We start from the raw sequence: 115,343 nt of genomic DNA on the forward strand, positions 1-115,343 counted from the left end.
CCTGGCCAGGACCCTCGCGCGTTCCGAAGCCCCGTCCGGTTCGCTCGCCGTGCTCATGGCCTTCGGCCCGGGCGTGTCGTGCGAGCTCGTCCTGCTGCAGCTGGAGGGCCGCTGATGCTCTGGCTCTATGTCGCACTCGTCGGTGCCACGGCGGTCGAGCGCCTCGCCGAGCTCGTCGTGTCGACCCGCAACGCCCGCTGGTCGTTCGCCCGCGGCGGTGTCGAGACCGGGCAGGGGCACTTCCCCGCGATGGTCGTCCTGCACAGCGGGCTCCTCGTGGCGTGCGTCGCCGAGGCGGTGCTCGCCGACCGGCCGTTCCTGCCGTGGCTCGGCTGGCCGATGCTCGTCCTCGTGCTGGCGAGCCAGGCGCTGCGGTGGTGGTGCGTGGCCACGCTGGGGCACCGCTGGAACACCCGCATCATCGTGGTCCCCGGCCTGCCGCTCGTGTCCGCCGGCCCGTACCGGTGGGTGCGGCACCCCAACTACGTGGCCGTGGTGCTCGAGGGCGTCGCGCTGCCGCTGGTCCACACCTCCTGGGTCACGGCCCTGGTGTTCACGGCGCTGAACCTGGTGCTGCTCGCCCGCTTCCGCATCCCGGCGGAGGAACGGGCGCTCCAGCCGGCCGCACGCGGGGCGCGGTGAGCAGGATGGCCGACGGCAGAGGCTTGCGGGACGCGGACGTCGTGGTGGTGGGCGCAGGGCCGGTCGGGCTCGCGGCGGCGGTGCACGCACGGGCCGCCGGGCTCGACGTGCTGGTCGTCGACCGGAGAACCGGCACCCTCGACAAGGCCTGCGGAGAAGGGCTCCTCCCCGGCGCGTTGCGGGCCGTGCAGGCGCTCGGCGCCGACCCGCCGGGCCATCCGCTGACCGGGATCAGCTACCGGGCACCTGGCCGGCACGCCGACCACCGGTTCGTCACCGGGCCGGGCCGAGGGGTCCGGCGCACCGCGCTGCACGTGGCGCTGGGGGAGCGCGCCGCCGCCGTCGGCGCACCGCTCCTGTACGGGCGGGTCACGGCCCTGCGGCAGGACGCGGCGGGTGTCGAGGTCGAGGTGGTGCCCGGATCGCGGGCCGGCGAGACCGGCGAGGAGCGGGCACCGGTCAGGCTCCGTGCCGGCTGGGTGCTCGGGTGCGACGGCCTGCACTCCATGGTCCGGCGGCTCGCGGGGCTGGACGCCGGGACCGGGCAGCGCGGTGGGCGGCCGGTGCCGAACCGGTACGGGCTGCGCAGGCACTTCGAGGTCGCACCGTGGAGCGACCTCGTCGAGGTGCACTGGTCGCCGCATGCCGAGGCCTACGTGACGCCCGTCGCCACCGGCGTCGTCGGCGTCGCGCTGCTCGGGCCCCGAGCCGTGTCCGGCGCGGGGTTCGACGACCTGCTGCGTACCCAGTTCCCCGAGCTGAGCGCGCGGCTCGCGCCCGCGACGAGCGCCGGGCGGTTGCTCGGGGCCGGTCCGCTGCGGCGCCGGTCGCGGCGGCGGTCCGCCGGGCGCGTGCGGCTCGTCGGGGACGCCTCCGGCTACGTCGACGCGCTGACCGGTGAGGGTGTCCGGGTCGGGCTCGCCCAGGCGGACGCAGCGGTCCGCCACCTTGCTGACGCCGACGCGTACGAGCGCGCGTGGCGGGCGGTGACGCGGGACTACCGTGCGCTCACCACGGGGCTGCTCGCCTGGGCCTCGAGCCCCGCCCGCAGGGCTATCGTGCCGGCGGCGTCGCGAGCGCCGTGGCTCTACGGCGCCGTCGTGGAGCGGCTGGCCCGCTGATCCCCGCCGGACGATGCCGCTTCCAGGGCTGGGCTGAATGCCTGCTGTGCCGGAAGATGGCCCGGGCTGGCCACATCGATGGAGGAGGACAGATGACGACGGAGAGAGTCGTCCTGCTGGACGAGGACCGTACGCCGATCGGCTCGGAGCTCAAGAGCGTCGTGCACTCGGAGAGCACGCCGCTGCACCTGGCGTTCTCGTGCCACGTGCTGAACGCAGCGGGTCAGGTGCTGGTCACCCGCCGTGCCCTGGGCAAACGCGCCTGGCCCGGTGTCTGGACCAACTCCGTCTGCGGTCATCCGCAGCCGGGCGAGGCGATGGAGGACGCCGTCGTCCGACGCGGCGAGGACGAGCTGGGCCTGTCCCTGCACAGCATCCGCGTCGTGCTGCCCGAGTTCCGGTATCGCGCCGTCGACGCCACGGGAGTCGTGGAGAACGAGGTGTGCCCCGTCTACCTGGCCGTGACCGACGAGGAGCCCCTGCCGAACCCCGACGAGGTCATGGAGGCCCGGTGGACCGACCCCGGTCCGCTGGGGGACGCGCTCCGCGCAGCACCCTGGGCGTTCTCCCCGTGGTTCGTGAGCCAGGCACGGGACCTGGCGCTCTACGCGGTGTCATGACCCCGGTGAGGCCCCAGACCTGGTCGAGCGTCGTCGGGCTGCCCCGGTCCGACGTCTTCGCCTGGCACGAACGCCCCGGCGCGGTCACGCGGCTGACGCCACCGTGGCTGCCCGTGCGGATCGTCCGGGAGGCGACGTCGCTGGCGGACGGCGAGGCGGTGCTGGGCTTTCCGCTCGGCCTGCGGTGGGTCGCCCGGCACTCGGCGTGCGTTCCGCCGGCCCGGTTCGTCGACGAGCTGGTCTCCGCGCCGCTGCGGTGGGGCATCCGATGGCGGCACACGCACGAGTTCCAGGACGAGGGGCCGTGGACCCGCGTCACCGACCGGGTGGAGACCACAGTGCCCCCGGCCCTGCTGCGAGCGATGTTCGCCTACCGGCACCGGCAGCTCGGCATGGACCTGGCGGCACAGGCGACCGCCCGGAACAGCGGCGACCGGCCCATGGTGGTCGCGATGACCGGAAGCCGCGGGCTGGTCGGCAGCGCCCTGGTGCCGTTCCTGACCACCGCGGGCCACCGCGTGGTGCGGCTGGTGCGCGGGCGACCGGGCGGGCCCGACGAGCGGCACTGGGACCCGGACGCGCCTGCGGACGACCTGCTGCGCGGGGTGGACGCGGTGGTGCACCTCGCCGGTGCGTCGATAGCGGGCCGGTTCACCGAGAAGCACCGCACCGCGGTCCGCGGCTCCCGGATCGGACCCACCCGAGCGCTCGCCGAGCTCGCCGGGCGCACCGGCGACGGGCCGAAGGTCTTCGTCTGTGCCTCGGCGATCGGGTACTACGGTGCGGACCGCGGCGACGAGGTGCTCGACGAGACCAGCGCCCGGGGTGACGGCTTCCTCGCCGACGTCGTCGCCGACTGGGAACAGGCGACCGCCGGCGCTGCGCAGGCCGGGCTCCGCGTGGTCAACGTCCGCACCGGGCTGGTGCAGTCGCCACGCGGTGGCACGCTACGGCTCTTCTACCCCCTGTTCGCCACCGGGCTCGGCGGCCGGCTCGGTGACGGCAGGATGTGGCAGTCCTGGATCGGCATCGACGACCTCGTGGACGTCTACCACCGGGCCCTCTACGACAGCGCGCTGTCCGGCCCCGTCAACGCCGTGGCACCCGGAGCGGTCCGCAACACCGAGTACACCGCGACCCTGGCCGGTGTGCTGCACCGGCCGGCGGTGCTGCCGGTGCCGAGCCTGGGGCCGCGGCTCCTGCTCGGCCGTGCCGGGGCGGACGAGCTCGCCGAGGCCAGCCAGCGCGTCTTCCCCGCGGCCCTGCTCGCGACGGGGCACCGGTTCAGGCACCCGACGCTCGAGCCGGCCCTCCGCCACCTGCTGGGCAGGGACCGGACCGGCGCACACGGTTGACGCTGGGTGCTCGAATCGATTGAATGTCGCCTGGCAGAGTTCAGTTTCCACGGTACGGAAGCATGGCTCTAGCGGAACTGGGCAGAACTGGGCAGAACTGAGCGGAACTGGGCTGCACGCCCGGGAGGACGCATGAGAATCGAGTCGGTCGAGTCGCTCGTCCGGGACAACATCGTCGTCGTGCGGGTCCGGACGGACGACGGCGTGGTCGGCATCGGGCAGTCCGCGCCGTACCAGGCCGAGACCACCGCGCACGTGCTGCACGCCGTGGTGGCCCGGTTCTTCCTCGGCCGCGACCCCTGGGACGTGGAGGCCCTGGTCGACGGATGCCTGCGCGAGACCTACAAGTTCCCGTCGAGCTTCATCCTGCGGGCACTGGCGGGCGTGGACACCGCGTGCTGGGACATCCTGGGCAAGTCGGCAGGGGTCCCGGTGTACAAGCTCCTCGGTGGCCAGGCCAGGCCGCGGGTGCCCGTGTACGCGTCGAGCATGCTGCGGTCGACATCGCCGGCACAGGAGGCCGACCGGCTCGCCGCCCTGGTGCAGGAGCACGGGTTCGGCGGCGTGAAGATCCGCGTGGGCGATGCGATGGGGCGTGACACCGACGCCGCCCCCGGCCGCACGGAGGAGCTCGTCCCGCTCATGCGCCAGGTGCTGGGTCCCGACGTCGCGATCAGTGCCGACGCGAACGGTGGGTACTCGCCCGGTCGAGCGGTGCAGGTGGGACGTCTGCTCGAGGAGCACGGCTACTTCCACTTCGAGGAGCCGGTGCCCTTCGGCGACGTCGAGCAGCTGGTCCGGGTGACCGCCGCGCTCGACATCCCGGTGTCGGGCGGGGAGCAGGACACCCTGCTCCCGCAGTTCCACCGGCTCCTGACCACCGGTGCCGTGGACATCATCCAGCCGGACATCGGCTACCTCGGCGGTGTCTCCCGTGCGCGGAAGGTCGCCGTGCTGGCCGAGGCGGTGGGGCTGCCCTGCACCCCGCACTGCGCGAACGACTCGCTGCTCCAGGTCTTCTCGCTGCATCTGGCGGCGGCAGCGCCTGCGTGCTTCCAGCGCCAGGAGTGGAGCATCGAGGACACGCCGTGGACCCGGCACCTCTACGGGCCGATGCCGCAGGTCCACGACGGCCAGGTAGCGCTCCCCACGGAGCCGGGCTGGGGCATCGAGCTGCACCCGGAGTTCCTGCGCGACGCGACCGTCACCACGTCGGGGGGCCCTGGGTAGCCGGTCAGCCCTTGAGCCCCGTCGTCGCGATACCGCGGATGATGTAGCGCTGCGTGAAGATGAAGAACGCCACCACGGGAACCAGGGAGACCACCGACATCGCGAAGAGCGGTCCGAGGCCCGCCCCGGACTCGCTGCTCACGAGGGAGTTCAGCCCGATGGGAACCGTGTACTGCGTCGGGTCCGTGAGATAGATCAGGGGCGAGAAGAAGTCGTTCCAGTTCCAGATGAACGTGAAGATGGTCGTCGTGATGAGCGCGGGCCGCATGAGCGGCAGGATCACGCTCACGAAGGTCCGCAGCGGGCCTGCGCCGTCGAGCGCCGCTGCCTCGTCGAGCTCCTTCGGCAGGCCGCGCAGGAACTGGACCATCAGAAAGATGAAGAACGAGTCGGTCGCGAGCAGCTTCGGCAGGATCAGGGGCCAGAACGTCCCGACCAGCCCGGCCTCGGAGAACTCGACGTACTGCGGCACGGCGATCACGTGGTACGGGAGCATGATCCCGGCGAGCATGAGCGCGAACATCGTGTTCTTGAACCGGAACTCGAGGCGTGCGAAGGCGTACGCGGCGAGCGAGCAGGACACCAGGTTCCCGATCACGCACCCGACGACGACGATCAGCGAGTTGACGATGTAGGACGGGAAGCCGCCGGCCGCACCGGAGGCCCAGCCCTGCGCGAAGTTCTCGCCGGTGAACCCGGAGGGGACGATCGAGAAGGAGCTCAGGATCTGGTCCTCCGGCGTGACGGTGCTCTTGAGCAGCCACAGGAGTGGGTAGAGCATCACGAGCGCACCGACGAGGAGCACGAGGTGCTTGACCTGCCGGGTGCCGCGGAACGTCTTCTTGCGGCCATTCCTCCGCGCGGCCCTCGCGGCGCCGCTCGTCGTCCTTTGCGTCGGCCCGGTTCTTTGCGTCGGCTCTGCGGCCGTCATCGGCTCAGTCATTGTAGAAGACCCAGAATCGTGAGAAGAGAAAGTTCAGGGCGGTCAGGACGCCGATCAGCGCGAGCAGAACGCAGCCCATCGCGGACGCGTATCCCATGTTGAACCTGGTGAATCCCTCGATGTAGAGATAAAGGGTGTAGAACATCGTCGAGTCCGCCGGGCCCCAGGGCTGGTCGGTTCTCGGTGGGCGAGACGTGGGCTTGATCATGGGGCGTGGTGGTCGGTAGCGGGGTCGGGCATGGCCCTGGCCAGGGAGGATGGGAGTTCTCTACGCTGCCGTCTTCCCCGAAGGACCATGCCCGATGTCGCTATCTTCGCTGAGCCCTGCCGTCGACCGCTACCTGCTCCAGCGACCGGACCTGGACGGGATGCTGGAAGCCAGGGCCGCGCTCGGCTCTCTGGTCACGGTGCTCGAGTCGGTCGGGGACCCGCGTCGGCGTGAGGCTCGGCAGTACTCGCTGGCGTCGATGCTCGCGCTGCTGGTCCTGGCCACGCTCGCGGGGTGCCGCAGCCTGCGCTCGGCGGTCGCGTGGGCCGGTGACCTGGCGCCGGCGGTGGTCCTCGGGCTGGGCTTCGGCCGGGGCCGGCTCCCGGTCCGCTCGACGCTGGCGGGTGTGATGGCCGGAATCGACATGGCCGTGGTGGCCGAGGTGATAGCCGGGTGGCTCGCCGACCGGCTGGCCACGGCCACCGGTGAGGGCGGCGCGGGCTGGGTCGAGGAGCCTCTGGTGCATGTGGCGGTGGACGGCAAGGCGTTGCGGGGTGCGCGGCACGACCGGCGCGCGGCGGACGGTGCACCGCCGATGCAGCTGGCGGTGTTCGCCCCGGACCCCGGGGTGGTGCTGGCCACCGCCGAGGTCGACCCCCGGGCGGGCAAGGGCGGGGAGGGCGCCGCGGTGCAGGTCGCGCTGGACCAGGTCGGGTCGATCAGCGGGTGGGTCGTTACCGGCGACGCCGCCCACACCACCAGGTCGACGGCGTCGTATCTGCGCGCCCGGGGCGCGCACTACGTCCTGGCGGTCAAGGCGAACAGGTCGCTGCTGCAGGCCGAGGTCGGTGAGATCCCCTGGGGCCAGGTCCCGGTCACCGTCACCACCAGCGCCACGACGCACGGGCGGGTCGAGTCCCGCGCCTACCAGGTCGTGGAGATCACGACCCCGGCCGGGGTTCTCGGCGGCGGGCTGTCTCTGCCCGGGGCCCGGCAGGCGATCCGCGTCACCGCCACCCGCAAGCCCTCCAGTGGCGGCCGAGCATCGACCACGGTGCTGTTCTACGTCACGAGCCTCGGCCCTGAACAGGCGACGTTCGCCCAGATCGCGCACGTGATCCGCGCCCGGTGGGGCATCGAGAACCGCCTGCACTGGATCCGCGACGTCGTCTTCGACGAGGACCGCCACACCACCCGACGAGCGAACACGACCCGCCTATGGACACTGCTGCGCTCGACCGCGATCAGCCTGATCCACCTCGCCGGGCTACCCGTGACCACCACGACCCAGGCTTGCTACCGCCAGCCCGAGCGAACATTCGCCCTGGTCAGATAACAGAACCGAAACGAACCGACCGGCCCTGGCCGGGCCCCCGGTCCCGCCACTGATGACGTGTGCCGGTGTGAATGCCTGGAAGGCGTTGATGGTCTGCAGGATCACGTTGAAGAAGATGAGCGGCGTGAGCATCGGCAGCGTGATGCTGAAGAACTTCCGGAGCGGTCCGGCGCCGTCGATGGACGCCTGCTCGTACAGCTCCATGGGGATCTGCCGGAGCCCGGCGAGGAAGATGATCATCGGGGACCCGAACGTCCAGACGTTCAGCGCGATCAGCGTCCAGATGCTCGTGCTGGGGTTGTCGACCCAGTTCGGGAGGTTCTCGAACCCGAGCAGCCGCAGCACCTGGTTGAAGCCGCCCTCGTAGCCGAACACGGTGCGCCAGAGGATCCCGACCGCGACGCTGCCGCCGATGAGCGAGGGCAGGTAGTACAGCGCACGGTAGTAGGAGAGCCCGCGCACGCCGTTGTCGAGGACGAGCGCGAGGAGCAGGGCGAGGGCGAGCTGCAGCGGCACGGAGACGGCAACGTACGTACCGGTCACCAGGAGCGACCGGTAGAACCGGGGGTCCGCGGTGAACATCCGCACGTAGTTGTCGGCGCCGACGAGCTCAGGGCTGCCGAGCAGGTTGAAGTCGGTGAACGAGAGGTACACGGCCGCGACGAGGGGCCCGGCGGTGAGCAGCACGAAGCCGATCGTCCACGGCCCCATGAGTACCGCGAGGTCGCGGAAGCGTCCGCGGCGGGCCCCGGTCCCGCGGCCGCGGGGCGCGCGCCGGGGTGGTCGGGTGCGAGGCGGGATTCGTCCGCGGACGACGGTGGTGGTCGGTGCTGCCACGAGAATGGTCCCCTTCGGCTCAGCCGCGGTCGAGCTGCGTCTGCAGCTCGGTCAGGGCCGTCTGCACGGCCTCGTCGATCGCCTGGCCCCCGTTGAAGATGTTGTCGGCGGCGGTCTCGATGAGCAGCTGCCAGTCGGCCCCGGCGGGCGGCGGCTCGGGCCGCTCCCGCATCGGCTGCTGGTCGATGCGGTCCTGCATGTCGATGATCTGGTTGTCGATGTCGTCGCCGACCTCACGGATCCGGTCCACGACCTTGGGGTTCACGGGGATGCCCGAGGCGATCCCGACGATCTCGGCACCGCTCGGGTCGTTCAGCATGTAGTTGACGAACGCGCCGGCCTCCTCGGCGTTGGCGGACGTCTCCGCGATGGCGATCCGGGTGTAGTAGCGGAACTGGTAGTCGTCGGGGTGGCCGGGCTCGACCGGGTACTTGAGCAGCTCCAGCTGGTGGTCCGCGGAGAAGGTGGCGTTGTCGCGGACCTGGTTGAGCTGGACGAGGTAGAGGCCCGTCCGGTGCCCCGTCTGGGTCCACTGGGTCTCCGACCCGCTGATCTCGGTCGGCATGACGGCACCGCTGTCGATGCCCTTCTTCCACCACTCGAACCAGCCGGCCAGCAGGTCGGCGTCGAAGCCAAGGCTGCCGTCGGCGTCGAAGGCCTCTGCCCCGTGCTGCCGGATCCACATGTGGGCGTGCTGGTAGAACGACGCCTGGCTCGAGATACCCCAGCTGTCCTCGCCGGTCGCGTCGCTGTACTCCTTCGCGAGGTCGTGCAGGTCGTCCCAGGTCCAGCTCTCGTCGTCGGGCAGGCCGCTGATCCCGGCGTTCTCGAACGCCGTCCGGTCCAGCTGCACGCAGACGCTGTACTGGCTGTAGACCGGAGCCACCTGCTTGCCGGCTATCTCCCACGACGACACCTGAGCGGCGGGTATGTCGTTCAGCGAGAGCACCCCGTCGGGCAGCGTGGCGACGTCCTTCAGCACGCCGGAGTCGGCGAAGCTCGCCGCCTGGTTCGCGGGGAGCCAGAACGTGTCGGGCAGGTTCCGCCCGCCGGCCTGGACCGACAGACGGTCGACGTAGCCCGAGTACTCCGCCGGCTCGACCTGGACCGTGACGCCGGGCTCCACCGCCTCGAAACCCTTGGCGAACTCGGTGTAGATCTCCTGCCGCGCGGCGTTTCCCCACCACGCGAATCGCACGGTCCCCTCGATCACACCGTCGGCGGCCGCCCGGCCGCTGCCGCCCGCGCACCCGGCGAGGACGCCCCCGCCCAGCAGGACGATCCCACCGATCCCGAGAAAGCTTCGCCGGGACATCCGGTCTCTTGGCATCGTGTCAGCCGTGTTGTGCATCTCGACTCCTTCGTCGGGGCTCTGTCGTGGTGGGGCTGTCGTGGTGGGGCTCTGTCGTGGTGGGGCTGTCGTGGTGGGCACAGCCCACGTCACGGACCGCTGGGCGGCTTTGCGGAGGGTCCGGACGACTGCCATGGTTCCGACGTTGTGCGCGACGTGGCAATACGCAGAAAGTCCCAGCGGTGTGCAGATTTGCACAGCCCGCCGTCGGCATTCCGAACGGCGTTTCAGCGGGCCCTTCCGATGCCTTTTCCGGTGGACGACACACTGCGCCTTTCATGACGGCCGGCCACCTTGCCGGTCGATCTCCTTACTTCGGTCAGGCGCCGCCGGGACGGCCGACCAGGTCGTCCCTGCGTGACGCCACCACGTCGGCGAGCACCTCGATGACCGCCCGCACGCGCGCCAGCCGCGCGTGCTCGGCGGGCAGCGCCAGCCAGTAGCGCCTGCGGAACACCAGCTCCGGCAGCACCGGCACCAGCCGGGGATCGCTGCCGGCGATGTACTGCGGCAGCGGCGCGATCCCGACGCCCGCTGCGGCCGCCTGCCACTGCGCCACGACGTTGGTCGACTGCAGGTTGGGCTGCAGCGGCAGCCGCTGGAGCAGGCGCAGCGACGGAAGGTCGAGGAGGTGGTCGACGTAGAAGATCACCACGTGCCCGGCGAGGTCCTCGAACCGCTCGACCGGCGGACGAGCGGCGAGGTACTCCGGTGTCGCGTACAGCCGCAGGATGTAGTCGGTCAGGGGGCGGTGCGTGAAGTGCGCCGACGAGGGCTGCTCGAGGGTCACGGCGACGTCGAACCCGCGTACCGCCTGGTCCAGGTGCTGGGTGGCGGTCACCATCTCGACGACGAGGTCGGGGTAGCGCTCGTTGAGCGCGCCGAGCGCCGGAGCGAGCAGGAACGCCCCGAACCCGTCGGGACAGGTGATGCGTACGGTTCCGGACAGGGTCGGCCCGCCGATGCCGAGCCGCTCCTCCGCCAGGGCGATGGCCCCGTCGACGGACTCGGCGGGCTCGAGCAGCGTCCGCCCCGCGTCGGTGAGCAGCCAGCCCTGCTCGGTGCGGTCGAAGAGGCGCTGCCCCACCGCCCGCTCCAGGGCGCCGATCCGCCTGCTGACGGTCGTGTGGTCGACGCCGAGCTGGGCCGCCGCACGAACCAGCCGCCGTCGTTGCGCGACCGCCAGGAAGTACCGAAGATCGTCTGCCGACATCATGCCGCACCCAGCTTCCCTGCCCAGGCCCGCGGGGCGGGGCTGGGCAATCCTGCACACCGGCCGTGGAAGGTTGTCCGTTGAGAGCTGTGCTCCGCCGCGTCACCGTAGAGCGCGCCAGACACCAGCGACGTCGCGTGCCCGGGTCCCGGGTGGCGACCCAGGAGAGGACCCACCGAATGGCCGCGATCCGACTGACCTGCGACCACGAGCTCTTGCGCTCGCGCACCGGCTCCTGGGTGATCGAGCACCTCACGGCGGTGCTCGCCGGACGTGGGGTCCGGGCGACCGACGGGCCCGGCGTCGTCGACGACGCGTTGCACGTCGTCGCCGGCCTGACGGGCGGGGAGGCCGCCGCCCTGGTGGCTGAGCCGCCGCAGGCGCCGGAGTCGTTCGTGATCGCGCACGTGGACACACCCGCCGGCCCGGCGCTCGTCGTCGTCGCAGCGGACGAACGCGGCCTGACGTACGGACTCCTGGAGCTGGCCGACGTCGCCGAGCACGCCGAGGGCCCCCTGGGCGGCCACGCCGGCGACGCGGTCCTTGCCGCCCTGCGTGCCGTGCCGGCCGGCGCGCACCAGCCGGCCACCGAGGTCCGGAGCGTGCTGCGCACGCTGACGAGCTACGTCCAGGACCTGTCCTGGTTCCACGACCGCGACTTCTGGCGCGAGTACCTGACGCACCTCGCCACCCACCGGATCAACCGGCTCCAGCTCGCCCTCGGCATGCAGTACAACTACTCGCACGACCCGGACGTGCGGGACAGCTACCTGGCCTTCGCCTACCCCTTTCTCGTGGCTGTCCCCGGGTTCGACGTCGCCGTCGTGGACCAGAGCGAGCGCGAGGCGAACCTCGCCTCGCTGCGGTTCATCAGCGAGGAGGCGGGCCGTCGCGGGATCCATTTCCAGCTCGGCCTGTGGAACCACGCCTACGAGTTCCCGGACAGCCCGCGCCAGCACTACCGCGTCAGCGGCCTGAGTGCGGACAACCACGCCGAGTACTGCCAGGCGGCGCTGCGCGAGCTGCTGCTGCGCTGCCCCGGCATCGACGGCGTCACCATCCGCGTGCACTACGAGGGCGGCGTCCACGAGCCGACCCACGAGTTCTGGGGGACGGTGCTCGCCGGCGTGCGAGAGGTGGGCCGCCCGGTCGAGATCGACATGCACGCGAAGGGGGTCGACGCGCGGATCCTCGACGCCGCCCGCGCGACGGGGGCGCCGCTCGTCGTGTCCGCCAAGTACTGGGCCGAGCACTGGGGGCTGCCGTACCACCAGTCGTCCGTGCGGGAGATGGAGTGCGCCCGGCCACCGCGCGAGGGGCTGAGCGGCGTGACCCGCAACGAGCGGCGCTTCACCCGCTACGGGTACGGCGACTTCCTCCGTGCGGACCGCGACTACGGGTTCATGTTCCGCATCTGGCCCGGCACGCAGCGGGTGCTCCTGTGGGGCGACCCCGAGCAGGTCGCCGGGATCGCAAGGGCGACGGCGCAGGTCGGCGGGCGTGGCGTCGAGCTCTGCGAACCGCTCTCCTTCCTCGGCCGCAAGACCACCGGCACGTACGGCTCGCGCGAGCTGTACGCGGACCGGGACCTGCAGCTCGACGGCGACCCGTGGACCAAGTACGCCTACACCTACCGGTTGTGGGGGCGGCTGCTGTACGACCCGGAGGCGCACCCGTCGACCTGGCTCCGGTACCTGAGCAGCCGGTTCGGCAGGGCGGCGGACGACCTGGCCGCCGCCATCGGTGCGGCCAGCCGCGTGCTGCCCCTGGTCACCACGTCGCACGGGCCCAGTGCATCGAACAACTTCTACTGGCCCGAGATGTACGTGAACATGCCGCTCGCCCAGCACGGCAGGTCCGAGCACTACGCGTTCGACACGCCGGAGCCGGGGACCGTCGGCGCCGTGAGCTCGTTCGACCCAGAGCTGTTCGCGTCGATCGACACGTATGCCGACGAGGTCCTCTCCGGCAGACCGAGCGGCCGCTACACACCCGTCGACGTCGCCGAGTGGCTGGAGGACCTCGTCCGCAGGGCGGACCGGCACCTGGCCGCGGCGGTCGCGGCCTGCGGTGACGCCGGCGCGCCGGAGTTCCGCCGGACGACCACCGACGTAGCGGTCCTTGCCGCGCTCGGGACGTTCTTCGCCCAGAAGACGCGGGCGGGCCTCGACTACGCGTTGTACGAGCGCACCCACGCGTCGGGCCACCTGCTCGACGCCGTCGAGCACTACCGGGCCGCGCGCGACGCGTTCGTCTCCGTGGTCGGGCTCACGGACGGTGTCTACGTCCCGGACCTGGCCTTCGGCGACCGGGCGTCCGAGCGCGGGCACTGGTCCGACCGGCTGCCGGCGGTCGAGCAGGACCTGGCCGAGCTCGAGGCGGAGCTGGCCGCGGCGCCGGTCCGGTCCGAGACCGCCCGGGCGATCGTCGCAGGCCCGGCCCGCGGGTACCGTCCGGTCGTGCGGTGCACCGTCCCGGAGACCTTCGACCCTGGCGTGGCGGTCCCCGTGGAGGTCGCCGTCCTCGACGACGCCGACTGCACGATCGACCTGCACTACCGCCGGCTCAACCAGGGCGAGCAGTGGTCCACCATGGCGATGACCCCGCTGGGCCACCGCCACGGTGCAGCGGTACCGGGGGCGGACACCGACTCGGCGTACGCGGTGCAGCTGTACTTCACGGTCCACGGCCCGACCGGCGACGCCTGGACGGTGCCGGGGCTGGGGGAGTCGCTGACCGACCAGCCGTACTTCGTGCTGCGTCACGCCGCTCACCGGGCCGGTCGTGGCACCAGGTCGACGGCCTGAAGCTGGGCGCGCACGGCGAGCTCGGCCGCCTTGAACGCATGCTCCTGGGTCATCGCGCTCTCGGTGCGTTCGAGGCAGTCGAGCACGAGCCGGCCGAAGTAGGGGTAGCCGACCTTGCCGTGCACGTCGAAGTGCGTCTCGTCGGAGCCGTTGGCCAGGTACAGGTGGCCCGGGCCGTCCTGCGTGCCGAGGTTCATGTACTTGCGCTGCTCGATGAACCCCTCGGTGCCGAGGATGAACGTCCGGCCGTCGCCCCACATCTGGAGGCCGTCCGGGGTGAACCAGTCGCAGCGGAAGTAGCCCGTGGCGCCGTTGTCCATGGTGAGCATCGCGTCACCGAAGTCGTCCAGACCGGGGTGGTCCGGGTTCGCGTAGTTGGCGATCTGGCTGCGGACCACCGTCGCGTCGCTCGCCCCGGTGTAGTGCAGGATCTGCTCGATCTGGTGACTGCCGATGTCGCACAGGATGCCGCCGTACTTCTCCTTCTCGAAGAACCAGTCCGGGCGGTTGCCCGCCGACAGACGGTGCGGGCCGGTGCCCATCACCTGGACGACCTTGCCGATCGCACCGGCCTCGATCAGCTGGGACGCGAACACGGCGGTCTCGACGTGGATGCGTTCGGAGTAGTAGACGGCGTACTTGCGCCCCGTGCGGGCGACGGCCTCCCGGGCGGCGGCGAGCTGCTCGAGCGTCGTCAGGGGCGCCTTGTCGGTGAAGTAGTCCTTGCCCGCGTCCATGACCCGCAGGCCGAGGGCCGCCCGTTCGGACGTCACCGCTGCGCCGGCGACCAGGCGGACGTCGTCGTCGTCCAGCACCTCCGCCTCGGTGCGTGCGACGCGGGCCTGGGGGAACCTCTCCACGAACTGCGCCACCTTGGCGGGGTCCGGGTCGTAGACCGACGCGAGGGTCGCGCCCGCGCCGATCAGGCCGTTGCACATGCCGTAGATGTGGCCGTGGTCCAGGCCGATCACCGCGAAGGTGAACTCACCGGGACCCACTACCGGTGCAGGGATCGAGTCAGGGGAGTAGCTGCCGCCGAATGCTGTGCTCATCGATGCTCTCTCGTCGGGTGTCGGGTGTCGGGTGTCTGAGTGCTGTGTGCTCGCCGTCTAAGACCGGCTCAGGCGGCCGGGCTCGGCTCGCCCCCGACGGTGATGGTGCCTTCGAGGTCGTCGATCGAGCGGCTCTTGGCGAAGTAGCGGGGGGCGTTGCCGAGCACGCCCTCACCCGTGTAGTAGGGGCTGCTGGTCGGGATCGGCAGGTCGACCGTCCGGCGTTCGATGGCCGCCTGGTAGATCGCGGTCACGACCTCGACGGTGCGCCGGCCGTCCTCGCCTCCGATGGCCGGCGGGCGGCCGGTCTCCAGCGCGCTGAGCAGGTCGTCGATCTGCCCGGCGTGCCCGAGGTGGGGCAGCGGCCGGTGCGCGGACCCGATGGCTTCGAGGCGCTCGGCGAGCTCGGTGTTGCCCTCCGGCGTCGGGAAGCCGTTGGGCTGCGTGGTCTCGGCGTGCACGGACCAGGGCTGGGACACGGAGGCGTCCCTGCCCTGGATGACGATCTCCTGCTCCTGGCCGTGATGGACCACCGAGCTGGTCAGCTGCGCGATGGCGCGGTCGTACTGGAGGAGGGCCACCGACAGGTCCTCGACCTCGGCGTTGTCGTGCCACGCGTTGGTCATGCTCGCGGTGACCGCCTCGGGCGCACCCAGCATCCAGAGCACCAGGTCGATGTGGTGGATCGCGTGGTTGAGGGTGGGCCCGCCGCCCTCCGACTGCCAGGTACCGCGCCACGACAGGTCGTAGTACGGCAGGCCGCGCCACCAGGCGGAGTCCGTCCTGAAGTGCGCGACGGGGCCAAGGAGGCCCGAGTCCAGCGCGTCCTTGAGGGTGGCGATGTCGTTCCGGAACCGGTTCTGCGCGATCACCGAGAGCCGCTTGCCGCTCTCCCGCTCCGCGGCGAGCATGGCGTCGCACTCGGCGAGCGACGGCGCCATGGGCTTCTCGACGACGACGTTCATCCCGGCGTGCAGCAGGTCGATCGCAATCCGGGCGTGCGTCGACGGCGGTGTGCACACGGTCACGAGGTCGATGTCGTCCCTGCCGAGGAGCGCCTCGTGGGACGAGACGACGACCGCGTCGTCGAGCCCGTGCTCCTGCTTCTTCGCCTCGGCCTTGGCAGGCACCGTGTCGCAGAGCGCCACGATGCGGCACCGCTCGGGGAACTGGAGGTAGCCCAGCAGGTGTGAGCTCGAGATGTTCCCGGTTCCCACCAGGGCGACGTTCAGCATACTTGCTCCTCGGGTTCGGATCTATCGAAAAGTTTCGGTACTATTCAGAAACCGCGTTGCAGGCTAGCCGCATGCTCTACGCGGTGTAAAGAGGGCTACGATCGCGGAGTGGCCCTCGTCTGCGCCGTGTCCACGGGCTGCAGATGCTTGTGATTTTCGGGGATTCGCGATAGAAACTGTCGGAACGAGGAGGCAGCCTTGACGAAGAAGACCGGGACGGCGCGCCCTAATCTCTCCGCCGTGGCCGCCCATGCGGGCGTGTCGACGGCCACCGCGTCCAAGGTCGTCAACGGCCGGCCGGACGTGGCCGAGGGAACGCGCGAACGGGTCGAGACCGCGATCACCGAGCTCGGCTACCGGGGGCCGTCGCGCGCCAGCGCTGCGCGCACGGTCGAGCTCATGGTCGACATCCTCAACACCACCTACGCCACGCAGATCCTGCGTGGCGTCGTGCTCGCGGCGGAGGAGCTGAGCATCGACGTGGTGGTCGGGCGCGTGCGGCACAGGTCGTCGCGCGGGGTGATGGAGTCGAGCGCCGCCTGGGCGCAGCGCATCGCTGCCGCCGAGCACATCGGCGCCATCGTGCTGACCTCGGGCCTCGGCCCGGACGTGTACGGGAGCCTCGCGCGTGCGCGCATCCCGATCGTGGTGATCGACCCGCTGGACTTCGCCCAGGCGGGCGTGGTGTCCGTCGGTTCGACGAACTGGCTCGGCGGGCGGAGCGCCGCGGAGCACCTGGTCGGGCTCGGGCACCAGCACATCGGGGTCATCGCAGGCCCTGCCGAGTCCATCAGCGCGGTGGCCCGCCTCGACGGGTTCCTGAGCTACTGCCGGCAGAAGGGTGTCGAGGTCGAGCCGGACCTCGTCCGCCCCATCCGTTTCGACCACGACCAGGCCGTGCAGGTCGCGGAGGAGTGGTTCCGCCGGCCCGATCCGCCGACGGCGATCTTCGCGGGCAGCGACGCGCAGGCGATGGGGGTGCTCGAGGCGGCTCGTCGAACGGGCCTCCTGGTGCCGGAGGACGTCAGTCTCGTGGCGTACGACGACACCCCGATCGCGTCCTGGGCGAACCCTCCGCTGACCGCCGTCCGGCAGCCCCTCGAGGAGATCGGCCGGAGGGCGCTCCTGACGGTCCAGCAGCTGCACGTCGGGAACCCGGTCGACTCGCACCACATCGAGATCGCCACCACGCTCGTCGTCCGGGACTCCACGGCACCGCCCCGGACCGACCTGGTCAGAATGACGCGGTCCTAGACTGCCGCCGGGGTAGGGGAAGCGGTGACGCGACCCCCGCTCGGCGGCAGAAAACGTTCTACACGAACCATCGAACGACAACCGAGATGCCACCCGGCATCCCAGATCGACGGAGATCACATGCGCACAGCCGACAGCTGGCCCATCGCGGCCAACATGCTTTCCTTCGGGTCGAGGACCGCGGACGGCATCCCGAACGTCGATGCGCCGGCCGAGTCCTGGCGTTCCCAGCTCCAGCAGGTCGCGGACCTCGGCTTCACGGAGGTGGACCCGACCGATGCGTGGCTGTCGATCGGAGAGCTGAGCGATGCCCGTTTCGGGGAGCTGCGCACGGTCCTGAAGGAGGCTGGGCTGTCCGTCCTGTCGGTGTCGACCACGCGCAGGAGCGTGATCGACGCGCAGCACGGGGACGACTACCTGCGGTTCGGCCACACGATCATCGATCGTGCGCCGGAGCTCGGTGCGGAGGTCGTCAACTTCGGATTCATGCAGGCGCTGACGCCTGCCCAGGAGCGGGCGCTGTGGTTCTGGCTGGCCGACGGGCACCACGACGATCTCTCCGACACGGCGACGTACGAGCTCGCGGTGCGTCGCATCCGTGAGCTCGCCGACCACGCCGGCGAGCTCGGTGTGCAGGTCAGCCTGGAGATGTACGAGGACACGTACATCGGGACACCCGACCTCGCGGTCCGGTTCCTGCAGGACGTCGACCGGGAGAACGTCGGCCTCAACCCGGATCTGGGCAACCTGGTGCGGCTGCACCGGCCGATCGAGGACATCCCGACGATGTTCGAGAAGGTCCTGCCGCTGACGAACTTCTGGCACATCAAGAACTACACGCGGGACGAGGATCCGGCGACGGGCTCGTACGCCACGCACCCGACACCGCTGGTGCAGGGTGTCGTGAACTATCGCGCCGTGATCCGCCAGGCGCTGGAGCTCGGGTTCGACGGGGTCTTCGTGTGTGAGCACTACGGGTCCGACAGTCTGGGGGTCGCCGCCCTCAACCGCGACTACATCCGGGGTGTGCTCCGCGGCGCCGGTCGCTGAATCGTTTTCGGTCCACTAGCAAAGGTGCAGGTGAGATGACCTACGTTCACAATCGTCCGGAAGATTTCGTGGCCGAGGCCCTGCGTGGTCTCGTCAAGGCCCACCCCGGCAGGCTCCGCTCGGTCCCCGGCGGCATCGCCCGCGTGGAGGGCACCCGGCCCGGCAAGGTCGCCGTCGTCGTCGGCGGTGGATCCGGGCACTACCCGGCGTTCGCGGGGCTGGTCGGCGACGGCGTCGCCGACGCAGCAGTCTGCGGCGACATCTTCACGTCGCCGTCCACGCGCCAGGTCCTCGACGTCTGCCGCGCGGCGGACGCAGGCGCCGGCGTGTTCGTCACCTTCGGCAACTACGCGGGCGACGTGCTCAACTTCGGTGCGGCGGCGAGCCGGCTGCGGGCGCAGGGAACCGACGTCACCATCCTCCTGGTGACCGACGACGTCGCGTCGGCCCCCGCCGAGCGGGCAGCCGAGCGGCGCGGCGTCGCCGGCGACCTCGTGGTGTTCAAGTTCGCAGGGGCCGCGGCCGAGGAGGGCGCCGACCTGGCCGAGGTCAACCGGCTCGCCACCCGGGCGAACGAACGCACCCAGTCGTTCGGCGTCGCGTTCGGCGGGTGCACCCTGCCGGGCCACGACCACCCGCTGTTCAGCCTCGAACCCGGCGAGGTCGGGTGGGGCCTCGGCATCCACGGTGAGCCCGGCATCGGCGAGGAGCCGTTGCCGACGGCTGCCGCGCTGGCCGCCGAGCTGGTCGACCGGGTGCTCGCCGAGCGCCCGGCCGACGCGGACGGCCGTGCCGCCGTGCTGCTCAACGGCCTCGGCAACGTCAAGTACGAGGAGCTCTTCGTGCTGTGGGACGGGGTGCACGACCTGCTGCTCGAGCGGGGGGTGCGGCTCGTGGCCCCGCTCGTGGGCGAGTACGTGACCAGCCTGGACATGGCCGGTTGCTCGCTGACCGTCACGTGGCTCGACGACGAGCTGGAACGGTTGTGGCTCGCGCCCGCCGACACGCCCGGCTTCCAGCACGGCGGCTGGCGGCCGGCACCGGCGTCCGTACCGGCCGAGATCGCGTCCGACGCGGAGACCGAGCTGGTGCCGGCGGCCACCGCGGAGGGGGCGGCCGCCGCCAAGACCGTGACCCGCATCCTGCGCAGGGCACAGGTCGCCCTGCACGACGCCGAGCAGATGCTCGGCGACCTCGATGCGGTAGCGGCCGACGGCGACCACGGCCGGGGCATGCGCCGCGGGATCGACGCAGCCGTCGACGCCGCCGACGCCGCGGCGGACGAAGGAGGCGACGCACCGTCCGTGCTGCGCCGCGCGGCCGACGCCTGGGCCGACCGGGCCGGCGGGACGTCGGGGGCGTTGTGGGGCGTCGGGCTGCTGGCGCTGGCCGACGCGCTCCCGGCGGACGCCCCGGTCGCTCTCGACCATCTCGTGGCCGGCATCACCGCGGCACGAGACCAGATACAGGCGGTCGGCGGTGCACGGGTCGGCGACAAGACGCTCGTCGACGCGCTGCACCCGGCGGTCGAGGCGTTCGCCGCATCCGCCGCGCGGGGCGACGCCCCCGCCGAGGCGTGGCAGAGCACCGTGCTCGCGGCCCGCGCGGGTGCGGCGTCGACCGAGAACATCGCGGCGCGCCGTGGCCGCGCACGTGTGCTCGGTGACAAGAGCCTGGGGGTCCCGGACCCCGGGGCCACCTCGCTCGTCCTGATCCTGGGCGAGGCGGGTGCCGAGCTCGGCATCCCCGCGCCCGTCAACCCGAAGGTGGAATCGTGATGACGGACGGTCTACGGCTCGTGATCGGCTCGGACGACGCCGGGTACGAGTACAAGGAGGCTCTGAAGAGAGACCTGGAGGCGGACGAGCGGGTCGCCTCCGTCGTCGACGTCGGTGTGGCGAGTGACGAGCACACCGCGTATCCCCACGTCGGGGCCTCGGCGGCGCGGCTGGTCGCGGCAGGGGACGCGGACCGTGCCCTGCTCGTCTGCGGAACCGGGCTGGGCGTGGCGATCGCGGCGAACAAGGTGCCGGGCATCCGGGCCGTGACCGCGCACGACTCCTTCTCGGTCGAGCGCTCGGTGCTGTCCAACGACGCCCAGGTGCTCTGCTTCGGCCAGCGCGTCGTCGGCCTCGAGCTGGCCCGGAGGCTGGCCCGCGAGTGGCTCGGCTACCGGTTCGACCCGGGCTCGGCGTCCGCGCCGAAGGTCGCCGCGATCGGGGAGATCGAGACCGGCGCAGCGGACAGCGACCCGGCGCAGGCAGCGGCGTCCTGCGGCTGACCTTCCCGCCCACTCACCAAGCACACCTGTCAGAGAGGACATCATGGTCACGACCATCAGCTCCGTCGCCGTCGTGGGGACCGGCTACATGGGCGGCGGCATCGCGCAGTCGCTCGCGCTCGCCGGCCTGCCGGTGACGATCGCCGACGTCTCCGCCGAGGCGACGGAAGCCGCCTATGTGCGGCTGCTCACCGAAGCACGGCAGTTCGAGGACGACGGGCTCTACGACGCAGGCGCCACCGAGACCATCCGGGCCAACCTGAGGACGGCCGGATCGATCGAGGAGGCCGTCGCGGACGTCGACTTCGTCGAGGAGGCAGTGTTCGAGTCGATCGAGGTCAAGCACGATGTGCTCGGCCGCATCTCGGCGGCGGCGCGCGCGGACGCGATCATCGGGAGCAACACGTCCACGATCCCGGCTCGCGTGCTGGTCACGGCGGTGACGAACCCCGAGCGGTTCCTCACCGTGCACTTCTCCAACCCGGCCCCGTTCATCCCGGGGGTCGAGCTCGTCCTGAGCGAGCAGACCGACCCGGAGGTCGTACCGGTCGTGCGGGAGCTGCTGGCCCGGGCCGACCGGCAGGGCGCGCTCGTCGCCGACGTGCCAGGGTTCGTCCTCAACCGCCTCCAGTACGTGCTCCTGAAGGAGGCGATGTCGATCGCGGAGGAGGGCATCGCGTCGCCGGAGGACATCGACACCGTCGTGCGCACGACGTTCGGATTCCGGCTGGGCTTCTTCGGTCCGTTCGCCATCGCGGACCAGGCCGGGCTCGACGTGTACGCCGGCGGGTTCAGGACGTTCGAGGAGAACTTCGGTGAGCGCCTCGCGACGCCGGACCTCATCAAGGAGGCCGTCGACGGCGACCGCAAGGGCGTGAAGAACGGCAAGGGTCTGACCAGGGACTACACACCGGAGCAGGTCAAGGCCCTGGTGGACTACCGCAACAAGGCCTACAGCGAGATGGGCAGGCTCCTGCGGTCCATGGGCCCCGCCCCGGCCTGAGCCACCCGCCCCAGCAGGGCGTCAGGTGTCAAGGCCCTCAGGTCGCCCGGGTGACCTGAGGGCCTGACACGTGCGGGCCTGGCGTCAGGGCGCGACGCCGTGGTGGGTGCAGGCCTACGTCCTTGTAGGTCCACAGTGCCCAGCCCGCGCCGTGCTCCGCGCCGATGTCGAGCTGGTCGGCCAGGATCTGGTACCGCCACGAGTAGTCCTGGTCGGGCGGGTAGACGGGGCCGCCGACCCGGACCGGCGTGCCCGTCTCGCGCATGTACTCGGTCCGGCGCAGGAAGGTCTCCTCCAGCACGCCGCGGTCGACGTGCTTGCCGCGCGTGACGCCCGGGGCGGGCGAACCCCTCCTCCTTGAGCTCGAACGGGCGGTCGTCGTCCTCGAAGTGCTTGTAGCTGATGGGTATCCGGACCGAGTGCTGCCGGACTCGTCCACCGGCCGGTCACCGTCGACCTTCAGCCAGGGCAGATTCGTCATCTCGCGCTCCTCGAGCTCGTGCCGGTAGCGGTTCGAGCCCTGACGGCATCGGATCCTTGGTTACTTCCGTGAGATCAACGATGCTGAATATTTCGATAACGTTATCGACCCTGTTTGGAGGTGGGTTGCCCGGACATTGCCCCGCAGTTTGGTCGAAGTCCTTCCTGTCTCAACGATTCGAGACGGCCCTTGACCGCGTTGTCGTGCCTGATGCACACTTCCTGGCAGGCAGTCTGAACGAAAAAGTTTCGATCCTCGACGGTGTGGATTACAGCCTGGTCGGCACCGTTGCCATGACAGGAGAACGGCATGACCGCAACCAGTGTGGAGCGCAGGGCCGCGCCGCCGCGCAAGGCCCCATTGCGCAGGGACGGCCGCGCCGCGGCAGGCTTCCTCGCCCCGTGGTTCGTCGGGCTCGCGGTCATTACCGCCGGGCCGCTGGTGGCCTCGCTGTACCTCTCGTTCACCGACTTCGACCTCCTCTCGCCCGCCCGGTGGATCGGCCTCGAGAACTACGTCCAGATGTTCCAGGACCCGCGCTGGCTCAAGTCACTGGGGGTGACCGCGACGTTCGTGGCCGTATCGGTCCCGCTGCAGCTCGCGTTCGCGCTGGCGCTGGCGATGTTCCTCGACAAGGGCCTGCGCGGCCTGTCCTTCTACCGGTCGCTCTACTACCTCCCGTCCTTGCTCGGCGGCAGCGTGGCCATCGCGATCCTGTGGCGGCAGGTGTTCGGCAAGGACGGGCTGGTCAACCAGGTGCTCGGACTGGTCGGCATCGAGGGCCCCGGCTGGATCGCCCACCCTGACACCGCACTGATGACGATCATCGCGCTCGGGGTCTGGACCTTCGGGTCGCCGATGGTGATCTTCCTGGCGGGGCTGCGGCAGATCCCGGAGATGTACTACGAGGCCGCCTCGATCGACGGCGCCTCGCGGTGGCGGCAGTTCCGCAACATCACGTTCCCGCTGCTGACGCCGATCGTCTTCTTCAACCTCGTGCTGCAGATCATCAACGCGTTCCAGTCGTTCACGCAGGCCTTCGTCGTCTCCGGCGGCACCGGCGGCCCGTCCGACTCGACGCTCTTCTACACGCTCTACCTGTACCTGCGCGGTTTCGGCTCGCTCGACATGGGTTACGCGTCCGCGATGGCGTGGGTGCTGCTGCTCGTCGTCGGTGGGTTCACCGCGCTCAACTTCGCCGCCTCGAGATATTGGGTCTTCTACGATGACTGACGTTCTTGTGCGCACCGACGCCGCAGCACCCGCACCGTCCGACGCGCCCGCAGGCACCCCACGTCGTCGTGGGCGGTGGCGCGGCTGGTGGAAGCACCTGCTCCTGATCGGCTTCGGGCTGACCATGCTGTACCCGTTGCTGTGGATGATCGCGAGCTCGATCAAGCCCGACGAGCTGATCTTCCGCGAGCCGGGCCTTATCCCCACCGCGCTCGACCTCGGCAACTTCGCCGAAGGCTGGAACGCGCTCGGGCAGCCGTTCAGCCACTACCTGATCAACTCGGCGATCGTGGTGCTCGGGTCGGTGGTCGGCAACCTGATCTCGTGCTCGATGGCGGCCTATGCGTTCGCGCGGCTGGAGTTCCGGGGAAAGACGCTGTGGTTCGGCATCATGCTGCTCTCGATCATGCTGCCGATCCACGTGGTGATCGTGCCGCAGTACGTGCTCTTCGCCCGGCTCGAGTGGATCGACACGTTCCTGCCGTTGATCGTGCCGAAGCTGCTGGCCACCGACGCGTTCTTCATCTTCCTGATGGTCCAGTTCTTCCGGGGCATCCCGCGCGAGCTGGACGAGGCGGCACGGCTGGACGGGTGCGGTCACGTGCGGATCTTCACCCGGATCATGCTGCCGCTGGCGACGCCGGCCCTCGCCACCACCGCGATCTTCACCTTCATCTGGACGTGGAACGACTTCTTCTCGCAGCTGGTCTTCCTGACCTCGCCGGAGAACTACACGGTGCCGCTCGCGCTGCGCAGCTTCGTCGATGCCACGGGCGACAGCTCGTGGGGCTCGCTCTTCGCCATGTCCCTCGTCTCCCTCGTCCCGATCTTCCTCGTGTTCCTGTTCGGCCAGAAGTACCTGGTCAAGGGCATCGCGACGACCGGTATCAAGTAATCACTGTTGCAAAGGAGCATCATGAACACAGCACGATTCCGACGACGCCCCCTGGTGCGGCTCGCGGCAGGAGCGGTGTCCCTCGCCGTTCTCGTCGGGGCCACCGGCTGCTCGGGCGGTGGCGAGGACGACGGGACCGCCACCATCAGGTTCTCCTGGTGGGGCTCGGAGGAGCGCACCGCGCGGATGCAGGAGGCCATCGACCTGTTCGAGGCGGAGAACCCAGACATCCAGGTCGAGGGCGACTTCGTGGACTGGTCGGGCTATTGGGACAAGCTCGCCACGTCCGTCGCGGGCGGCAACACCCCCGACGTGCTCATGCAGGAGGACCGGTACCTCGGTGACTACGCCAACCGCGGCGTGCTCGCCGACCTCGGCGAGCTCGAGATCGCCACCGGCGACATGGACCCGACGCTGCTCGGCAGCGGCGAGATCGACGGCACCCAGTACGGCGTCCCGACCGGGTCCAACGTCTACACGGTCCTCGCCAACCCTGCGATGTTCGAGGCCGCCGGCGTCGAGATGCCGGACGACGCGACCTGGACGTGGGACGACTACGAGGAGATCGCGAACGCCATCTCCGACGGCTCGGAGGACGGCATCTACGGGACGTCCGACTACTCGTACAACGAGACGGCGTTCACGGTCTACGCGCGCCAGCACGGCCAGTCGCTGCTGGACGAGAACGGTGAGCTCGGGTACGACGACGAGCTGCTCGTCGAGTGGTTCGAGCGGTCGCTGCGGCTGCAGGAGGAGGGCGGCCAGCCGCCGGCCGACGAGGCGCTCAACCTGGACCTGCTCGACTCGCCCATCGCGAAGAATGTCGCAGCGATGACGATCACCTGGTCCGCGCAGCTCGGGCCGGTCTCGACCGCCGCGGGCCAGGAGCTGGTTCCGCTCCGGATGCCGGGGGAGTCGGAGTTCGAGCGGACCGGCATGTTCTTCAAGCCGGGCATGTACATGGCGCAGGCGGCGGACACCGAGCACCCGGAGGCGGCGGCGAAGTTCATCGACTTCTTCGTCAACAGCCCGGAGGTCGGCGAGATCTTCCTGACTGAGCTGGGGCTGCCGAGCAGCGCCCCGGTCCGCGACGCGGTCACCGCAGACCTGCCGGAGAGCGAGCAGGTGGCCGCCGACTACGTCGTCGACCTGGCGGACGAGATCGAGGACGCTCCGGCCCCGCTGCCGAACGGCGCCGGCGACCTCGCCGACATCATGAACCGGATCAACAGCGACGTGCTGTTCGAGCGGCAGACGCCCGAGGAGGCGGCCGCGCAGTTCCGGTCCGAGGCAGAGGCCGCGATCGGCTGACCTCGAACCCCCTGGACGGGCGGGGCCGTGGCGTCGTGCGCGCCGGGGCCCCGCCCCTGGTGCGGGCGGGCACCGGAGCGACGGTCACGACCGGTCGCGGCGTCGGAGGCCGGGCGCCGCCGGCCGTGGCGACCTACCGTGGACGGCATGACCAACGGACGGGGTGCCGGGCGGTTCGCAGAGAAGGTCGTCTTCGTCACCGGTGCGGGCAGCGGGATCGGACGGGCGGCCGCGGTGGCCTTCGCCGCAGAGGGGGCCGACGTGGTCGTCACCGGCCTCGACGAGGAGGGCAACGCGGAGACGCAGCGTCTAGCGGCGGTCCACGGGGGCCAGGTGCTCTCCCTGTTGTGCGACGTGACGAGCGGGGAGGACGTCGCCTCTGCTCTGGGGCAGACGATCGAGACGTTCGGGCGCCTCGACATAGCGTTCAACAACGCAGGGATCGAGCAGCCGCCCGCACCCCTGGCCGAGATCAACGACGCCGACTGGGACCGGATCCTGGACGTCGACCTGCGCGGTGTGTTCCTGTGCATGAAGCACGAGATCCCGCTGCTGCGCGCGAGCGGAGGGGGTGCGATCGTCAACACCTCGTCGGGAGCCGGGACGATCGGGTTCCGGGGCCAGGCTGCCTACGCCGCCGCCAAGCATGCGGTCATCGGCCTGACCAGGTCGGCAGCACTCGACTACGCGGGGGAGGGGATCCGGATCAACGCGGTCTGTCCGGGCATCGTGGAGACCCCGATGATGGGCCGGTTCTCCGGTGGCACGCCGGAGGGGCGGGAGCGGGTGATCGCGCAGGAGCCGGTCGGCCGGATGGGTCGTCCGGAGGAGATCGCCTCCGCCGTGCTGTGGCTGTGCTCCGACCTGGGCGCGTTCACCACGGGCCACGCGATGGTCGTCGACGGCGGGCAGACCGTCGGGAGGTGAGCACCGGTACCCGCCGGGCTAGCGTGCGGCCAGCCGCTCCAGCAGGGCGGCGCTCCGCGCCAGCAGCGCCTGTTCCTCGTTCGTGAGCTCGACCTCGATGGCCTGCGCGAGCCAGCCGGCCCTGCGGCCACGCTCCGCCTCGAGCGCGGCATGGCCCGCCTCCGACAGGTCGACCAGCGACTTGCGGCCGTCCGTCGGGTGCGCCCGGCGGGTGATCAGGCCCTGATCCATGAGCAGCCCCACCACCCGGGCCATCGACTGGGGGCGCACGCGCTGATCGGTGGCGAGATCGCTGGTGGTCATGGCCCCGTCACGGTCGAGCGCACCGAGCACGGCGACCTGGCCCAGCGGGATGCGGTCCTCGTGCTTGACCCGCCGGCTGAGCTTGCCCATCGCGGTGCGCAGGTCGGCGGCGATGGCGGCGGCTTCAGAGGAGGGCATACGGCACTTTACCCGGTGGCCAGCAAATCTGTGCAGCGTATCTGCACAGTCTTGCTGTATGGTTTGGCGTCGTCGGGCTCAGCGCCAGCGTCGTCGCAGCCGGGGCCAGGCACACGACAACGGGAAGGAACTCCCATGTCCGCGAACGCAGCCGGAATTGTCAGCGCCACCATCGAGACCGTCATCGCCCGAAGGATCATCGACAGCCGGGGCAACCCGACGGTCGAGGTCGACGTCGTCCTTGCGGACGGGTCACTGGGGCGGGCCGCTGTCCCGTCGGGTGCCTCCACCGGCGCAAGGGAAGCCGTCGAGCTGCGCGACGGAGACCCCGCGCGGTGGCACGGCAAGGGTGTCGACCGCGCGGTGGCCCACGTCAACGGGGAGATCGCGACGGCCGTGCGCGGCCGGGACGCGACGGACCAGGCCGGTCTCGACGCCACGCTGATCGCCCTGGACGGCACCGCCACCAAGTCCCGGCTCGGCGCCAACGCGATCCTCGGCGTCTCCCTCGCCGCCGCCAAGGCCGCCGCAGCCGCCCACCACCAGCCCCTCTACCGCTACCTCGGTGGCGCCGAGGCCCACCTGCTGCCGCTGCCGATGATGAACATCGTCAACGGCGGTGCGCACGCCGACAACCCGCTCGACTTCCAGGAATTCATGATCGCGCCGGTGGGCGCCGACACGTTCGCGGAGGCCGTGCGCATGGGCAGCGAGGTCTTCCACACCCTGCGCAGCGACCTGCTGGCAGCCGGGCACTCCACGGGCGTCGGCGACGAGGGCGGCTTCGCGCCGGCACTCCGCACCGCCGAGGAGGCGCTCGACTTCGTGATGGCGGCCATCGAGCGCACCGGCTACCGCCCCGGCACGGACATCGGCCTGGTCATGGACCCGGCGACGTCGGAGTTCTTCCGCGACGGCGTGTACGACTACGCGGGCGAAGGCGTGCGTCGTACGCCGTCGGAGCACGCCGACTACCTGGTCACACTGATCGACGCCTACCCGGTCGTCTCCATCGAGGACCCGATGGCGGAGGACGACCTGGACGGCTGGCGGGACCTGACTGCGCGCGTCGGCGACCGCTGCCAGCTCACCGGCGACGACGTGTTCTGCACCAACGAGGCGCTGCTGCGCGATGGCATCCGTACGGGGGTCGGCAACTCGGTGCTGGTCAAGGTCAACCAGATCGGGACCCTGACCGAGGCGCTGGCCGCTGTGACCACCGCCCACGAGGCGGGCTGGACGGTCGTCATGTCGCACCGGTCCGGCGAGACGGAGGACACCACCATCGCCGACCTGGCGGTGGCGACCGGCTGTGGTCAGATCAAGACCGGCTCGCTCTCCCGCTCCGACCGCACGGCGAAGTACAACCAGCTGATCCGCATCGAGGAGGAGCTGGGGGAGTCCGCGCGCTTCGCGGGCGGTTCGGTGCTGCGCCGGGCGTGAGCCACGACCCCTACAGGATGCACGTCACCGTCGGCGTGTCGCGTGCATCCTGTAGGGGTCGTCGGGCTCGGCGGCGCTACGCCACGAAGGTGTACCGGCCGGACCCGACCCGCACGAGGACGGCGCCGTCCTGGACGGACACCCCCGTGACGCCCTCCGCGTTCGCCAGCGGACGGCCCTGCTCGGTGACGGCGTCTGGATCACCGGTCGGCAGGCGCACCGTGGCCGTCGCCCCGACGGGGACGGCCACGGTGAGCCGGAGCCGTCCGCCCGTGCGCCGCCACTCGCTGGCGACCGTGCCGAACGGCGTCCGCGTGGCCACCTTGGCCCAGTCCAGGTGCTCGGTGACCGCCGGGGCGATCGTGATGTCCCGGTAGCCGGTCTCCGCCGACGCCTGGATGCCGCCGACGTGCTGGTAGAGCCAGTCGTCCACCGTGCCGAGGAAGTAGTGCCCGTAGGAGCGTGCCTCCAGCGACCAGTGCTCCCACATCGAGGTGGCGCCGTTCTCGATCATGTAGCCCCAGCTCGGGTAGCTGGTCTGCACGGCGAGCTCGTAGGCCACGTCGGCATGCCCGTGCTGGGTCAGCACGGGCAGCAGCCACTTGGTGCCGAGCACTCCCGTGTTGAGCGTGGTGCCCTTCGCCCGCACGTCGGCGACGATGCTCTCGACCACCCGCTGCGTCGTCGCGGTGTCGGGCGCGAGCCCGAAGGCCACGGCGAGCACGTTGTGCGTCTGCCGGTATCCCCGGTCCCCGTCGCCGCGGTAGTGGCCCGCGCCGCGGTCGAGGAAGGTCTCGTTGAACGCGGCCTTGATCGTGGCGGCGTTCCGTGCGAAGTGCTCGACGTCGGCCGCCTTGCCGAGGAACCCTGCGCTGCGCCGCATGGAGGTGGTCATGGCGTAGAGGAACGCGGTGGCGGAGACCCGGAGGTCCTCCGGCGCGTTGCCGCCAGCGGGGCTCGCCTCAGGGCTGACCCAGTCGCCGAGCCGCGCGTCGGGGACGATGCCGCCCGTGGACCGCTCGAACTCCAGGTCGACGTACGTCTTCATCCCGTCGTAGTACTCGGTCAGCACGCGCCGGTCGCCGCCGTACTGGTAGAGCCACCAGGGGATCATCACGTAGGCCGCGTGCCACGGCGGGCACACGCCCCACTCGCCCCAGTCGCCGGAGCTGGGCGCGATGACCAGCGGCCGGCCCTGGGCGTCCCGGGTCTCGTGCACGTCGCGCAGCCACTTGGCGAACAGCTCGTGCACGTCGAGGTTCATCAGGAACATCTCCGCGCCGACGGCGGCGTCGCCGGTCCAGCCGTTCTTCTCGAACATCGGCGTGTCGGTGGGGATGCCGTGGATGTTGTTCTTCAGCGTGTCGACGACGGCGCGGTGGGTCCGGTTCATGATCTCGCTGGAGCTGTCGAACGTCCCGGTCTCCTCAGCGGCCGTGTGCACCACCTGCGCGGTGAACGCCGACAGCGGGGGCGGGCCGTCCTGCGGCCACCCGGTGACCTCGATGTACTGGAAGCCCTTGTAGGAGAAGCACGGCTCCCACGTCTCCGGCTCCCCGGTCCCGGCCAGGGTGAAGCGGTCCGTCTGGAAACCGGCCTGGAACCCGCCGTTGTTGCTCATGTTGACGCGCCCGCCGGCGGTGAGCTTCTCGCCGTGGGCGGCCCGGACCGTCGCCCCGGCGGGACCGGTCGCGGTGTACCTGACCCATCCCGCGAGCACCCGCGGGAACTTCACCACGTAGACGCCCGGCTCCGGCTCGGTGACGTCGACGGCGGGCAGCGACTCCATCAGCTTGATCGGCTGCTGGCGCTGGTTGACCAGGACGCCCTGCGGGCCGTCTGCCACCGACGCGGCCGTCCACCCGCCGTCGTCGAACCCGACCGTGTCCCAGCCGGGCAGGGTCCGGCGCGCGTCGTACGCCTCGCCGCCGTACAGGTCGTCGAACACCGTCGGCCCGTCGTGGACGAGCCAGCTCGCGTCAGTGGTCACGCGTTCCACGGCGCCACCGGAGTACTGCAGGTGCAGCACCGCGCGCACCACGGGCTCGTCGTGCCACGGCGGCGCCTGCCACCGCCACACGTTGCCCCCGGTCATCCCGTAGAAGCCGCGGCCGAGCTCGATGCCGAGGGCGTTGCGGCCCCGCCGCAGCTTCCGTGTCACGTCGACAGCGGTGTACTGGACGGTGTCGTCGTAGTCCGTGAACCCGGGCGAGAGCACGTGGTCGTCGGCAGGCCTGCCGTTCAGCGACACGTTCGCGTACCCGCCCGCGGCCAGGTAGAGAGTGGCGCGCTCCAGGCGTGGTCCGACCTCGAGCTCCTTCCGGAGCAGCGGCGCAGGCAGCGGCTGCAGCGAAGGCAGCCGCACGCCGCTGCCCCACGGCCCGGAACCGTAGGGCACGATCTCGGCGGCCTGGTCCCAGCCGGAGTCGTCGAGGTCCGGCCGCGCGAAGTCTGCCGGGAACTGGGTCGCGGCCGTCCAGTCGCTCCCGGTCGTGTGGGTCGACGTGGTCCCGTCGGAGTACGTCAGGCGCACGACGGCGAGCACCGCCCCCGCGCTGACCGCGTCGTTCGTCCCGCGCACGGCGACGACGGTCCTACCACCGGACACGTCCGCCTCGTAGAACCGCGATCCTTGCCAACCGTTGTCGGCCGGCTCGGTCCCGCCGATCTCGGTGCCGTCCACCCAGAGCGTGAAGGAGTCGTCGGCCGTGATCAGGATCTCCGCCCGCGTGGCGGACAGGGCGCCAGGGGCGGCCTGGGTGAGCCGGAACGCCCGGTCCTGGTCGGGCAGCCGGCCCTCCGCCGCCCAGATCCACGAGGCACCGTCGAACCTCAGGTCGGTGACCTGGTCGGGGCGGCGCTCGTTGCCGATCCACTCGGCGCCGGCCCAGTCGCCCTCCGCGTACAGCCCGGTGCGGAAGTCCGACGTCGTCGTGCTGGTCCCGTGCGTGGTCGCTACGTCCACCCGCCAGGTGTAGTCCGTGGCGGCGCGCAGCTGGGGCCCCTCGTACTCGACGTTCGCCGACTCGCGGGACGGCACGACGCCGCTGTCCCACACCTCGCGGGCGCCCGGTCCACGGGTGCTGACCCGCACCCGGTAGGACTCCTGCTCGACACCACGCCGGTTCGACTCGACGGTCCACGAGAACCGGGGGCGGTCGACGTCGATGCCGAGCGGGCTGGTCTTCTTCTCGACGAGCGGGTCGTCCAACCGCACGGCACCGATGCTGCCGTGCCGAGGTGCCGCCGCCGCGGTGGTGGCGGTGCCGACGGGTAGCGCGGCGGCGGTGGACGCGACGCCGGCGGTCTTCAGGAACAGTCTGCGGTCCAGGGTCATGGCGCCTCCAGGCATATGCGATCGTCATCGATCGTCCGGGTTGAGAGAGTTGCTCCATTGCATCGTTTCAACCAGCCGTCGTCAGTGTAGGGGTCACCCTGCACCGGCGGCCAGGCCCAGTTCCGCCGTCGGCCGGAAAGTGCTCGTGCGTCTCCGTGGCCCGGCCCGCCAGGCGGTCTCAGGTGTCGAACTGGTGGCGTGCCGACTCGATGTGCTCCATGTTGTGCCGGGTCCACTCGCACATCAGGTCGACCGTGGCCCGTAGCCCCAGGCCGGGACCGGTCAGCCGGTACTCGACCCGTGGCGGGACCGTCGGGTGCACCGTGCGCTGGACCAGACCGTTGCGCTCCATCATGCGCAGGTTCTGGGTCAGCATCTTGTGGCTGATGCCCTCCAGCGCATCGCGCAGCTCGCTGAACCGCAGCGTCTCGGTCCCCAGCGTCTCGATGATCAGCAGGGCCCACTTGTTGGCCACGTCCGAGAAGATCTCGCGGGCCAGCGTGCCCGCGCGCATGATGTCGTCGTCCCGGGCCGGCTCGCTGAGCTGTGTGGTCACCATCAGGTTCCTCCGTCACCAAAAAGTGCGTTCTTCCGCCGCGATCATAACTCTCCTATGGTTCCTGAGTAACCGAAAGTGACCACGAGCCAAGGAGACACCATCATGACCGCCACACAGGCCACCGTTCAGCAGGGCACCGCACGTCCAGAGTTCTTCGTGACGCCGGGCTACGGCGACCACATGCTCGAGGTGATGCACTACAGCCAGGCTCTCCGCGTCGGAGACCGCGTCGAGATATCGGGCCAGGGCGGCTGGGACGACGACGTGAGGTTCCCGGAGTCGCTCGAGGAGGAGATCGTCCGTGCCTTCGACAACGTCGAGCGGACCCTCGCGACCGCCGGCGCGACCTGGAGCGACGTCGTGCACGTCAACTCGTACCACGTGCCAGAGGTTCCTGGCTTCATCGGGGAGACGCACGGCCGCGTGATGGTCGAGCAGCTCCGCGCGCGGATGGGCGACCGCGCACCGATCTGGACCCAGCTCGGCGTCTCCGCGCTCGGAGCGCCGGGGATGCGGGTCGAGATCCGCGTGACCGCGATCGTCGAACCGGCGCAGCCCGCCTGACGCGGGAGGACGGCCCGCCCGGTGAGCCGCTGGTGCGCCGGGCAGGGCCGTCGGTCTGCCGGGCCGTCCCCTGTGCCTCCGTCCGCGTCAGATCCAGCCGCGTTCCTCCGCGAGCAGCACCGCCGCCTGCCGGGTGTCGACCGTCAGCTTTCCCAGCACGGTCGAGACGTGGTTGCGCACCGTGCCGGGGGCGAGCGACAGGGTGCGCGCGATCTGCCGCGTCGTCTCGCCGTGCCGGCCGGCGCGCAGCACGTCGAGCTCGCGATCGGTCAGCGGCGAGCGTTCGTCGCTCAGGGCGTCGGCCGCGAGCTCCGGATCGATGTACCGTCCGCCCGCCGCCACGCGCCGGATGACGGACGCGACCTCGTCGGCGCCGCGGGACTTGGGCAGGAACCCTGCGGCGCCCGCAGCGAGGGCGCGGCGGAGGACACCTGGCCGGGCGTGGCGGGTGACGATCACGCACCGGGTGGCGACCGTGCGGTTCAGCCTTTCGGTGACCTGCACGCCGTCGAGCTGCGGCATCTCGAGGTCGAGCAGGCAGACATCCGGCGTGAGCCGCTCGGCGGCGGCGACGGCCTCCGCGCCGTCGGCGCACTCCGCCACGATCTCGATATCCGCTTCCAGGCGCAGCAGCGCGGCCAGGGCGGAGCGGATCATCCCCTCGTCATCGGCGAGCAGCACCCGGATCATCCGCGATCCCCTTCCCCGGCAGGAACCGTGACGATCACGGTGAACGTCTCGTCGTCGTGGCGCACCTCGACGTCCCCGCCGGCCTCGGCCGCCCGCCGCCCGACACCCGCCAGGCCAGAGCCGCCGGTGTTCGCCGGTACGTCCCTGCCGGCGTCGTTCGCGATCTCGTAGCGCCACGACCGGTCCGAGCGGGTGAGGGAGAGGCGTGCCCAGCCGCCGCTGCCGTGGCGCAGCACGTTCGTCGTGGTCTCGCGGATGACCGGTCCGAGTGCGGAGGCCGGTGCCGCGGACGCATCCGGATCCACCGCGGCCTCGGCCTTCATGCCCCCGGCACGCAGCAGGTCCACCGCGTTGGCGAGCTCGTCCCGCAGCGGGACGGAGCGGAAGCGGGTGGCCAGGTCGCGTGTTCCCTGCCGCGCGTCGTCCACGCTGGCGCGTGCGGCGCGCAGCTGCTCCATGCCCTCCGCGGGGTCCGCCGGCATGAGCCGCTCGGCGAGCTCCAGCTGGAGGGCGATGACCTGCAGGTGGTGGCCCTGCAGGTCATGCACGTCCGTGGCGAGCCGGAGCCGCTCCTGGGTCGCCGCGAGCTTCGCCTCCGAGGTGCGGGCTCTGTCGAGCGCGACGAGCACGTCCCACCACCACAGCGAGGAGACGGTGACGACAGGAAGTGCGGCCGACAGGAAGACGAGCTGCAGCAAGCTCGCGTCGGTGCCGGCTCCGAGGATGGTCTGGGCGTCGATCACCGACAGGGCGACGAGCAGAGCGGTCACGGCCAGCACCACGCGGAAGCGCACCCCAGGGGGCCAGTTCAGGAGCATGACCACCTGGATCGCGGGCAGGGCACCCAGCACCCAGATCCCGGTGACGCCGCCGGCCGCGAGCCCGTAGACCGCGCCGACCAGCAGTGGCGCCAGGTGACGCCGCCAGACCAGTAGCGGCGCAGCATCCGTCCGATGCCGGTAGTCGGCCAGGGGAAGCAGGGTCGCGACGCACCACAGCAGCCCGCCGATGCCGATGACGGAGACCGCGCGGCTGCTGAAGCCCTCTTCGGCGAGGGCGCTCACCGCCAGCAGGACGACGATCAGCTCGAAGACCACGACCGCAAGCGCCACATACCACCAGGTCGCGCTGATGCTCCAGGTGAGCCGCAGGGCGCTGCGGGCTTCGGCGGCCGCGGACGCGGCGGCGGCGCGCTCGGGCTGGCTGCTCATCCGCCCAGGTTACGGGCATGACACATGTCATGGCTGCGCCAGGCGAAGGGCCCGGGAAGCGGTGACAGGCCGGCACTTCTGGGCTGCGCGTCCGAGCGGTGGAATGGATGCAGCGCCGAGGACCAACCTCGACGCCGACAACCACAGGAGCACACCATGGACCTCGTCGGAACCCTCCAGGACCTCGTCGGGCAGGTGCCCGAGCTCGTCCAGCCGCTCATCGTCGCCGTCGCGGGCGCCATCCCCTTCATCGAGGGCGAGGGCGGCGTCGCGATCGGCATCCTCGGCGGCATCAACCCGGTCGTCGCCGCGATCGCCGCGATGGTCGGCAACTTCGTCGTCGTGGCCGCGCTCGTGCTGCTCGGCTCCGGTGCGCGCAACGCCGTCGTGACCCGGCACCGGGCGAAGGCAGCCACGCGTGCCGGAGCGGCGTCCGGTGGCGAGACCGTCCTGATGACCGCGCCGGGCGAGGGCGCTGAGGACTCGCGGAGCGCCGCGCGCAGGGCGAAGTTCCAGCGCGCCTACGAGCGCTACGGAGTGCCGGGCGTGAGCCTGCTCGGCCCGCTGCTGCTGCCCACGCACTTCACTGCCACGATGCTCGCTGCCTCCGGCGTGGGCAAGGCCCGCATCCTGATCTGGCAGGCGGTCGCGATCATCGGCTGGACGACGGTCACCGCCGTCATCATCAGCGGGGTCCTCAACGCCGTCGCCTGACGCGCAGCGTTGCCGGGCGAACCAGCGCCATGGCGAGTGCGGTCGGCACGGCGAGCGCGGCGGCAAGCCCCACGTCGCCGGCGACCGACAGGCCCGCGCCGCCGAGCGCTGCGCCGACGAAGACGCCAAGACTCATGCCGGCAGCCTGCAGGCTGAAGGTGGTCGGGGCGAGCGGCCCGGCGCGGTGGGCGACCAGGCTCGTCACCGTCGCGCCGACCACGGCGTGGCTGAAGCCCATGACCGCCGTCGAGGCCAGGGCGGCGGGCAGCGAAGGGACGAGGAAGACCGTCAGCACGGCGACCAGGCCGCCGCCCAGTCCCGCGAGCAGCAGGACCGGAGAACGGCGTCCGGCGGCTGGTCCGTCCTCGCGGGCCCAGCGGCCCGCCAGGAAGCCGCCGACGAAGAAGGACGCACCGCTGAGGGTCCACACCAGGGTGAACGTCCCCGCGTCCAGCTCGAACCTGTCGTGATAGGCCGCCGCCAGAAAGGCGAGGTAGCCCATGAACGACGTGGTGCGCAGGGCCGCGATGCCGACGAGGGCGAGCAGGTCGGACCGGGCGCGCAGGAGCCCGAACGCCTGCCGGTAGCTCGGTGCGGGGGTCGCCTCGGCGGTCCGGCGACCCGGGCGCAGGAGGAAGAGCAGGGCCACCAGCGCGGCGAGCGCTGCGGTGGCCCACAGCGCGCCCTGCCAGCCCCGCCAGGCGGCGAGGCCGCCGACGACCGGGCCGGCCAGGACGGCGGCGAGGGTCGTCGACGAGGTGACGAGGGTCGCGGCGCGTCCGCCGTCGCCCCGGTCGGTGAACTGCGACGTCGCCAGGGCGAGCAGTGCGGGCGTCAGAGCAGCGGTGGCGACCCCGATGCCGAGGCAGAACGCCACCAGGGCGGCGAAGCTGCCCGTGGTGGCAGCGATGCTGCTCAGGGTCAGCAGCGCGAGCGCCCCGGCCACCGTCCGGTCGCGCGGCCAGCGGCCCAGCAGCGGAGCGAGCGCGACGCCGGTGAGCAGGGCCGCGATCCCGCCCAGGCCGCGCAGGGTCCCGACGGCGGCGACGTCGGAGTGCGCAGCGTCGGCGATCGGCACCAGAAAGGTGGAGTAGACGGTGAACGGGAACAGGCTCACCACGCCCGCCAGCATCGCCGGCCAGATCAGGCGGACGATCCGGTGATCAGGGGTGTGCCGTGGCAGGGGAGCCGCCGTGGCGTCGGCCCGCCTCACCGGCCTGCCGCGCGGTCGCGCAGGTAGGCGCCGAACTTCTCCACGCCGTCGATGTTGCGCGGGCTGGAGATGCCCTCGTTGTAGTCGAGGACGAAGAAGGCGTCGTCCCGCACGGCGGGCAGCTCGGCGGTGACGGGGTTGTCCTTGAGGAACTGGATCTTGTCCTGCGCCCGCTGGTCGCCGTAGTCGAGGATCATGATGACCTCCGGCTGCGCCTCGACGACGGACTCCCAGGTGACCTCGGTCCAGCGCTCGTCGAGGTCCCCGAAGACGTTCTCGCCCCCGGCGAACCGGATGATGTCGTCGGGCGGGACCTGGGCGCCGGCGGTGAAGGGCTTGTCGGTGCCGGAGTCGTACAGGAAGACGGGCACCGGATCGCCGTCGGGTGCCTGCTCCTGGACGGCGGCGACGCGCTCCCGGTAGTCCGTGACCAGCGCGGCAGCGCGGTCCTCGACGCCGAAGATCTGCCCGAGCCGCTCCAGGTCGGTGTAGAGCCCGTCGAACGGTGAGTGCCGCTCGGGGAAGACTGGATAGCCGTAGCAGGACTCGGCGTGCATGAAGGTCTGGATGCCGAGCCCGTCGAGGATCTCCGGAGTGATGCCCCGCTCGTCGGAGAATCCGGAGCCCCAGCCCGCCACCACGAGGTCGGCGTCGGCGTCGACCACCAGCTCCCGGTTGAGGAGGTCCTGCGAGAGCAGCTCGACCTCCTCGTACTCGGCCGCCCACGGCGACTCGCTCACCGGCGGGTTGGCGGGCGGCATCACGTACCCGTGCACATGGTCCGTCAGACCGAGCGCGAACATCTTGTCGGCGCTGCCGCCCTCGTAGACGACGGCGCGCTCGGGAACGGTGTACTCGACCGGCTCGGCACAGCGACGCACCGTGGTGGTCGTGGCGTCGTCGGCGCCGGACGTCGGCTCGACCTGTGCGCCGCACGCGGTCAGGAGCGCGATCGCGGCGAGGGCCGGCAGCGGAGCGACGCGGCGGGCTCGGGTGGTGACTCTCATGTGGGGTTTCCTTCCAGGGCGGGGCGAGGGGCGGCCGGACCGGACGCCTCGCCGGGCGGGGGGACGTCGAGGGAGAACAGGACCTGGGGGTCACCGGTCAACGGGTGCTCCGTCACGGTGACGTCCACGCCGTAGACCTGGGCGATGCGCTCGGGGGTCAGGACCTGAGCGGGTGTTCCGGCGGCGACGAGCCTGCCGTCCGCGAGCAGGCCCAGCCGGTCGCACGCTGCGGCGGCGAGGTTGAGGTCGTGCAGCACCACCACGACCGTGAGGTTCGTGGCCCGCAGGTGGCTGAGCAGCTCGATCTGGTGGCGCAGGTCGAGGTGGTTGGTCGGCTCGTCCAGGACCAGCACGCCGGGCTCCTGCACCAGCGCGCGGGCGAGCAGCACCCGCTGCCGCTCGCCGCCGGAGAGGCTCAGGATGCCGCGCGCGGCCAGGTGGGTGACGTCGGTCCGAGCCATCGCCGACCGGCACAGCTCGTGCTCGTGCTCGGTGAGCCGGCTGTTCCCGCGCTGGTGGGGGACCCGGCCCAGCGCCACGACGTCGGCGACGGTGAGATCCAGGTCGGCGGTGCCGTCCTGGGTCAGGGCGGCGACCCGGCGCGCGCTCTCGCGCGCGGTCAGCCGGGCCAGGTCGTCGCCGCCGACCCGGACGACCCCGCCGGACGGCCTCAGCGCCCGGTAGACGCAGCGCAGCGCGGTGGACTTCCCGGACCCGTTGGGGCCGACCAGGCCGAAGACCTGCCCTGCGCCGACCTGGAGGTCGAGGGCGTGGACGATCTCGACACCGGCGAGCCTCGCGGACAGCTTGTCGAGAGTCAGGTCGGTCATGAGGTGCCTCCGAACACGTACTGGCGGCGACGCATCAGCACCAGGAACACCGGGACCCCGATCAGGGCGGTCAGTACGCCGAGCGGCAGCTCCCGCGGGGCGACGAGCGTGCGGGCGAGCAGGTCGACCCACACCATGAGGACCGCACCGAGCAGCGGTGCGACGACCAGCACCCGGGCATGGCGCGCTCCGACGAGCATCCGGGTCACGTGCGGCACCACCAGCCCCGCGAACCCGATCGCGCCGCTGGCGGCGACCATCGCGCCGGTCATCACGGCGGTGACGGCGAAGAGCACGTGTCGATGGCGCGCCGGGTCGACCCCCATCGACACGGCGGTCTCGTCACCGAGGCTCAGCACGTCGAGGGTCCGGCCGAAGCGGTGCAGGGCGATCGACCCGGCGACCACGACCGCCGCGACGGCGGGGAGCACACCCCAGGTCGCGGCGCCGAACGAGCCCATGGACCAGAACAGCAGGGTGCTGGTGGCCTCGTTCCCGGGGACGACGTAGATGAGCACGCTCATCACGGCCTGGAACCCGAACGACAGCGCGACGCCGGTCAGCACCAGCCGGAGGGGCGTGGTGCCGTTCCGGGCGTAGGCGATCGCGAAGACGAGCACCGTGGCCAGCATCGCGCCCGCGAAGGCGCCGATCGACGTGGCGTAGATGCCGAACCCGGCCAGGGCCCCCGCCGTCGAGACCGCCACGGCGCCGACGGCACCGCCCGACGAGATGCCGAGCACGAACGGGTCGGCCAGCGCGTTGCGGACCAACGACTGGACGGCGACACCGACCGTGCCCAGGCCGGCGCCGACCAGGACCGCGAGCAGCACCCTCGGGGTCCGGATCTGCCAGACGATCTGGTAGCGCGTGACGTCGTCGGCCGTGATGGTCCCGCCGGTCAGCGCCGCCCACAGGTACCGCACCGTGTCCGCGGGAGGTACCCCGGCGGAACCGATGCCGATCGCCGCGAGGGCGGACACGACGAGCAGGACGATCAGCGCAGCGGTCAGGACGGCGGCCCGGGGGCTGTGGCGGCGCAGGTCGCGCGGAGAGCGAGGGCGCGCGGGGTGCATCGAGGACCTCCGGTCGGACAAGCAGTTAGTTGAGAACCGTTCTCAACTCTGCTTCACTGTACCCGATTAACGGGAATGATTATCAATCTCCCGATTGTCCGAGCCCTAGAAGATTCACCCCCAGAAAGGATCCCTAGTGGTGAGAACTACTGCCCTGCGCCGTGCGCCGGCTGCGATACCTCGTGCAGGCACGGCGCTCGTCGGCGTGGCTGCGCTCCTCGCGGCGTTCGCCGTGCCCACGAGCGGCACCGCCGAGGCGACACCGGTCCGCACCGCGGTCGCGGACCGCGAGTACGTCCTCGACCGCGGCCACGTCGACGGGTTCGAGACCACCTACGACGCCGACGCGGGCAAGCTCCTCCTGTCGGTCCGGGACGACACACGGATCTACGACGGCGATCCCGTCTTCCGGGCACCCGAGTCGACGACGTTCGCCTACGAGGACCCCCGGAGCCAGGTCACCCTTCCCGCGGCCGAGGGCAGCTGGGCGTTCCTCGGCGAGCACGGCGGGGCCGCGGCATGGCTCGGCTCGCAGACGGGCAGCGAGCAGGACCACGCGCCCTGGGTCGGCTGGAGCACGGAGCGGCTGCTGGACTCGCTGGCCGGGACCGGCATCACACCGGCGCCGGGTCAGCCCGTGTCGCTCGACGTCGTGGTCGACGGGCCTGGAGACGTGTTCACCTTCCAGAACGACTCGTTCGGGCAGCCGGTCAACCGGTACCTCGACACGACCACGTCCGACGGCGGGACCATACCCGTTGCGGCCAACGCCCACGTGCACACCAACTGGGTCTTCACCGCAGAGGGCGACTACACGCTGACCGTGCGCCCGTCCCTCGCGACGGCCGACGGCGGCACGGTGACAGGGGACCCTGCGACCTACCACGTCAGGGTGGGCGAGCGGCCCGTCACGACGGCGGTGACCGTATCGGCCGACCGGGCCGAGCACACCGAAGGCGACGCCGCCGTGCTGACCGCCGTCCAGGACCCGCCCACCGAGCTGTCGCGCTACCGGTGGGAGGTCGCTCCCGCTAGCAGCGACCAGTTCGCACCGGTCGACGGGCAGGAGTCCGCCACCTACGAACGCGGCCTCGAGCTCGCCGACGACGGCGCACGCGTGCGTGCCGTCCTGCTCGACGGCGACCGCGTGGCCGGGACCTCGGAGCCGGTGATCCTCTCCGTGAGGTCGCTGCCGGTTCCGACGCCGACACCGACGCCCACGCCCTCCCCGACCCCGACCCCGACCCCGACCCCGACCCCGGATCCGACGCCCACGCCGACAGACCCCGGGACGGACCCGGGCCCCGGCCAGGACCGCGAGTACGTGCTGGACCACGGGCACGTCGACGCGTTCGAGACCACCTACGACGCCGAGACGGAACGCCTGACCCTGTCGGTCAGGGACGACACCCGCATCCACGCGGACCGCCCGGTCCACCGCTCGCCCAAGGACGTGACGTTCGCGTACGAGGACGCCCGCGGCCAGGTCGAGCTGCCCGGCGCGACCGGCGCCTGGTCGTTCCTCGGTGAGCACGGCGGCCGGACCGCCTGGCTCGGTTCCCAGACGGGTGGTGACCAGGAGTACCTGCCGTGGGCCGGCTGGAGCACCGAGCGGCTGGTCTCGTCGCTGGCGGGGACGGGGATCACGCCTGCCTCCGGCACCCCGGTCTCGCTCGTGGTGAAGGTCGACGGTCCTGGCGACGTGTTCACGTTCCAGAACGACTCGTTCGGGCAGCCGGTCAACCGGTACCTCGACACGACGACGTCGGACGGCGGGACCATCCCGGTCGCCGCGAACGCCCACGTGCACACGAACTGGGTGTTCACAGCGGAGGGCGACTACCACCTGGAGGTGACGCCGCGGCTGCGGACGGACGACGGTCGCACGATCACCGGGCCGGCCGCCGACTATCACTTCCGGGCGGGAGCGCAGCAGACGGACGGCCCCGGCGGAGACGACCCGGGCAGGAACCCGGACCAGGGCACCGACAAGGGCACCGACCAAGGCACCGACCGAGGCACCGACAGAGACCCGGGCAGGACGCCGGACGGCGAGCCCGGCAACGGCGAGGGGCCGGGCAGCGGTCCGAGCGGCGACACGGGGGCCGGCGGGACCGGTCCGGGCAGTCAGCCAGAGCAGTGCATCGCACACCCGGTCGAGCGGGAGGTGAGCACGCCGAAGGTGGGCACGCCGAAGGCGAGCACGTCCGAGGCGGGCGGCATCAGCTCCGGCCACTTCGACTTCGGCTCGATGGTGCGGGACGGCGAGCTCGTCGCCCGGGTGAAGGACGACCGCGAGCAGCCCTCGTCCTGGGTCGACCCGGCCTCGCTCACCTTCCGGCTGGGCGAGGCCGCCGAGCACGAGGTGCCGGCAGGCAGCGAGTTCGCGTTCCTCGGCACGCCCGGCTCGACGATCTGGTCGGTCGGCCAGGTCCAGGAGCCGGGTGTCCCGTGGATCGGCTGGAACACGCAGCATCCCAGCCTGAACAAGGCGGCGGACGGTCCGGTCACCTTCACGCTCGACGACGTCGAGGGCCCAGGGGAGCTGGGCGTGTACGCGACCGGCACGTTCGGGGGCGTGGGGGCCAAGAGCTTCGGCACCATGCCCGGGTTCCCGAAGTCCCTGTCCGTGCCGCTCAACCAGCACGTGCACGCCAACTGGGCATTCACCGAGCCGGGTGTCTACTCCGTGACCGTGACGCAGTCGGTCCCCCTGAAGAGCGGCGGAACGGCATCGGACGCGGCCACGCTGAAGTTCTCGGTGGGTGACACGTCGGGGACCACGCCGGATCCCACGTCGGAGCCCACGTCGGGAACCACGACGCAGACGAGCTTCGTCGGACGGACGGCGTCCGGCGAGGAGTGTGACCTGAGCGCTGCTCAGCGTGCAGCGCTCGCCAGCACGGGCGCGAGCGTGCTCCAGCCCCTCGCCCTGGCAGGTCTCCTCGTGCTGATGGGCGCGGTGCTCGTCGTCGTGGCGCGGCGACGCCGGGCATGACCACGACCCCACCGTGGCGGGCCGCCGCGGTCAGCATGATCGCGGCGGGCTCGCTGGCTCTCACCGGCTGCGCCGGCGGCAGCGGTGCGGCGGACGACGGCCGGCTCCGGGTGGTCACCACCACCGGAGTCCTGGCCGACCTGGTGCGCAACGTGGCCGGCGACGACGTCGAGGTCACCTCGATCGTGCCGCCCACCGGCGATCCGCACTCCTACGACCCGACCCTGCGCGACGTGCGCGACGTCGTCTACGCCGACGTGGCCTTCAGCAACTACCTGCTGCTGGAGGACCACTCGGTGGTCACCACGCTGGACGCGAACCTGCCCGAGGGGGCACCGAACATCTCGCTCGCCGAGTCGGCCACCCAGTACGCCGCCGAGGTGATCCCGCTCGTCGAGAACGTCAACCTGGACACCGTCTGGCTCGGGCTCCGCGTCAGCGGGACCGGTGCGGAGCTCGGTGCGACGCGGGCGTCGGAAGCCCGGCTCAGGGTGACGGGCGTGGACGGGCCGGGCCGCCTCGCGGGCTACCTGACCGAGACGTTCGGGCAGCCGCGGGTCTACTTCGACTCGGGCGACGGGTTCGACGCCGCCGACGGGTACGCCCGGGACACCGCGACCCTCCCCACGGACGCGCACACCCACATGAGCTGGGCGTTCACCGAACCTGGGATCTACACGGTGGCGATGGAGTCGGACCTGGTGGTCGAGCCGGACGAGGATCCGCGGCAGCTGGCGGAGACGTCGGTGACCTTCGCCGTCGGGGTGGACCCGTACTCCGTGCCCGGCCTGGCGGGCGCCCGGGTGCTCGACGGCGGGCACGCGGACGTCACCGTGGACCTGGACGACGGAGCGATCGTGCTGCAGGCCGACACACCGGCGGGGGAGAGCCCGGACCAGGACGCGGACGCGTCCCCGAGCACCCATGGCGCCGCCACGCACACGCACGCGGAGACGCTCGACCCGGCCGCGACCGTGGTCTCGGTACCGAACAAGGCGCTCGCGCCCGTGCCGGCCGAGCCAGGGTTCGGGTTCCTCGGCCGACCGGGGGACCAGGTCTACCTGCTGCCACAGGCGGTGCTGGGCAAGCACGTGCACGGCGAGATCGATCCTCACCTGTGGCAGGACGTCCGCAACGCGCAGGCCTACGTGGAGGTCGTCCGGGACACCCTGGTCGCGGCCGCGCCGGACCAGGCGACCCAGTTCCGGGCGAACGCCGAGGCCTACCTCGCCGAGCTGCGTCGCACCGACGCCTACGTCGAGCGCACCATCGCGCAGATCCCGCGCTCCCGCAGGCACCTGGTCACCACGCACGACGCGTTCGCCTACCTCGGCAGGGCGTACGACGTCGACATCGCGGGCTTCGTGACGCCCAACCCAGCAGCGGAGCCCAGCGTGGCCGACCGGATCAAGCTCACCCGGACGGTCCAGGCACTGGACGTACCCGCTGTGTTCCTCGAGCCCAACCTCGCCGCGCGGTCCACCGTGCTCACCGAGGTGGCGCACGAGAACGACCTGCGGGTCTGCGAGATCTACTCCGACGCGTTCGACGACCGCGTCACCACCTACGTCGACCTGATGCGCGCCAATGCCGACAGCCTCCGCCGGTGCCTGACGTGACCGGCCACGGCGCGGATGCGCGCCGGCAAGCAGAAGGAGCACCCATGACGCCCCCCACCACGCGCGGCCGCAGAGCGGCCACCTGCGCGGTTCTCCTGGCCACCGCACTGGTCGCCGGCGCGGCACCGGCCGCTGTGGCCGACGCCCCGGACGACCCGGGGCTCGAGCAGACCGTCGACGCCGGCGAGGAGGTGGTGACCGAGGACGCGGTCGTGACCGACGGTCACGTCGACGTGGGCCCACGGTTCCTCGACGACCGGTGGACGATGCTCGCGCGCGACGACCGCGAGGTCCCGTCCGTCTGGCGCGACCCGGCGCGGACCGTCCTGCACCTCGGTGACACGGCGGTCCTGCCCGCACCGGACGGGCCGGACTACGAGTTCCTGGGCGTCGAGCCGGGCACGCCGCTGCACGTCGTACCGCAGACGCAGGCGCCCGACGTCGTGTGGCTCGGCTGGAACACCCAGGACCCCCGCGTCGTCGACTCGATCGAGCAGGGAGCGACGCTCCGGCTCGACGGCCTGGAGGGCCCCGGAAAGCTCCTCGTGTTCCTGCAGGAGGGCGTGACCGGGCCGCCCAACGTGCTGTGGGACTCGGGTGAACCCCTGCCGCAGGAGCTGTGGATGGAGGTGAACACCCACGTCCACGCCAACTGGGTGTTCACGGAACCGGGCATCTACCGCCTGGACGTGACCACGCTCGCCGACCTGACCGACGGGACCGTGGCCGAGGACGAGAGCACCCTCGTGTTCGCCGTCGGCCAGGACACCGACCCGGCCGAGGCGCTCGCGGCGGCGGGGGGAGACACCGCGTCCGACACGGCGTCCGACACCGCGTCCGACACCGCGTCCGACACGGCCGAGGACAGCGCCTCGCCGGCCGCGGACCCGGACGCCGCGGTGACGGGCGCGCCCGGGGCGGGCGAGCCGGCGTCGGACGGCGGTGGTTCTGCCCTGCTGATCGGGGGAGCGGCGCTGGCAGTTCTGATGCTGCTCCTGGTGGTGGTCGGCCGCGTCCTCGGCGCGCGCCGGGCACGGGCCGCTGCCGAGCTCGACGCAGGGGACGAGTCGTGACGGCGACCGTCGCGGACGGCACCACCACGTCGGCGCGCCCCGCGCCGGCCGCGGTGCTGGAGGTGCGCGACCTCGCCGTCGTGCTCGGCGGGCGGCCGGTGCTGGACGACGTCCGGCTCGAGGTCGCAGCGGGGGAGCTGCTCGGCCTGGTCGGCCCGAACGGAGCGGGCAAGACGACGCTGCTGCGAGCCGTGCTGGGCCTGGTGCCCTCGTCCGGCCGGATCAGCGTCGAGGGGCGCGAGGCGCGCTCGGGCCGCGCCCGCACGGGGTGGGCGGGCGCGGCGCGGTCGATCGGCTACGTGCCGCAGCGCCACGAGTTCGCCTGGGACTTCCCGGTCACCGTGGAGGAGGCAGTGCTGACCGGTCGGGTCGCGCGGATCGGCTGGCTGCGCGGAGCGCGGACGGAGGACTACCGAGCGGTACGCCGGGCGCTGGACCGCGTGGAGATGACGCACCTGCGGCGACGACCCGTCGGTGAGCTGTCGGGCGGCCAGCGGCAGCGGGTCCTGGTGGCCCGCGCCCTGGCTCTCGACCCACGGATCCTCCTGCTGGACGAGCCGTTCACGGGCCTCGACGTACCGACGCAGGAGCACCTGACCGAGCTGTTCCGCGAGCTCGCGGACGAGGAGCGAGCCGTGGTCATGACGAACCACGACCTGGTGGGCGCCGTCCACGCGTGCGACCGCCTGTGCCTGCTGAACCGGACCGTCGTCGCGTCCGGCACGCCCGAGGAGCTCGCAGGGCCCGAACCGTGGATGGCGGCGTTCGGCGTCTCGGCGGGGTCCCCGCTGCTCGCGGCGATCGCCCAGGTCGCCAAGGGCCGGCCGGCCGAGGCGCAGGACGGGGGTGGTCGCGCATGATCTCGCCCGTCGACTTCGTCCACGACCTGCTCAACCCCGACCTCGCCTTCCTGCCCAAGGCACTGCTCATGGCCGTGCTCTCCAGCGTGGTGTGCGGCGTGGTCGGCACCCACGTGGTGCTGCGCGGCATGGCCTTCATCGGCGACGCCGTCGCCCACGCCGTGTTTCCAGGGCTCGCGGTGGCGTTCGTGCTGCAGGGCTCCCTGGTGCTCGGCGGGGCCATCGCGGGGATCACCACTGCGCTGCTGGTCGCGTTGTTCGCGCAGAACCGCCGGCTGCGCGAGGACTCCGTGATCGGTGTCTTCTTCGTCGCCGCGTTCGCGCTCGGGATCGTGATCATCTCGGCCGCCCCCGGGTACGCCGGTTCGTTGCAGGACTTCCTGTTCGGGTCCATCGTCGGCATCCCCGACGAGGACGTGCTGACCGCCGTCGTGGTCGGGCTGGTCCTGATGACCGTGCTGTTCGCGTTCCACAAGGAGCTGGTCGCCGTCAGCCTCGACCGGGAGACCGCGCGGGCTCTCGGGCTCCCCGTCCTGCGGCTCGACCTGCTGCTCTACGTGGTGGTCGCGTCGGCGATCGTCATCTCCGTGCAGACCATCGGCAACGTGCTGGTCCTGGCGCTCCTGGTCACCCCGGCCGCCGCTGCCCGGCTGCTGACCGACCGGCTCGGCCCGATGATGCTGCTCGGCCCGACCATCGGCGGGGGATCGGCGCTCGTCGGCCTGTACCTGTCGTGGAGCCTGGACCTCCCGGTCGGCGGAACCATCGTGCTCGTCGCCACCGCCGTGTTCCTCCTGGCCTGGCTGCTCGCGCCCCGGCACGGGGTGCTGACCAGCGCCGTAGGACGACGTGAGCGCCGGACGGGGCGGGTAGCCCGGACGGGCCCGTCCTGAGCGTCGTTCCCGATTCCCCGCGGGTGGCACCAGCCGCCCGCGTCCCCACGCATGGAATGAGAGGTTCATCGTGAGAGCGATGCGTCCGAACGAACGTGCAGCTCGACCGTCGGCCCGACGACCGGTAGGGGCGCTGGCCGCCTCGGCCCTCCTCGCCGCAGCGGCCCTCGGCACGGCCGGCCCTGCGAGCGCCGACGACGGCGCGGCGCCTGACCCGGTCGAGTACCGGGTGCTGGAGAAGGTGCATACCGACGCGGTGTCGACCTTCCTGGACGAGGGGACGTTCACGCTGGGCACGAGAGCCGACCTGCCGGAGGGCAACGGCACGCGCCTGGATCCCGCGGAGACGCTGTTCCACGTCGACGACGCGTCGCGGCAGAGCGTGCCGGCCGGCTACGAGTTCGTGGCGCCGGCAGGCACGGCGGTCTGGATCGCCCCCGAGTCGAACCCGGCGGGCGGCGACGGGTACACCCAGCTGTGGCCTGGGTTCTCCACCGAGGCGGTGCCGGCCGGCGCCGTCGACGGGAACGCGACGGAGCTCCGGCTGGTCTCCGTCGACGGGCCACAGGGCGGGGACGTCGAGGTATGGCGCGGCTCGGGACCCGCCCTGACGCGGATGTGGTCGTCGGACGAGGGGGTCGACACCTTCGCCATCGGCCGCACCCACATGCACGCGAACTGGGGGTTTACCGAGCCGGGGACGTACCGGCTGACCGTCGAGGGGGCGGCCACGATCGGCGGCGAGCCGGTCACGGACACCGCCGTGTACACGTTCGTGGTCGGTGGCCTGCCACGGACCGTGGAGACCACGACGACGCTGGAGGCCTCGGCGACCGAGATCGTCGAGGGCAGTCCCGTGACCTTCTCCGCTGCGGTGGCCCCTGCGGGCGTCGAGGGCCATGTCGAGTTCCGTGACGGCTCGGCGGTGCTGGGCCACTCCGAGGTGTCCGACACCGGTGCGGCGGAGCTGGAGGTCTCCGGCCTGGGGGTCGGCACCCGCTCGATCAGCGCGGTGTTCGTGCCGTCGGTCGCCAACTTCACGACCGGATCGACCTCAGACCCGGTCACGGTCGCCGTCGTCGACGGTTCGGGCAGGGAGTTCGGTGTGGTCGGGGTGGCCGACTCCTACGCGCCGGGCGACACGCTGACCGCCACCGCCGTCGGAGCGACGCTGAAGGAGGGCCAGGTCTTCCGCTGGCTCCTGCGCACCCAGGGCTATGCCTCCACCGTCGTCCCGCAGTCCGGCACCAGCCCCACGTACTCCCAGGAGCTCGACGCGCTGGAGGACGATACCGAGCTCAGCGTGACCGTCTACGACTCGGCCACCCGTACGACGCTGGCGGAGAGCCCGTGGGTGCCCATCACCGTCGTCGGGCAGGGTGCCGAGCCCGTCATCACGGCGACCGAGGGCTTCCACGACCCCTTGCTGCCGGGGGACGTCATCGAGTTCACGGTCAGCGGGCGCGAGCTGGGCGATGGCGAGTCGATCGCGTGGGGCTTCGTGCCCTACGGCGGGTACTTCGGCGCCCTCATCCCCGACTACGAGTGGGAGGCCACCTACGCCGACGACACCCGGACCACGGTGCGCCTGAGGTCCAAGGTCAACGCGCCGGAGACTCGGCCGTACCAGGGCCCCCTGACGGCGAGCGTCGTCAAGGACGGCGTGACGATCGCCCGCTCGGACTTCCAGGCGATCACCACCGGGCACCGCGAGGTGAACGTCACCGGGCACCGCAACCTCTACCGCGAGGGTGGTGCCGTCGCGGTAGACGCGAGCGTCTACCCGGTGCGCGACGGCGACGAGCTCACCTACACGTGGACCTTCACGAAGGGAGACGTGAGCGAGGTCTGGGGCGGCGAGCAGCAGGCCTCGGGCGCGCTGACCGGCCCGGACCTCTCCCTGGCGGAGCACGACGGCGGAGCGCTACGGCTGGACGTGTACAACAACGGGCAGCTCGCCCAGCAGTCGCCCAGCTTCCCGGTCAACGTGACCGACGACCTGACGTCCCAGATCCTCGAGTTCGGGACCCTGTCCGGCCACTACCACCAGGGTGACTCGCTCCGCCTCGCGTTGACGGTCGACCCGGCACCGCTGGACGGTGACGTGCTGGAGTGGCAGTGGAAGTGGCCCGGCGCCGAGGACTGGAAGGTGATGACCGGTGTCGAGGACAACGTCTTCGCGGCGGCCGTCGAGCAGGCGCTCGACGGCGTGGAGATCCGCGCCGTCCTGACGTACGCCGACCCGGAGACGGCGCCTGCGGTCTCCGAGACCCGGACCGTCCACGTGGACGACCACGGCGCCCCTCCCCGACAGCAGGTCGCCGTGCTGGGTGCGGCGACCTACCAGGAGGGCGAGGCCGCCACGCTGTCCGCCGAGGTCACGCCCGGGACGGTGCTCACGGCGTACCGGTGGGAACGCAAGGCAGCATCGGCCGACGAGTTCTCGGTGGTGGCGGGCGAGGCCGGCCGGATCCTCACCTTCGACGCGGCCCGCGACGACCATGGTGCCGAGTACCGCGCGACCGCGATGACGCCGAGCGGCGAGGTCGGCTACGGGCCCTCCCCGGCGATCGCGCTGACGGTGACCGAGGCCGACGAGGAGCCGGGTGGAGAGGAGCCGGGTGGAGAGGAGCCGGGTGGAGAGGAGCCGGGTGGAGAGGAGCCGGGTGGAGAGGAGCCGGGTACGGACGAGCCCGGTACGGACGAGCCGGGCGGTGACAGCCCGGAGCCAACCGCACCGCAGGACCGGTCGACCGGTCCGAAGCACCAGGGGTCACCGACCCCGGGGGGCATGCTCGCCGCCACGGGCTCGGCAGACCTTCCGCTCCTCGTCGGCGGAGCGCTTCTGCTGACCCTCGGCGGAGTACTCCTGCTCGCGGCGCGCCGGCGCGCGCTGCGCCGGGCCGACTGAGCGACAGGCCCGGACCAGTCCCGTCGATGGACCGGCGCCGCACGGCGAGCGCGGTCCAGCCGGCGGGACTGGCCTGCCAGGGGAGTGGTTCACCACCGGTCCGGCCGGGACCGGTCCGGCACATGGATCGTGTCGGGCGTGTGCGGCGCATAGGGTCGGGTCCGCATCGATGCGCGACGAGCGGAGTGGACCGAATGGCCGAGACGAAGTTCGTGGTCGAGCGGGGAGACGTGCTCGGCGAGCGATACCGGCGCCGTATCACCGAGGTATACGTGCGCAGCTTCGCGGAGGACTTCGTTGCGTTCTCGCGCGACACCGGCAAGCTGGCCGACGCGTTCGAGCACATGCTGCTGCTCGACCGCTTCTACGTCGTGCTCGTCGACGGAGAGCCCGCGGGCCTCGCCTCGCTGACCGAGGGCGACCAGGTGCTGTTCGCGCCACGCCGGCGGGAGATCCTGCGTCACCTCGGACCGGTGCGCGGACTGCTCGGCTACGTGGTGGTCCGGACCTGGTTCATGGGCGCCTCCGACACCGCGCGGCCGGGGCTCGCCGAGATCGGGTTCGTCGCCACGGAGCCGGCCTACCAGGGCCGCGGCGTCGCGACCGCGCTGCTGCGTCACCTGCTGGCGCTGCCCGCGTATCGCGAGTACGTGCTCGAGGACATCAAGGACACCAACGTGCCAGCCCTCGGCCTCTACACGAAGCTCGGCTTCACGGTGTACAAGCGTCGGAAGGCGCGCTTCGCCCGTCGCGCCGGCTTCTCGGAGCTCGTGTCGATGAAGCTCGTCCAGGGCAGCGGTGCAGACTCTCGGGCGACGGGCCACGCACCGGGCTGAGCGCGGCACGTCGGTTCGACAGTACGCTCGACGAGCTCAGCGGGTCATCGCTGCCTGCTCATCACGAACCCCGCATGGTGCAGGGTCCCGTCCAGCAGCTCGCCGAACGCCCAGAACCCTGAGTCGTCCAGGTAGGTGATCCGGCCGTCACGGACCCAGTACCGGCCCGTGTAGGCGTTCGCGCGACCGCCCCGGGTCTCGGCGTAGCGTCCGTCGGCTCCCAGGTGCTGCTGCAGCCCGCGACCCGGGTCCTCCCACGTCCCGACCCAGTCGTCCCGCACGGCGGGGTCGGCCAGGTCCGCTCCCACCGGCCGGGTCGCTTCTCCGTCACGTACCTCCAGCCGACCGGACACGTACACCGCGGCAAGGTCGTCCGGGTCGACGACGAGCATGGTGCGGACCTGCGACTCGCTGACCGGGTGGCGTATCAGCGCAAAGGTGGCGGAGTTGCCCGGCACGAGGTCGTACGCCCCATGCTGCGACTCGGGTCGTTGCGCCACAGCGCTGTCCACCATGAGCGGGACGGCGTAGGCGCCCCTGGCGGCGAGCACTGCGACCCCGCGCTCCGGAGGGCCGGGCACGAAGACGTCGCCCGAGACGTGCAGGTCGCGCGAGACCAGGGTCCGGGGTGTCTCCATCACGTGCGCGCCGCTGAGGACGAACGGCCCATCGGTCGGTCGGGTTGTCATGGCCACCACCCTCGCCGGACGGTGCCCACCGGAGAAGGCCGTGCCGCACCTGGGTGTGGCACTCCCTGGCACGCAACAGGCCGACGGCACCACGGCAGGGGTCTCCCGTCGTGGTGCCGCCGGCCCGTGCCGACGTCGTTCAGCGGTGTGTCAGCCGGTGACCTCGAAGGTCAGGGTCTCCGTGAACTCACGCCCGTGCACGTCGGTGGCGGTCACCTCGGCCGTGTGCGAGCCGACGGCGAGGTCGGCGGGCAGCTCGAGGCGCCACAGGTGCATGGAGCGCTCGGCGACGCTGCCGCCGTGCACCAGCTGCTGCTGCACGGCGACCGGGTCGGACCACTGAGCGCCGACCTTCGGTGCCTCACCCTGCATCGGCTGGGTGCGGACGGCCTCGACGGCCTCGCCGCCGTCGAGCGTCGCGGTGACGGTCGAGCCCGTGCTGCCCATCCAGAAGTTGGTGGTGAGCCAGGTGGTGTCCACCAGGTCGGCCTGCGACACCACGAGCGGGTCGGTGAACTCCGGCGCCGATCCGACGTCGGACCGGTTCGCCGCGAACCACTCGCGGTAGCGGGGCGTGTTCGCGCCGAGGGCCATCTGGTGCGAGTCGTCCGCACCGCGGACGGTGAAGCGCTCCTTGACCTTGGTGCCGGTGATGTCGAGGGTCAGGACACCGGGCTGGCCACCGTCACGCTGCAGCGCGGCCGGGTAGCCGGCGGGCAGCACCGTGCCCGAGTACCAGTCGCCGGAGATCGCGCCGGCCGTGATGTGGGTGAACGGCAGCTCGTCGATGCCCATGACGTCCGACCAGCCCTGCAGGCTGTCGCCCGCGCGCAGGTTCTCGATGCTGTGCGTGTGACCGCCCAGCGCGACCGCCTCGCGGCCCTCCAGCAGCTCGTAGATCTCCTTGACCTGAGCGACCTGGTGCCTGCTGCTGCCCTCGTCGGCGTAGTCGAGGAGCGGGATGTGCGCCGCGATGACGATCAGCCGGTCCATCGGCACCTGCGCGAGGTCGTTGCGCAGCCACTCGAGCTGGCGCTCGTCGAGGGAGCCGGTGTACGAGGTCCCCGACTTGTACTCGACCGTGTTGAGCGCGACGACGTGCGCCTTGCCGGCGTCGTAGGAGTAGTACTCCGGGCCGAGCTTGGCCCGGAACGTGTCGAACGTGTGCTCGCTGCTCGTGGCGTCGAAGTCGAGGTCGTGGTTGCCGGGCAGGAAACGCGCCGGGCCGTTGAGCGTGCCGACGAGCTCACGCGTCTGCGGGTACAGCGACAGGTCGTCGCCCACGACGTCGCCGATGAAGAGGGCGCCGCAGCCGGTGTAGTCGGTCCGTGCGGCGAGGTCCGCGAACGCGCCGTTGCGGGCGTACTCGACCTCGTCCTGGTCGTACGTCTGGATGTCGCCGCCGATGAGGCAGTGCTGCGCGGCCGACCCGGTGAGGGTGCTCTTCGCGAGCGGGAAGTTCACCGCGTCGGGGAGCTGGCCGGTCGGCTCGATGCCGCCGTAGCGCAGCTCGGGCGAGCCCTCCGGCAGGTGGTGGTAGAAGAACTGGGCGACGTTGTCGTCGTCGACCGGCACCTGGTACCCGCGCGGCTGGGTCACGGAGACCGTCATGTTGTCGAAGGCGGGGAGCTCGTAGCGGCCCTGGCGGTCCGTCGTCGTCACGTCCCGGCCGTTCGTGACGGTGACGCCCCGCAGGCCCCGCTCGTTGCGGTCCTGCACGGAGTCCTTGTCGCGGTCGTCGAAGACGACACCGTCGACGGTCTGCTGGTCCTCGTCAGGTCCGGGGACCACGTCGACGGCGCCACGGTAGGCCGACTCGGCCCACGAACCGGAGCCCTGGCTGGTAGCAGGGGCGGCCGAGGCCGACGGCAGCAGTGCGCCGGCGAGGACGAGCGCGAGCCCTCCTCCGGTCAGGCCGAGCGTCCGGAGCGAGCGAGTGGTCGATCGGTTGGCAGTCGATGTCACAGAGTTCTCCTGTCGTGATCGCGAGCCGGCCCTCCGGCCGGTCGGCCATCACGGTGCCGCCCGGTCATGAACCTGGGCTGTCGTCCTCCCCACGGCACGGAGAACCTCAGGCGACAGGACCGTCGCCGTCGTCGCCCCAGGGCGGACGCCGCGCCCTGTCGTCCGATCGGTGGACGCCACCGTCGTCCGAACGAGCACGCCAAGCGTCCGATCGGAGGATCTTCCGCGGCGTCGTGCCTGCATAGCGTGGTCGGGTGACCTCACCTCCCCGCTCCGCGACCGCACAACCGCCCACGACGCTGCCTCGTCCCGAACGAGCGCTGGCCCCCGACCTGGCACGCGGGCTGATGCTCGCCCTGATCGCCTTGGCGAACGTGATGGTCTACCTGATCGGCCGCCCGTACGGATTCCGCCAGCACATCGTCGAACAGGGGGCGATCGACCACGCCGTGTCCGCCCTCATGGTCGCGCTGGTCGACGGGCGCGCCTATCCGCTGTTCGCCTTCCTGTTCGGCTACGGCATGGTCCAGCTGTCCAGGCAGCGACTGAGCCAGGGCGCGACGCCCGACGAGGTGCAGCGGCTCCTTCGTCGCCGGAGCCTGGTCCTGATCGCGTTCGGAGCCGTGCACGGCATCCTCCTCTTCCCCGGCGACATCCTCGGCTGGTACGGCGTCGTCGGGCTGGTGATCGTCGCGCTCCTCCGGCTGTCCGACCGGGCGATGCTCTGGACCGCCGGCCTGTGGCTCCTGCCCGCCGCCGTCGTGACCGGCGTGGTCTACGGAACGGCCTCGGGTCCGGAGCGCGGCTTCTTCTGGTCGTTCGAGATCGCCGACCCGCTCGCGGCGGTCGCCTGGCGGTCGGCGGAGTGGCTGTTGGCCCCGTTCGGGCTGCTGCTCGTGATCAGCACCGCGCTGATCGGGGTCGTCGCAGCGCGTCACCGCGTGCTCGAGCAGCCGGTCGAGCACCAGCGGCTGCTCCGCCGGGTCGCCTGGACCGGTCTGGCGCTCGCCGTCGCAGGGGGAGTGCCGAGCGGGCTCGTCGTGGGCGGATACCTTCCGCAACCCGGGGCGTCCGCCGCCGTGCTCCTCGCCGTGCTCCATGCGGCCACAGGGGTGGCCGGAGGCCTGGGGCTCGCGGCGGCGTTCGGACTCGTCGCAGGCCGGCCGTCGGTCCGCTCCTCGCGCATCGTCGAAGCGGTCGCCGCCACCGGCAGGCGCTCGCTGAGCGCCTACCTCAGCCAGTCCGTCGTGTTCGTCCTGCTCCTGACGCTGCCGTTCGGCGGCCTGGGCGCGCACCTCGGATCGGCGTCGGCCGCAGCGCTCGCCCTTGCCGTGTGGGCGGCCACCGTCCTCGGGTCGAGTGCGCTGAGCCGGCGCGGGATCCGCGGTCCGGCCGAGCGGCTCCAGCGGCGGCTCATGGTCGCGAAGCCTGTGGGCCGCCCCCGTCCCGTGGGAAAGTAGGTCGCATGAGGGCAGCCTCGCCGCCGGCCGCGACCGCCTCCGACACGGAGGCCGGCTTCCTGGCGTTCGAACGCCGGTGGGACCGGACGTGGGCCCTGCTGCCGTACCTCCTGATCGGTCTCGCCTTCGTGGCCTCGATGATCCCGCTGGACACGAGTCCCTCGGACCGGTGGGTGATCGTCGCCCTGGTGCTGGCCCTGCTCGGGTGGCACTACTGGTTCGTCACGCGGCACCCGCACTGGCCGGAGCGTCGCCTGGTGCCGATGGCGGTCTACTTCGTGGGGCTGCTGACCCTTGCGCTGGTGCTCAGCGGGCGCGCGGGGCCGTTCGCCCTGGTCGTGGTGGGCTGCTTCCCGATGGCTTTCGTGGCCCTCCCGGGGCGGTGGGCCTATCTGGCCGTCGCGGTGACCGGCCCCTGCGCGATGCTGAGCATCACCTGGCCGGTGGTCGACGGGTCGCTCGTCGCGCAGGCGGTCGGTGCCTCCGTCCTGGCCGGGTTCGTCGGCTGGGCGATCCGCCGGATCGAGGCGGAGGGGGTCCGGCGACGAGAGGCTCATGCCGAGCTGATGGCGCTCACGGTGGCGCTTCGCCGTGCGAACGCCGACAAGGACGCGCTGCGGGCGCAGCTGACCAGGTCGGCCCACGAAGCCGGCGTGGCCGCCGAGCGTGCCCGGCTCGCCCGGGACTTCCACGACACGCTCGCTCAGGGGCTCGCGGGGATCGGCTCCCAGCTGGAGAACGCCGACACGTTGCTCCCCGAGCACCACCCCGCCGGCCCGCGCGTGCGCACGGCACTGCGGCTGGCGCGCACCAGCCTGGCCGAGGCCAGGCGGTCGGTGCAGGCCCTGCGACCCGGGCCGTTGTCGGGTGACGGCCTGATCGCCGCGATCCGGCAGACCGTCGACCTCTGGTCCCAGGAGCATGCCCTGCCGGTCCGGCTGGAGGTGACGGGCGACGTCGAGCCGACCGACGAGGCGGTGCAGACCGCCCTGCTCAGGTTCACGCAGGAGGGGCTCGCCAACATAGGACGCCATGCCCGGGCGGCCCAGGCCACCGTCACCGTGTCCGGCATGGGCGACCTGGTCATGATCGACATCTTCGACGACGGCGTCGGCTTCGAGGTCGCAGCCCTCGGACCAGGCGACGCCGGCGGCGGCTACGGGCTGACGGCCGCCCGCGAACGACTGGCGGCGGTGAACGGGCAGCTCAGCATCGAGTCAGCACCCGGCGCAGGAACAACGGTGACGGCGACGGTGCCCGCCCCCGTCGCGGTCCCTGTCCCTGCTCGGGCAGAAGCACCACGATGATCAGGGTCGTCCTGGTCGACGACCACCCGGTCGTCCGTGACGGCCTCGCCGGGCAGATCGCCAGTCAGGACGACCTGACGGTGGCCGGCGAGGCCGGGGGCGGGCACGAGGCGCTGGCCCTGGTGGAGAGGTTGCGACCCGATCTGGTCGTCACCGACCTGCGGATGCGGACCGGCGACGGCGTCGAGCTGATCGAGGCGCTGCGCCGGAGGGTTCCCGCTGTCGCCGTCCTCGTCCTCACGACGTACGGCACGGAAGCCGATCTCCTGCCCGCACTGGAGGCGGGGGCGACCAGCATCCTGCTCAAGGACGCGAGCAGGCAGGAGCTGTTCCACGCCGTCCGGATGACGAGCCGTGGCGAGACGGTGCTCTCCCCGGCCGTTGCCGAGCTGCTCGTCCGTCGCTACCGAACGGATGGCCAGGCCGACGGCGTGTCGCTGAGCCCCCGGGAGCTCGAGATCCTGGGTCTGGTGGCCGACGGGACGGCCAACCGGGAGATCGGCCGCACGCTGCACATCTCGGAGACGACGGTGAAGACCCACCTCGTCCGCGTCTACGCCAAGCTCGAGGTGAGCGACCGCGCCGCGGCCGTCGCGTCGGCCTACCGGCGGGGCCTGCTGCGCCTCAGGTCCTGAGGCCGGCTGCGCGGGACGAGCCACGGCGGCGACGACGTCGGCTCAGTGGGCGCCCACCGCACGTGCCCGTTCGACGGCTGCGGCCACACCGCCGTTCCACGGCTCGCCGTGGCCCGGCAGCACTGCCGTGCTGCCCGAGTCGTACGGGATCAGGCGGTCGAGCGACACGAGAGCCTGCGAGCTGTCCGCCGTTGCCGCGCCGGCGATGATCTGCGGGCCGCGCCTCCCGGTGTACGGGTCGAGCGTGACGAGCGCGTCCCCGGTGAGCAGGACGTCGCGGTCCGCGAGGTGCAGGGCACAGTGCCCGGAGGTGTGGCCCGGTGTGAAGACCACATGGGGAGCACCGGGGACGGGAAGCGTCTCGCCGGGCTCCGCGTGACGGAGCCCCTGGACACCGCGCACCCGCAGGGCACCGGCGGCGACCATCGCCACGAGGATGCGCAACGACGCCGGGTACCGCAGCGGGTAGGTCGCCCGGACGTTCTCGTGGGCGTAGCGGTACGGGTGAGCGGCGATCGTGGAGTCCTGCTCGTGCAGCCAGATCGGCACGCCCAGGCGCGACTGGAGCGCTGACGCCGAGCCGGTGTGGTCGAAGTGGGCGTGCGTCAGCACGACCGCTGCGATGTCCGAGGGGCGGTGCCCGAGGTCACGCAGAGCCTGGCCCAGCAGGCCCCAGGTGCCGGGCAGGCCGGTGTCGACCACCAGCACGCGGCCGTCGTCGTCCGTGACGAGGTAGAGGTTGACGTACGCGTGCTCGATGCGGTGCACCCGGTCAGCGACCTCGCTCAGCATCTCGCGACCTCCTCCGCGCCGTTCCGGTAGGGCCCCTTCGTGAGACCGTAGCCCCGACGCGTCCCGCTCGACACTCCGCGCGCCCGCGACGCGCCTCGACACCTCGGTCGCCTCGCCGCTGTGCGGCCCGCGCCGGTGATGCTCGTCCGACGCGGCGGAGCAGGCCTGGTCGTTTTCCCTTATGCCAGGGAAGGCGGCAAGATCAGGTCGGCCACGCACATCACCAGCAACGGAGCCGCAATGCTCGGACACGACTCGAACGCGGACGGGTCAAGCCGTTGAGGCGGACCGCTGGCCCGACGGCTCGGCCCGCCGCCGCCGTCGGGCTCCTGCGCCGTCGGCCCGGCCCTGCCGCCGAGGACACGGTGGGCACCGAACGGCCCCTCGTGCCGTTGCCGGCGGCGCTCGCCCTGGCAGTGGCCGGAGGGCTGGCGCTCGATGCCTCGTTCCCCGCGCTCGGCTGGTGGCCGCTCGCTCTTGTCGCCGTCCCGCTCGCGCTGGTCTCGCTCATCGGGCGGACCGTGTGGGGCGGCGTGCTCGTCGGTGCGGCGTTCGGCGCGGCGTTCTACTTCCCCCACCTGTCGTGGGCAGCACGGTTCCTCGGCGACAACCCCCTCGGCTGGGTGCCGTGGGTGGCGCTGGCGACCGCGGAGACCCTCGTCCTCGCGGTGCTCTCGCCGCTCGTCGTGCTCGCCTACCGGTGGCTGCCGCGGTGGCGCGACACCCGCACGGTGCGACTGGTGGTGCTCCCGGTGCTGGTGGCAGGGGCGTGGACGGCCAGGGAGCTCGTCCTGGGCTCCTGGCCCTATGGCGGCTTCCCCTGGGGTCGGCTGGGGATGAGCCAGTCGGAGAGCCCGCTCGCTCCGGTCGCGTCCTGGCTCGGCGTGTCCGGGCTCGGCTTCCTGATGGTCGTCCTGTGTGCGGGAGCGGTCGAGGCCGCCCGGTGGGCCGCTCGCGCGCGGGCGGTGCCGGACGCCGGCGGCACGCCCCGCACGCGGTTCGCCGGTGGCCTGGTGGGGGCGATCCCCGTGGGTTCGCTGGCAGTGGCGATGCTGATCGTTCCCCAGTTCCCGACCGACGACGCCGGCACGATCCGGGTCGGTGCGGTCCAGGGCAACGGCCCGGCCGCCTACGCGGACGAGCGCGAGGCGCACGAGGTGCTGGAGTCACAGCTGGCGGCCTCCGCGCCCCTGACGAGCGAGCCGGTGGACGTGGTGCTGTGGCCGGAGGGCGGCGTCGACAGCGACCCTGCCGCGCAGCCGGGTACGGCGCGGGCCCTGAGCGCGGCGGCGGCCTCCTACGGAGCACCGGTCCTCGTCAACGCCGCGTCCGGTGTCGGAGACCTCTTCTACAACACCTCGTTCCTGTGGACGGAGGACGGCGCTGAGGCGACGCATGCGAAGCGGCACCCCGTCCCCTTCGGGGAGTACGTGCCCGACCGGGAGGTGTACGGCGCGATCGTGCCCGGCCTCGTCGGCCTCCTCCAGCGCGAGTACACCCCCGGCACGGACTCTCCGGCGCTCGACCTCGGCCAGACGAGCGTCGGGCTGGCGATCTGCTTCGACGTCGCCTTCGACGACGTCATCCAGGAGGGCGTGCACGACGGCGCGCAGGTGTTCATGTTCCAGACCAACAACGCCGACTTCCGCGGCACCGACGAGAACCTGCAGCAGGTCGCCATCGCCCGCATGCGTGCGATCGAGACCGGGCGCAGCGTCGTCAACGTCTCGACGACGGGCACCAGCCAGATCTTCGCGCCCGACGGGAGCACGGTCCAGGCGCTCGCGAGCGACGAGGCGGGGCTGATGGTCGAGGAGGTCGAGCTACGCGACGGGCTGACGGCCGGGACCGTGCTCGGTCCTTGGGTCCAGGGGATCCTCATGTGGGGAACCGTCCTGAGCCTGGCCGTCCTGGCGGTCCGTGTCGTCCGTGCCCGACGCTCGCCGAACTGATCGCGCGGCGTGACGAAGCGCGCTGACCGCAACCTTTCTGCCAGTTCTTGAGTGTCGAAATCCTGCTGGCTAGCGTCTCGTTCGACGCGCGGCAACGACGCCGCGGGCACGGGAAGGGTGGATACCTGATGGCTGACTGGTCACGAGAAGCAGGCACACGGAGGCCGACCACTGATCGGCGTGCAACCGGTTCGGCGGCGAGCCTCACCACCCGGATACGTACCGTCGCCGGTGTTCTTGCGACGCTCGCCCTGGCTCTCGGTGTCCCCGCGCCGGCGGCGGGCGAGGCGTCCGCTGTCGAGGTCGAGCCGCTGCCCCCACTGGGCGTGCTCGGTGCCAACTTCAACGAGAACCTGGACCGGCTGAACGAGCGGGAGCTGCGCGCGGCACGTGCGAGCTGGGTCCGGGGCTTCTACACCCTGCCGGAGGCCGATACCGTCCCGCCCGCGCAGAGCGACACCCTGCTCGCGGTCCGCGCCGCCCACGACGCGGGCTTCCGGACGGTGCTCAGCCTGAAGTTCCCCCTGGCCGACAGCTCGTTCCCCCGTCCTGGCAGCACGGAGATGGCTGCCGAGCTGGCCCGGCTGGACCGCGTGCTGCCGCTGGTGTTCGACACGGTCGACGTCGTCACCATCGGCAACGAGCCGTTCATCGAGAGCATCCCGGCAGAGCGGGACGAGCGGCTCAACGAGTTCTACGAGACCGTCGCGCGGCACGTCATCGACCGCCGCTCGGAGCTGTGCGGCGCCGGCTGCGCCACCCATCTCTACATGGGGGCGCTGAACCGCCTCGACCTGCCGAGGAACCGCACGCCCGCCGTGGAGCGGTTCCTCGCCTTCGTCCGCGAGACGCCGGAGATCGAGGGGGTCGACCTCCATCCGCACGTCGCCGACCAGGCGCGGATCCAGGACTTCCTGGACTACACGCTGCCTCGCCTCCGCCCGGAGCAGACCTTCCTGGTGACCGAGTTCTCCCTGGTCTGGTACTGGCAGCAGCACATGACCGACCGGGTCCCGGCTGCGTTCGCCCAGCGCTACGGCTACGCGCCGGATACCCAGGTGTGGCAGGTGATCGACGAGGCGATCGAGCGGCCCTTCCCCTCGCACAAGTGGAACGACCTCCTCTCACAGAGCCCATGGTTCGAGGCCAAGAAGCACCTGCTGCGCGACGAGATGGAGCGGTTCCGGAGCACGGGGCGGCTCGCCGTGGCGACCTACGGGTTCAACCAGATCCCGTCGATGACGACGCGCTGGAGCGCCACGAAGCCGCCGTGGCTCCTGAACAGCGTGTTCGCCGACCTGACCGTGCAGCCGAGCGGCCAGGGCAGGTCGACGCCCGGCTACGCCTGGATCGACGACTTCAGGAGGCTGCAGTAAGACCGGCGGGGGCTCCCATCGCGCGGTCAAGGATCGTCGAGAGCGGCTGCGGCTGAGCGCTGGCCGTCCACGCGGTCAGCGCCGCCTCGACGCACCCGAGGGCCGCGGCGATCACTGCGTGCGCACGCGGGTCGGAGCCGTCGGCCGGATCGGCGCCGATGCGACGTGCGACCTCGGGCCGGAGCAGCTCCAGCCACAGGCCGTTCTTCTCCCGGTGCCGAGCGGCCAGCGCGGGCGTGCTCACGATCAGACGGGTGAGCCGCCGGGTGCGTTCGTCGTGTCCCTCGTACTCCTCGATCAGTGCGTCGAGGGCCCGTCGCATGGCCACCCATGGCTCCTCGCTCGGTGGCCGGGCGACGAGGGCGTCCCTGAGGTGGTCACCAGCGTCGACGGTCTCGCCGAAGAGCGCGTCCTCCTTCGAGGGGAAGTAGCGAAAGAACGTGCTGCGCGAGATCTCGGCGGTCGCACAGATGTCGTCGATGGTCGTCTCGTCGTAGCCACGCTCGAGGACGAGGTCCTGGACTGCCGCAGCCACCTCGGCGCGCATGGCCTGGCGCGCTCGTGCTCGTACGCCGCGCACGGCCTGGTTCGGGCTCATGGGTCGATGGTACTACCTGCCACAAGTGGTACTGTGTCTCATGTTAGGAAGTCAGTGCCTCGAAAATCGGAGAGTCATGAGTGACAACAAGGTGATCGTCATCACCGGCGCGAGCGACGGCATCGGGGCGGCGGCCGCGCGGCAGCTGCACGCGGCCGGCCACACCGTCGTCGTCGTGGGTCGGTCGGTCGAGAAGACCCGCGCCGTCGCCGGCGAGCTCGACGTCGACAGCTACGTCGCGGACTTCACCCGCCTCGACGACGTCGAACGCCTGGCCGGCGAGCTCCGCACCGCCTACCCGCGGATCGACGTGCTCGCCAACAACGCCGGCGGGGTGTTCGGTACGCGGGCCAAGACGGTCGACGGGTTCGAGAAGACGTTCCAGGTCAACCACCTCGCACCCTTCCTGCTCACGCGGCGGCTCCTGGACACGCTCGTCGCGTCGCGGGCCTCGGTGCTGCAGACCTCCAGCACCGTGCGGTTCGCCAAGGAGATCCACCTGGACGACCTCGACCACGACCGCGACTACGACCCGGTGCACGCCTACGGTGCGGCGAAGCTGGAGAACATCCTCTTCACCACGGAGCTGCACCGGCGCCACCAGGCCAACGGCCTCTCGGCGGCGTCCTTCTACCCCGGCAACGTCGCGACGAACTTCGCGTCCGACACGACCAGCCCGATCATGCGCGTCGTGCGGCGTCTCGGCCACCTCCCGGGCCTCGGGCGGTTGCTGCTGACCACGCCGGACCAGGGCGCCGACCAGATCGTCTGGCTCGCCGAGGGGACCCCGGGGACGGACTGGCAGTCGGGCTCCTACTACTACAAGCGCGAGGCCAGCACACCGCGCAACCCGCAGGCTCTGGACGCCGATCTCGCTCGTCGGCTGTGGGAGCGTTCCGAAGAGCTGCTCGCCGGCCGGCTGTCCGAGCTGGCGTAGAGGGCAGCCGGCCGGGTGCGAGCCGGGCCGCCGTCCGGGCGGAAGCAGTGCTACCGGGTGGCCAGAGCTGCTTCGATCTCGGTGCGGGTACCCGTGAGCCCATGCCTGGCCAGGACTCGTGGGACCTCGCTCAGCCACGAGTCGTTCAGCTCCCAGATCGGCAGGACCGCGTGCAGGACGTGCCGTTGTACAGGTGTGAGGTGGTCCAGCCTGGCGGTGGCTCCCGGGCCTGTGACAGGAAACGCGGCGGACAGGACGGTGTCGAGCAGCTGGTCGCAGTTGAAGCTGGAGCTGGTCAGCGGAAGCCGGTCGGCGAGGTCCCTGATGTCGTCGGTGGTGAGCCAGCGCCTGATCGAGGCCAGGCTCTTGGCCGCACAGGACCCGATCCAGCCGTCATGGATCCGGAGGTCGGGCACATCCTCGAGGACGGTCGACTCGACAAGTGTGCCGATCGTCGGTCGGCTTGGTGGTTCGGAGCCGGTTGCTGAGGCTCGCGCGAGCGCCGTTGCCGCACCCCAGCGAACCAGTGGCCGCTCGTCGTCGAGAAACCGTGCTACGCGGTCGAGCGTCTCGGACGGGACCGCGATCAACCCGTGTGCGACGAGGGCAGACGTCAGTGCGTGCTCGTCGGCTTCGACGTCGAGACGGTCGACGAGGAGGGGCACGGTCTCCGCGGCGGACTCGGGGAACATGCCGACGAGGTACGCGACGCGTGCACGCTCGACGCTCCGGGGCGAAGCGAGGAACCGGACCAGGCGGGGGAGCCCGTCACGTACCGCGTCGTACGCAGCGACCGTGTCCGGGCTCGGGGTCAGGCCGCTGAACGGATTTCGGATCCAGAGCTCACGTTCGGGCCAAGGCCTCATCTCATGGTCTGCACGCTCTGCGGCGCGAGCAGCCAACGAATCGCGCTCTGCTTCGAGACACGCGGCTCCGTACCGCCACTCGGAGACCGGCACGCCGGCCGGCAGCCGCTCGTCGTCCAGCCCGACCGCGAGAGTGCAGAGGAACCCGAGCAAGTTCTCGCGGTCGAGTGCGTCCGGGGTCAGGGCAAGCTCCACCACGAACCGCGCGACGGGAGCAGACGCCGAATACCTGCTGCCCTGGTGCGTCACGGAGCTGTTGAGGCCTGTCAGCGCGTCGCGTCGCACCCGCGCGTCCTGGCTGCGCAGAGCACGCAGGTTGGGCGGTACGTCCTTGGCGGAACCGTACGCGTGGACGAGCCACTCCCACGCGACCTCGTCCAGACCTGCCAGCGGATCGGCCTGTGCGGACATGTGCCACAACTTATCGGTCGCGGCTCGGCACGACGAGGTCGTTCGCGGTCCGGAGCACCGGACGCTCTACGAGGTCGGAGTCCTGACCGGGCGGCAGCCCTCGCACGGTGAAGGTATGGGCCTGGCCAGGGAGGAGCGTGACGAGCGCGTCGTCCACCTCGGCCGAGGGGCTCAGCCGGTCGGGCAGGAGGACGAGGTCGCGCAGCAGGGTCGTCGCGGTGACCGTGACCAGCACGGTGTCGTCCGAGACGCGCTCCACCGTCGTCGTGAACCGGGCGGGGGAGTAGGCCAGGTCCCGGTCCTCCCTGAAGAACCGCTCGGTACGCACTCCGGTCGACGTCTCCGCGACGAGGAGCTCCGCACCGGGCTCGTCGGGGCGGGCGAGGGCGTCCGGGAGCTCCACCCGGGCCGACCCGAAGCGGTCGGTCACGATACGGGTGGTCAGCTCCGCGAGTACCGTCCCGTCGAAGCGGAGCCGGCGGACCGTGACGTACTCGCGCCACGCCTCCCCGCCGTCGTTCACGCCCACCAGCGCCAGACCACGGGGGCCGTCGGTGCCTGCGGCCGCCGCGCCCCCGGGTCCGTCGGTCGGCTGGATCGTGAGGAGCCGGGTCGCCTGCGACGAGCGCAGCGCGTACCAGAGCGGCTTCTTGCGGCCGTCGCCGTCGATGGCCGCCCAGGAGGTGACGGGCCAGCAGTCGTTCAGCTGCCAGACGATCGTCCCGAAGTTCCGGGGGCGCAGGGAGCGGAAGTGCTCGATGCCGAACGCGATGGCCCTGGCCTGGTTGAGCTGCATCGCGAAGTGCCAGTCCGTCATCGACTCCGGAACGGCGAAGTGCGGTACGAGCCCGCGTTCGAGCTTGCCGTTACCGTCCTCGGCCTTCTGGTGGTGCAGCATCCCCGGCGACGTCGGCGTGAGCGGCGCGTCGCGCACCGAGCGCGTGATCGTCGACCAGGCGGGCGGGGCCTGCCAGCCGAACTCGGAGACGAAACGCGGCCGGTGGTGGGCGTAGACCGTGTAGTCGACCTGGTTCCACACGTCCCAGACATGCGTCAGCCCGTGGTCGTCGTCGTTGGGGTGCAGCTCCATCGAGCCCGAGTACGGGCTCCCGGCCCAGTACGGCCTCGACGGGTCGACGTCCGCCACCACCTCCGGAAGAAGCTTCAGGTAGTACCCGAGCCCCCACTCCCGGCCGTCCAGCGCTTCCTGCCAGTGCCAGTCGAACCAGCCCCAGATGTTCTCGTTGTTGCCGTTCCAGAGCACGAGGCTCGGGTGGGGCATGAGCCGCTCGACGTTGTCGCGGGCCTCCGCCTCGATCTCGGCGGCGAGCCGCTCGTCCTCCGGGTACGCGGCGCAGGCGAACAGGAAGTCCTGCCAGACCAGCACGCCGAGCTCGTCGCACACGCGATAGAACGCCTCGCTCTCGTACACACCCCCGCCCCACACCCGCAGCAGGTTGGTGTTGGCGTCCACGGCCTGGCCGATCCGGACCCGCAGGCGCTCCTCCGTCACCCGGGGGAGGAAGCAGTCGTCCGGGATCCAGTTCGCCCCTCGGATCGGGACGGTCGCCCCGTTCACGACGACGACGAACGGGGTGCCGTCCGCGTCCGGCGTGGTGTCCAGCCGGAGCGAGCGGAAGCCCACGCGCCCGGTCCACTCGTCGACGGGGGTACCGCCGTCGGGGCCGCCGTCGTGGCCACTCTCGTCGAGCCGCACCACGACGTCGTAGAGGCGCTGCGCCCCGAGCCCGTGGGGCCACCAGAGCTCGGGGTCCTGCACCTCGAGCCGCACCGTCGCCGTCCGCGCACCCGGTTCCAGGTCCACCGCGACATGGGTCCCGGCGAGCTCGGCACGGAGGCGCAGCGGCACCGGGGCGGGGCGGTCGAGCTCCACGGCGAGGCTCGCGATCCCGACCGGGCCCTCGACGAGCACCGTCGGGGACACGCGACGGATGGCCGGGGCGGTGCCGCGCACGAGCCGGGCGTCGCGCCAGATCCCGGCCGTCACGAGCGTCGGTCCCCAGTCCCAGCCGAAGTTGCTGGCGGCCTTGCGCAGGTAGTTGAACGGGGCAGGGTACGCGTTCGGCAGGGCGCCGACCCGGTCGCGCTCGGCCTCGCCGAACCGCCACGCCGAGTCGAACCGGACGGCGAGCACCGCGTCCTCGCGGCGCAGGCCGACCGGCACGGAGACCTCCACGCGCCGGTGCATGTTCTCCGAACGGGCGATCACCTCGCCGTCCACGGTGACCGTCGCGACGGTGTCCAGCCCGTCGAAGGCGATGACGAGCTCTTCCTCCGGCGCCGCCGACAGATCGATCGAGCGCTCGTAGCACCAGTCGGTCCGGCCGATCCAGTCCAGGGTGATCTCGTTGCGATCGACGTACGGGTCCGGGACGAGGCCTGCCGCGAGCAGGTCCGTGTGCACGGTACCCGGAACCGTCGCGGGCACCGGCAGCGCTGCGAGCACGTGCTCGGGGACGCCCGAGGCGACGGCGTCGGAGGCAATGCGGAGCGTCCAGCCGGTGGACAGGCTTGTACGGGTGATCATCGGTGACCTTTCGGCGGCGGCGGCCGCCCCAGGCTACTCGCGCCGGACGGTGCGGCTGGTACCCAGGTCACCGCGTCACCGACCCGAGGACGGACCGTGTTCGACATGAGAAATCCTCGCCGACAGCGAGGCCGTTCAGGGCCTTCCGGCCGGACGGTCCGCATGGTCGGATGGCGCCCATGACACAGCGAACGATCCGGGCCGGTGCGGAACGGCTGGAAGACCTGTCGGGACTGACGTCGCTGACGGAGATCACCAGCGCACCCGACCCGCAGGAGCACTACGCCGCGCTCCGCGCGAGGTGGGGAGAGGTGGCGCCGGTCGAGATCGAGCGCAAGGACGACACCGTGATCCCGGCGTGGCTGGTCATGGGGCACGCGGAGAACTGTCACGTGATGCGCTCCGAGCTGGAGTTCAGCAGGAACGCCGCGAACTGGCGATGGAACTACGACGACCTGCTGCCTGCCGGCACGGCGATCGGCACCTTCGCGCCGGCCGAACCCCGTCCGACGGCCTTCTACCATGACGACACCGAGCGCAAGCGGCTCCGGGAGCCGCTGGACGATGCCCTCGAAGCGCTCGACGAGCGTGCGGTGCGCGACCAGACCACGTACATGTGCGAGCGGGTCATCGAGCGGATGGGCGACTCCGGGTCCGGGGACCTGGTCCGGTCGTACTGCCAGCCCGTCGGGTTCCTCGCGATGACCACCACCCTCGGGTTCGACCTGGAGACCGGTGCACGGCTCATGGCCGACTCCGCGGCCGTCGTGGGCGGCGACGGCGACCAGGTCGCCAAGGCCCAGGCGCGCACGGCCGCCACCGTCCTCGAACACATCCGCCTGCGGCGGCGGGACGGCGGGCGGGACCTGACCTCCCACCTGGCGGACCACAAGAACTTCGCGCACGACGGAGAGATCGCCACCAGCGCGATCGTGCCGGTGTCCGCCGCGGCGATCTTCCTGACCGCGTGGATCACCCAGACGCTGCACCAGGTCCTGTCCGACCGCAGGCTCGCCGCGCGGGTCACGGGCGGGCGCCTCACGCTGGACGGCACGCTGGACGAGGTGCTGTGGCGTCGGTCGCCCATCGGCCATTCACCGGCGCCGCGCTTCGCGCGCAACGACGTCGAGCTCGGCGGACGCCTGATCCGGAAGGGCGACGCTCTGGTGATGGGGATCGCGGCGGCGAACGGCGACCCCGCCGTGCACACCGACGACCTGTGGGACGAGGTCGACAACCGCTCGCACCTGTCCTGGGGTACCGGACCGCACGCCTGCCCTGCGCCGCGGCTGGCCCGGCTGATCGCCCGGACCGCCGTCGACCAGCTGCTGCGGCACATGGACGTCACCCTGCGGGCGCCCGACGACGGGCTGCCCTGGGCGTCCTCACCGTGGGTGAGGCACCCCGAGCAGCTTCCGGTGACCTGGCACCGCGCCACGGGCAGCGGCGTCGTCGGGTGAGGCCGGCCGGCCCGGGCGCAGGCAGGCCACGCCCGGGCGCAGGCCGGCGCTACGCGCCCAGGACCGCCGGCAGGACGGCCGGGCCGTTGGCGACGAACCCGGGCACCTGCCCGTGGTCGCCGTCCGGCTCGACGAGCCGGAGGTCGGGGAAACGCTCGAAGAGGGCCGCCAGGGCGATCTCGGCCTCCATCCGGGCCAGCGGTTCACCGACACAGTGGTGCGCGCCCGCACCGAACGCGAGGTGGGTGCGGTCACCGCGCGCCGGGTCGAACGTCGCGGGCTCGTGGTGCAGGCTCCCGTCGCGCCCAGGGGCGCCGAACACGGCGATGAGCGGGTCGCCCTTGCTGATCGGCACCCCGCCCAGCTCGAGGTCCTCGACCGCGAACCGGAGCGGGATGTAGATCACCGGTGGGGCGACGCGCAACGTCTCGTCGACGACTGCCGACCACGTCACCTCTCCCGCGCGGACCGCTGCCAGCGCGTGGGGGTGCGTCAGCAGGAGCCGGATGGCCGAGGCCAGCAGGTTGACGGTCGTCTCGTGGCCGGCCACCAGCATCAGGTTGGCCGTCGAGACCGCCTCCTCGACGGTCAGCTCGGCCGCGACGGTGCTGATCAGGTCCTCTGCAGGTTGCTCGTGCTTGGCCTGGACGAGGGCGGCGAGCAGCTCGACCAGCCCGGTGCGGGCGGCCATCGCCACCTCGGGGGGCACACCGGTGTTGATCAGGACGTCGGCGAACCCCCGCATGTCGTCGCGCTGGCCCTCCGGGACACCGAGCAGGTCACAGATGACCTCGACCGGGATCGAGGAGGCGAAGACCTCGCGCAGGTCCACCACCGCGCCGCCGTCGCCGGCGACGGCGAGCCGGTCGAGCGCCGCGGTGGTGGCCGCCGTGACCCGCGGCTCCATCGCCCGGGTGCGGCGTGCCGTGAAACCCCGCGCGACGACCTTGCGCATCGAGCGGTGCTCGCTCCCGTACGCGTTGAACATCGACTTGCCGGTGACCCACGTGTACAGCGGCCACTTCGGGGTGATCTCGCCGTCGAGCAGCGCCGTCCAGTGCTGGCGCGAGTCCTTGGAGATCCGCGGGTCGACCAGCATCGGCCGCAGCAGGGCCAGGTCGGTCACCGCCCATGCCTCGACGCCGCCCGGCAGCGCGACCCGCGTGACCGGCCCCCGCTCGCGCAGTCGTCCCACTTCTTCCAGCGGTGCCCTGCCCGCAGCATCCAGGACCAGCGTCTCCACGAGCACTCCTCAGAAAGAACGGCCACATCAGGAGCCACAGTCTTTTCCGGAATGCTCGTTTTGTCCATGTGCCCGAGCGATGGGCTCAGCGCTTCGTGGTCGCCATCCACTCCCAGATGCTCGCACCGTCGTGGTGCGGGTCGTTGCGCGCCACGTAGATCCACGACCAGTGCCCGGGGAAGGTGTTGCCGTCCCAGGTGACGTCGTCGTACAGGCTCATGATCGAGCCGTCGATCCGCTCGTGCGCGTACACCGTGTTGTCCTCGGGGTCCAGGGTGGTGTCGTCGGCCGACGCCACGAGCCACGTCGGCGTCGTCATCGCCGCGAGCTCGTCGTCGGAGACGAAGTAGCCGCCCGATCCGTCACGGGCGCCGATCCCGCAGCAGATCGGCACGGAGCTCGCGAACGTCTCCGGATACTCGGCGACCAGCTTCAGCGACATGTACCCGCCGTTGGAGCAGCCGACGACGTGGATCCGGCTCCGGTCGATCCGGTGCGCCGCGACGACCTCCTCGATCGCCTCGAGGACGAGCGGCGCGAAGCCGTCGCCGTCCTGCATCCACGCCGACGTCGCCTGCGGGGCGAGCACGTAGGCGCCACCGAAGACGTCCTGCGCCTCCGGCGTGGCGAAGCCGAGCGCACCCCGGTTGGCCCGCAGCTGCGCCTCGTTGTCGTAGTAGTCGTACCCGCCGGTCAGCAGACCGCCCTCACCGCCACCGTGCAGCCAGACGACGAGCGCCGCGCCGTCGCGCCCGCCCCCGCCCACAGGGGAGAAGAGACGGTAGTTCAGACCCGACGCCGTCGCGTGGTGGGCGAACGCGTCGACCTCCGGATCGGACAGCCGGCCCTGGCGGAACGAGTCGAGCACGACCGCGCCGCCCCCACCCCTGCCGCGCAACGGCTCGACCTGCGTGATCGCGTAGTCGAGGTCCAGGACCACGTTGCGGCCGTGCGCGCCCATGTACTGCAGGGTGCCGCCGCCGTCGACCCCCCACCCGTGCTCCAGCTCCAGGGCGACCGCTCCGCGGCGGGTCCAGCTCGCCGCCGTGACCACGCGATCCTGCTCGTAGGCGATCTCCCCGCTGAGCGGGTTGGTGGCGGTGACATGCACTGCGAACGTCGACACGGCGAGCGACGACCGGTCCGCGCGGTGCAGGGCAGGGGAGGAGATGGCGAGCGAGGTCACCTGCTCGCCGCCGTCGAGCACCTCGGCGAGCGGCGTCACCACCGCCTCGCGGTGCTCGCGGCCATCGGCGCTCGCGGCAGGGACGCCCAGCAGGGCCGCGGCGCCTGCGGTGGCGCCGGAGACGAGAAGGGTGCGGCGGGTGATCGGGGTGCGCATGGCGGAACTCCTTTGTCCGGGGCCACGGTGCCGGTGTGAGCGGCGACGCGCAGCACCGGCCATCGGAGGCTAGTGATCGGTGTGGAGGTGCGTCAATGGACGCCCCGGCCGGACGCAGCGCCGTTCCGGCGTCAGACCGAAACGGATTGAGCATCGGTGCCCTCGGTGGAACAGTGGCACCGAGGAGGAATCACATGTCCAGTTCGTTCGCCGTCGAGGCGCGAGGCCTCGTCAAGCACTTCACCAGCCGCAGGTCCGTCACCAAGGCGGTCGACGGCATCGACCTCTCGATCTCCGAGGGCAGCGTGTTCGGCCTGCTCGGCCCGAACGGAGCCGGCAAGACCACGGTGGTCCGGATGCTCGCGACCCTGCTGCGGCCCGACGCGGGCACCGCCAGCGTGCTCGGGCACGACGTCGTGCGTGAGGCGGACGCCGTGCGCTCCGCCGTCGGCCTCACCGGGCAGTACGCCTCCGTGGACGAGGACCTGACCGGCACCGAGAACCTGCTCATGCTCGCGCGGCTGTACGGGTTCGCACCCGCTGCCGCACGGCGGCGTGTCCACGGTCTGCTGGAGGCGTTCGACCTGGCCGACGCCGGGTCCCGGCAGGTCAAGACCTACTCCGGCGGCATGCACCGCCGCATCGACCTCGCCGCCTCCCTGGTGCTCGCCCCGCGGGTCCTGTTCCTGGACGAGCCCACCACCGGCCTGGACCCGCGCAGCCGCAACCAGGTGTGGGACATCGTCCGCGTGCTCGTGGACGACGGCGCCACGGTGCTGCTCACCACCCAGTACCTCGACGAGGCGGACCAGCTGGCCGACCGCATCGCCGTCGTCGACCACGGGCGCACCATCGCAGAGGGCACCGCGAGCGAGCTCAAGCGGTCGGTGGGGGAGGGCGCCGTGCATCTCCGCGTCGCCGAGGTCAGCGACCGCGCCAGGGCCGCCGAGATCACCGAGCGTGTGCTCGGCGCCGAGGTCACCTTCGACTCCGACCCGCACGCCATCGCCGCCCGCGTGCCGGACGCAGGGGCCGACGCCGTGCCCGGTCTGCTGCCCGCCCTTGCCGAGGCCGGGATCAGCGTGCCCGAGTTCAGCCTGGGCCAGCCGAGCCTCGACGAGGTGTTCCTCGCCCTGACCGGTCAGCCGCTGCCCGACGACGAGGAGCCGAGCGGGGACAGGGCTTCCGCGGAGCCGGGCACTCGTGAGACGACGGAGGCACCCCGATGACCACGACACTGCGTGACGCCGTCGCCCTCGCCGAGCGACCCTCCCGGCCGTCGCCCGTGTCGACCACGCTGACCTTCGGCTGGCGCGCGCTGCTGAAGATCAAGCACGTGCCGGAGCAGCTCTTCGACGTGCTCGTCTCGCCGGTCATCTTCACGCTGATGTTCACCTACCTGTTCGGGGGCGCCCTCGCCGGGTCCACGGAGGCGTACATCCAGTTCCTGCTGCCCGGCATCCTGGTCCAGACCATCCTGTTCGTGACGATCTACACCGGCTACACGCTCAACACCGACATCTCGAAGGGCGTGTTCGACAGGTTTCGCTCGCTGCCGATCTGGCGACCTTCGCCCGTGGTGGGTGCGCTGTTGGGTGACACGGTGCGCTACACGATCGCGTCGGTCATCACCATCGCGCTGGGGCTGCTCCTGGGCTTCCGGCCCGCCGGCGGGTTCCTCGGCGTCCTGCTCGGGGTGCTGCTCCTTCTGGTGTTCGCGTTCGCGCTGAGCTGGACCTTCATCATCCTCGGGCTGCTGGTGCGCTCGCCCAACGCGGTGATGGGCGTGTCGATGATGGTGCTCATGCCGCTCACGTTCGCCTCGAACGTCTTCGTGGACCCGGCGACCATGCCGTCGGGGCTGCGGGCGTTCGTCGAGGTCAACCCGGTGAGCCACCTGGTAACGGCGGAGCGCGGCCTGATGGCGGGCAACCCCGACATGACCGAGATCGTCTGGGTGCTGATCGCGTCCGTGGTCCTGACGGCGGTGCTGGGCCCGGTCGCGATGTGGATCTACCGGAACAAGACGTAGGGCGGTAGTGCCAGCGTTACCGTCGAGACGGTGGCCTGGGCCATCGACCTCAGCGCCCCCGTGGCATGGGATGAGGGCATGTCGTTCCCCTCGTCGCCAGCTCTTCCATCGTCCGCGTCCGGAGCCTCGGCGAGCGCCGGGTCGTCGATCGCGGTGCGGACGGTGGAGATCACCCGCACCTTCGGACAGAGGCCAGCGGTGGTCACCGCGCTGAATCGGGTCTCCGTCGCGTTCGAGGCAGGCCGGTTCACGTCGATCATGGGGCCGTCGGGCTCGGGGAAGTCGACGTTGCTCCACTGTCTTGCCGGTCTGGAGCGTCCGAGCTCGGGTTCGGTCCTCGTCGCAGGGACTGACCTTGCGAGCCTGTCCGACGGGCAGCTGACGACCTTGCGACGCGACCGGCTCGGTTTCGTCTTTCAAGCGTTCAACCTGGTCCCGACCCTGACCGCCGGAGAGAACATCACGTTGAGCGAACGCATCGGTGGTCCTCGGATCCCTCGGGAATGGATGTCTCACCTGACGGAGGTCCTCGGGCTCGGCGACCGCCTCGAGCACAGGCCAAGTGAGCTCTCCGGTGGACAACAGCAGCGTGTGGCGATCGCTCGGGCTCTGGCACACCGACCGGCGGTCGTCCTGGCCGACGAACCCACGGGCAACCTGGACTCGCACTCCAGCGGTGAGGTGCTGGACTTCCTGCGCCTGGCGGTCGAGCGCTTCGGCCAGACCATCGTGATGGTGACGCACGATCCCGCGGCTGCCGCGCGCACGGACCGGGCCGTGTTCCTCCGGGACGGGCGCGTGGACGGTGAGCTGCGGGACCCGTCGGTCGACGACGTCCTGGCGCGTCTGGCCTCCACGGGGTCGGGGGCATGATCGTCCTGGCCTGGCGCAGTCTGGCGGCGCGAAAGGCAGCCATCCTCGCGGCCCTGCTCTCGGTCGTCGTGGGCTCGTCGCTCGTGACAGCGGCCCTGTCGATCGCGAGCGCACAGGAGCAGCACGGTGCGGCGAGCGTGACGAGCTGGCGGTTCGGCGGTGTCGATGCCGTGGTGAAGCCGCCCGCCGGCGTTCAGCTGAGCAGCGGCCTCACCCTTGACCTGCCGTCCATGCCTCGGCTGAGCCCGCAGCAGATCGACGAGATTCGTGGTGCGCCGGGAGTCGCGGCGGTCACGCTGGAGTCTCCGTTCCCGGCGTACCTGGCCACGTCGGGCGGCACGGTGATCGGCAACGCCTTCACGCGCTCGTGGGGGCACCCGTGGTCGACGGCAGTCGCTGACAGCGCGTCGCTCGCCGAGGGGCGGCCGCCGAGCCGGCCGCGCGAGGTGGCAGTTGATGAGTCCGTGGCTGTCGCGGACGGGATCAGCGTCAACGACAGGGTTCCGGTCGTGTTCGCCGCCCGCACCGATGAGTTCACGGTGACCGGCATCGTGGAACGTCCTGGAGAACAGTTCGAGCACGCCTTGTTCTTCACGGACGAGACAGCTGCACGACTCGGTGGCGCGCCTGTCGCGGCACTCGTCTCCGTGCCCGACGCCGAGGGGCTGCGGGACGCCGTCCCCGGACTTCAGGTCCTGACCGGCGAGGACCGGTCGGGAAGCCTGCAGCTCGATCTGCGTCAGGCCGAGCTTGCCGGCGGGTCCGGCCAGTTCCTGATGGTGACGGCCTTCCTTGCTCTGGCGATCACGGTGTTCGTCATCTCCAGCACGCTCACCGTCTCGATCGGGCAGCGGCGCCGCGAGCTGGCGATGCTCCTGGTCGTCGGCACGAAGCCACGGCTGATCCGTCGCATGATCATCTGGGAGGCAGTTCTCGTCGGAGCCCTCGGTGGTGCCGTCGGCGCCGCTGTCGGCATCGGTCTGGCGGAGCTCGCACGCCGGTTCTTCGTTGCGCAAGGGGTGATGGCCCGAGGCACCGTCGTGTCGGTCGAGCCGCTCCCCGTGGTGGCCGGCGTCGCTGCCGCAGTGGTGGCTGCCCTGACAGCAGCGTGGTTTCCGGCCCGCCGCGCGACGCGCATCGCGCCGCTCGAGGCGCTCCGAGAGGCCGACGTGCCGACGATCGCCGCGGGGAGAACCAGAGCGATCGTCGGCTGGGTGCTGCTTGGCACGACCGCAGCCTGCCTCACGGGCGCGTTTGTCCTGGGCGGACCCGTGACGACCCTTGGTGGCACGATCGCACTGATGCTCGTCCTCTCGGCGTTCGCCTTCCTGATCGGCGCCGGCGTCCTCCTGGGACCAACCCTGCTACGGGGAGTGCTGGCGCCCCTGGGCGTGCTGTTGCGCCGATGGTTCGGGGGCTTCGTCGCGGAGCGGTCGATCCGCTCCGACCTGCGCCGGGCCGCCGGGGTCTCCGTTCCCCTGACCTTGCTCGTCGCCGTCAGCGCCGTGCTTCTCTTTCAGGACAGCGCGAACTACCAGGCTCGGTCTCACGTGTACGCCGACCAGGTGACCGCCGACGTCGTGGTGACCGGTGGGGTACAGCTCGGCGTGCCGCTCAGCACCGTCGATGCGCTCGATGATGTGCCGGGCGTAGCGGCGGCGTCCGGCAGCATCTCCTCCCAGCTGATCCTCGACGACCCTCCGACCATGCGCTCCACCGGAACCGTCACCGGCGTCGACCCCGCCGGACTTGATCGTGTGCTCAGCTACCAGGTCGCCGCCGGGAGCTGGGCCGACTTCGCGGAAGGGAGCATCGCCGTGTCCCAGATCGTCGCCGACGAAAAAGGATGGGACATCGGTGACACCGCGAGCTTCCTGTACCCGGACGGGACCCCAGGAAGCGCCGTGCTCAGTACCACCTACGTCGATCCCATGGGCGTCAGCGACACGTTGCTGCCGCTGCCAGAGCTGGTCCCGCACGTCCTGGAGCCGTTCGCCTCCGCGGTGTACGTCGCAGTGGAACCCGGCACCGATGAGCACGACGTGCTGGCGGCGATCAACGACGTACTCTCGACCGCCGCTCCGGGCACCCAGGCCGTGGATCGTGAACAGCACCTTGCCCAGGTAGCGACGCAGGCCTCCGGTGACAACTGGATCGTCCTCATGGTGGTCGTCCTCCTCGGCGGATACTCGGGTGTGTCAGCGATCAACGTGCTGGTCGCCTCCACGATGTCGCGCAGACGGGAGTTCGCGCTGCTCCGGCTCGCCGGGGCGCGCCGCCCTCAGATCATCGGGTCGCTGCTGGTCGAGTGCCTTGTGGTCGGCACCATCGCGGTCCTCGCCGGAACTGTCGTCGCTGCGGCCACCATGACCGGCTACGGGTACCTGCTCACCGGTACGGTCTGGCTGCCCTTCGTGGGACCGAGCTACCTGGTGATCGTCGGATGCGCCTACCTGGCGGCTCTGATCGGAACCCTCGCGCCGGTCCGGACCGCGATGACCGCCGATCCGCTCGCGGGAGTACGGGCATGGTGAGCCCGGTCCCCGGCTGGACGGGCGCGCGAAGATGGACGGCGTGAGGATGCCGGCGCGGACGACAGAGCCCTTGGCACGCGCAACGGTCTCGACCCCGGCCCTGGCGCTGCGCCGTCATCCGGTGCGGCTCCTGATGACATCCTGGCCCTGGCGATCGCTTGCCTACGTCGCGGCCACCCCGGCGGTGGCTGCGCTGTGGGCGTTGACGTGCTGGCCGCTGGTGGTGCTGGCGGGTGTGCCTCTTGGCCACGTCGAACGGTGGCGCTTGCGATGGGTGGACCGCCGCCCTGCCCCGAGTCCGCACGCTCACGGTGCATCCTCGGGTCTGCCGGCCTGGGTCCGGGTCCGCGCCAAGGAACATGCCACCTGGGCCGAGCTGCTGCACGGAGTGCTCCTGATTCCGCTGTCCGTGCTCAGCTTCGCTCTCGTCTGCGTCGTGCTCCTGGTGCCGGGAATGATCATCGCCAGCAGCGCCGCACAGCTCGTGATCGTCGTTCTCGGCATTGATCCCGCCGCCGTCACCGCTCTGCCCGCCCCGCCTCCGCCGACGGTCAACGACGGTCCCCTCACCCATGTCGGATTTGCTGCTCTCGGACTGTTGATCCTGGTACTCGGGCTGTATCTCGTCACGCTCGTCGCCGAGGGCCAGCGATACCTCACGCGCCTCCTCGTCAGCGAGCCCACCGCCGAGATCACCGAGGAGCTGGACGACCTCACTCGCTCGCGCGCGCGTCTGGCGACCGCTTTCGACGACGAACGACGACGGATCGAACGTGACCTGCACGACGGCGCCCAGCAGCAGCTGACCGCTCTCCGCATGACACTGGGTACGCTGCGCTATCAGTACGGCAGGGGAGTCGACATCACGCCGCTCATCGACCAGGCCCACACCGATGCGCAACGGGCCATCGACGAGCTCCGGGACATCGTGCACGGCATCTACCCCGCCGCACTCCGGGAGCACGATCTCGCCGATGCTCTCGACAGCCTCGCCGCACGAGCCGAAGCTGCCGGGCTGAGGGCAACCACGCACCTCGACCTTCCGTCCGGCCTGCCTGCTGGTGTCGAGGTCGGGCTGTACTTCGCGGCCAACGAGCTGTTCACCAATCTCACGAGACACGCACGGGCCGAGACGGTCCACCTGTCGGCGCACGGAACACCGGACGGCACGGTCCTCGTCACCGTGCAGGACGACGGGCGCGGCGGCGCGCACCTCGACGGCACCGGCCTCGTCGGCGTCGTCGACCGTATCCAGACCCTTGGAGGGCACGTGACGATAGCCAGCCCGGTCGGGGGCCCGACCCGGATCACCCTGGAGGTGCCGTGCGCATCGTCATAGCGGAGGACGCGGTCCTCCTCAGGGAAGGGTTGGTACGGCTCCTCGCTACCGCGGGCCACGACGTCGTCGCAGCGGTCGCTGACGGGGAAGCCCTCCTGGAAGCAGTACGGGCGCACCGCCCCGACCTCACGATCATCGACGTCCGCATGCCGCCGACACACACCGACGAAGGTATCCAGGCTGCGCGAACGCTACGGGCGAGGAACTCCTCCGAGCGGATCCTCGTACTGTCCCAGATCGTTTCCGGGAAGGCAGCAGCAGGACTGTTCGCCACGGACGCCGGCGGCATCGGGTACCTCCTCAAGGACCGGGTCGGTGACGTCGACGACTTCCTCCGGGCGCTCGACACCGTCGTCGCCGGTGGCGAGGTCATCGACCCCCTCGTCGTCCGCCACCTCCTCCGACGCCGATCCCGTCTCGAGGAGCTGACGCCCCGCGAGACGGACGTGCTTGCTCTCATGGCCGAGGGCAGGACGAACACCGCGATCGCGGGCGCGTTGGTCATCAGCGAAGCGGCGGTCGCCAAGCACATCAACCGCATCTTCGCCAAGCTGGAGCTCAGCGCTGACGACAGCCGGCACAAGCGAGTACAAGCGGTGCTCACCTACCTCCGGCAGTAGCGGCGTGGCCTGGACGAGACCGTCAGCAGGCCACCCAGCCCGGGCTCCATACGCCGTCGGTGGGTGGCGGTACCGAGGCTCGCAGGTGGGCCCGCAGCTCGGTCAGCGCGGGATGCTGGTGGTCGGTGCGCGTGAGCAGCACGTGCGGGTAGACCGGTGTCGGATCGCGCAGCGGGATACGCCGCAGGCCGTAGCTCTCCGGCCACAGGTACCGGTCCCCGCTGCCCACCAGGGTCGCCAGAGAAGCCGAGTCGGCCAGGGCGTCCATGAGGGCCTCGTCGCCGAAGCTGGGGCCGAGCGCGTCGATGCTCAGACCGAAGGCCTCTGAGAGCGACCGGTAGAACTGCTCCCACTCGCTGCCCGGCCTGATACCGGGGATCCAGATGCGGTGACCGGCCAGGTCCGCCGGACGGACCCGTTCCGCGCCGGCCAACGGGTGACCGGGGCCGACCAGGAGCTGCAGGGGCGCATCAAGAAGGCGTTCGGCCGTGATCCCGGCCGGGACCTGCTGTGCGGGCAGGGCGCGGAAGGTGGCGTCGATGGTTCCTTCGAGCACGGCCCGCACAGCCTGAGCGGCGTTCTCGTCGCCCAGAGTGACCGTGTCCAGAGCGACCGTGTCCAGAGCGGTGCCGGGCAGGGAGCGGTAGAAGCGGTAGACGGCCTGTGCCGGGGCGATGCGCCGGTTGAGGACGTCGACGCGCAGGGGCCGGCTGCCGGGGCGTACGGCCTGCTCTGCCTGGTCGAGCGCGGCCAGGACCTTCTTGGCGTGCGGGAGGAAGACCTGTCCGTCCAGGCTCAGCCGGGAGCCGCGGGAGGTGCGCACCAGGAGCGCGACCCCGAGGTTCTTCTCCAGCCCGACGATCCGTTTGGAGACCGCCTGCTGGCTGATCCTGAGCTCGTCGGCCGCGGCCTGGAACTGTCCGGCTCCGGCGACGGTCACGAAGGTGCGCAGTGCTTCGATGTCCACACCACCACCCTACGAACACAACCACTGGTTGTGTCCGGTTGGGTGCGAGGTTGTTTGATCGGGCATGGTCAAGGGTGCTGGGATCAACGTATGTCTACCCGCACAGAGCAGGTCATGTCTGTCCGCACGCCCGAGTTCGCGACCTATGCGGAGCGGATCGCGCACGTCACCGACGCGACCTCCCGCCTGAACATGCTGCCGTTCAGCGATACGGAGGGTCGTGCGGAACTACTCTCGGTTGTCTTCGGTGGCCCGCTGCCGGAGTCGGTGACGATCTATCCGCCCTTCTTCACCGAGTACGGGCTGGGCACGACGTTCGGGAAGAACGTCTTCGTCAACCAGGGCTGCACCTTCATGGACAACGGCGGCATCAGCATCGGCGACAACGTCATGATCGCCCCGAAGGTCAGCCTCATCACCGGCGGGCACCCCCTGCCACTGGCCGAGCGTCGGGAGTACGTCACCAGCGCGCCGATCGTCATCGAGGACGACGTCTGGATCGGCGCGGCCGCGGTGGTCACCCAGGGCGTGACCATCGGTGCAGGCTCGGTCGTTGCTGCCGGCGCGGTCGTCACCCATGACGTGCCGCCCTGTGCCCTGGTCGCGGGCGTGCCCGCCCGGGTGATCAGGAGCATCGGACCGTGAGTCACGGATCCGACGGAGGCGCCCTATGAGACCTCGGTGGCTGCCATCGACGCCTGCGGCCCGGCTTGCTCGATGAGCCGCTCCCATCCCGCGTCGATGGCGTGGCCCACCGCTCCTCGCAGCACGGTGTCCTCGTGGAAGGGCGACAGCCTGCAGTCGATGCCGACGGCGCCGCGCTCCGCCAGGCTCTCGCGGAACGCTGTTGTCAGTGCCGGCCCCGAGCGCGCGATGGCTCCAGAGATCGCGACGGTGTGCAGGTCCAGCGCCAGGCAGGTCGGGGCGACCGCGGCGGCGAGCACGTCGACGCCGCGCCGGAGCGCTCGGGTGGATCGTGCGTCCCCGTCGGCGGCGGCGCCGATCAGCTCTTCGGTCGACAGGTCGGGTGTGCCACCGAGCAGCGGAAGCCTGCCCGCGTGCGACACCTCCTCCAGATGGCGGATCTCGCCGGTGACGGGGTCGGGGACGAGGAGCGAACCGAGCTCTCCCGCAGCTCCGAGCTGGCCGCGGTAGATGCGTCCGTCGAGCACGATGCCGGCGCCGAGCCGTTGTCCCCACTGCAGGCCGAGGAACGTCCGCGGCATGTCGGGTACTGCGCACATCGCTTGCGCCGCCAGGTTCGCGTCGTTCTCGACGGTGATCTCGCCGGTGAAGTGCCGGCTCAGGACGGAGACGACCTGGGCCCCGTCCCAGCCGCCGAGGCCGGCCCGGAGCGTGATCCGTCCCGTCGGCTGCTCGACGATGCCGGGGCTGGCGACGGTGCCGGCGATCACGGCCGTCGGCGGTAGCTCTAGCTCTTCCAGGCACTCCCGCCCCAGCTCGACCAGCAGCTCGAGCATGTCGGCGCCGAGCGGTGGCGTGCGGCGCCGTTCGCGTCGTGCCCGCGCGGTGCCGTCGAGGCTCGCGATCTCCACGACCGCCCGGTGCGCTCCGGCATCCGCGCCGAAGACCACGAACGCCTCCTTGGCCAGCCCGTAGCGGGCTGCCGGCCGTCCGGCTGCTCCGGCCGGCTCGTACCGCTGGAGTGTCCGCCCTTCCAGCGCCGAGACGATCTGGGTAACGGTCGGCCGGGTCAGGTTCGTCATGGTGGCCAGCTCCGCGATCCGGGCCGGCCCGCCGGCCTGGCGGAGCGCCGTCAGCACCCGCCGGGTGTTCAGCAGGCGAAGCTGAACCGTGCCGCGCGCCTGGTCGTCGATCGGGAGCTGCCGCATCGCACGATCATAGCCAGGACATACGAAAGGACCTTGCGTAAGTCCTCGGTGCGCTGGTACATATGTGACCTGCGACATATCTCGGGCATCGCCAATGGGGGCGACCCGGCGGACGAGAGGCGTGCACATGTCACTACCTGATCGGGTCGGCGGAAGAGAAGCTCAGGCAGCGCCCCGCGGCAGCACGAAGGTCATCAGTCCGGTGGCCGCAGCCCTCGGGCTGTCGCTGGTCCTCGGTCTGGCGCACGGCATGCCGACGGCGGAGGCGCGCGAACCAGAGGTGCGGACGACGACGTCGACCTGGGACTTCGACGGCGATGCCAGGGACTCCGTGGGCGAGCGCCACGGCGAGTCCCTTCCCGGCGTCAGGTACTCGGACGGCAGCGCGCACTTCTCCAGGCGCGACGACTCGGAGATCCGGCTGCCGTTCGACCGCCTCCTGGAGCCGGGTGACGGAGGGTGGCGCCTGGAGGTGACCGACATCGTGCCCGGTGCGCCGACCGGTGCGCACCAGGCGATCGTGACGAGCCGCGCCGTCAACCAGGGCTGGGCGCTCTACATCATGCCCAGCGGTGAGCTCCGGTTCTGGTCGCGCGTCGCAGGGCAGAGCGCCTGGGAGCAGCTGTCCACCGGCGTGACCGTGCGCCAGGGAGCGAGCTACGACGTCGACGTCACGTGGGCACCCGGTGCGGTGGAGATCCAGGTGCGCGGTGACGCCACCAGGGACCTGACCCTTGACCTGGCGATGCCCGTCATCAACGACGGGAGCGGTCCGGTCCGGGTCGGCAACGGCGGGGACCGCGGCAGCGAGTTCTTCTACAACGGCTCGCTCGGCGGCATCACGATCTCCGCCACGCCCCGGACCGATCCCTGGTCGCACTGCGGCACCGACGGCACCGACGGCGGCGCCGCGCCCGTCGTCACGCCCCCCGACCCGGCAGCCCTGGACCGGCCCGTCCCGGCCGACGAGATCAGCGGGCTCTCGTTGGAAGCTGCCCGCAACGCCAACCGCTACGTCAGCACCACGTACTGGGACGAGCACTTCGCGGACGAGACGGGGGAGCGGATCAACCTCGCCCAGCGCCTGGGCAACACCGAGTACGCGATGCGAGGGCCCGCGATGACGGCGGTGAGCACCGCGATCCTGCTCGCGACGGGGGCGTACGACCCGGCCGACACCGGGGTCAGCGCCGCGGAGGCGCGGGACCGCGTGGTGCGGCTCGTCAGCTCCGCCGCCGCGGAGCACCGCGCCAACGACCCCGGTGGCTGGGGGCCGGAGGAGCGGCTGTGGCAGTCGTCCCTGTGGGCCTACTACAACGGCTTCGCCGCGTGGCTGCTGTGGGACGACCTGAGCCAGGCGCAGCAGGCGTGCGTCACGAACATGGTGGTGATGGAGGCGGACCAGATGCCGGATCCCGCGTACTACCGGGACGCGGACGGCGTGATCATCCGGCCGGGTAACACCCAGGCCGAGGAGAACGCGTGGCGCAGCTCCCTCTCGGGCCTCGCAGGGCTCATGATGCCCGACGCCGAGAACAGCGCGCGGTGGCGGGACGACGCCATCGCCCTTGCACTGGCGGCCTGGGCGACGCCCGAGGACGTGACGAGTTCCGAGGTGGTCAACGGTAGGCGGCTGGACGATCTGCTCGACGGCTCGAACGTCTGGACGGACGGCACCGTCGAGAACCACAACCTCATGCACCCCATCTACATGCTGGCGTTCGACCAGAACGTCAACAATGCCCTCGCGCAGCAGCTGACGGGCCAGCTGCCCGCGGCGGCGTATCTCCGCAACGTGGACCTGACCTACGCCGCGCTGGTGGACCTGGAGTTCCCCGCGCCGCCGTGGCTTCCGCCGGGTGGCACGATCTACGTCCCGGGCGAGCCGACGATCCACTACCCGGACGGCAACGACTGGGGCACGACGTTCCCCCTCTACTTCGCGCAGGCCGACGTGATCGCCGACGGCTACGGGATCGGCGGCGAGCTCAGCGCGCCCCCGGACGAGTGGGCGGCCCTGCACCTCCGGGCCGCGATCGACCTGCAGAACCGCTTCGCGGACGGCCACACCTACCTCGACACCACCGAGAGCAACTACCAGCTCCGCGAGGAGCGCACCGCGCAGATCGCGGCGCACACCTTCCTCACCCGGTTCCTGAACGCCGGGACGCGGCAGTGCCTCACGGACAGGCCGTACACCACCCCCACCACCGACCTGCTGCTCGGTGAGCTCGAGGTCGCCCGGGAGATCATCGACAGCGACCCAGCGGCCGAGCTGCCGGCCGAGCTCAGGGGCGATGTCCGCGACGGCCTCGACCGGATCTCCGAGGCCCGGCATCACGGGCGGGACAGGGCCGTCGCGGCAGCGGTCCGCGACCTGCAGCTGCTCCTGGCCGGAGCCGACGACGGCACACCTGTCATCGCTCAGCTTCGCGAGGCGGTCGGGTCGGCGGCGACCTGCGCCCTCGACCTGCCGATCGGGCTGGAAGCACCCGACCGGTCCAGGCCCGGTGCCGAGATCCCGGTGGGCCTGACGGGAGCACTGGCGGACACCGAGTACGTGCTGGTCGCCGAAGCCCGCAAGGGCAAGGACATCGAGCTGGGCCGGATCCGGACCGGTGCCGACGGTGCGGGTGTTGCGACGGTCAGGCTCCCCGAGGACCTGCGCGTGGGAGTGCTGACCGTGCGGGCCGGTGCTGGTGACTCGTCCGCCGAGACCCGGATCCGCGTCAGGCACGGCCGCTGATGCCGCCGCTCCCACGGCAGGCCGGGGCCGGAGATCCCATGACCGGCAACGACTCGACGCGCCTTGTCATCGTGCGGGGCCCCTCGGGATCGGGGAAAACTACCGTCGCGCGTGATCTGCGTGCGCGGATGGGTCGCGGCACAGCACTGGTCGAGCAGGACTACGTGCGTCGGACGCTGATGTGGGAGAAGGACACCCCTGGCGCCGTCACCATCTCGATGATCGACACGCTCTCCCGGCACGCACTCGACGCCGGGTACGGCGTCGTCATCGAGGGCATCCTGCACGAGGTGCGGTACGGCGACATGCTGCGGGCCCTCGTCGCCGACCACAGGGGCATCAGCGCGGTCGCGTACCTCGATGTGCCGTTCGACGAGACGCTGCGCAGGCACGCCGGCCGCCCCCAGGCTACGGAGTTCACGCCAGAGCTCATGGCCCAGTGGTGGGCAGAGGACGACCACCTCCGCCTCGCCGGGGAGATCATCATCGGACCGCAGGCCACTGTCCACGACACTGTTGACCAGCTTCTCGAGGCCGTCGCGCGATAGCGCGCCCGTCCTGTCTCGCCCCGGGGTAGACCAGAGCCTCCGCTGAACCCGGGGCGAGGCACTCCTACGAGGAGTAGTCGCCCTCGTCGTACTGGTCGAGGGACAGCAGCCGGCGGATCGCGTCCGCAGCGGCCTGATCGTCGTGCTCCAGCGCGGCCAGCACAGCGGTGACCAGGTCCTCGGACGTCGTCGCGGCGGTGGCCGCCTCCCAGGACGGAACCGCGCGATCACCCGCGTCGGCCAGGCTCAGGGCGTGCGGCTCGACCTTGGCCGGCCACCGCGCTCCGCGCAGCTCCTTCATCTCCGCGCGCAGCGCAGCCAAGGTCGCTGTCGCCTGCTCCCGCTGGACATCGACGGGTTGCCCCGTGTTGATCGCCGTCTCCAGCGCCTCGAGCGCCTCGTTGTACGGGCGGACGATGTCCAGGTACCGGACGGCGGCCTCCTCGGCACCGAGACGCGCCGGTTCCGACGGCGGTGCGGAGGCCGGACCCGACGTCTGAGGCGTCGGCGTGGCCGGTTCTGCCGTCCGAGCCGTCGGCGCGGCCGGTTCTGGCGCGCCGCCCGCGGCGCTTGCGCACCCGCTCGCGAGCAGCAGGACCAAGGACGTGGTGATCAGGCGGCGCATCGTGCTCCATCGACAAAGGGGCAGGCAGGACACCGAAACCTAGCGCATGCCCTGGTCCGCTCGTTCCTCGTCGTGAGCTCCACCCGAGCTCCCCGTGGGGGGCGAAGCTCGGTGCTGCGGCTTCCAGTCGCGGATCCCACTCAGGTCGCGGCGCGGAAGGTCCGGAGCGTCAGGGGGCTACGGTCGCGCCGCCTCGCTGAGTCTCAGGAGACGCGCAACGTCGGGCCGTCCACGTCCACCGGCCCGTGTGCGACCGGGTGCTCGATCTGCAGGTTGAGCGTGCTGCGCGACGTCGGGATCACGGCGAGCTGGGCTTCGCTGCCGTCGGTGTCGATAGCGCGCACGTGCAGGTGCCCGTCCTTGAGGCGGATCGCGAACTGGTCGGCCCCGGCGACGAAGCGCACCTCGCTGTCGTCGACGATCACGGTGGGGCCAGAGGGCAAGGTCTTCGGCATGGGTACAGCATGCCTTGCGTCGCGAGGTCCGCCCGCCGGCGCCCACCGTTCGAACATCGCGCCGATGCCTGCAGCGAGCCGGTAGTCGCCCGGGACACGCCCCACCGAACGAGTTGACCCTGTTCCATGGACACGGTCTCTACTGGGAAAGACCTCGCGAGCGTGGGTACTGCTCTGGCAGGCAATAGCGATCGTTCTCCGGACGGTCGTGGCGACCACGTCGTCCTGGCTCGCGCTGCCGCTCGTCGTTCCCGTCTGAACCGCTGAAGCACTACCCGGTCACGCATCCCACGTCGGCCGTACCCCTGGCGAGCAGTGATCGCCGCTGGACACCCTTGGAAGGACTTCCCTTGCGCACGAGAGCAATCGTCGCTGCGGCACTCGCCGTGGCGGTCACGACGGGCGCTGGAGCGCTGACCGGCACGCTGGCCTCACCCGACGGCCAGGGCAGCACGGTCGGCCGCTCCGCGCCGGCATCATCCACCGGTGACCCGGTCACGGTCACCCTGTTGACCGGCGACCGGGTCACGGTGACGCCCATGACCGACGGGCACCGATCCACCACGATCCACCCGGCCGAGGGACGTTCGGGGATCGCATTCCTCCAGCAGACCGATGAGGACCGCTTGCTCGTGATCCCGTCCGACATCGCCCCGCTGGTGGGCACGAGCCTGGACGAGGCCTTGTTCGACGTCGCCGGGCTGGCTGCGACGGGCGAGGACCGTGACACGGTGCGGGTGATCGTGCAGCAAGGTGGCGGGCTCACGGCCCTGGCGACAGCCACCGAATGGCAGGCTGCCGGCCTGACGCCGGACCGTCGGCTGGAGTCTGTCGGTGCGGTCGCCGACGATGTCGATGCCAGCCAGGGCGCGAAGCTGCTCGGTACGCTGCGCGCCCAGGACGGGAACGAGGGCGCGAGGACCGCGGACACGCCCGTGATCGACCGAGTGTGGCTGGACGCCCCTGCCGAGGCACTCGACGCGGACTCCGCGCCACAGATCGGCGCGCCGCAGGCGTGGGACTCGGGCGCCACGGGCAAGGGCGTACGGATCGCGATCCTGGACACCGGCATCGACCCGACCCATCCCGACCTGGACGAGAACGTCGTGGCCACCAAGGACTTCTCCGGCACGGGCTCCGTCGTCGACGGCACCGGCCACGGTACGCACGTGGCATCGATCGCGGCCGGCTCCGGCGACGCGTCCGAGGGCGAGAACCGCGGCATGGCGCCCGACGCCGATCTCATGGTCGGCAAGGTGCTCGACGACCAGAGCGTCGGCACGATGTCGGCGGTCATCGAGGGCATGGAATGGGCAGCCGCACAGGGGGCGGACGTGGTGAACCTGTCGCTCGGCTTCATGAACGCCTCGGACGGCACCGACCCGGCATCGGTCGCGGTGGACGTCCTGACGAAGCAGCACGGCACGCTGTTCGTCGTCGCGGCGGGGAACTCCGGCGATCACGAGACCATCAGCTCGCCGGGCACGGCGTCGTCCGCCCTGACGGTGGGCGCCGTGGACGACGCGGACCAGGTGACAGGTTTCTCCAGCAGAGGTCCGCGTGCCGACGGGGCGATCAAGCCCGACATCGCGGCGCCGGGCGACGACATAGTCGCCGCCCGCGCGAACGGGACGGCGCTCGGCACGGTCGTCGACGCACACCACGTCGCGGATGGCGGCACCTCGATGGCGGCGCCGCACGTCGCAGGTGCCGCGGCCGCGCTGCTCCAGATGCGGCCCGAGCTGACCGCGACGCAGGCGAGGTCGGTCCTCATGGGCTCGTCGGACACCACAGGCGGGACGGTGTGGGAGGAGGGCGCAGGTCGGGTCTTCGTGCCCCGTGCACTGGACCAGGAGCTGCTGGCGAGTCCGGCATCGGTGTCGTTCGGGGAGTTCGAGCCGCCGTACAAGGGGGCGCTGTCGAAGACCGTCACGTACCGCAACACCGCCGCCAGGAAGGTCGTCCTCGACCTGGCGCTCTCGGCCACGGGGCCCGACGGCGACCCGGTCGAGGCCGCGTCGCTCTCGAAGGACCGCGTGACCGTCCCGGCGAACGGGACCGCATCCGTGAAGGTCTCTGTGGCCAAGGCCACGGGTGCCCTAGGCCGGTACAGCGGAGCGGTCGTCGCGACCGGGGCCGGCGGCACCTCTGTGCGGACGCCGGTCGGCTGGGACAAGCAGCCGGAGACCTTCGACCTGACGGTCAAGCAGGTGGGGCGGGACGGCGAGCCGTTCGACGAGAGTGCCTACCTGGGTGTCATCGACTCCGCCGACCACACCAGGTTCCAGCAGTCGTTCCCCGTCGAGGGCACGGACGCGGCCGAGACGACGTTCGAGGTCCCGGCGGGCACCTACTTCGTGGGCTCGGTGATGATGGGGCTCGCGGATGACCTGACGGTCGACCAGGTGGTCGAGTCCTACGCATCGCAGGTCGCTGTGGCCGACGACACCACGGTGACACTGGATGCCCGCGAGGCGTTGCCGGTCTCGTTCGACGTGCCGCGCGCCGCCGAGCGGACCGCGCTGGTGCTGGACGGCACGCACACCGACGAGGAGGGGCGTGCCTTTGCCACGGGGATCTCCGAGGTCGCCGGTGCCGACGTCTATGTCACGGCGACCGACCCGGTCACCGTCGGAACGTTCGACCATGTCACGAGGGCCCGTCTGGCCGAGCCCGTCGCGGGCGCCGCACCGCCGTCGTACACCTACGACCTCGCCTTCCGGCAGGCGCCGGTCACGACCGGTGCCTTCGGCGTGGAGCCGGCCGACCTCGCCACCTTCACCACGACGTTCGCCGACCCCGCGCGCGACGTGACGGCCGCACTGTCCTGGTCGGGCAGACCGGGCGGACGCGACACCGCCGCCGGCCTCTCGAGCCCGGTCGCACCGGGAACCCGGACCGAGTACGTGAACGCGGCAGACGTCCGCTGGACCAGGAGCATCCTCTACTCCGCCACTGACGGCACGCCCGTCGGCCAGTTCGGTACCGACGAGCTGAGCCTCGAACCAGGTTCCAGCACCGCAACGACCGTCGGCAGTGCTCCGCACTCGCCCGCTGGATACCGCGGGCTCGCGGGAGACCAGCTCGACATCCTCACCGACTGGTCGGACTCGGCAGGAAGCCTCGGGTCGGACTGGGGACTGGACGACGTGCACCTGGTGGTGCGGCAGGACGGGCAGGTGGTCGCGGACGAGAACACGGGCTGGGCCACGGTGACCGTGCCACCGTCGGGGGCCGGCTACGAGGTGACCTTCGACGGCGCCCGCGGCTCCGACCGGTGGTACACCGGGGCAGTCGTCTCCGGCGGGTGGAGCTTCCGAGCCGAGCCCGGACCAGCGCCGTACACGAGGCACGACCTGCTGGACCTGCGCTACGACGTGGCCGGGATCGGGCTGCAGGGCCGCGCCCCGCGCACGACCCAGGTCACGGTCCACGCAGTGGGCGGTGATGGCGCGTCTGTCACCGACCTGTCGTGGTCCGCCGACGGCGGTGCGACGTGGACGAAGGCCACGCTGACCGACGGCGTCGCCACCGTGGACGCCCCGGAAGGCGCCTCGACCGTCTCCCTGCGCGCCACGGCGTCGAACACCGCGGGGGAGACGGCCACCGAGACGGTGAAGGACGCCTACCTGGTGCGGCAGGCCCCGTGAACCCGCCTGGCGGCGGCTGGGCGCGGCCTGGACGGCGTTCTGTTCGATCTCGACGAGTGGTGGCGAGCTCCTGCCGCCAGGCGAAATGTCCGTTCCTGCGTGACAGCCGTGTAAACCTTTCTGGCCGGTAGTGGACAGTGGCCTAAACCGGCCACGGATGCGCTTGCCCTGGTTCGTCGGCGACGACTAGACAGCGCTCAGGACATTCGAGGGCCCGCGGGCCGCCAGGTCGAGGAGAGGTAGACGTCATGCGTCGGAGGACGATCGCTGTGCTTGCGGTGTTGGCGGTGGGCCTGACCACCGGGGGTGCGGCTGCCGCGTCGGGCGGTACCCCGACTGCTTCCCCCTCTGACGGCGGGGAGGTTGTTGCGGTGACGTTGCTGACCGGCGACACGGTGCGACTCGCCACGGTCGACGGTCGCCGGTCCGCGGTGGTCGAGCCGGCGCGAGGTCGCGAGCGGGTCACCGTCCATCAGCTCGAGATCGACGGCGAGCTGCACGTGCTGCCGTCCGACGTGGTCCCGTACGTGGCGGACGACCTGCTGGACATGGAGCTGTTCAGCGTGGACGCCCTGATCGACCAGGGGTACGACGACACGTCGGTCGACACGCTGCCCGTGATCGCCACCTACGCCGCCGATGCGCGCGTGCAGGACGCGGGCGCGCTGGCCGCCGCGGACCCGACCGAGCGGCTGGAGAGCATCGACGCCCAGGCCCTGGACGTCGACAAGGAGGAGGCCGAGCAGTTCTGGCAGGCGATCACGGGAGGCGAGACCGGCGCGGCGGCCGCAGGCCGGCACCGCCTGAACGGTGGTGTCGAGAAGCTCTGGCTGGACGGGCAGGTGCAGGCGGACCTGCACGAGAGCACCGCGCAGATCGGCGCACCCGTCGCCTGGGAGGCCGGGATCGACGGCACCGGAGCGACCGTCGCCGTCCTGGACACCGGCGTGGACGCCACCCACCCCGACCTGGTCGGCAAGGTCGTCGACCAGCAGAACTTCACCGCTGAGGCTTCCGCGTACGACGGCCACGGGCACGGCACCCACGTGGCCGCGACCGTCGCGGGGACGGGGGCGGGCTCCGACGGCCTGCGGGCCGGTGTCGCTCCGGGCGCCGACCTGATCGTCGGCAAGGTCCTGGACGACTCGGGCAGCGGCTCGGACTCCGAGGTGATCGCCGGGATGGAGTGGGCCGCCCGGTCCGGCGCTGACGTGGTGAACATGAGCCTCGGCGGTAGCCCGACGGACGGTGCCGACCCGATGAGCCTGGCCGTGGACGCGCTGTCCGCGGACCACGACACGCTGTTCGTCATCGCCGCGGGCAACAGCGGGCCCGGGGCGATGACGGTCGGCTCGCCGGGCGCCGCCGACAGCGCCCTGACCGTCGGTGCGGTGGACCGTGACGAGAGCCTGGCCGAGTTCTCCAGCCGCGGCCCGCGCCTCGGTGATCTCGCCGTCAAGCCCGACGTCACGGCCCCAGGCGTGGGCATCGTGGCCGCGCGCTCCGGCGGCACGTCCATGGGCAATGTGGTCAACGACCTCTACACGTCCGCGAGCGGCACGTCGATGGCCACGCCCCACGTCGCCGGGGCGGCCGCCCTCCTGGCCTCGCAGCACTCCGGCTGGTCGTGGTCCCGCCTCAAGGACGGCCTGATCAGCACCGCCGCGCCGGGCGAGCTGAGCGTGTACGAGCAGGGCAGCGGCAGGGTGGACGTCGCACGGGCGGTCACCCAGGAGATCAGCGCCACCGGCACCCTCGGCCTTGGCACGTTCGAGGACGGCGAGACCGGCACCGTCACGCGAGAGGTGTCCTGGTCCAACGACGGCGACACGGAGGTCGAGCTCGAGCTGGACCTCAGCCTCACGAACGCTCAGGGCGAGGCCCCCGGTGCAGCCGTCTCGCTCGGTGCCGACGCCGTAGTGGTTCCCGCCGGCGGGACCGTCACGGCGCCCGTCACCGTGGACGTCGAAGCCCTGCCCTACGGGCAGTTCTCCGGGTCGCTCGTGGCCACGAACGGCAGCGACCTCACCCGCACGACGGTAGCCGTCGTCAAGGACCCGCCCGTCCACACGGTCACGATCCGTGCGATCGGCAGGGACGGGGCCGACGCCATGGCGACGCCTGTCGCGCTGTTCGGCGAGAATCCCCGGTTCGACGTGGTCACCTACGACACAGCGGTCGAGACCCGTCAGGTCGAGATGGCCGAGGGTACCTACTTCCTGCACGCCATGATCGACGGCGTTGGTGAGGAGGACGTGTCCGTCGTCGTCGACCCCGACCTGGAGGTCACCGGCGACATGGAGCTGGTGCTGGACGCCCGCGAGGCGAACCGGGTGCGGATCGAGACCCCCCTGCCGGCCGAGCCGCGCGGCCACCTCGGCTTCACGACCTACCGGCAGGTCGGGGACCGCACCTTCAGCAACTCGACGATGAAGTTCGACCTCACCTCCGACGTCTATGTCACACCCACCGACGCCGCCAAGGACGGCTACTTCGAGTTCACCTCGCGCTGGCAGCTCGCCGCGCCGATGCTGAAGGCCGAGGAGCCTGGCTCTCGCGGGCTGACGCTGTGGCCGAACTACGAGAGGTCCTCGCCCGAGGTGGACCTGCGGCGCGCGGTCCCGGTGGTCGACGTCGGACGCGGCCGGCCGGCGGACTACCGTGGCCGCGACGTCCGCGGGGCGGCGGTCGTCGCCCACCTCCAGGACAAGGAGCAGACCGACGCCGCGGTGGAAGCCGCGCTGGAGGCCGGAGCCGCGGTGCTGCTGATCGTCCCGGATGCCACCGCGCTGTGGTGGATCAACTTCTCGGGACAGGGCCCACGCCTGCCCCTGCCGGTCGCGGTGCTGTCCGAGGACGAGGCGGAGCAGGTGGCCGAGCGGCTGTCGGACGACGGTCGTGGCGGCACGCGTCCGGGCCACGGTCACGGCTCCACGGACCTGAAGCTCCGGTTCAGCGGTGACCAGCAGGTCCCGTACCGGTACGACGTCGTCCAGGTGTCGCCGAACCGTGTCCCGGAACGCGTGGTGCACACCGTCTCGGCCCGGAACACCGCCACCATCACGGCCAACTACCACTCGCTGGGCGGCGAGGAGTGGGCCAAGGAGCAGCGGTTCGCCTGGCGGCCCTGGCAGGACACCACGATCGTGGAGACCCAGCACGAGCTGCGCGAGGCGCAGTCACGCACCGAGTACGTCTCCTCCGGGGCGAGCGACACCCTCTGGCGCCAGCAGGTGCTGCACTTCAACTCCTGGGACACGTTCAACCCGATCATCGGTGGTTCCCTCCATGAGCTGCGCACCTATCGGCCGGGAGAACGCCTCACCTACGACTGGTACGGCGGGGTGCAGCGACCGGTCGTGGTCGGTGACGGCGCGGTGCGTACCGGCGACGAGCTGACCCTCGACGTCGCGGAGTTCGCCGAGGGCACCGGAGAGACCTACCAGCGTGCCGCACTGCCCGAGGAAGCCGTCGGCAGGGTGCTCGAGGACGGCGTGGTGATCCGTGAGGGCAGCGGGGTCTCCGGGACCTACGCCACCACGAAGAAGTCGGCGGACTACCGCGTCGAGCTGAGCACCACCCGTGACGAGCCGGACTGGACGTTCGGTACCGCCTCGGAGACCGTGTGGACGTTCGAGTCGGACCGTCCCCGCACGGGACGCACCGAGCGGCTGCCGATGATGCGGATCGACTACGACGTCCCGGTCGGCCTCGACAACCACGTGAGCACCAGGGGCTCGTCCCACGAGGTACGCCTGACGATCGATCACCCCGGATCGCACCGGGTCGCCGCCCTGGAGGCGTGGGCCTCGTTCGACGACGGTGAGACATGGGACCGTCTCCGGGTGGACCGGAACCACCGTGGAGACACCTTCGACGCCCAGGTCCGGCACCGGGGACAGGAGGGTGCGGTGTCCCTGAAGGTGCGGGCCGTGGACTCGGACGGCAACACCGTCACGCAATCGGTCACACGGGCCTACGGGATCGACTGACCGGCCCCTACCCCTCACCACGATGAAGGCCCATCCTGGCCTTCATCGTGGTGAGGGGCCACCCGCCCGCTCCGCATCAGGGTCCACTACAGTGGTTGCTACCTACTTCGACTGGAGCACCCCTGCTGGCGGATCTCGTGGGCCGGCGCTCAGAGCGTGAAGCGGTCGAGGAATTCCTGTCCCGCGGTCGGTCCGGGCACAGCGGCTCACTCGTGGTGCGAGGGGAAGCCGGGATCGGGAAGACCGCCGTCCTCGAGCACGCTCGCCGGACGGCACTCGCCTCAGCCTTCCGAGTGCAGTCGTCGGCCGGCGCCGAGTCCGAGACGCAGTTCGCCTTCGCCGGGCTGCACCAGTTGTGTGCACCCCTGCTGGATCGCACCGGCACGCTGCCCGAGCCGCAGCAGGCCGCGCTCGGAGTGGCGTTCGGGCTCCGCGGCGGCGCCGCGCCGGACCGGTTCCTGGTCGGGCTGGCGACGCTCCACCTGTTGGCCGAGGTGGCCGAGGAACAGCCCTTGCTGTGTCTCGTCGACGACGCGCAGTGGCTGGACGAGGCATCGGCGCAGGTCCTGGCCTTCGTGGCCCGACGGGTGGGGGCCGAGCGGTTGGCCCTCATGTTCGGGGTGCGCGACTCTGACGACGCCGACAGCCGTCCGTTCGCGGGGTTACCAGAGCTACGGCTGGAGCGGCTCCGCGAGTCCGATGCCCGGACGCTGCTCAGCGCTGCAGTGCGCACACCTATGGACGAGAGGGTGCGCGAGCGGATCCTGGCCGAGGCGGGCGGCAATCCGTTGGCGCTGCTCGAGCTGGGCAACGTGCGACCGGCGCACTTTGCCGGCGGGTTCGAGCTGCCCGACGCGCTGAGCGTCCCGCGTCGCCTGGAGGAGAGCTTCCGACGCCGTTCAGGCAACCTGCCCCCGCAGACGCAGCAGCTGCTGCTGGTCGCCGCGTCCGAGCCGACGGGCGACGCTGCGCTGCTGTGGCGCGCGGCAGCACACCTGGGCCTCGCTCGCGAGGTTGCGACGCCCGCGGAGGCCGCCGGGCTGCTGGAGATCGGCGTCGGGATACGGTTTCGCCACCCGCTGGTGCGGTCAGCGGTGTATCAGGCGGCCATGCCACCGGATCGTCGCCGAGCCCATGGCGCGCTGGCCGAGGCGACCGACCCACAGGCCGACCCGGATCGCCGTGCCTGGCATCGCGCGCAGGCGGTGCTGGGATCTGACGAAGAAGTCGCCGAAGGGTTGGAGCGCTCGGCCGGACGGGCGCGCGCTCGCGGGGGTGTGGCCGCCGCGGCCGCGTTCCTGCAGCGGGCAGCCGAGCTGTCTCCTGAGCCTGCCGCACGCGCGAGGCGGGCATTGGGGGCCGCCCACGCCAAGTATGAGGTCGGTGCGCCCGAGGCCGCCCTTGACCTGCTGGCGCTCGCGGCCGCCGGGCCGCTGGACGCCCTGCCGAGCGCCCGCCTCGAGCTGCTCCGCGCCCAGGTCGCGTTCTACCAGAGCCGAGGCGGTCGGGCGACGGGGATGCTGCTGGACGCCGCCAGGGCCCTCACTCCGCTCGATCCGGGTCTGGCCCGGGAGACGTACCTGCACGCACTCGACGCGGCGCTCGTCACCGGTGACCCCGACCGCGGTGTGCTGGAGGTCGCCAAGGCCGCGCTGGCCGCCCCTGCACCGCCCGGGTTGCCGCGGCCGCCGGACCTGTTGCTCGACGGCCTCGTGACCGCCTTCACGCGCGGGTACGAGTCGGGCGTACCCGAGCTTCGCCGGGCATTGCTCGCCTTCGCCCGCCAGGAGCCGAACGCGGAGCCCGACGGCGACGACCACCGCTGGTTGTGGCTGGTCAGCAGGACCGCCATGGCGGTCTTTGATGACGAGCTCGCCCACGTCCTCGCGGACCGTCACGTGCGACTGGCACGTGACGGGGCGTTCTCGACGCTCCCGACCGCACTTCTCGTCCAGTCCGTCCTGTTGGTGCTCGCCGGTGAGCTCGCTCGTGCCGCCGAGCTGACCGACGAGCAGGTCTCGATCACCGCCTCGACGACGGCCGCGCCGCTGCTCCACGCCCAGCTCATTCTCGCCGCCTGGCGCGGCCGCTCGGACGAGACCGGCGCGGTCCAGGCGGCTTTCGTCCGAGAAGCTGCCAGACGCGGCGACGACACCGAGGTCTCGCTGGCGCAGTACGCCCTGGCGGTGCTCCACAACGGTCTTGGAGAGTACGCAGCGGCTCGGACCGCCGCGACGCGGGCGTTCCAGTCCGATGAGCTGACCCACAGCAACCTGGCCCACCCGGAACTCATCGAGTCAGCGGCACGTACCGGTCAGCCGGAGAGCGCGGTCGAGGCGATGGAGCAGCTCTCCTCCCGGGCCTATGCCAGCGGCACGCCGTGGGCGCTCGGGATGGCAGCGCGCTCGCAGGCGCTCCTCAGCACCGGGTCGGCAGCCGAGGGTCAGTACCGCGAGGCGATCCGGCAGCTCGGGCAGAGCCGGATGGGCGGCTACCTCGCTCGCACCCATCTCGTCTACGGCGAGTGGCTTCGCCGTGAAGGTCGCCGCAGAGACGCCCGAGACCAGCTCCGCACCGCCCACCAGCTCCTCACCGACATGGGCGCGGAAGCGTTCGCCGCCCGCGCTGCACGCGAGCTCCGCGCGACGGGCGAGCGCCCACGCGCACGAACCGCCCAGCCGACCGACGAGCTCACCACCCAGGAGCTGCACGTCGCGCGGCTGGTGGCCACCGGAGCAACCTCCCGTGAGGTCGGCGCACAGCTGTTCCTCAGTCCACGGACCATCGAAGCCCACTTGCACAACATCTTCCGCAAGCTCGGCATCACCTCGCGCCGAGAGCTCAAAGAGCTCCACCTTCCCTGACCTGAGCCGTGCCCGGCCTGGGACCCGGATCCGCGGGGAGTGGTTACGTCCGCAGGGTGCGTTGCCGAGAGTCGACAAGGTCTACTCACAGCAGCACAGCTCGCCCGACAAGCATGTCTCCCTCGAGCGTTTGGCGCGTAGAGCTGTGATCTGGAACCTGAGTGACGCTTCGCGGCCGCCGTGGTCGGGCACACAGCCGGGGGTGGGGTAGTATTTCGGTCGTCCCCACGGGGACCAAACCGGTAGTCTCGAGCGTGCTCGGGAACGCCGCGGGCTGTGGCGCAGCTTGGTAGCGCACTTGACTGGGGGTCAAGGGGTCGCAGGTTCAAATCCTGTCAGCCCGACCGATCGCCCCTCACCTGTTACGCAGGTGGGGGGCGTTTTTGTGCTCCCGGGAGCGGCGCTGTGGTGAGCATGAAGGCAAGTGCGTCAGCAGTCAGGTCCGCGAGCTCAGCCACCTGAACGTCGACACCACCTGCGATTAGTCTTGGCGCCGTGCACCACTCACCGGCCGCGGGCGTCCGACGTATCGACTACTTTCCCTGGGAGTACGACCCCACGTCCTCGGAGGGCGAGGTGCAGGCGGCGCGTCAGCTCGAGCTGGCCGCCGAGGGGGCGACGTTCGGCGACGGCGTCTTCATCGCCCAGAACGCGGCGGTCTTCTGCGACCAGCTCTCCATCGGCGACCGCAGCTACGTGGGCGCGCTCGCCTATGTCACGGGTGACCTGACGATCGGCGCGGACTGTTCGATCAACCCCTACGCAGTGGTCCGCGGCGAGATCCGGATGGGGGACGGCGTCCGGATCGGAGCGCACAGCTCGATCCTCGGGTTCAACCACCGCATGTCCAACGACCTGCCGATCCACCAGCAGGGCACCTGGAGCAAGGGCATCACGCTCGGCGACGACGTGTGGATCGGCTCCAACGCCACGATCCTCGACGGGGTCACGGTCGGCGACCACGTCATCATCGGGGCTTCCGCCGTCGTCACCAAGGACGTGCCGGACTGGGCGGTCGTCGCGGGCAACCCCGCACGCGTCATCCGCGACCGGCGCACGGAGACCCGGGTTGCCCGGGAACGCGACCTCGAGGCGGAGCTCGACGCCTTCGCGAGGCGGGCCCGCGAACAGGCCGGTGACCTGCTGGCCCGCTGCTACGAGGACGGCCGGTTCGTGGACCGCCCGTCGGCGGCGGCGGGGACGCAGGAGCCGGCCATCCGCCCGTGGGCGGACGCCGTCGAGATCGCCGACGTCCTGCTCGGCACCCCGCCCCCGGGGTTCGACGCCGCGGACCTGGTCCGGCGGCTCACCACGCGGCAGGACCCGGCGACGGGGCTCGTCCCGGCGGCAGACCTCTCCGACCAGGGCCTGGCGCGACCACTGACGTCCGACGAGCCGCTCGACCCAGCGGACGGCAGCGCGAGCTACCACGTCCTCAGCGTGGGCTACGCGGTCCGGCTGCTCGGCGGGCGTCTCCCGTATCCCGTCCGCGCCGTGCACGAGCTGAGCGAGCAGGAGGTCATCGCCTCGCTCGAAGCACGTGACTGGGGCGCCGGGGCCTGGGGGAGCGGGGCCGCCGTCGACTCCCTCGCCACCGCGTGCGCCCTCAACATCACCGACTTCTCGGCGGATCTCGCCGACGGCGGCGCAGGCCCGGTCTACGGTCTCCTGGGCTGGCTGTCCGCACGAGCGAACCCCGAGACGGGGCTCTGGGGCGCACCGCAGCCGGCGCCCGAGCCGCGCTGGCTGCAGGCCGTGAACGGGTTCTACCGGCTGACCCGCGGCTCGTATGCCCAGTTCGGTCTGCCGCTGCCCTATCCGGAGGCCGCCGTCGACACCGTCCTGGTGCACGCGAGCGACCCGCACCTCGGTACCCCTGAGGGCTACACCGCCTGCAACATCCTCGACGTGATCCACCCGCTCTGGCTCGCGGCCAAGCAGACCGGGCACCGGCGCACCGAGGGCAGCGCGTGGGCACACGACCAGCTTCGGCGGGCGCTCGGGAGCTGGTCGGATGCCGAGGGCTTCGCCTTCGCACCGCACAGCGACGGACCCGACGGCGTCGCCGGCCTCCAGGGGACCGAGATGTGGCTGAGCATCGTCTGGTTGCTGGCCGACTACCTCGGCCTGTCGGACGCCCTTGGCTATCGTCCGCGCGGCGTGCACAGCCCGGACCCGCTCGTCCGCCTGGCGGCGCCGTAGCCTATAGCCCTAGCTCCGGTCCGCGGCGGTCGCTGCGCCCACCGCTGCCGTGGAGCCCCGGACGACGAGCGTCGTGGCGAGCTCCTCGCGCGGCGCCTCGCGGGGCGGGTCGGCGCTGATGCGCAGCAGCATCCGCAACGCCGCCTCACCCATCTCGGCGATGGGCTGGCGCACGGTGGTCAGCGCCGGGCTGACCCAGCGCGCCTCCGGCAGGTCGTCGAACCCGACCACGCTCACGTCGTCGGGGATCCGGAGCCCGAGCGCGGCCGCGGCGTCGTAGACGCCGAGCGCCATGGTGTCGGAACAGGCGAAGACGGCCGTGGGCGCCGGCGTGCCCCGCAACAGCTGGGCCGCCAGCTCGGCGGCGCTCTCGCGCTGCCAGGCGGTGTGAGCGACCCGGCTGTCCGGGAGCTCGAGCCCTGCCTGCGTGACGGCGGAGCGGAACCCGTCGACCCGCGCCTGGCTGTAGAGGTGCGTGCGCCGCCCGGCGAGCACCGCGAGGCGCTGGTGGCCCAGCGACAGGAGGTGCTCGGCGGCGACGCGCCCGCCGGCCCAGTTCGCCGCACCGACGCTGGCGACCGTGCTCGGTGGCTGGGTCACCGGATCGAGCAGCACGATCGGCACCTGCGCCGCCGCCAGCGTTGCGAGCTGTTCGGTCGTCGTGTCGACGAGCGCCAGCACCGCGCCGCGAAGCCTCCGCGCGAGCAGCCGGGTGAGCCAGGCGTCGTCGGGCGGCCGGGCCACCGAGACGACGATGTCGACCCCCGCCCCCTCCGCTGCACGTCCCACGCCGCTCAGCGCGCGGTTGGCCCAGGTGCCCTCGACGCCGCTGAGCACCAGGTCGACGAACGGGGAGCTGCCCCAGCGCGCCGGCGCGTCCCGGCCGGAGCGACCGCGATACCCGAGCTCCGCGACGATCTGCATGATGCGCGCGCGGGTCTCGGTCGAGACGTCGGACCGGCCGCTCAGGACCTTCGAGACGGTGGGTGTCGTCGTGCCGGCCGCCTTCGCGACGTCCGCGAGCGTCGTCCGACGTGGGTTCGCCATGCGGGTGACGCTAGCTGCGACGTCAATGTTGCGCAACTATTTGCCCCTTGTTCTCCCACCACCGGTCGTGTATCAAAGGGGAGCAGCGCTGCTGATGCCTGGATGTTGCGCAACTTTGGGAGAGTGCGAGATGACAACTTCGAAGACGAAGAGCGCCCTGATCGTGCGCGGCGGGTGGGACGGGCACCAGCCCGTCGAGACGACCGACTCGTTCCTCCCCTTCCTGAGGGAGCACGGGTACGACGTCCGGGTCGAGGGCACGACGGCCGTGTACGCCGACGTCGACTACCTGGCGGGCGTGGACGTCGTCGTCCAGACCACCACGATGAGCACGATCGAGGGCGAGGAGCTGCGGGGCCTGGTCTCGGCCGTGCGCAACGGCACGGGGCTGGCCGGGTGGCACGGCGGCATCGCCGACTCCTACCGGAGCAGCTCGGACTACCTCCAGCTCGTCGGCGGGCAGTTCGCCTGCCACCCGCCGAAGGCCGCCCCCGACCACCTGGCCGGCGAAGCGGCCGACAACTTCGTTCGGCACACGATCGACATCGTGCCCGAGCGGGCGGACCACCCGATCGTCGCGGGGATCACCGACTTCGAGCTGACGACCGAGCAGTACTGGGTGCTGTCCGACGACTACAACGACGTGCTCGCGACCACGACCCTCGCCGCCCGCGACTTCGACCCGTGGCACCGGCCGGTCACCTGTCCGGCCGTCTGGACCCGCCTGTGGGGCGAGGGCCGGGTGTTCGTCTCGACGCCGGGTCACGACCTGGCCACCGTCAGCGACCAGAACGTCCGCACGATCATCGAGAGGGGCATCCTGTGGGCCAGCCGCTGAGGGTCGGGATCGTCGGTCTCGGCGCCATCTCCGGGGCGTACCTGTCCACGTTCGAACGGCTGGACTCCGTCCGGCTCGTCGCCGTCTCGGACCTCGATCCGGACCGCGCTGCGTCGGTCGCGGCGGAGCGGGGCGTGCGCGCGCTGACCGTCGACCAGCTGACGACGGACCCCGGCGTCGACCTCGTGCTGAACCTCACGATCCCGGCCGCCCATGCCGAGATAGCGCTCAAGGCCATCGCGGGCGGCAAGGCCGTGTACGGCGAGAAGCCCCTCGCGGTCACGCTCGACGACGCCCGCAGCGTCCTGGACGCGGGCCGTGCGGCCGGTGTGCGGGTGGGGTGCGCGCCGGACACCGTGCTCGGCACGGGCGTCCAGACGGCGCGGAAGGCCATCGACGACGGCGCGATCGGGGAGCCGGTCGCAGCGACAGCGACGATGATGACGCCTGGCCACGAGCGCTGGCACCCCAACCCTGACTTCTACTACCAGTCCGGTGGTGGCCCGCTGCTCGACATGGGCCCGTACTACGTGACTGCGCTGGTCACCCTGCTGGGCCCGGTCGTGTCGGTGGTCGGCGCGGCGAGCCACACCCGGGCGACCCGCGAGATCGGCTCGGGCTCCCGGGAGGGACAGGTCATCCCCGTCGACGTCGACACGCACGTGACCGGGGTGCTCCGGCACGCGTCGGGCGTGCTGTCGACCCTGGTGATGAGCTTCGACTCGGTCGCCACCCGCGCGTCGCAGATCGAGGTCCACGGCCAGGCCGGCTCGCTCGTCGTTCCCGATCCCAACCAGTTCGACGGCGACGTGCAGCTGCACGAGCTGGGCGGGGCCTGGCGGACCTTGCCGCCCGCCGCCGGCTACCGGGACGCGGCACGTGGCTACGGCGTCGCCGACCTCGCGGCCACGCCCGCGGGTGTGCCCGCGCGTGCGAACGGCGAGGTCGCGTACCACGTCCTCGACATCATGACCGCACTGCTCGCGGCCGCCGACACCGGCACGACGGTCAGCGTGGAGAGCACGTGCGACCGGCCGGCGCCCGTGCCGCTGTCGGACGCGCCGCAGGCGCCCGAGGTGGCGGAGGTGCGCGGCCCGCGCTGACCCGTGTCGGCCCCGGCCCGCCCCGACGGCCGGCCGGGGGCCGAGGACGAGCAGGTGCTCAGGGGGCCACGCCGCGCCGGAACGACTGCACCGCGAGGTCCGCGGCGACGTGCCGGGGCAGGTCCTGGTTGCTGACCTCCGCTGCGCTGTAGAGCAGCGCGTAGTAGAGGGTGACCGCCCAGGAGGTCGGGATCTCAGGGTCGACGGACCCTTCCGCGCGCGCCCTGTCCATGAGCACCCGCATCTCCTCGTCGCCGTCCTCGGCGGACCAGTGGGGGTTGCCTTCGAACCTGGTCGGGTCGGAGAACAGGAAGATGACGCGGTCGCCCATCTCGACGCCCGCGCGCAGGTACTGCTCGAGGGTGTCCATCGCTGACGCGGCGGCGGCACTGCCGTCGTCCAGCGTCTCCAGCCGCGCCAGCGAGTCGAGCAGCAGGGCGTCGATGAGTGCCTGGCGATCGGTGAAGTAGCGGTGGAGGGTCGAGCGGCTGACCTCTGCCCGCTCGGCGATCGCACTCAGCGAGGCGGAGAAGTCGCGCGCCCACAACGAGGCAGCCGCGTCCAGCACGGCCTGCCGGGTCCGTGCGCGCGCTCCCCGCTCGATCTGCTCCGTCGTCACGAGGCCGAGGGTATGCCGTCATCCTGCGGGAGACAATTCAGTTGCTAAATGCGACGCGAGTGTCGCAGAATGGCTCGCGCAAGTGCAGTGGACCGCGAACCGAGCAGATGGAGTGGTGACGTGCCAGAGGGCAGAGCTGTCGACGAACGGACCACGCGGGACAAGGCGCGCATCCTCTGGGCCTACGCCCGCCCGCACAAGGCGGTACTGGTCGTCGCCCTTATCCTCGGTGCGGTGGCGACCGCTGCCGAGCTGGCGACCCCGCTCGTCACCAAGGCGGTGCTCGACGGGCTGGAGGCGTCCGCCTCCCTGCGCACCCCGATCACGATCCTCGGCGTCCTGCTGGTGGCAGGGACCGTCATGGGTCTGGTCCAGGGCATCATGCTCGGCACGCTGGCCGAGCGGATCATCCTCGCGGCGCGTACCGGCCTCGTGCGCCACCTGCTGCACGCTCGCGTCCCCGAGGTCACCGCCCGGCCGCCGGGCGAGCTCGTCACCCGTGTCACCTCGGACACCCTGCTCATCCGCGAGGCGACGACGTCCAGCGTCGTGAACTTCGTCAACGGCATCATCGGTCTGGTCGGCGCGATCGTGCTCATGGCCTACCTGGACGTCGTGCTGCTCGGCGTCACGCTCGTCGTCCTGGTGCTCGCAGGCATCAGCGTGGTCGCGCTGATGCCGCGGTTGTCCAAGGCGCAGCAGGAGGCGCAGGAGCACGTGGGCGCGCTCGGCGGGCGCCTCGAAGGAGTCGTCAGGGCCCTGCGGACGGTGAAGTCGGCGCGTGCCGAGTCGCGCGAGACCGACCGGGTCTCCGAGCACGCCAAGGCCTCGGCCCGGAGCGGCATCCGCGCCGTCAAGCTCGAGAACGTGTCCTGGACGATCACCGGCGTCGCGGTCAACCTGGCCGTGATGCTGCTGCTCGGCGTCGGCGCCTGGCGGGTGTCGACCGAGGCGATCACCGTCAGCACGCTCGTCGCGTTCCTGCTGTACGTGTTCCAGCTGATGATGCCGGTCATGCTCCTGACGATGTCGCTGACGTCGCTCCAGTCCGGGCTCGCGGCAGCCGCACGGATCGCGGAGGTCGAGGAGATGGAGCTGGAGACGGACGACGACGGCGCCGGGCCGGGTTCGCGCAACGGTGGCGGGGGAGCCACGGGCGTCGGCGTCGAACCACCGGTGCTGCGGCTGCACGGTGTCACCTACAGCTATGCCGGCGCGGACGCCGCCGCGAGGCCGGCGCTCGACGGCGTGGACCTCGACGTGCCACGGCGTGGCCACACCGCGATCGTCGGACCCTCGGGCGCCGGGAAGACGACCATCATGTCGCTCCTGCTCCGGTTCCTCCGCCCGGACGGCGGGCGGGTCGAGCTCGACGGGCACCCCTACGAGCACTGGAGCACCGACGAGATCCGGTCCCGGATCGCCTACGTCGAGCAGGACACCCCGATCGTCCCTGGCACCCTGCGGGAGAACCTTGCCTATGCCAGGCCGGACGCAACCGACGCCGAGATCCAGGCCGCCGTCGACGCCCTGCGGCTGACCGAGCGGGTGGCGGCGCTCCCGGACGGCCTGGACACGGAGGTCAACGCGTCGCAGCTGTCCGGTGGTGAACGGCAACGGGTGGCGGTGGCGCGTGCCCTGGTCGCGCGGCCGGAGATCCTGCTGCTCGACGAGGCGACGGCACAGCTCGACGGCCTCACCGAGGCAGCGCTGGCCGCGGCGATCCGGGACGTCGCAGGTACCGGAGCTGTCGTGACCATCGCGCACCGGATCTCGACGGTCATCGACGCCGACCAGATCGTGCTGCTCGAGCACGGCCGGGTGCGGGCGGTCGGCCGGCACACCGAGCTGCTGGAGGTGGACGAGCTCTACCGCGAGCTCGTGGCCGCACTGCGGCTGGACACCGGCGCCGCGGTGTCCAGAGCGGAGGAGCGCGCGCCGGCCGGAGCCTGACCCGTGGCCGCCGGGCCGGCGGCTACCGGCGGGTGCTCTCTCGTTCGACGAGACGGTGCGGCGCGAGGACTCGTCGCGGCTCGCTGTCGTCGCCGCCGATCCGCCGTGCCAGCGCGTCCATCGCGGCGTCCGCGATCGCTGCCTTGTCGGGCGAGACCGTCGTGAGGCTGGGCCGGCCGTACCGGCCGTCCTCGATGTCGTCGAACCCGACGACGGCCACCTGCTCGGGGACGGACACCCCGGCGTCGTGCAGTGCGCGCATCGCGCCGAGCGCGAGCAGGTCCGAGAAGCAGAAGAGGGCGTCCGGAAGGGTGCGGCCGTCCAGGATGCGGCGGGTCGCCTCCGCCCCGCCGCGCCGGCTGAACGAGTCGACGTAGGCGACGTCGGACGAGGCCCCTGCGTCCGAGCCCATCGCCTCTTCGAACCCGCTCAGCCGGAGCGAGCTCGAGGATCGCCTGGTGCGCTGGGCGCCGACGGCGACCACCCGCTCGCTGCCCATCGCCAGCAGGTGCTCGACGGCCTCGCGCGCGGCCGCGAAGTTGTCGATCTGGACGTGGTCGAAGCCGGGATGCGACTCCTCGCCCAGCAGCACGACGGGCCGTTGCGTCCTGGACGCTCTGGACAGGTCGTCGTCGGTCAGGTCCAGCGGGCTCACGATCAGGCCGTCGAAGATCGCCTTGGTGTCCGCCCTCGCGAGCAGCTCGCGCTCACGGTCGCGCACGCCGTCCGTCTGCTCGATCATCAGCGTGTACCCGTGGCGTCGCGCGGCCTCGATGAGCTCCCGGGCGAGCTCCGCGAAGTACGGGTTGTCGAGGTCGGGGACGACCAGCGCGGCCATGCCGGACCTGCCGGACCGCAGCATGCGCCCGATCTCGCTCGGCCGGTAGTCGAGCTGTTCGATGGCGGCACGCACGCGCTCCCGGGTACCGGGGGTGACGTTGACGCTGCCGCTCACGACATTGGACACGGTGCGCGCCGATACGCCGGCGAGGCGTGCGACGTCTTCGCGTTGGCTCACTAGGTCCTCCTATTGCATCGTGGCAAGCATACTGGCTACTGTGCGTGGCAGCAGGATTGCATCGAGGCAAACCTGTGACCCAAGGGAGGGCATCGTGCGACAGGTCTCTGCGCGCCTGGGAATGAGGTGGGCGAGCGGACTCGCCGCCGTGGCTCTGGTGCTGGGCGGGATGGTGAGTGCCCAGATCCCCAGTGCGTCCGCCAACGACCTGGGCGAGAGCATGTACACCCGGTCGTCGACCACCGAACGGCTCGCCTACCCACGCATCATCCGGCTCGAGCACAGCGGCTCGGCGAACGGGACCCTGATCGGTACGTTCGAGCACGCGACCACGGACGGCACGCCGAGCAACTTCATCATCCGGAAGTCGACGGACGACGGTCGGACCTGGACGACGCTCACCACCCTGACCGACCCGCTGACCGGCACCAATCATCCGTCCGACCAGTTCTGGCAGCCGTTCCTGTTCGAGCTGCCGACTGCGATGGGGGAATTCCCCGCGGGGACGCTGCTGCTCGCCGGCAACATCGCGCCGAGCGAGAAGGTCCGTACCGACTTCGTCCTCTGGCGTAGTACCGACCACGGTGCGACCTGGGACTTCCAGTCGATCCTGCAGACCGGCGGAGGAAGCGTCGGTGCGCCGCACGGAGGCTCAGGGGTCTGGGAGCCGTTCCTCACGGTCAACGGCGCTGGGCAGCTGGCGATGTTCTTCTCCGACGAGCGGACAGAGCCGGAGCACGCCCAGGTGCTCGCGCACATGGTGTCGAACGACGGTGGCGTGACCTGGAGTGCCAACCCGGACGGATCGACGAACTTCAGCCCGGGGCTCGTCGTCGACGTCCGGAGCGACGTCGCCACCGACCGGCCGGGCATGCCCACGGTAGCGACCCTCCCGGACGGGACGATGGTGCTGGCCTACGAGATCTGCGGAGCCGGGCGAAACTGCGAGGCATACGTCAAGACCTCGACCGACGGCGGGGAGACCTGGGGGTCCGGTCCGTCCGACCTCGGGACCATGGCGGTCACGACGGACGGCCGTTACCTCGGCAGCAGCCCCTATGTGGTGTGGAGCCCGGCGGGCGGCCCCGACGGCCAGCTCATGCTGACCGGTATGCGGACGCGCTTCGCGGACAACAACGCGTTCACGCGGGAGGACCGGCAGGCCATCTTTGTGGGGCCGGCCGACGGCGAGGGGCCGTGGTCGTGGATGCCTGCCCCGTTCCAGCCGCGTACGGCGTCGGCCGAGGCCTGCAGCACGAGCTACAGCCCCAACCTCCTGCTGGACGACGGTGGCGAGGCCCTCCGGTACACCGCTGCCACGGCCGTGGGCGAGACCGGGTGCATGGAGGGGACCGGGAAGACCTCTGTCGGTCAGCTTCCGTACGCCAGCGCGTTCGAGCGTGGCCAGTCGGGCTGGATCGACTACGGCGGCTGCTGGTCGGTGTCGGGTGGCGTGTTCTCCGAGACCTGCGGCGGCAACGGCGGCAACAAAGCGATCGCAGGCTCCACGGGCTGGCGGAACTACTCGCTGGAGGGTGACGTTCGCATCGATTCCGGGCCGCAGGCGGGCTTCGTCGTGCGGGTCACCGATCCGCGCGTCGGCGCCGACAGGTTCGACGGGTACTACGTCGGCGTCTCGACGACCGCCCTGACCCTCGGCCGGATGGACGGGACCTGGACACCTCTGGCCCGCACCGAGATCCCCGGCGGGCTCGCGCGGGGGGAGTGGTACCACGTCGAGGTCGAGGCCGACGGGTGCACGTTCACCATGACGGGGCACCCGGCCGATGGCAGCGCCGACCCGGTCCAGCTCACCCACACGGACCCGGGGTGCTTCACCCACGGGGCCGTGGGCACTCGGGCACAGACCGGCACCGCAAGCTGGCGCGACATCACGGTGACCGAACGCTGAGCGGCGGGGCAGGCGGGCGACGACCACTCCCACCTGCCTCGCCATGACACCAATCGCTCCAGCACGAGAGGCAAGACATGAACGCGCCCGCGGACGCGCCACACATCGTCCTGATCATGACCGACCAACACCGAGCGGACCTTTCGGCCCGGTCCGGGTTCCCGATCGACACGACCCCGTTCCTCGACCAGCTCGCGCGGCAGGGGACGGACTTCCAACGGGGTTACACGAGCTCGCCCCTGTGCGTTCCGGCGCGGGTGAGCCTGCTGACCGGCCGGTTCCCGTCCGCGCACCGGGTGACCCAGAACAGCACGCCGGGAGCGGCATCGTTCGACCGTGACCTGCTCGACGTCCTGGGCGAGGCGGGCTACCACCGGGTCTTCGCAGGAAAGCCCCACATGCACCGCGGCCCGGAGGACTTCGACGCCTACCGCGGGCCCTACTTCCACACCGACGGCCCCGACAAGAACCCCGAGCACGAGGCGTTCGACCAGTGGCTCGACGAGCTCGACCACGGAGTCTCCCACCAGCCGACGCCGTTCCCGCTGGAGGCGTCGCTCCCGTACCGCATCGTCTCCGACGCCGTCGCGGCGATCTCGGACGCGGATGCCTCCCGTCCCACGTTCCTCTGGGTGTCGTTCCCCGAACCGCACAACCCGTACCAGGTGCCCGAGCCGTACTTCAGCATGTTTCCGCCCGACCAGATCCCCGACCGCCTGCACGGGCCCGAGGTCGCGGCGGCAAAGGGTGGACATTGGGCCTGGCTCCAGGAGCTCACCGAGACGAAGCGCCCTGGCTACGACGACGAGCGCGGGCGGTACCGCGCGAACTACTGCGGGCAGCTCCGGCTCCTGGACGACCAGGTGCGACGGCTCATGGAGCACATGTGGTCGACCCTGGGGGACGACGTCCTGGTCATCATGGTGAGCGACCACGGCGACTACGTCGCCGAGTACGGGCTGCAGCGCAAGGGCGCAGGCATGCCAGAGGTCCTGATGCGCATCCCCTTCTTCGTCAGCGGCGGCGCGGTCGCGGCACGCCGGCGCGACGAGATGGTGTCGATCGTCGACATCCTGCCGACCGTCGCCGAACTCGTGGGGTCTGCCGTCCCCGACGGCGTCACCGGCCGCAGCCTCGCCCCGCTCCTGCTCGACGACGAGCTCACCTCTGCCGAGTTCGACGAGATCTACGCTGAGCGCGGCTTCGGCGGGGTGACGTACGGCGCCCACGAGCATCCGCCGCTGCACTTCCCGTACGAGGGGCGCTCCTTTGACGAGCTCAACACGGTCACCCAGAGCGGACGCTCGCGGATGCTGCGCCACGGCGACCTCAAGCTGATCGTGCACAGCGACGGCAACGGCGAGCTGTACGACCTGGCTGCCGACCCGACCGAGGTGGACAACAGGTTCGACGATCCCCGGTACGCCGGGCACCGGTCCGAGCTCCTGTGGCGCCTCGCCCAGTGGATGCTGCGCGCCCAGGACGAGCTGCCACGCGGCGCCTACACCCTGAAGCGCGCCCCGCACAACTGGATGTTCCACCACGAACCCAGCTCCACCGCTCAAGACTCCACCGCTCAAGACTCCACTGCTCAAGACTTCACCGCTCAAGGAGAGCCGGCATGACACAAGAGATCACACGTCGTCAGATGCTCGGGGTTGCCCTCGCAGGCATCGCAGCCGCGAGCCTGGCGTCCTGCGCCCCCGGCGCAGCGAACACCGGCCGGCTCGGACTGACCTGGTACGGCGGCGACCCGGTGCACGAGGCGATGCAGAGCCTGATCAAGGTCTACGGGCAGAAATACCCGGACATCGATGTCACCGCCCAGTACTCCGCCTTCGCCGACTACTGGGACAAGCTCGCCACCCAGACCGCCGGCCGTTCCGCCCCGGACATCATGCGCATGTCGATGAGCTACCTCGCCGACTACGCCGACCGCGGGGCGCTGCACGACCTCACCGGGCTCGTCGGATCCACGATCAGCATCGACGACATGGCCTCCGACGTCGCCGACAGCGCCCGCCTCGACGGCAAGTACTACGGCATCAGCCAGAGCTCCATCGCGAACGCCGCCTTCGTGGACCGAGAGCTCATCGCCCGGCTCGGGGCACCCGACGTCGACGAGTCGTGGACCTGGGACGAGTTCGGCGAGTGGGCCAAGGGCGTCGGCTCGTCGAGCGACGACGTATACGGGTCGATGGACCAGGCCGGCAGCTTCCAGCTCTTCGAGTCCTACGTCCGGGAGTTCGGTACCGAGCTGTTCACGGACGACGGCACGGCACTCGCGTTCGACCAGGAGGTGCTCGAGGAGTGGTGGGCGTACTGGGACGATCTGCGTGCCGGTCGAGGTGCACCGCCCGCCTCGGTCTCCGCAGAGGTCGCGGGCTTCGACACGTGGCCGATCGCCAAGGGGATCACCCCGGTGGGCTTCGGCTGGGTGCAGCAGATCGCCTTCGTCCAGCCGTTCGTCGACCGCCCGCTCGACATCCTGATGCCCCCCACCACCGGCACCGGAACCTCGGGTCTGTTCGTCAAGTGCCTCGACTTCTGGTCGGTAGCGTCCACCAGCCCCCAGCCCGACGAAGCAGCCAAGATCATCGACTTCCTCGTGAACGATGACGAGGCCATCACGGCCCTGGGCGTCGTGCTCGGTGTGCCGCCCTCGCAGCGCGCGATCGACCTGCTGTCCCTCGACCCCAGCACGGCGGAGGGCAAGGCCGTCGCGTACGTCGGCCGGGTCGCCGCCGAGGTCCCGGCCGCGCCGCCGGCCTGGCCTGTCGGCTACAACCAGCTGCTCACCCTGTTCACCAAGCTAGGGCAGGACATCGGCTTCGGAGAGACCAGCGTGCAGGCCGCCACGAGCGACTTCTTCGACCAGTCGACCGGGATCCTCTCGTGACGACGATAACGACGACGACGGCGCCGACGACGACCGCGACGGCCCTCGAAGACGGGAACAGCACGTGACCGCACTCGGCGAGCTGCGCACACTGCGCTCGCAGTCCCGGGTCAGGGTGCAGAGCCAGGCCGCGAAGCAGGAGGAACGCGCGGCCTACCTCTTCCTGGTGCCATGGCTGGCCGGCCTGGTCCTGATCACGGCCGGGCCGATGGGCGTCTCCCTGTACTTCTCCCTGACGGACTACAACCTGCTGCAGGTGCCGCAGTTCGTCGGGATGGAGAACTACACGGCGATGCTGGGCGACGAGCGCCTGCTGAACTCCCTCCGCGTCACGTTCGTCTACGTCTTCGTCTCGGTGCCGATCCAGCTCGCCGCAGCACTGGGCATCGCCGTCGTGCTCAACCGGGGGATGCGCGGCCTGGCCTTCTACCGCTCCGTCTACTACCTCCCGTCGCTCCTGGGGGGATCGGTCGCCATCGCCGTGCTGTGGCGACGCCTGTTCGGGAGCGACGGCCTGGTCAACCAGGCGCTCGCACTCGTCGGGATCGACAGCGCGCCCGCATGGGTCTCCGAACCCTCGACAGCGCTCGGCACGCTCGTCGTGCTGAACGTCTGGACCTTCGGAGCGCCGATGGTGATCTTCCTGGCCGGGCTGCGGCAGGTGCCCGTCGCGCTCTACGAGGCGGCGGCCGTGGACGGTGCCGGTCGATGGACCCGGTTCGTGCGGATCACGCTGCCGCTGCTCACACCGATCATCTTCTTCAACCTGGTCCTGCAGATCATCCACGCCTTCCAGGCGTTCACCCAGGCGTTCATCGTGTCCGGTGGGACCGGCGGCCCGTCCGACTCGACCATGTTCTTCACGCTGTACCTGTACCAGAGCGGCTTCGGCAACTTCCAGATGGGCTATGCCTCCGCCATGGCCTGGGTACTCCTGGTGATCGTCGCGGTGTTCACCGCTGTCAATTTCTGGGCCTCTCGATTCTGGGTGTTCTATGACGACTGATTCCCGCACCAGGCGTACTGGCCGCGACCGGGCGGTGGCGACACGGGTGGGCAAGCACCTCATCGTCATCCTGATCGGGCTGGCGATGACCTACCCGCTGGCCTGGATGCTCGTCAGCGCGGTACGCGACGAACCAGACATCTTCCAGACGCCAGGCCTCTGGCCGGTAGGCGACGACTTCGCGAACTTCGTCGAGGGGTGGGACGCCGCAGGCTTCCCGTTCAGCCATTACCTGGTCAACTCCTCGTTGATCGCACTCGGCGCGATCGTCGGGAACCTCGTCTCGTGCTCGATGGCGGCCTACGCGTTCGCGCGCCTCCGGTTCCGAGGTCGGCGGGTGTTCTTCGGCATCATGCTCCTGACGATCATGCTGCCGATCCACGTGGTGATCGTGCCGCAGTACGTGCTCTTCTCCCAGGTCGGCTGGGTCAACACGTTCTGGCCGCTGATCGTGCCGAAGCTCCTTGCGACCGACGCGTTCTTCGTCTTTCTCATGGTGCAGTTCATCCGCGGCATTCCTCGTGAGCTCGACGAGGCGGCCCGGATCGACGGCGCGGGCTTCTTCCGGATCTACGCGCAGATCCTGCTGCCGCTCATGCGGCCGGCGCTGGTGACGACGACGATCTTCACCTTCATCTGGACGTGGAACGACTTCTTCACCCAGCTGATCTACCTGACCGACCCGGCGATGTTCACCACGTCGGTCGCGTTGCGCTCGCTCGTGGACGCCACGAGCGCGAGCAGCTGGGGACCGCTGTTCGCCATGTCCGTCGTCAGCCTGCTGCCGGTGTTCATCGTGTTCCTCGTGGGCCAGCGCTACCTGGTGCAGGGCATCGCGACGACCGGCGGGAAATGAGCGCCGGGCGGGGCGCTGCCCACCATGGACGGCGCCCCGCTCCGGCTTCTGCTGACCCCGCTCCCGGTCGCCCGCCCGATCGGGGTAGCGTCTGTGCCATGCGTCTTGGGGTGCTCGACATCGGTTCCAACACGGGGCACCTGCTGGTGGTCGATGCCCACGGTGGCGCGGCGCCGCTGCCCGCCTCGTTCCACAAGGAGCCGCTCCGGCTCGCCGAGCACCTGGACGACCAGGGCGCCGTCGGGCAGGCGGGGGTGGACGCCCTCGTGGAGTTCACCGCGCAGGCCATGCGCGTCGCCGAGGAGCGGGGCTGCGCCGAGACGCTGGCGTTCGCGACGTCCGCCGTGCGCGACGCCGTGAACTCCGAGGCGGTGCTCAAGACCGTGCTCGACCGCACGGGGGTGCAGCTCCAGGTGCTCAGCGGCGAGGACGAGGCCCGGCTGACGTTCCTGGCGGTGCGCCGGTGGTTCGGCTGGTCGGCCGGACGGCTGGCCGTGTTCGACATCGGCGGCGGCTCCCTGGAGATCGCGGGCGGGGCCGACGAGGCGCCCGACACCGCGTGGTCGCTCCCGCTCGGGGCTGCGCGCCTCGCCCGCACGCACTTCGGGAGCGTGCCCGACGCCGGGGCGCTCCGCGCCCTGCGCCGCGACCTGCGCGCAGAGATCGCCCAGAACGCCGGGAACCTGCTGCGCAGCGGACGGCCCGACCGTGCGGCCGCGACCTCGAAGACGTTCCGTTCCCTTGCGCGCATCTGCGGAGCCGCCCCGGCGGGCGACGGGCCGCTGGTGCGCCGGGTGCTGCGGCTCGAGAACCTGCGCGAACGCGTCGACGAGCTCATCGCGATGGGGGCCGACGACCTGGCAGGGCTGCCCGGCGTCTCGCCGAGCCGGGCGCACCAGATCGTGCCGGGCGCCCTGGTGGCCGAGGCCTGCATGGACGTGTTCGACCTGGCCGAGCTCGAGATCTGCCCCTGGGCGCTGCGCGAAGGTGTGATCCTGGAACGCCTCGACCTGATGCCGCACATCGGCGTCGGCTGACGGGCGGCGCACCGCTCTCGGCGTCGGGCAGCGGGTGGACGGTGCCGACGGCGGACCGGGAGCGTGAGCTGGTCTGATCCCAGGGCGGATACTGGTGGTATGCCGGTTGACACGAGCCCTGTCGAGCGTCTGCGTGCCCGGGTGGGAGACGCGCTCTTCATGCGGGTCGCCGGGCCCGGCGGGTACGAGGCGCGGGACCGGATCCACCTCACCCCTGGTCCTCGCTGGTTCGCGCCCGACAGTCCGATCCGCAGGGTGCACGGCGACTCGGCCACGTTTGTCGGCGGGCTGCGGGCGCTGCTGCTGCAGTCGCTGCACCCGCTCGCGATGGCGGGTGTGGCCGGCCACTCCGGGTACCGGGGCGACCCGTGGGGCCGCCTCGCCCGCACCTCGACGTTCCTCGGCTACACGACGTTCGCGACCGCTGAGCACGCCCAGGAGATGGTCGACCGGGTGCGCGCCGTCCACGCGCGGGTGCGCGGCAAGGCTCCCGACGGCCGCCCGTACCGCGCGAGCGACCCCCACCTGCTCACCTGGGTGCACGTCGCGGAGGCCGACTCGTTCCTGGCCGCCCACCAGCGGTACGGCGTACGACCGCTGAGCGCGGGCGAGGCGGACGAGTACGTCGCCCAGTCCGGGCGCGTCGCGCGCGCACTCGGCGCCGAGGTCGTCCCGGAGTCCGTGGCGGACCTGGCCGACTGCATCGCGTAGTACCGCAGCGAGCTGGAGGTCACGCCGGCCGCCGCGGACACCGCACGCTTCCTGCTGCGTGAGCCACCGCTGCCCCGAGCGGCGCGTGCTCCCTACCGCCTGCTCGCCGCCGGGTCGGTGGCGCTGCTGCCGCCGTGGGCACGTGAGCAGCTCGGCGTCGACACGTGGTTCAGCCGCACGCTCGGCGGTCCGGCCGGGGGAGCGGCCGTCCGGGCCGTCCGCTGGGGGATGGACTCCGTCGCGGCACAGGGCCGCAGGTGGTGACCCCGCTCGGTGGCCGTGCCGGCCGCGGCGTCGAATCGTTCCGGCGCAGATGTGTACGTTCGTACATTCCCTGCGTACCATCGCCCCTATGGCCGACCCGTACCGCCGTGTCCGACTGTCCCTGTTCGCCCTGACTCTCCTGACCGGGATCGGCCTGTCCTCGTGGGTGACGCGCACGCCCGCGGTACGAGATGCCGTGGACGCGTCGACGGCAGGGATGGGCCTGATCCTTTTCGGGCTCTCGGTCGGATCGATGGTCGGCGTCCTGTCGGCAGGTGGTTTCGTCCGCCGCTACGGTGCGCGGCCCGTCATCGTGGTGGGCGCCGTGGTCACGGTCGCCGGCATCGCGGTCGTCGGCCTGGGCGCCGGCGCGTCGACGGCGGTGGGGGTCTTCGTGGGGCTCCTGCTCGTCGGCCTCGGCGGAGGGCTGGGCGAGATCGGCCTCAACATCGAGGCCGCCGCAGTGGAGACGGTGACCCGACGGCCTGTGCTCCCGGTGCTGCACGGCTGCTTCAGCCTCGGGACCGTGGTGGGCGCTCTCGCGGGCATCGGGCTGACGGCCGCGCAGTTCCCGGTCTTCTGGCACCTGCTGGCCGTGACGGCCGTCATGGCCGCTCTCGCCGCGTGGGCGTTCCCCGGTATCCCCGCCGGTACGGGCCAGGTGGCCGCCCTTCCGCGAGCACGCGGGCGGCGGGCCGACGGCGCTTCGCGCGCCGGGGTGCGCCGCCCCAGCGTGTGGCGCGACTCCCGGCTCCTGCTCATCGGTGTCGTCGTGCTGGCGATGGCCTTCGCCGAGGGGTCGGCCAACGACTGGCTCCCGCTGCTCATGGTCGACGGGCACGGCGTCTCCGCCACCAGCGGCTCGCTGGTCTACGCCGGCTTCGCCCTCGCCATGACGGTCGGCCGTTTCGCGGGTGGTCCCTTCGTGGTCCGGTACGGGCGTGCGGCAGTCCTGTCCGTCAGCGCCGTCGGCGGGGCGATCGGCGTCGCCGGGGTCGCCTTCGCGCCGAACCCGGTCCTGGCCGGGATCGCCGTCGCGCTCTGGGGTCTCGGCGCCTCGCTCGGGTTCCCGGTGGCGATCTCCGCTGCGGGCGACGACCCGGAGCGCGGCGCCGAGCGGGTCAGCGCGGTCGCGACGTGCGGGTACCTCGCCTTCCTCGTCGGTCCGCCGCTGCTCGGGTTCCTCGGCGAGCACGCAGGACTGCGGCAGGCGATGCTCGTGGTCATGGGGCTGCTGGTCGTCGCGGCGATCGCCGCGCGGGGTGCCAGGTCGCAGCAGACCCCCGCCGACGAGCCGGCGGAGCCCCGCCCCGTGGGGTGACCCGGCTGGGCGTGATCCGGCTGGGCGTGATCCGGCCCTAGCCCGGGGTGCCTGCGCCGTCGGCGTCCCTGTCTTCCTCACCGCGGACGGCGCCGCAGCGCCAGCAGGGACCCGTCGGGCTCTCGTTCAGGGCGCCGCAGTCGGCGCAGACCTCGGACAGCCAGCAGGCGGCGTCCCCGCCGTCGGGCCCGCTCGCGGGTCGGGGTGCGTCGGGCACGGTCCCTCCTCCTGGTCGCGGGGTCCTGCTGTCGCCCTGCCGCATCGCGGGGGCGCCCACGTCGATCGTGCCACGACGCGGCCGGAGGAGTGCCCGCAGCCCTGCTGAAGCCGACCCACCTCCGGGTCGTCCAGGCCCCGGAATTCACCCCGTCGGCGAGTGACCCGCTAGTGTTCCGCCATTGCTTTGTCGTGACCGTACTCACAGGTCGCTTGCTGCCGAGGGTGCCAGGTGCGCGGTGTGTCGCCGCGGACGGGCTGGTCCCCGCCGGTGCGAGTGCCCGACTGTTCCTATCCAGGAGTAACCATGAGCTTCGCCGATCGCATCAGCACCGCGAACGAGCTGATCTGGTCGATCCCGCTGATCGCCCTCTGCCTTCTCGCCGGCCTGTACTTCTCGCTCCGCACCGGTTTCCTCCAGGTCCGGCACATCCCCGACATGCTCAACCAGCTCAAGAAGGGCAAGGAGTCGGAGGACGGCACGTCCTCGCTGCAGTCACTGATGATGTCGCTCTCCGGTCGCGTGGGGATGGGCAACATCGGCGGCGTCGCCACGGCGATCGCCTTCGGCGGCCCCGGCGCCGTGTTCTGGATGTGGACCTCCGCGTTCCTCGGGGCCGCCACCTCGTTCATCGAGTCCACCCTCGGCCAGATCTACAAGGAGAAGGACCCGGACACCGGTGAGTACCGCGGTGGCCCGGCCTACTACTTCGAGAAGGCGTACAAGCACAAGGCTCGCGGCCTGTCGCTGGCCTACGGGATCATCTTCGCGGTCGTCACCATCGTCGCGATGAGCTTCTTCCTGCCGGGTGTGCAGGCCAACGGCATGGCCTCGGCGATCGACAACGCCTGGAACATCCCCACCTGGGTCACCGCCATCGGCCTGGTGATCGCGCTGGGCTTCATCGTCATCGGCGGCGTCAAGCGCATCGCCCACTTCGCGGTGGTCGTGGTCCCCGCGATGGCCCTGCTCTACATCCTCATCGCGGTCGTCGTGTTCTT

Annotated in this window: 90 protein-coding genes, 1 tRNA gene and 2 pseudogenes (2 of these 93 only partly in view); 60 read left to right on the forward strand and 33 right to left on the reverse strand. The window is 71.3% G+C overall.

Features of this window, described 5'->3' with window-relative positions:
• The 6 genes from ACFS27_RS15275 to ACFS27_RS15300 form a co-directional block, all read left to right on the forward strand.
• Positions 1 to 115, forward strand: partial view of a type III polyketide synthase gene (locus ACFS27_RS15275; RefSeq protein WP_377184466.1) — the end only. Its footprint begins 983 nt before the window's first position; the window shows 115 of its 1,098 coding nt (coding positions 984–1,098); its start codon lies off the left edge, out of view; the stop codon is at positions 113 to 115.
• Positions 115 to 642: an isoprenylcysteine carboxyl methyltransferase family protein gene (locus tag ACFS27_RS15280; protein WP_377184468.1), complete on the forward strand. Its 528-nt coding sequence runs from the start codon at positions 115 to 117 to the stop codon at positions 640 to 642. Before ACFS27_RS15275 ends, ACFS27_RS15280 begins: the two co-directional genes overlap by 1 nt.
• Before the next feature lie 5 nt (positions 643 to 647).
• The gene (locus ACFS27_RS15285) at positions 648 to 1,763 is read left to right on the forward strand and encodes an NAD(P)/FAD-dependent oxidoreductase (protein ID WP_377184470.1); all 1,116 of its coding nucleotides are present in this window, start codon (positions 648 to 650) and stop codon (positions 1,761 to 1,763) included.
• Positions 1,764 to 1,855: 92 nt separating this feature from the next.
• Entirely contained in the window at positions 1,856 to 2,383 is a 528-nt protein-coding gene (gene idi, locus ACFS27_RS15290) for an isopentenyl-diphosphate Delta-isomerase (RefSeq protein WP_377184472.1), read from the forward strand.
• A gap of 5 nt (positions 2,384 to 2,388) precedes the next feature.
• Positions 2,389 to 3,738 carry a TIGR01777 family oxidoreductase gene (locus ACFS27_RS15295; protein WP_377184474.1) on the forward strand — a complete coding sequence of 450 codons (1,350 nt, stop codon included), beginning with the start codon at positions 2,389 to 2,391 and terminating at the stop codon, positions 3,736 to 3,738.
• Positions 3,739 to 3,870: 132 nt separating this feature from the next.
• The gene (locus ACFS27_RS15300; RefSeq protein WP_377184476.1) at positions 3,871 to 4,968 is read left to right on the forward strand and encodes a mandelate racemase/muconate lactonizing enzyme family protein; all 1,098 of its coding nucleotides are present in this window, start codon (positions 3,871 to 3,873) and stop codon (positions 4,966 to 4,968) included.
• Positions 4,969 to 4,972: 4 nt separating this feature from the next.
• Here the strand turns inward: ACFS27_RS15300 and ACFS27_RS15305 are convergent, their stop codons facing one another.
• Positions 4,973 to 5,899, reverse strand: coding sequence for a carbohydrate ABC transporter permease (locus ACFS27_RS15305; protein ID WP_377184478.1), 927 nt, complete (start codon positions 5,897 to 5,899; stop codon positions 4,973 to 4,975).
• Positions 5,900 to 5,903: 4 nt separating this feature from the next.
• Positions 5,904 to 6,074, reverse strand: a pseudogene (locus tag ACFS27_RS15310) (ABC transporter permease); the annotation flags it as partial.
• 139 nt (positions 6,075 to 6,213) lie between these two features.
• Between ACFS27_RS15310 and ACFS27_RS15315 the strand changes: the two are divergent.
• Positions 6,214 to 7,455 carry an ISAs1 family transposase gene (locus ACFS27_RS15315; RefSeq protein ID WP_377180613.1) on the forward strand — a complete coding sequence of 414 codons (1,242 nt, stop codon included), beginning with the start codon at positions 6,214 to 6,216 and terminating at the stop codon, positions 7,453 to 7,455.
• Here the strand turns inward: ACFS27_RS15315 and ACFS27_RS15320 are convergent.
• The 3 genes from ACFS27_RS15320 to ACFS27_RS15330 form a co-directional block, all read right to left on the reverse strand.
• Positions 7,387 to 8,292, reverse strand: coding sequence for a carbohydrate ABC transporter permease (locus tag ACFS27_RS15320; protein ID WP_377184480.1), 906 nt, complete (start codon positions 8,290 to 8,292; stop codon positions 7,387 to 7,389). The genes ACFS27_RS15315 and ACFS27_RS15320 overlap by 69 nt on opposite strands.
• 19 nt (positions 8,293 to 8,311) lie before the next feature.
• Positions 8,312 to 9,643, reverse strand: coding sequence for an ABC transporter substrate-binding protein (locus ACFS27_RS15325; protein WP_377184482.1), 1,332 nt, complete (start codon positions 9,641 to 9,643; stop codon positions 8,312 to 8,314).
• 319 nt (positions 9,644 to 9,962) lie between these two features.
• Positions 9,963 to 10,859: a LysR family transcriptional regulator gene (locus ACFS27_RS15330; protein WP_377184484.1), complete on the reverse strand. Its 897-nt coding sequence runs from the start codon at positions 10,857 to 10,859 to the stop codon at positions 9,963 to 9,965.
• A 176-nt stretch (positions 10,860 to 11,035) separates the two neighbouring features.
• Between ACFS27_RS15330 and ACFS27_RS15335 the strand changes: the two genes are divergently transcribed.
• The gene (locus ACFS27_RS15335) at positions 11,036 to 13,663 is read left to right on the forward strand and encodes a hypothetical protein (protein WP_377184486.1); all 2,628 of its coding nucleotides are present in this window, start codon (positions 11,036 to 11,038) and stop codon (positions 13,661 to 13,663) included.
• Here the strand turns inward: ACFS27_RS15335 and ACFS27_RS15340 are convergent.
• Both ACFS27_RS15340 and ACFS27_RS15345 read right to left on the reverse strand, forming a co-directional pair.
• Positions 13,627 to 14,715, reverse strand: a complete 1,089-nt coding sequence (locus tag ACFS27_RS15340; protein ID WP_377184488.1) for a Gfo/Idh/MocA family protein — start codon at positions 14,713 to 14,715, stop codon at positions 13,627 to 13,629. The two genes, ACFS27_RS15335 and ACFS27_RS15340, sit on opposite strands and share 37 nt — an antisense overlap.
• A gap of 68 nt (positions 14,716 to 14,783) precedes the next feature.
• Positions 14,784 to 15,950, reverse strand: a complete 1,167-nt coding sequence (locus tag ACFS27_RS15345) for a Gfo/Idh/MocA family protein (protein WP_377184490.1) — start codon at positions 15,948 to 15,950, stop codon at positions 14,784 to 14,786.
• A gap of 198 nt (positions 15,951 to 16,148) precedes the next feature.
• Here ACFS27_RS15345 and ACFS27_RS15350 point away from each other — a divergent pair, with 198 nt between their 5' ends.
• The 5 genes from ACFS27_RS15350 to ACFS27_RS15370 all read left to right on the forward strand — a co-directional run bounded on the left by ACFS27_RS15350 (position 16,149) and on the right by ACFS27_RS15370 (position 21,538).
• The gene (locus ACFS27_RS15350; protein WP_377184492.1) at positions 16,149 to 17,204 is read left to right on the forward strand and encodes a LacI family DNA-binding transcriptional regulator; all 1,056 of its coding nucleotides are present in this window, start codon (positions 16,149 to 16,151) and stop codon (positions 17,202 to 17,204) included.
• Between the two features lie 120 nt (positions 17,205 to 17,324).
• Positions 17,325 to 18,254 carry a sugar phosphate isomerase/epimerase family protein gene (locus ACFS27_RS15355; RefSeq protein WP_377184494.1) on the forward strand — a complete coding sequence of 310 codons (930 nt, stop codon included), beginning with the start codon at positions 17,325 to 17,327 and terminating at the stop codon, positions 18,252 to 18,254.
• Between the two features lie 35 nt (positions 18,255 to 18,289).
• Positions 18,290 to 20,032, forward strand: coding sequence for a dihydroxyacetone kinase family protein (locus ACFS27_RS15360; RefSeq protein ID WP_377184496.1), 1,743 nt, complete (start codon positions 18,290 to 18,292; stop codon positions 20,030 to 20,032).
• Positions 20,032 to 20,535 (forward strand): ribose-5-phosphate isomerase, encoded by a 504-nt coding sequence (locus ACFS27_RS15365; protein WP_377191057.1) that lies wholly within the window; start codon positions 20,032 to 20,034, stop codon positions 20,533 to 20,535. The genes ACFS27_RS15360 and ACFS27_RS15365 overlap by 1 nt, the downstream gene beginning before the upstream one ends.
• Before the next feature lie 43 nt (positions 20,536 to 20,578).
• Positions 20,579 to 21,538, forward strand: coding sequence for a 3-hydroxyacyl-CoA dehydrogenase family protein (locus ACFS27_RS15370; protein WP_377184498.1), 960 nt, complete (start codon positions 20,579 to 20,581; stop codon positions 21,536 to 21,538).
• A 37-nt stretch (positions 21,539 to 21,575) separates the two neighbouring features.
• On the opposite strand, the gene ACFS27_RS15375 is transcribed toward ACFS27_RS15370, so the two are convergent.
• Complete coding sequence (locus tag ACFS27_RS15375) at positions 21,576 to 22,019, reverse strand: hypothetical protein (protein WP_377184500.1); 444 nt, start codon at positions 22,017 to 22,019, stop codon at positions 21,576 to 21,578.
• A 309-nt stretch (positions 22,020 to 22,328) separates the two neighbouring features.
• Between ACFS27_RS15375 and ACFS27_RS15380 the strand changes: the two genes are divergently transcribed.
• From ACFS27_RS15380 to ACFS27_RS15395, 4 genes are all read left to right on the forward strand, one after another.
• Positions 22,329 to 23,252, forward strand: a complete 924-nt coding sequence (locus tag ACFS27_RS15380) for a carbohydrate ABC transporter permease (RefSeq protein WP_377184502.1) — start codon at positions 22,329 to 22,331, stop codon at positions 23,250 to 23,252.
• The gene (locus tag ACFS27_RS15385) at positions 23,245 to 24,147 is read left to right on the forward strand and encodes a carbohydrate ABC transporter permease (protein ID WP_377184504.1); all 903 of its coding nucleotides are present in this window, start codon (positions 23,245 to 23,247) and stop codon (positions 24,145 to 24,147) included. The genes ACFS27_RS15380 and ACFS27_RS15385 overlap by 8 nt, the downstream gene beginning before the upstream one ends.
• Positions 24,148 to 24,168: 21 nt before the next feature.
• Positions 24,169 to 25,458, forward strand: coding sequence for an ABC transporter substrate-binding protein (locus tag ACFS27_RS15390; RefSeq protein WP_377184506.1), 1,290 nt, complete (start codon positions 24,169 to 24,171; stop codon positions 25,456 to 25,458).
• Positions 25,459 to 25,605: 147 nt separating this feature from the next.
• A complete protein-coding gene (locus ACFS27_RS15395; RefSeq protein WP_377184508.1) occupies positions 25,606 to 26,385 on the forward strand; it encodes an SDR family oxidoreductase in 780 nt (259 codons plus the stop codon).
• An 18-nt stretch (positions 26,386 to 26,403) separates the two neighbouring features.
• Here the strand turns inward: ACFS27_RS15395 and ACFS27_RS15400 are convergent, their stop codons facing one another.
• The gene (locus ACFS27_RS15400; RefSeq protein WP_377184510.1) at positions 26,404 to 26,826 is read right to left on the reverse strand and encodes a MarR family winged helix-turn-helix transcriptional regulator; all 423 of its coding nucleotides are present in this window, start codon (positions 26,824 to 26,826) and stop codon (positions 26,404 to 26,406) included.
• Between the two features lie 135 nt (positions 26,827 to 26,961).
• On the opposite strand from ACFS27_RS15400, the gene eno reads away from it, so the two are divergent.
• Positions 26,962 to 28,269, forward strand: a complete 1,308-nt coding sequence (gene eno / locus ACFS27_RS15405) for a phosphopyruvate hydratase (protein ID WP_377184512.1) — start codon at positions 26,962 to 26,964, stop codon at positions 28,267 to 28,269.
• Positions 28,270 to 28,345: 76 nt separating this feature from the next.
• Here eno and ACFS27_RS15410 read toward each other — a convergent pair whose 3' ends face one another.
• Together ACFS27_RS15410 and ACFS27_RS15415 are read right to left on the reverse strand one after the other, a co-directional pair.
• Positions 28,346 to 31,606 carry a family 78 glycoside hydrolase catalytic domain gene (locus ACFS27_RS15410; RefSeq protein WP_377184514.1) on the reverse strand — a complete coding sequence of 1,087 codons (3,261 nt, stop codon included), beginning with the start codon at positions 31,604 to 31,606 and terminating at the stop codon, positions 28,346 to 28,348.
• Positions 31,607 to 31,784: 178 nt separating this feature from the next.
• Entirely contained in the window at positions 31,785 to 32,165 is a 381-nt protein-coding gene (locus ACFS27_RS15415) for a winged helix-turn-helix transcriptional regulator (RefSeq protein WP_377184516.1), read from the reverse strand.
• Between the two features lie 102 nt (positions 32,166 to 32,267).
• Between ACFS27_RS15415 and ACFS27_RS15420 the strand changes: the two genes are divergently transcribed.
• A complete protein-coding gene (locus ACFS27_RS15420; protein ID WP_377184518.1) occupies positions 32,268 to 32,729 on the forward strand; it encodes a RidA family protein in 462 nt (153 codons plus the stop codon).
• A gap of 87 nt (positions 32,730 to 32,816) precedes the next feature.
• Here the strand turns inward: ACFS27_RS15420 and ACFS27_RS15425 are convergent, their stop codons facing one another.
• Positions 32,817 to 33,419 (reverse strand): response regulator, encoded by a 603-nt coding sequence (locus tag ACFS27_RS15425; protein WP_377184520.1) that lies wholly within the window; start codon positions 33,417 to 33,419, stop codon positions 32,817 to 32,819.
• A complete protein-coding gene (locus ACFS27_RS15430) occupies positions 33,416 to 34,630 on the reverse strand; it encodes a sensor histidine kinase (protein ID WP_377184522.1) in 1,215 nt (404 codons plus the stop codon). Before ACFS27_RS15430 ends, ACFS27_RS15425 begins: the two co-directional genes overlap by 4 nt.
• A 156-nt stretch (positions 34,631 to 34,786) precedes the next feature.
• Here ACFS27_RS15430 and ACFS27_RS15435 point away from each other — a divergent pair, with 156 nt between their 5' ends.
• The gene (locus ACFS27_RS15435; protein ID WP_377184524.1) at positions 34,787 to 35,344 is read left to right on the forward strand and encodes a small multidrug efflux protein; all 558 of its coding nucleotides are present in this window, start codon (positions 34,787 to 34,789) and stop codon (positions 35,342 to 35,344) included.
• On the opposite strand, the gene ACFS27_RS15440 is transcribed toward ACFS27_RS15435, so the two are convergent.
• Genes ACFS27_RS15440 through ACFS27_RS15455 form a run of 4 tightly spaced genes read right to left on the reverse strand, consistent with a single transcriptional unit; the run spans position 35,328 to position 39,470 of the window.
• Positions 35,328 to 36,557 (reverse strand): MFS transporter, encoded by a 1,230-nt coding sequence (locus ACFS27_RS15440; RefSeq protein WP_377184526.1) that lies wholly within the window; start codon positions 36,555 to 36,557, stop codon positions 35,328 to 35,330. The two genes, ACFS27_RS15435 and ACFS27_RS15440, sit on opposite strands and share 17 nt — an antisense overlap.
• A complete protein-coding gene (locus ACFS27_RS15445) occupies positions 36,554 to 37,564 on the reverse strand; it encodes an ABC transporter substrate-binding protein (RefSeq protein ID WP_377184528.1) in 1,011 nt (336 codons plus the stop codon). Before ACFS27_RS15445 ends, ACFS27_RS15440 begins: the two co-directional genes overlap by 4 nt.
• Positions 37,561 to 38,394, reverse strand: a complete 834-nt coding sequence (locus tag ACFS27_RS15450) for an ABC transporter ATP-binding protein (RefSeq protein ID WP_377184530.1) — start codon at positions 38,392 to 38,394, stop codon at positions 37,561 to 37,563. The genes ACFS27_RS15445 and ACFS27_RS15450 overlap by 4 nt, the downstream gene beginning before the upstream one ends.
• On the reverse strand, positions 38,391 to 39,470 hold the full coding sequence (locus tag ACFS27_RS15455) for a FecCD family ABC transporter permease (protein ID WP_377184532.1): 1,080 nt from the start codon (positions 39,468 to 39,470) through the stop codon (positions 38,391 to 38,393). The genes ACFS27_RS15450 and ACFS27_RS15455 overlap by 4 nt, the downstream gene beginning before the upstream one ends.
• 139 nt (positions 39,471 to 39,609) lie before the next feature.
• Here ACFS27_RS15455 and ACFS27_RS15460 point away from each other — a divergent pair, with 139 nt between their 5' ends.
• The 7 genes from ACFS27_RS15460 to ACFS27_RS15490 all read left to right on the forward strand — a co-directional run bounded on the left by ACFS27_RS15460 (position 39,610) and on the right by ACFS27_RS15490 (position 50,660).
• Positions 39,610 to 42,468 carry a TIGR03773 family transporter-associated surface protein gene (locus ACFS27_RS15460; RefSeq protein WP_377184534.1) on the forward strand — a complete coding sequence of 953 codons (2,859 nt, stop codon included), beginning with the start codon at positions 39,610 to 39,612 and terminating at the stop codon, positions 42,466 to 42,468.
• Positions 42,465 to 44,087 carry an anchored repeat ABC transporter, substrate-binding protein gene (locus ACFS27_RS15465; protein WP_377184536.1) on the forward strand — a complete coding sequence of 541 codons (1,623 nt, stop codon included), beginning with the start codon at positions 42,465 to 42,467 and terminating at the stop codon, positions 44,085 to 44,087. The genes ACFS27_RS15460 and ACFS27_RS15465 overlap by 4 nt, the downstream gene beginning before the upstream one ends.
• Positions 44,088 to 44,131: 44 nt before the next feature.
• Positions 44,132 to 45,160, forward strand: coding sequence for a choice-of-anchor M domain-containing protein (locus ACFS27_RS15470; protein ID WP_377184538.1), 1,029 nt, complete (start codon positions 44,132 to 44,134; stop codon positions 45,158 to 45,160).
• Complete coding sequence (locus tag ACFS27_RS15475; RefSeq protein ID WP_377184540.1) at positions 45,157 to 46,020, forward strand: anchored repeat-type ABC transporter ATP-binding subunit; 864 nt, start codon at positions 45,157 to 45,159, stop codon at positions 46,018 to 46,020. The genes ACFS27_RS15470 and ACFS27_RS15475 overlap by 4 nt, the downstream gene beginning before the upstream one ends.
• The gene (locus tag ACFS27_RS15480) at positions 46,017 to 46,913 is read left to right on the forward strand and encodes an anchored repeat-type ABC transporter permease subunit (protein ID WP_377184542.1); all 897 of its coding nucleotides are present in this window, start codon (positions 46,017 to 46,019) and stop codon (positions 46,911 to 46,913) included. Before ACFS27_RS15475 ends, ACFS27_RS15480 begins: the two co-directional genes overlap by 4 nt.
• A 79-nt stretch (positions 46,914 to 46,992) precedes the next feature.
• On the forward strand, positions 46,993 to 49,824 hold the full coding sequence (locus ACFS27_RS15485) for a choice-of-anchor M domain-containing protein (RefSeq protein WP_377184544.1): 2,832 nt from the start codon (positions 46,993 to 46,995) through the stop codon (positions 49,822 to 49,824).
• Between the two features lie 194 nt (positions 49,825 to 50,018).
• Entirely contained in the window at positions 50,019 to 50,660 is a 642-nt protein-coding gene (locus ACFS27_RS15490) for a GNAT family N-acetyltransferase (protein ID WP_377184546.1), read from the forward strand.
• 44 nt (positions 50,661 to 50,704) lie between these two features.
• Here ACFS27_RS15490 and ACFS27_RS15495 read toward each other — a convergent pair whose 3' ends face one another.
• Positions 50,705 to 51,349, reverse strand: a complete 645-nt coding sequence (locus ACFS27_RS15495) for an Atu4866 domain-containing protein (protein WP_377184548.1) — start codon at positions 51,347 to 51,349, stop codon at positions 50,705 to 50,707.
• A gap of 150 nt (positions 51,350 to 51,499) precedes the next feature.
• Positions 51,500 to 53,314, reverse strand: coding sequence for a calcineurin-like phosphoesterase C-terminal domain-containing protein (locus ACFS27_RS15500; RefSeq protein WP_377184550.1), 1,815 nt, complete (start codon positions 53,312 to 53,314; stop codon positions 51,500 to 51,502).
• Between the two features lie 254 nt (positions 53,315 to 53,568).
• Between ACFS27_RS15500 and ACFS27_RS15505 the strand changes: the two genes are divergently transcribed.
• From ACFS27_RS15505 to ACFS27_RS15515, 3 genes are read left to right on the forward strand one after another with little or no spacing between them, the layout of a single operon-like run.
• A complete protein-coding gene (locus ACFS27_RS15505; protein WP_377184552.1) occupies positions 53,569 to 54,774 on the forward strand; it encodes a DUF418 domain-containing protein in 1,206 nt (401 codons plus the stop codon).
• 5 nt (positions 54,775 to 54,779) lie between these two features.
• Complete coding sequence (locus tag ACFS27_RS15510) at positions 54,780 to 56,081, forward strand: sensor histidine kinase (RefSeq protein WP_377184554.1); 1,302 nt, start codon at positions 54,780 to 54,782, stop codon at positions 56,079 to 56,081.
• Positions 56,078 to 56,716, forward strand: coding sequence for a response regulator (locus ACFS27_RS15515; RefSeq protein ID WP_377184556.1), 639 nt, complete (start codon positions 56,078 to 56,080; stop codon positions 56,714 to 56,716). Before ACFS27_RS15510 ends, ACFS27_RS15515 begins: the two co-directional genes overlap by 4 nt.
• Before the next feature lie 42 nt (positions 56,717 to 56,758).
• Here the strand turns inward: ACFS27_RS15515 and ACFS27_RS15520 are convergent, their stop codons facing one another.
• Positions 56,759 to 57,508 carry an MBL fold metallo-hydrolase gene (locus ACFS27_RS15520; RefSeq protein ID WP_377184558.1) on the reverse strand — a complete coding sequence of 250 codons (750 nt, stop codon included), beginning with the start codon at positions 57,506 to 57,508 and terminating at the stop codon, positions 56,759 to 56,761.
• Between the two features lie 278 nt (positions 57,509 to 57,786).
• Between ACFS27_RS15520 and lnt the strand changes: the two genes are divergently transcribed.
• Together lnt and ACFS27_RS15530 are read left to right on the forward strand one after the other, a co-directional pair.
• Positions 57,787 to 59,460: an apolipoprotein N-acyltransferase gene (gene lnt / locus ACFS27_RS15525; RefSeq protein WP_377184560.1), complete on the forward strand. Its 1,674-nt coding sequence runs from the start codon at positions 57,787 to 57,789 to the stop codon at positions 59,458 to 59,460.
• Positions 59,461 to 59,588: 128 nt separating this feature from the next.
• The gene (locus tag ACFS27_RS15530; RefSeq protein WP_377184562.1) at positions 59,589 to 60,836 is read left to right on the forward strand and encodes a hypothetical protein; all 1,248 of its coding nucleotides are present in this window, start codon (positions 59,589 to 59,591) and stop codon (positions 60,834 to 60,836) included.
• Here the strand turns inward: ACFS27_RS15530 and ACFS27_RS15535 are convergent.
• On the reverse strand, positions 60,820 to 61,434 hold the full coding sequence (locus ACFS27_RS15535) for an acyl-CoA-like ligand-binding transcription factor (protein ID WP_377184564.1): 615 nt from the start codon (positions 61,432 to 61,434) through the stop codon (positions 60,820 to 60,822). The two genes, ACFS27_RS15530 and ACFS27_RS15535, sit on opposite strands and share 17 nt — an antisense overlap.
• A 76-nt stretch (positions 61,435 to 61,510) precedes the next feature.
• On the opposite strand from ACFS27_RS15535, the gene ACFS27_RS15540 reads away from it, so the two are divergent.
• Complete coding sequence (locus tag ACFS27_RS15540; protein ID WP_377184566.1) at positions 61,511 to 62,371, forward strand: SDR family NAD(P)-dependent oxidoreductase; 861 nt, start codon at positions 61,511 to 61,513, stop codon at positions 62,369 to 62,371.
• 50 nt (positions 62,372 to 62,421) lie between these two features.
• On the opposite strand, the gene ACFS27_RS15545 is transcribed toward ACFS27_RS15540, so the two are convergent.
• Both ACFS27_RS15545 and ACFS27_RS15550 read right to left on the reverse strand, forming a co-directional pair.
• Entirely contained in the window at positions 62,422 to 63,648 is a 1,227-nt protein-coding gene (locus ACFS27_RS15545) for a hypothetical protein (protein ID WP_377184568.1), read from the reverse strand.
• A gap of 10 nt (positions 63,649 to 63,658) precedes the next feature.
• Complete coding sequence (locus tag ACFS27_RS15550; RefSeq protein ID WP_377184570.1) at positions 63,659 to 66,196, reverse strand: glycoside hydrolase family 2 protein; 2,538 nt, start codon at positions 66,194 to 66,196, stop codon at positions 63,659 to 63,661.
• 179 nt (positions 66,197 to 66,375) lie between these two features.
• Between ACFS27_RS15550 and ACFS27_RS15555 the strand changes: the two genes are divergently transcribed.
• Positions 66,376 to 67,656, forward strand: a complete 1,281-nt coding sequence (locus ACFS27_RS15555) for a cytochrome P450 (protein WP_377184572.1) — start codon at positions 66,376 to 66,378, stop codon at positions 67,654 to 67,656.
• A 49-nt stretch (positions 67,657 to 67,705) separates the two neighbouring features.
• Here the strand turns inward: ACFS27_RS15555 and ACFS27_RS15560 are convergent, their stop codons facing one another.
• Both ACFS27_RS15560 and ACFS27_RS15565 read right to left on the reverse strand, forming a co-directional pair.
• The gene (locus ACFS27_RS15560; RefSeq protein ID WP_377184574.1) at positions 67,706 to 68,899 is read right to left on the reverse strand and encodes a cytochrome P450 family protein; all 1,194 of its coding nucleotides are present in this window, start codon (positions 68,897 to 68,899) and stop codon (positions 67,706 to 67,708) included.
• 85 nt (positions 68,900 to 68,984) lie between these two features.
• Positions 68,985 to 70,241 (reverse strand): prolyl oligopeptidase family serine peptidase, encoded by a 1,257-nt coding sequence (locus ACFS27_RS15565; protein WP_377184576.1) that lies wholly within the window; start codon positions 70,239 to 70,241, stop codon positions 68,985 to 68,987.
• 194 nt (positions 70,242 to 70,435) lie between these two features.
• Between ACFS27_RS15565 and ACFS27_RS15570 the strand changes: the two genes are divergently transcribed.
• From ACFS27_RS15570 to ACFS27_RS15595, 6 genes are all read left to right on the forward strand, one after another.
• Positions 70,436 to 71,470, forward strand: a complete 1,035-nt coding sequence (locus ACFS27_RS15570) for an ATP-binding cassette domain-containing protein (RefSeq protein WP_377184578.1) — start codon at positions 70,436 to 70,438, stop codon at positions 71,468 to 71,470.
• A complete protein-coding gene (locus ACFS27_RS15575) occupies positions 71,467 to 72,273 on the forward strand; it encodes an ABC transporter permease (RefSeq protein WP_377184580.1) in 807 nt (268 codons plus the stop codon). The genes ACFS27_RS15570 and ACFS27_RS15575 overlap by 4 nt, the downstream gene beginning before the upstream one ends.
• Positions 72,274 to 72,351: 78 nt before the next feature.
• Positions 72,352 to 73,146 (forward strand): ABC transporter ATP-binding protein, encoded by a 795-nt coding sequence (locus ACFS27_RS15580; RefSeq protein ID WP_377191059.1) that lies wholly within the window; start codon positions 72,352 to 72,354, stop codon positions 73,144 to 73,146.
• Complete coding sequence (locus ACFS27_RS15585) at positions 73,143 to 75,680, forward strand: FtsX-like permease family protein (protein WP_377184582.1); 2,538 nt, start codon at positions 73,143 to 73,145, stop codon at positions 75,678 to 75,680. Before ACFS27_RS15580 ends, ACFS27_RS15585 begins: the two co-directional genes overlap by 4 nt.
• Before the next feature lie 46 nt (positions 75,681 to 75,726).
• A complete protein-coding gene (locus ACFS27_RS15590) occupies positions 75,727 to 77,019 on the forward strand; it encodes a sensor histidine kinase (protein ID WP_377191061.1) in 1,293 nt (430 codons plus the stop codon).
• Positions 77,004 to 77,639, forward strand: a complete 636-nt coding sequence (locus tag ACFS27_RS15595) for a response regulator (RefSeq protein WP_377184584.1) — start codon at positions 77,004 to 77,006, stop codon at positions 77,637 to 77,639. The genes ACFS27_RS15590 and ACFS27_RS15595 overlap by 16 nt, the downstream gene beginning before the upstream one ends.
• 22 nt (positions 77,640 to 77,661) lie before the next feature.
• On the opposite strand, the gene ACFS27_RS15600 is transcribed toward ACFS27_RS15595, so the two are convergent.
• A complete protein-coding gene (locus ACFS27_RS15600; protein WP_377184586.1) occupies positions 77,662 to 78,606 on the reverse strand; it encodes a LysR family transcriptional regulator in 945 nt (314 codons plus the stop codon).
• 90 nt (positions 78,607 to 78,696) lie between these two features.
• On the opposite strand from ACFS27_RS15600, the gene ACFS27_RS15605 reads away from it, so the two are divergent.
• The gene (locus tag ACFS27_RS15605) at positions 78,697 to 79,251 is read left to right on the forward strand and encodes a sugar O-acetyltransferase (protein WP_377184588.1); all 555 of its coding nucleotides are present in this window, start codon (positions 78,697 to 78,699) and stop codon (positions 79,249 to 79,251) included.
• 23 nt (positions 79,252 to 79,274) lie between these two features.
• Here ACFS27_RS15605 and ACFS27_RS15610 read toward each other — a convergent pair whose 3' ends face one another.
• The gene (locus tag ACFS27_RS15610) at positions 79,275 to 80,459 is read right to left on the reverse strand and encodes an ROK family transcriptional regulator (RefSeq protein WP_377184590.1); all 1,185 of its coding nucleotides are present in this window, start codon (positions 80,457 to 80,459) and stop codon (positions 79,275 to 79,277) included.
• A gap of 202 nt (positions 80,460 to 80,661) precedes the next feature.
• Between ACFS27_RS15610 and ACFS27_RS15615 the strand changes: the two genes are divergently transcribed.
• The gene (locus ACFS27_RS15615; protein ID WP_377184592.1) at positions 80,662 to 83,205 is read left to right on the forward strand and encodes a hypothetical protein; all 2,544 of its coding nucleotides are present in this window, start codon (positions 80,662 to 80,664) and stop codon (positions 83,203 to 83,205) included.
• 38 nt (positions 83,206 to 83,243) lie between these two features.
• Positions 83,244 to 83,753, forward strand: coding sequence for an AAA family ATPase (locus tag ACFS27_RS15620; RefSeq protein WP_377184594.1), 510 nt, complete (start codon positions 83,244 to 83,246; stop codon positions 83,751 to 83,753).
• Between the two features lie 64 nt (positions 83,754 to 83,817).
• Here the strand turns inward: ACFS27_RS15620 and ACFS27_RS15625 are convergent, their stop codons facing one another.
• On the reverse strand, positions 83,818 to 84,378 hold the full coding sequence (locus tag ACFS27_RS15625) for a hypothetical protein (protein WP_377184596.1): 561 nt from the start codon (positions 84,376 to 84,378) through the stop codon (positions 83,818 to 83,820).
• 203 nt (positions 84,379 to 84,581) lie between these two features.
• Entirely contained in the window at positions 84,582 to 84,833 is a 252-nt protein-coding gene (locus tag ACFS27_RS15630; RefSeq protein WP_377184598.1) for a hypothetical protein, read from the reverse strand.
• Positions 84,834 to 85,183: 350 nt separating this feature from the next.
• Here ACFS27_RS15630 and ACFS27_RS15635 point away from each other — a divergent pair, with 350 nt between their 5' ends.
• The 5 genes from ACFS27_RS15635 (at position 85,184) to ACFS27_RS15655 (ending at position 97,541) form a co-directional block, all read left to right on the forward strand.
• Positions 85,184 to 88,483: a S8 family serine peptidase gene (locus tag ACFS27_RS15635; protein WP_377184600.1), complete on the forward strand. Its 3,300-nt coding sequence runs from the start codon at positions 85,184 to 85,186 to the stop codon at positions 88,481 to 88,483.
• Positions 88,484 to 88,854: 371 nt separating this feature from the next.
• On the forward strand, positions 88,855 to 92,475 hold the full coding sequence (locus ACFS27_RS15640) for a S8 family serine peptidase (protein ID WP_377184602.1): 3,621 nt from the start codon (positions 88,855 to 88,857) through the stop codon (positions 92,473 to 92,475).
• 137 nt (positions 92,476 to 92,612) lie between these two features.
• A complete protein-coding gene (locus ACFS27_RS15645; protein ID WP_377184604.1) occupies positions 92,613 to 95,339 on the forward strand; it encodes a helix-turn-helix transcriptional regulator in 2,727 nt (908 codons plus the stop codon).
• 270 nt (positions 95,340 to 95,609) lie between these two features.
• Positions 95,610 to 95,683, forward strand: a tRNA-Pro gene (locus ACFS27_RS15650).
• A gap of 151 nt (positions 95,684 to 95,834) precedes the next feature.
• A complete protein-coding gene (locus tag ACFS27_RS15655; RefSeq protein WP_377184606.1) occupies positions 95,835 to 97,541 on the forward strand; it encodes an acyltransferase in 1,707 nt (568 codons plus the stop codon).
• A 9-nt stretch (positions 97,542 to 97,550) separates the two neighbouring features.
• On the opposite strand, the gene ACFS27_RS15660 is transcribed toward ACFS27_RS15655, so the two are convergent.
• Positions 97,551 to 98,588, reverse strand: coding sequence for a LacI family DNA-binding transcriptional regulator (locus ACFS27_RS15660; RefSeq protein WP_377184608.1), 1,038 nt, complete (start codon positions 98,586 to 98,588; stop codon positions 97,551 to 97,553).
• A gap of 130 nt (positions 98,589 to 98,718) precedes the next feature.
• Between ACFS27_RS15660 and ACFS27_RS15665 the strand changes: the two genes are divergently transcribed.
• Together ACFS27_RS15665 and ACFS27_RS15670 are read left to right on the forward strand one after the other, a co-directional pair.
• A complete protein-coding gene (locus ACFS27_RS15665) occupies positions 98,719 to 99,426 on the forward strand; it encodes a ThuA domain-containing protein (protein WP_377184610.1) in 708 nt (235 codons plus the stop codon).
• Positions 99,411 to 100,529: a Gfo/Idh/MocA family protein gene (locus ACFS27_RS15670; RefSeq protein ID WP_377184612.1), complete on the forward strand. Its 1,119-nt coding sequence runs from the start codon at positions 99,411 to 99,413 to the stop codon at positions 100,527 to 100,529. The genes ACFS27_RS15665 and ACFS27_RS15670 overlap by 16 nt, the downstream gene beginning before the upstream one ends.
• A gap of 58 nt (positions 100,530 to 100,587) precedes the next feature.
• Here ACFS27_RS15670 and ACFS27_RS15675 read toward each other — a convergent pair whose 3' ends face one another.
• Positions 100,588 to 101,148: a TetR/AcrR family transcriptional regulator gene (locus tag ACFS27_RS15675; protein WP_377184614.1), complete on the reverse strand. Its 561-nt coding sequence runs from the start codon at positions 101,146 to 101,148 to the stop codon at positions 100,588 to 100,590.
• A gap of 120 nt (positions 101,149 to 101,268) precedes the next feature.
• On the opposite strand from ACFS27_RS15675, the gene ACFS27_RS15680 reads away from it, so the two are divergent.
• A complete protein-coding gene (locus tag ACFS27_RS15680; RefSeq protein WP_377184616.1) occupies positions 101,269 to 103,101 on the forward strand; it encodes an ABC transporter ATP-binding protein in 1,833 nt (610 codons plus the stop codon).
• A gap of 22 nt (positions 103,102 to 103,123) precedes the next feature.
• On the opposite strand, the gene ACFS27_RS15685 is transcribed toward ACFS27_RS15680, so the two are convergent.
• Entirely contained in the window at positions 103,124 to 104,119 is a 996-nt protein-coding gene (locus ACFS27_RS15685) for a LacI family DNA-binding transcriptional regulator (RefSeq protein WP_377184618.1), read from the reverse strand.
• 94 nt (positions 104,120 to 104,213) lie between these two features.
• Here ACFS27_RS15685 and ACFS27_RS15690 point away from each other — a divergent pair, with 94 nt between their 5' ends.
• From ACFS27_RS15690 to ACFS27_RS15725, 8 genes and pseudogenes are all read left to right on the forward strand, one after another.
• The gene (locus tag ACFS27_RS15690) at positions 104,214 to 106,031 is read left to right on the forward strand and encodes a sialidase family protein (RefSeq protein WP_377184620.1); all 1,818 of its coding nucleotides are present in this window, start codon (positions 104,214 to 104,216) and stop codon (positions 106,029 to 106,031) included.
• Positions 106,032 to 106,108: 77 nt separating this feature from the next.
• The gene (locus ACFS27_RS15695) at positions 106,109 to 107,656 is read left to right on the forward strand and encodes a sulfatase-like hydrolase/transferase (RefSeq protein WP_377184622.1); all 1,548 of its coding nucleotides are present in this window, start codon (positions 106,109 to 106,111) and stop codon (positions 107,654 to 107,656) included.
• The gene (locus ACFS27_RS15700) at positions 107,653 to 108,930 is read left to right on the forward strand and encodes an ABC transporter substrate-binding protein (protein WP_377184624.1); all 1,278 of its coding nucleotides are present in this window, start codon (positions 107,653 to 107,655) and stop codon (positions 108,928 to 108,930) included. The genes ACFS27_RS15695 and ACFS27_RS15700 overlap by 4 nt, the downstream gene beginning before the upstream one ends.
• A 64-nt stretch (positions 108,931 to 108,994) precedes the next feature.
• Positions 108,995 to 109,936, forward strand: coding sequence for a carbohydrate ABC transporter permease (locus ACFS27_RS15705; protein ID WP_377184626.1), 942 nt, complete (start codon positions 108,995 to 108,997; stop codon positions 109,934 to 109,936).
• On the forward strand, positions 109,926 to 110,792 hold the full coding sequence (locus ACFS27_RS15710; RefSeq protein ID WP_377184628.1) for a carbohydrate ABC transporter permease: 867 nt from the start codon (positions 109,926 to 109,928) through the stop codon (positions 110,790 to 110,792). Before ACFS27_RS15705 ends, ACFS27_RS15710 begins: the two co-directional genes overlap by 11 nt.
• A gap of 98 nt (positions 110,793 to 110,890) precedes the next feature.
• Entirely contained in the window at positions 110,891 to 111,829 is a 939-nt protein-coding gene (locus ACFS27_RS15715) for a Ppx/GppA phosphatase family protein (protein ID WP_377184630.1), read from the forward strand.
• A 159-nt stretch (positions 111,830 to 111,988) separates the two neighbouring features.
• A pseudogene (locus tag ACFS27_RS15720) lies at positions 111,989 to 112,804 on the forward strand (oxygenase MpaB family protein).
• Positions 112,805 to 112,892: 88 nt separating this feature from the next.
• On the forward strand, positions 112,893 to 114,125 hold the full coding sequence (locus tag ACFS27_RS15725; RefSeq protein ID WP_377184632.1) for an MFS transporter: 1,233 nt from the start codon (positions 112,893 to 112,895) through the stop codon (positions 114,123 to 114,125).
• 37 nt (positions 114,126 to 114,162) lie between these two features.
• Here ACFS27_RS15725 and ACFS27_RS15730 read toward each other — a convergent pair whose 3' ends face one another.
• On the reverse strand, positions 114,163 to 114,342 hold the full coding sequence (locus ACFS27_RS15730; protein WP_377184634.1) for a hypothetical protein: 180 nt from the start codon (positions 114,340 to 114,342) through the stop codon (positions 114,163 to 114,165).
• Positions 114,343 to 114,648: 306 nt separating this feature from the next.
• Here ACFS27_RS15730 and ACFS27_RS15735 point away from each other — a divergent pair, with 306 nt between their 5' ends.
• Positions 114,649 to 115,343 carry the 5' portion of an alanine/glycine:cation symporter family protein gene (locus ACFS27_RS15735; RefSeq protein WP_377184636.1) on the forward strand. 856 nt of this gene lie beyond the right edge of the window, so only the first 695 of its 1,551 coding nucleotides appear in the window; it begins with the start codon at positions 114,649 to 114,651; its stop codon lies off the right edge, out of view.

The sequence above is a fragment of the Promicromonospora vindobonensis genome (genome assembly GCF_042685865.1).
GTDB classification, from domain to species: domain Bacteria; phylum Actinomycetota; class Actinomycetes; order Actinomycetales; family Cellulomonadaceae; genus Promicromonospora; species Promicromonospora vindobonensis.

Coding starts and splice junctions, on each gene's coding strand:
- ACFS27_RS15280 (WP_377184468.1), top strand. CDS start 115: ATGCTCTGGCTCTATGTCGCACTCGTCGGTGCCACGGCGGTCGAGCGC.
- ACFS27_RS15285 (WP_377184470.1), top strand. CDS start 648: ATGGCCGACGGCAGAGGCTTGCGGGACGCGGACGTCGTGGTGGTGGGC.
- idi (WP_377184472.1), top strand. CDS start 1,856: ATGACGACGGAGAGAGTCGTCCTGCTGGACGAGGACCGTACGCCGATC.
- ACFS27_RS15300 (WP_377184476.1), top strand. CDS start 3,871: ATGAGAATCGAGTCGGTCGAGTCGCTCGTCCGGGACAACATCGTCGTC.
- ACFS27_RS15305 (WP_377184478.1), bottom strand. CDS start 5,899: ATGACGGCCGCAGAGCCGACGCAAAGAACCGGGCCGACGCAAAGGACG.
- ACFS27_RS15315 (WP_377180613.1), top strand. CDS start 6,214: ATGTCGCTATCTTCGCTGAGCCCTGCCGTCGACCGCTACCTGCTCCAG.
- ACFS27_RS15325 (WP_377184482.1), bottom strand. CDS start 9,643: ATGCACAACACGGCTGACACGATGCCAAGAGACCGGATGTCCCGGCGA.
- ACFS27_RS15330 (WP_377184484.1), bottom strand. CDS start 10,859: ATGATGTCGGCAGACGATCTTCGGTACTTCCTGGCGGTCGCGCAACGA.
- ACFS27_RS15335 (WP_377184486.1), top strand. CDS start 11,036: ATGGCCGCGATCCGACTGACCTGCGACCACGAGCTCTTGCGCTCGCGC.
- ACFS27_RS15340 (WP_377184488.1), bottom strand. CDS start 14,715: ATGAGCACAGCATTCGGCGGCAGCTACTCCCCTGACTCGATCCCTGCA.
- ACFS27_RS15345 (WP_377184490.1), bottom strand. CDS start 15,950: ATGCTGAACGTCGCCCTGGTGGGAACCGGGAACATCTCGAGCTCACAC.
- ACFS27_RS15355 (WP_377184494.1), top strand. CDS start 17,325: ATGCGCACAGCCGACAGCTGGCCCATCGCGGCCAACATGCTTTCCTTC.
- ACFS27_RS15360 (WP_377184496.1), top strand. CDS start 18,290: ATGACCTACGTTCACAATCGTCCGGAAGATTTCGTGGCCGAGGCCCTG.
- ACFS27_RS15365 (WP_377191057.1), top strand. CDS start 20,032: ATGACGGACGGTCTACGGCTCGTGATCGGCTCGGACGACGCCGGGTAC.
- ACFS27_RS15370 (WP_377184498.1), top strand. CDS start 20,579: ATGGTCACGACCATCAGCTCCGTCGCCGTCGTGGGGACCGGCTACATG.
- ACFS27_RS15375 (WP_377184500.1), bottom strand. CDS start 22,019: ATGACGAATCTGCCCTGGCTGAAGGTCGACGGTGACCGGCCGGTGGAC.
- ACFS27_RS15380 (WP_377184502.1), top strand. CDS start 22,329: ATGACCGCAACCAGTGTGGAGCGCAGGGCCGCGCCGCCGCGCAAGGCC.
- ACFS27_RS15385 (WP_377184504.1), top strand. CDS start 23,245: ATGACTGACGTTCTTGTGCGCACCGACGCCGCAGCACCCGCACCGTCC.
- ACFS27_RS15390 (WP_377184506.1), top strand. CDS start 24,169: ATGAACACAGCACGATTCCGACGACGCCCCCTGGTGCGGCTCGCGGCA.
- ACFS27_RS15395 (WP_377184508.1), top strand. CDS start 25,606: ATGACCAACGGACGGGGTGCCGGGCGGTTCGCAGAGAAGGTCGTCTTC.
- ACFS27_RS15400 (WP_377184510.1), bottom strand. CDS start 26,826: ATGCCCTCCTCTGAAGCCGCCGCCATCGCCGCCGACCTGCGCACCGCG.
- eno (WP_377184512.1), top strand. CDS start 26,962: ATGTCCGCGAACGCAGCCGGAATTGTCAGCGCCACCATCGAGACCGTC.
- ACFS27_RS15410 (WP_377184514.1), bottom strand. CDS start 31,606: ATGACCCTGGACCGCAGACTGTTCCTGAAGACCGCCGGCGTCGCGTCC.
- ACFS27_RS15415 (WP_377184516.1), bottom strand. CDS start 32,165: ATGGTGACCACACAGCTCAGCGAGCCGGCCCGGGACGACGACATCATG.
- ACFS27_RS15420 (WP_377184518.1), top strand. CDS start 32,268: ATGACCGCCACACAGGCCACCGTTCAGCAGGGCACCGCACGTCCAGAG.
- ACFS27_RS15425 (WP_377184520.1), bottom strand. CDS start 33,419: ATGATCCGGGTGCTGCTCGCCGATGACGAGGGGATGATCCGCTCCGCC.
- ACFS27_RS15430 (WP_377184522.1), bottom strand. CDS start 34,630: ATGAGCAGCCAGCCCGAGCGCGCCGCCGCCGCGTCCGCGGCCGCCGAA.
- ACFS27_RS15435 (WP_377184524.1), top strand. CDS start 34,787: ATGGACCTCGTCGGAACCCTCCAGGACCTCGTCGGGCAGGTGCCCGAG.
- ACFS27_RS15445 (WP_377184528.1), bottom strand. CDS start 37,564: ATGAGAGTCACCACCCGAGCCCGCCGCGTCGCTCCGCTGCCGGCCCTC.
- ACFS27_RS15450 (WP_377184530.1), bottom strand. CDS start 38,394: ATGACCGACCTGACTCTCGACAAGCTGTCCGCGAGGCTCGCCGGTGTC.
- ACFS27_RS15455 (WP_377184532.1), bottom strand. CDS start 39,470: ATGCACCCCGCGCGCCCTCGCTCTCCGCGCGACCTGCGCCGCCACAGC.
- ACFS27_RS15465 (WP_377184536.1), top strand. CDS start 42,465: ATGACCACGACCCCACCGTGGCGGGCCGCCGCGGTCAGCATGATCGCG.
- ACFS27_RS15470 (WP_377184538.1), top strand. CDS start 44,132: ATGACGCCCCCCACCACGCGCGGCCGCAGAGCGGCCACCTGCGCGGTT.
- ACFS27_RS15480 (WP_377184542.1), top strand. CDS start 46,017: ATGATCTCGCCCGTCGACTTCGTCCACGACCTGCTCAACCCCGACCTC.
- ACFS27_RS15485 (WP_377184544.1), top strand. CDS start 46,993: ATGCGTCCGAACGAACGTGCAGCTCGACCGTCGGCCCGACGACCGGTA.
- ACFS27_RS15490 (WP_377184546.1), top strand. CDS start 50,019: ATGGCCGAGACGAAGTTCGTGGTCGAGCGGGGAGACGTGCTCGGCGAG.
- ACFS27_RS15495 (WP_377184548.1), bottom strand. CDS start 51,349: ATGACAACCCGACCGACCGATGGGCCGTTCGTCCTCAGCGGCGCGCAC.
- ACFS27_RS15510 (WP_377184554.1), top strand. CDS start 54,780: ATGAGGGCAGCCTCGCCGCCGGCCGCGACCGCCTCCGACACGGAGGCC.
- ACFS27_RS15515 (WP_377184556.1), top strand. CDS start 56,078: ATGATCAGGGTCGTCCTGGTCGACGACCACCCGGTCGTCCGTGACGGC.
- ACFS27_RS15520 (WP_377184558.1), bottom strand. CDS start 57,508: ATGCTGAGCGAGGTCGCTGACCGGGTGCACCGCATCGAGCACGCGTAC.
- ACFS27_RS15530 (WP_377184562.1), top strand. CDS start 59,589: ATGGCTGACTGGTCACGAGAAGCAGGCACACGGAGGCCGACCACTGAT.
- ACFS27_RS15535 (WP_377184564.1), bottom strand. CDS start 61,434: ATGAGCCCGAACCAGGCCGTGCGCGGCGTACGAGCACGAGCGCGCCAG.
- ACFS27_RS15540 (WP_377184566.1), top strand. CDS start 61,511: ATGAGTGACAACAAGGTGATCGTCATCACCGGCGCGAGCGACGGCATC.
- ACFS27_RS15545 (WP_377184568.1), bottom strand. CDS start 63,648: ATGTCCGCACAGGCCGATCCGCTGGCAGGTCTGGACGAGGTCGCGTGG.
- ACFS27_RS15550 (WP_377184570.1), bottom strand. CDS start 66,196: ATGATCACCCGTACAAGCCTGTCCACCGGCTGGACGCTCCGCATTGCC.
- ACFS27_RS15555 (WP_377184572.1), top strand. CDS start 66,376: ATGACACAGCGAACGATCCGGGCCGGTGCGGAACGGCTGGAAGACCTG.
- ACFS27_RS15565 (WP_377184576.1), bottom strand. CDS start 70,241: ATGCGCACCCCGATCACCCGCCGCACCCTTCTCGTCTCCGGCGCCACC.
- ACFS27_RS15570 (WP_377184578.1), top strand. CDS start 70,436: ATGTCCAGTTCGTTCGCCGTCGAGGCGCGAGGCCTCGTCAAGCACTTC.
- ACFS27_RS15575 (WP_377184580.1), top strand. CDS start 71,467: ATGACCACGACACTGCGTGACGCCGTCGCCCTCGCCGAGCGACCCTCC.
- ACFS27_RS15580 (WP_377191059.1), top strand. CDS start 72,352: ATGTCGTTCCCCTCGTCGCCAGCTCTTCCATCGTCCGCGTCCGGAGCC.
- ACFS27_RS15585 (WP_377184582.1), top strand. CDS start 73,143: ATGATCGTCCTGGCCTGGCGCAGTCTGGCGGCGCGAAAGGCAGCCATC.
- ACFS27_RS15590 (WP_377191061.1), top strand. CDS start 75,727: ATGCCGGCGCGGACGACAGAGCCCTTGGCACGCGCAACGGTCTCGACC.
- ACFS27_RS15605 (WP_377184588.1), top strand. CDS start 78,697: ATGTCTACCCGCACAGAGCAGGTCATGTCTGTCCGCACGCCCGAGTTC.
- ACFS27_RS15610 (WP_377184590.1), bottom strand. CDS start 80,459: ATGCGGCAGCTCCCGATCGACGACCAGGCGCGCGGCACGGTTCAGCTT.
- ACFS27_RS15620 (WP_377184594.1), top strand. CDS start 83,244: ATGACCGGCAACGACTCGACGCGCCTTGTCATCGTGCGGGGCCCCTCG.
- ACFS27_RS15625 (WP_377184596.1), bottom strand. CDS start 84,378: ATGCGCCGCCTGATCACCACGTCCTTGGTCCTGCTGCTCGCGAGCGGG.
- ACFS27_RS15630 (WP_377184598.1), bottom strand. CDS start 84,833: ATGCCGAAGACCTTGCCCTCTGGCCCCACCGTGATCGTCGACGACAGC.
- ACFS27_RS15660 (WP_377184608.1), bottom strand. CDS start 98,588: ATGGCGAACCCACGTCGGACGACGCTCGCGGACGTCGCGAAGGCGGCC.
- ACFS27_RS15665 (WP_377184610.1), top strand. CDS start 98,719: ATGACAACTTCGAAGACGAAGAGCGCCCTGATCGTGCGCGGCGGGTGG.
- ACFS27_RS15695 (WP_377184622.1), top strand. CDS start 106,109: ATGAACGCGCCCGCGGACGCGCCACACATCGTCCTGATCATGACCGAC.
- ACFS27_RS15700 (WP_377184624.1), top strand. CDS start 107,653: ATGACACAAGAGATCACACGTCGTCAGATGCTCGGGGTTGCCCTCGCA.
- ACFS27_RS15710 (WP_377184628.1), top strand. CDS start 109,926: ATGACGACTGATTCCCGCACCAGGCGTACTGGCCGCGACCGGGCGGTG.
- ACFS27_RS15715 (WP_377184630.1), top strand. CDS start 110,891: ATGCGTCTTGGGGTGCTCGACATCGGTTCCAACACGGGGCACCTGCTG.
- ACFS27_RS15725 (WP_377184632.1), top strand. CDS start 112,893: ATGGCCGACCCGTACCGCCGTGTCCGACTGTCCCTGTTCGCCCTGACT.